Source organism: Caldisericia bacterium (assembly GCA_030018355.1).
Taxonomy (GTDB): domain Bacteria; phylum Caldisericota; class Caldisericia; order B22-G15; family B22-G15; genus JAAYUH01.
Genome location: JASEFN010000004.1, coordinates 57,672 through 173,014 on the forward strand (window position 1 = coordinate 57,672; position 115,343 = coordinate 173,014).

A 115,343-nucleotide genomic window follows, 5' to 3' on the forward strand; every position below is an offset into this window, starting at 1 on the left:
TAAAATTTTAAAATATTCATATAAATTTTTAGATTTTTCCCCATTTTTAATTATGTATAAATTTATAATTTTAAATCTATCTTTAAAAATTTCAAAAACTTTATTATCAATTATTGAAAAGAAAATATCTTTTTTAAAATTTAATGTAATCCCTAATTCATAAATTATTTTTTGTGGTTCTTCATATTGAATCCTTTTTAATAAATTAACTATTTCATTTACTATTTCATTTTTATCTTTATCACTCTTTATTTTTATTGGGATTTTCTTATAAAATTTTTCTCTTTTTCTATATAATTTTAAAAAAGATTGAAAATCATTTACTAATGGTCTTTTGTCACTATCCTTAACTCTTTTATAAAAAATTTTAATATCACCATAAAGTAAAATTGGAATTGACCTTTTAATTATTAAATCAATTGATTCTTCATTTGTTATTGTTCCTCCCCCAAGAGATAAAACAAAATCTTCTTCAAGATTCAAAAGTTCAAAAAGAACCTCTTTTTCTATTTTTCTAAAATAGGACTCTCCGCTTTCTTTAAAAATCTCTTTTATATCTCTTTTTTCTCTTTTTTCAATTTCATTATCAAGGTCATAAAAAGGAATATTCAATTTCTCAGAAAGAAGATTGCCAATTAATGTTTTACCTGAGCCCATAAAACCAGATATTGTTATTTTTGCCAAAATCTCCTCCTTGAATTAAGATAGTTATTGAAACTATTCTTTAAATCAAAAATTGTATCTCCACCAAATTTTTTCTTTATTTCATTTGCTAAAACGATTGAAATTCTACTTGCTGCAACTAATGTTACTGCTGGAATGGCTAAAATATCTGATCTTACATATTTTGATTCAATTTCAACAAAATTTTCAAAATCAACTGTCTTTAATCCTTTCATAAGCGTTGGAATTGGTTTTGAATAAATTTTAATAACAATATCCTCACCATTTGAAACTCCACCCTCAATTCCTCCACATCTATTTGTCTTTCTTTTTATTTTATTATCTGAAATAAAAAATTCATCATGAAATTCACTTCCAAAAAGAATAGAACTCAAAACACCATCTCCTATCTCAACTGCTTTTACAGATGGAACAGAAATTACCGCTTGAGACAATAACCCATCTAAATTTTCTAAGTAATTATTATAATCTCCAATTCCTGGTGGGATATTTTTTACAACAATCACACTACTTCCTCCAAGTGTATCTCCTCTTGATTTTGCTTTATCAATCTCTTTTTTCATTTTTTCTTCAATTTCTTTAATTGGAATAAAAAGATCTGATGAAAGTATCTCTTCAAAAAGATTTTCAATTTTATCAATAATATTTTCTTCTATCTTTATCTTACCAATTGAAATGACAGAAAAATAAACTTTTATACCTAATTCATTCAACAAAGTTTCGCATATTGCACCTGCAATTGTATCAAGAACTGTCAATCTTCCACTTCTTCTTTCAGAAGAAAGATAAAAGTTTTCAAAATCAAATTTTACGCTTCCTGAATAATCAACATGTCCTGGTCTCGGAGATGTTGAATATCTTTTTGTTTTATTAATTAAAAAATCAATGTTTAATACTCTAAAACCAATTGGAGCCCCTGTTGTAACAAAATTTTCATCAATTCCGCTAAATATTTCAAATTTATCTTCTTCAAATTTCATTCTTTCGCTTCTTCCATATCCTTTTTTTCTTAAATATAGTTTTTTATTTATAAAATCAATGTTTATTTTTAAGTGAGAAGGAATTCCTTCAAGAATTCCAACTATATATTCACCATGAGATTCTCCCGCTGTTGTTAATCTAATCAAATTTCACCTCCAAACCAAATTTTAATATTATGTAAACACTGAAAATAAAGCATTGTAAAACCATTTTTTGTTTTTGCCCCATTTTTTTTAGCCAATTTTAACAATTGAGTTTCAGATGGATTATATATAAGATCATACACAATCATATTCTTATGAATTAATCTCTCTTCAATTAGAGATTTATCATTCTCTTTTAAACCAACAGTTGTTGCATTTACGATTAATTTTATTTTCTCTTTAACATTTTTTAGTTCATTTAATTCTATTGGAATTATAAAATCTTTAAATATCTCTTTTAACTTTTTTATTTTCTCGAATGTCCTATTCCAAACAAAACTTTTCTTTACTTTTAACTCTTTAAGAGCAAGAATTACTGCCTTTGATGCGCCACCTGCTCCTAAAACAAGAGAAAAAGTATCAATTAATTCATTTTTATATGGATATAAACTTTTTAAAAAACCGTAATAATCGGTATTAAATCCAAATAATTTGTAATCTTGAATTTTCACACAATTTACAGATCCTATTTTTTCTGAAATTTCATCGAGTTTTAAATTGAATTTTAAAATCTCTTCTTTCAATGGTTGTGTTAAGTTAAAACCCAAAATGCTTTTTTCTTTCATTAATTCTTCTATTCTCTCTTTAAGATCTTCTTTTTGAGTTTCATAAAGAGTATATGTCGCATCTTTTTTTAAAATTTTAAATAATCTTGAATAAATTTTTGGAGAATATGAGTGAGACAAAGGATAACCTAAAAGATAAAGTTTATACATACGAAACCTCTTTTAATAGATTAAAAAAGTCTGGAAATGATATTTTAATAGACTCAATTTCTTCTAAAATAACGCCCTCTTTTGACAAAAGTCCAAAAACACTAAAAGATAAAACAATTCTATGATCATTTGCAGTTTTTATAACTCCCTTTTTAATAAACTTACTCTTTTCAACTCTAAACCCATCAGGAAGTTCTTCTGCTTTTACTCCAAGATTTTTTAAATTATCAACTAAAACTTTTATTCTATCACTCTCTTTAACTCTTAACTCCTCTGCTCCATGTACTTCAACACCCTCATCTAAAAATGCACCAATTGCACCAATTAAAGGTAGTTCATCAATTAAAAGTGGTGCTTCCTCTCTTTTAATCTCAATTTTTTTTATTAAACTTGTTTTTACAAGTAAATCTCCAAACTTTTCTCCATTTAAAATTTTTTCATTTAAGATTTTAATATCTCCTCCATTTTCAATTAATTTATTAAGAAGGTAAACTCTAGTTGGATTTAAAGAAATATCTTTTATTAAAATTTCACTATCAGGTAAAAGAAGTGATAAAAGAATAAAATAAGATGCAGATGAAAAATCTCCTGGAACAAAAATTTCTCTTCCTATTAAATTTTCTATAGGATAAACAATAATTTTATCTTCACATACTTCTATCTTTCCCCCAAACTCTTTAAGCATAATTTCAGTATGATCTCTTGTTTTTATTTTTTCAATTATTATTGATTTTTCTCTGGCATTTAAAGTTGCAAGTATAATAGCACTTTTTACTTGAGCAGATGGTTTTTTTAATTCATACTCTATTCCAGAAAGCCTCTTTCCAAAAATTGCAAGAGGGGGATAATTTCCACTTTCTCTTCCTAAAATTAACCCACCCATTTTTGAAATTGGCTCTATAACTCTTCTCATTGGTCTATTTCTTAAAGATTCATCACCAGTTATGATAAAAAGTTTATTTTCAATTGATGAAAAAAGTCCTGCAAGAAGTCTAATTGTTGTTCCAGAGTTTCCAGCAAAAAGTATATCTTCAGGTTCTTTTATTCCATTAAATCCAATTCCTTTAATCCTAACCCCCTTCTCCTCAATAAAAATTTCAGCTCCTACTTTTCTCATTATTTCTAATGTTCTTTGTGTATCTTCTCCTTTATTTGGATTTTTGATAAAACTCTCTCCTTTTGATATTGAAGAAAAAATATATGCTCTATGTGTTATTGATTTATCACCACTTATTTTAATTTCACCTTTTACTCTTTTTATTGGCTTTATCTCTACCATATTTTATCTCTCACCTCTTTTACATTCTTAATCTTTTCAAAAAAATCTTCTTTATCTAATTTATCAGAAATAGTAATAAATTCTTCAATTATCTCTCTTAAAAAAAGTTTCAAATTATCACAATTTGTTTTAACAAAACCAAAAGACATATATGGATCTCCACTTGCAATTCTTGTTGTATCTTTCAGTCCTGGTCCGGCATATTTAAAAATCTCAAATCCACCCTTTTTAAATATATAATCAAATAAAATTATTGATAAAACATAAGGTAAGTGACTTACAAGACCAAAAATATAATCATGTTTTTTAGAGTCTAAGAAAAGTGGGATACTTTCAATATCAAATATAAATTTCTTTACTAAATCCATTTTCTCTTCGTTCAAATTATTTTCTTCAGTAAGAATAAAAATTCTATTTTTAAAAAGATCTTTATCAACATTATCTATTCCTCCTTTCTCTTTTCCTGCAATAGGATGACCTCCAATGTAAAATGAATTTAACTTTTTCATCTCATCTAAAATAGATCTTTTAGTGCTTCCAGTATCAATAACTATTGAATTTTTATTAAACTTTTCTCTATTATCTTTTATAAAATTTGGTATGTCTTGAACAGGAATCGAAATTAGAATGATATCTTTTTTAAAACCATCATCTAATTCAACTATTTCATCAACTACACCATATTTAATTGCTTTTGTATTAGTCTCTTCATTAATATCAAAACCAAATCTTTTCCACTTTCCGTTAAGTTTTAATCCAATTGAACCACCAATTAAACCCAAACCTATAATAAAAATGCTATTCAACATATCTTCCAATTGAATTACTTACAAGTTTACTTTTTTCAACTAATTCTTTAAATTGTTCTGGATATAGAGATTGATAACCATCTGAAAGTGCTTTTTCAGGTTCAATATGTACCTCAACTAAAATTCCATCTGCACCTGCTGCAATTGATGCAAGAGATACTGGAATTACAAGATTTCTATCACCAGTTGCATGGGATGGATCAACCACAATTGGAAGATGTGTTATTGATTTTAAAACTGGAATTGCAGATATATCAAGTGTATTTCTTGTATAAGTTTCAAATGTTCTTATTCCTCTTTCGCATAAAATTACATTATGATTCCCATTTGAAAGTATATATTCTGCTGCAAGTAGAAACTCTTCAATTGTTGCAGACATTCCTCTTTTTAAAAGAATTGGCTTATTCAGTTTTCCAACCTCCTCAAGAAGCGAAAAGTTTTGCATATTCCGTGCTCCAATCTGAATTATGTCAACTGTATCATTTAAAAGTTCAATTTGGCTCTCTGACATAACTTCTGTTATAATGGGAAGATTAAAGGTTTCTTTTACCTCTCTTAAATATTTAATCCCTTCTTTTCCTAAGCCTCTAAAACTATATGGAGATGTTCTTGGTTTAAAAACACCCCCTCTTAAAATTTTTGCTCCATAATTTTTGACTATTTCAGCAATTTTAAAAACCATTTCTCTTCCTTCAACAGCACATGGACCAGCCATAAAAACAATTCCTTTATCACCAATTTTTACTGAATTAACATTAATTATTGTATTTTCTTTTTTAAATTCTCTACTTGCAAGCTTAAAAGGTTTTAAAATTCTAATTGCATCTTCAACTTGAGGAAAATTAAGCCAATAGTTTCTATCTTTTGCTCTTGCATCACCAATTAAACCAATTATAACCTTTTCTTCACCTTTAGAGATATGTGGAATTAATCCAACTTCTTTAATTTTTTCAATTAGTGCCTCAATTTCTTCATCTTTTACACCCTTCTTTAAAATTAAAATCATGTTGCACCTCCAAATAGATCCTCCCTTAAAGATTTTGCTTTTCCAAGATAAACTGGAATTAACTTTTTTTCTCCATCAACAAAAATCATCACTCTGATACATTTCTCAAGTGCTCCATCTATTTTTTTATGTTCAAGATCAAGAAATGGTGTTTCTTTTAAATTAAATTTCTCTCTTACAATTTTAGATGGAAAAATTTTTGTAAGATCATCTGTCATCGTAAAAATGACACCTAAAATCTCCTCTTTTCTTAAGTTATTAACCTTAATTATCTCTTCAAAAAGATTAATTACTCCATTCTTAATTGAATCTTCACTATTTTCATCCACTGTTATTGCACCTCTTAAAATCCTCACAAACCACCTCCTAAAAATAAAAAAGCCCACTTTCGTGGGCTCTGGTGAAATTCAGAAGAAGGAGAAAACCTTCTCCTGAACTTCACCAGTCAATATAATAATAGTAATAATATCTAAAATTTCTCATAAATTTTAAATATTTTAACTCAACTTATAGAATTCTATTAATTTTTTCTAATTGATATAACCTTTCTTACCTCTTGACAAAATTTAAAAGTATATTATACTTTGTAATACAAAGTAATATGAAAAACAAAGTTTTTGAGTTTGATGAAATTCTACATGAAAAAACTAGACTTATGATTTTAGGTTTGCTTTTAAAAGAAAAAGAACTTTCTTTTACAGATTTAAAAGAGGCTTTAAATTTAACTGATGGAAATTTAACATCACATCTTAGAACACTTGAGATAAATGGAGTTATAGAGGTAAGAAAATTATTCATTGGTAGAAAACCAAAAACTTATTATAGATTTACAAAAGAGGGAAAGGAAAGATTTATTAAATATTTAGAAACAATTGAAAATTTTTTAAAAAACTTGATTAATGAAAAGGAGGTTTAAATGATTAATAAAGAAGAAATCAAAAAATTATTAGAGACAATTGATGCTTTTAAGTTAATATCAATAAAGGGAGAAGAGGAAAGGAAAGAGTTTTCAAGGATTACATCTATTTGGGGTTTTATTATGTTTTTAATTTTTACATTTGTAGGTTTAAAGTTAAAATTTTTAGGTGGAATATCTTGGCTATATATTTATCTTTTAGGTGCTTTTCTTCATACAATGAAAGTATCAAATATTTTAATTTCTTTTTTTATATGGGGATCAATAGGTACAATTCTTGTTTTGATTTATTATCTGACTAAAAATTTTACTCTTTTTCTCTTTTTATATGTTATTCTTACTATTTTGGGTTTTTCATTAAATTATATCTATAAAGAAAAGTTTAAAAAAGAAAATCTCGAAATTCCTTTAAAATTATCAATATCAGCAAAAGTAGGAATATCTTGGGGATTAATTACAGCAGGTATGGGATTTTTATTTTTCTCTTTAATAAATTATCTTGCAAAAAATAATTTAAATTTTGATTATGCTTTTATTTTTATTTTACTTTTTGGGTATATAACAAGTGTTGGAATATTTATTAGTGGAATAATTATAAATGGTTTATTTTTAATTGGATTAATAGGAATATTTGGAATTCCAATTTTTTCTTTAATAAATATAAACTTTGGAATAATTATGGCAATTTTTGTAACTTTATTAACTTCTATTTATGGATGCTTAATTTATTTTAAAAAGGAGTAAAGTTAAAAATGGTTGTAATTGAGGTTAAAGATTTAAAGAAGTATTATGGAGAAATTAAAGCAGTTGATGGAGTTAGTTTTTACGTTTCTAAAGGAGAGGTTTTTGGAATGGTTGGTCCAAATGGTGCTGGAAAAACTACAACAATCGAGTGTATTGAAGGTCTAAGAAAACCAACATCAGGTGAAATTAGAGTTTTAGGTTTAAATCCTTATGAAAAGAGAGAAATACTTTATAAGAGGATAAGCGTTCAACTTCAAGAAACAAGATATCAAGATAAAATAAAAGTTTATGAGATTTTAAAACTATTTTCTTCGTTTTATGAAAAACCATTAAATTATGAATATCTTTTGGAAAGATTTGAACTAAAAACATTGAAAAATAGTTTTGTTTCAGATTTATCAGGTGGTCAAAAACAAAAACTATCGATAATTCTTGCACTACTTCCAAATCCAGAAATTATTTTTTTAGATGAATTAACAACTGGATTAGATCCAAAGGCAAGAAGAGATATGTGGAAATTTATTTTAGATTTGAAAAAAGAAGGGAAAACAATATTTTTAACAACTCATTATATGGAAGAGGCTGAAAATTTATGTGATAGAGTTGCAATAATAGACCATGGAAAAATAATTGCTCTTGATGCTCCTGAAAACATAATAAAAATGAGTAATCTTAATGAAATAATTACTTTTGAGGGAGAATTTATGCCTCAAGAAAAATTCTATCAAATTAAAGGATTAACAAATTTTATCTCTCAAAATGGCATAATAACTCTTTTTGGGAAAGGAGAAGATTTCTTAAAAAATGTTGTTGATTTTTTATATACAAATAAGATTTATTTTAAAAATTTAAAAACAAAAAAACCTAATCTTGAGGATGTTTATCTTTCTTTAACAGGAAGGGTTTATGAGGAGGCTAAACAATGAAAACACTTAAGGAGTTAATAAAAATTGATTTTAAACTTCTTTTAAGAGAGTTTGTTGTGGTTTTCTTCTCAATAATTTTTCCAGTAGCAATAATTTTAATGATGGGCGGAATTTATGGTAATAAACCTACTCCTTATTTTGGAGGTTTTGGTTCAATTGATGTAATGGTTCCATCTTATCTTGGAATAGTATTAGCAGTTAATGGACTTATGAGTTTACCATTAACTCTCGTTGAATATAGAGATAAAAAAATTTTAAAGAGATACATGGCAACACCTCTAAAACCAATTTATGTAATCATTTCTCAAATAGTTGTAAATTTTATTTTAACCTTGATAGGATTTATTCTTTTGTATTTAGTTGGAAAATCTGTTTTTGATTTGAAGTTTTATGGAAATATATTTTTATTTTCTATCTCTTTTATTTTTTCAACTTTATCACTTTTCTCAATTGGTTTTATAATTGCAAGTTTAGTTTCAAATCCAAGAACTGCAAATACTATTGCATATATAATTTACTTTCCAATGCTTTTCTTATCTGGATCAACTATTCCGCTTGAAAATTTTCCAAAATTTATGCTTTTCATATCTAAATTTCTTCCATTAACTTATATAGTTGATCTATTTAAAAGAACATGGCTCAATAGTGATATATCATGGATAAAAATAAATCTAAGTCTAAAATTAGATTTTTTAGTTATTATATTAATAATGATTGTTTCTCTTATTGTTTCACTTCTTACCTTTAAATGGTATTATGATTAATTATTACATAAGTGACATTATCACTTATAATGTTAAAGAAATTGAATATTGAAAATAAAAATTATGAAATTAATAAATGGGTTTGATGATTTTAAAAAATTAGTTGAAGAAAATGAGCAGATGATTCCAAAAATTTGGATAGATAAATATTATTCAAAATATAAAGATATTTTTGATGCAATGCTCAAATATCTATACCATTTAAATATTAATGATCTTATGAAAATAGTAGAAAACATTGATTTTAAACATTTATATTATAAAGCACAATTATCAATAGAAAATAATTTAACAGAAAAGGTCATCTTATTAATAAAAAAATGTAATAAGATTTTAAAAATCAATGAAAAATTTAATGTTTATTTCCTCGTTGGACTTGGACATGTTGATGGAACATCATTATTAATAAAAGATTATAAACCTTTTATCTATTTTGGTTTAGAGAGATTACATCACACTAATTTAAATTATCTTGTACCCCATGAATTTAATCACCTTGCAAGATTATCTAAATTTAAATTTTTAAAAGAGAAATTAAAGTTTAAGGATTATCTCATTTATGAAGGTTTAGCAACTTATTTTTCTATTTATTTTAATAAGTTAGAAATAAATAGAAAAATTGAAGCAGAAGCATTGTTTCTTCCTGAAGAGACTATTGATTACTTATATAAAAATAAAGAAGATATTTTGAAAGAAATTAAAGAAGTTTTAGAATTTGAAATGAATAATAAATTGATGATTGAATTTTTTACATATGATAAAGAAAAGAATTTCAAAAAAGGTTATTTTGCTGGATTAAAGATCATAGAAAAGTTAATAAATAATGGTGAAGATATAAAAATTCTTACTTTTAAAGAAACTGATGAAATTTTAAAAAAATATTATAATTAATATAATATATAAAAAATAGGAGGTTAAAATGTTCGGTTTAATTTTAATAGCATTAGGTCTGCTTTTTTTACTTAAAAATTTAGGGATTATTTCAGGGGATGTTTGGGGAATATTCTGGCCAATCTTACTTATAATACTTGGTCTTTGGATTTTAGTTGATTCTTTTAAAAAAAAGAAAATCTTTAAAAATTTTTTTAACTGTGGAAGAGATATTTGGGAAGAATATACATTTGAAAAAAAGGAAAAGAAAGAGAAATAAAATTTTAGTAGATTGTAAAAAATCTATTATTTTATTAATTAAATATTGAATTTTAAATTAAATTTTTTTATTATTTGTATAATATGAAAGCAATTGACAAATTTGAAAATTATACTAAAGAGGAACTACTTAAAGAAATAAATAAACTTACCAAAAAAATCATTTCATTAGAGAAAGAAAAGGAAGATTTAATTATAGATAAACAAAGAGTTAAAAGATTAAATAGAATATACACAATATTAAGTAAAATAAATGAACTTATAATAAGAACGAAAAATAAAAAAGATTTATTAAAAAATGCATGTAAGATTGCTGTTGAAGATGGCTTATTTAAAATGGTTTGGGTTGGATTTATTGATAAAAAAACAAAATTAGTTAAACCTTATACATATTGGGGGTATAATAAAGGATATTTAGAATCAATCATAATTTCTGCAAAAGATATACCAGAAGGACAAGGCCCAACTGGCACATGTATTAGAGAAGGTAAACCTTGTATTTTTAATAATTTACTATCTAACCCTAAAATGAAAATTTGGATTAATAAAGCTTTGAAAAGAGGATATAGATCTACTGGTGCTTTTCCAATAAAAATAAACGGACAAACAATAGGTGCATTTACATTCCACGCAAGTGAACCAGATTTTTTCAACGAAGAAGAAATTAAGCTTCTTGAAACTTTGTCAGAAGATATCTCATTTGCATTAACACATATTGAATCTGAGAAACAAAAAGAACAGTATGAGAAAAAATTAAAAAAATCAAGGGAACAGTTAAGAAGATTGTCAATACATTTACAGAATATAAGTGAAATTGAAAGAGCCAATATTGCACATGAACTTCATGATGAATTTGGTCAAATTCTAATTGCAATAAAGATGAATTTATTTTTATTAAAAAATGGTGCACAAAATTTAGATACAGAATATATAAAAAAAATTGAAACAACTATTGAATTAATAGAGAAAATTATTAACAGAGTAAGAACTATATCAATGGAATTAAGACCTGTAGTTTTAGATAAATTAGGATTAGGAGCAGCTATAGAGTGGCAAATATCAGAATTTAAAAAATTATCAAATATTGAATATGAATTTATAAATAAATTGCCCACTAACTTAAAACTCAATCCCCAAATATCAATTACTATTTTTAGAATATTTCAAGAAGCTTTAACAAATGCTTATAAACATTCTAAAGCAAACAAGATAAAGGTTATATTAGAAATAAAAAAAGGCAAAATTTGGTTATTAGTAAAAGATAATGGTGTTGGAATTAAAAAAAATCAAATTAATGATTGTAAAACATTTGGTTTAATAGGAATGAAGGAAAGGGTTTATTCTTTAAATGGTAAAATTAATATCAGAAGTAGTAGTAATAAGGGAACTGAAATAAAGGTTTTAATACCACTAAATGATAAAAATGATAGAAATTTTAGTAGCCGATGATCATCCTATAATAAGAGAAGAGGTAAAACAAATTTTAAAAAATGAACCAGATATTGTTGTTAAAAGCGAAGCATCAAATGGTGTTGAAGTATTAAAATTAATTAAAAAGAATAAATATGATTTAATATTACTAGATATATCATTGCCAAAAAAGGATGGCTTAGAGGTTTTAAAAGAAATTAAAGCAAAATTACCAAAAATTCCAATATTAATATTAAGCATACATTCAGATGAATATTTTATAATTGATGCAATTAAAAATGGTGCTTCTGGATATATCACAAAAGATACAATGCCTGAAGAGTTAATTAAAGCAATAAGAATAGTTTATAGTGGTCAAATATATATAAATCAAAATGTAACTCAAGCATTAGTGGATAATATTAAATATAACAGAGAAGAGCAACCTCATAATATTTTATCTTTAAGAGAATTACAAGTTATGATTAAAATTGGAGAAGGAAAATCAATAAAAGAAATTGCCAATGAACTTTCGATAAGCAGTAAAACTGTAAGTACTTATAAAAGGAGAATTTTGGAAAAATTGGGGTTAAAAAATAACTCAGAAATAATTAAATATGTTATGAGACATAAACTTTTATAATTAATTTTCAATTAAAATATCGATTTCATTATTAATGCTAGTATTAAGGAATTTATCATCTGATTTATCTTTAATTTCTTCCTGTATATATACTTTCGAGATTATATATTTCATTAATATATAATATAATATCAAAGATACAGGCAAAGAAATTAACCAAGAATATTTTAAGTATTTTAAACCAAAAATTATCGCTACTAAATATGCTATTATTGCAGCAGGGTTATATCCTTTGAAATATAAATATTCTCCAGTTGTAAAGAGGTGTTTAATTGATAATTTTCTTTTTCTAATTAAATAGTAGTCTGAAATTATTATTCCAGCAACTGGCGAAAGTAATGCACCAACGGTAGGAAGATATGTTAAAAAGAAATTGATTAATATCCATGGAAATGTTAACAATCCAAATAAACCAGCAATAATTATACCTTTAGAAAAATTAATTTTTGGAGAAAATATTGTACTTAATATATTTCCAGGTGCAAATAAATTTGCTGCTATATTAGTACTTAATTGTGCAAGAATTATTATTATAAGTCCAATTATAATAAAAAAAGCTGTAGGTAGCATTGAATAAATCGCTTCTACTGGATTACCATACCCTGTTACAATATGACTAATAATACCAACAATTGCAAAAATTAACATTCCTAATGGTGCACCAATTGTTTGTCCAATTACACTATGAAAATTTCTTCTTAAAAAATTTTTTGTACCTTTATAATTTTTCATGAACCTAGAAAAATCAGGAATATTAATAGAAACAGTGCTCCAATAACTTAAATTAATAGTAACTGCACTCCAAAATGATATCTTCTGTTTTATAGGATATGAAAGAATATAAATAAATGAAGATCTGGATATAAAAATAAATATTATGTATAAGCACAAAATTAATAATAAGGGAGCAGCAAAATTTTCTACAAATTTTATCCACTTTATACCTTTTGCAGTAATAATTATTTGAATAACACCAAACACAAAAAACCATAAAGGCACATTTGTAAATTTAAAAAAATGTTTAATAATTAAATCAATTGCAGTGGCTGCGAAATATGTTTGAATGCCAAACCAACATATACCTGCTATACTTCTTAATATCATTGGAATATAACTTCCAAAATAACCAAAAGGTACTCTTATATAAGTTGGAAAATTTATTCCATGTTCTATCCCAATATCACCAATTAAAATTAAAATTATCGATGCACCAAAATTTCCTAATAAAATTGCAAGAATAGATTCATAAAAAGACAATTTGCCAACTAATGAAGCACCTAAAAGAAAAACACCCATCTGTGCAGCCATCCCTAACCATAACCAAATAATATCACTCCAAGACATTATTCTTTGTTCACTTTTAGTTGGTAATATTTCTCTATTAATTAATATATTTTTTTTAATTATTATTGTTTTATTGCAAGCTTCTTTAAAATTATTTGTCTTCATCTTTTCACCTCTTCAAATATACAGGAGAACAATTAAAACTTAATATAAATTAGCTCCTGTTTAACTAATTTATTTAACTTATTTTATTAACTTTTTAATTGAATTGATAAATTCATTTGAATTACTTACCCAACCAAATATTCCGCCTTGTGCCTTAATCATTTTGATTCCTACTTCTTGAAATTCTGGAAAGTAAGAAGCAACACAATCTTCTAAAACTAAACATTCGTATCCTCTATCATTCGCTTCTCGAACAGTTGTATGTACACAAACTTCAGTTGTGACACCTGTAACAATTAGATATTTAATGCCCCAATTTTGTAAAATTAAATGTAAATCTGTTGAATAAAAGGCTCCTTTTCCGGGTTTATCAATAATTGGCTCACCATCAATTGGTTTTAATTCATCAATAATATCGTGTCCTTTATAACCTCTAATCAACACTCTACCCATAGGTCCCATATCGCCAATTCCAATTCTTAAATTTCCTCTTTTTCTTTTACTAATAGGACAATCTGATAAATCTGGTCTATGCCCTTCTCTTGTATGTATAACTTTTATTACATTTGTCTTACGTACAGCCTCTAATACTTTTCTAGTAGGTTCAATAGCTTTTCTTAATAAGCTAACATCATTTCCTAAAAACTCTCCAAAACCACCTGGATTTATAAAATCATTTTGCATATCAATAATTAAAAGTGCTGTTTCTGAAGGAACAAATTCATAATCATATGGTTCTGCTTTAACTATAATTTTTTCGTTCATAAAGAACCTCCTAAGTTATTATTAAAATAATCTTATTTATGAAAAATTAAATGTAAATCAGATTTATTATTAAGTTTTTGTAAGATTTTTCTTATTTTTAATTAAATATATGAATATCTTTGGATATAAGCTGTCATTGCTTTTTTAAAAACCTCGAACGGTGCCTGAGCAAAACCAGCTCCAATTATTCCAATGTTCGGTTCTTTATGAGCAATAGCAGTATCAATAAATGGTACTATTCCTTTCTCTAAAACTAATTTGATATCTATACCTGTAGGTGTTCCTCTGAAATTCAAAAAAGGTATTTGGTAAACATTGTTTTCTTTTAAAGTTATTTCATACATCATTTGTGTTTTATAGATAGCATCATTTACTGTTCCTTTAACAAATTGAATAAATGTTGGAGAACAGGCTAAAGCAAAAGCACCGAGACCATATGTCTCCGTTATTGAACTATCACCAATATCAGGATTTGCTACTTCTTTGGTAAATTTTCCAAAATACAATGCATTTGTAGGTATTTCAGCTTTTGCAGTAAACCACTCATCGCCAAGACCAGATATTTGAATTCCAAATTCTACACCATTTCTTGCCATTGCTACTACCATAGTGCTTCCATAAATATTTCTTGCGGCATCTAAACTAACTTTTGCAGCAGCCATAGAAAGATTTAAAAAAGTAAAATCATTCACATCAATCGATTTTAAAATTTGTTCAGCAAGACAAGAATCCTTTGTTGTCTTTACAATTGCTGGTGCAAGTATTCTAAACAATAAAGAAGTTGATGCTTTATGTCTACTATGTCCTTCATCACCCATATGAAGTGCTTGAGCAATAATTGCTTTTAAATCAATTGATCCTAAATATCTAATTGCTTTATCAATTGCTGGATAAAAGTTTTGCTCCATCCATTTCAATCTTTCAATAACTTCTGGTGTATAGGCACCCATTCTTAAACTTTTTACTACTCCTTCATCATTTAAAGGTGAAAAAGCTTTATTACCGTATGTTTCATTTTCAACAATATAAACTGACATATTGGGTGATATTACACCTGCCATAGGACCCACCGCTTGATGATTATGGCAAGGAGAAAATTCAATCTCACCATTTTTAATCATCTCTTCGGCTTCTCTCTCATTTTTTGCTAAACCTTCAAAAAATATAGCACCAAAAATTGCACCTTTCATGGGTCCACACATTCTTTCCCATGTTATAGGAGGTCCAGCATGTAAAATCATATTTTTTTTCATACCAGGGATAACATCAATTGCTTTTGCCATTCCTACTAATTTTGGTTTTGAAAATAAAACCCTATTAACAGCTTCTTCATTTGCTTTATAAACATCAATTTTAGTTTTAATTGTCTCAAATTTTTCTAATAATTCTAAAATTTCAATATCTCCACCCTCAGGTGGAGACCAATCAACATTTACAGATTTAAAACCAGCCCTATCAAGACTTTCTTTAAAATTATTTAATCCAATATTTATAACCTGTATCTCACTTTTAAATAGTTCTTTAATATCCATAATTTTAACCTCCTATAAATTTTAAAATATAACCAGCAAATTTAGATGCTGTGGCATTTCTTTCAAAAACTTCAATACCTAAATTTTTAAATGATTCTATTAAATCCTTTTTATTTTGTGGATCTTTATCAGTTCCTGTTATAGTAATTATAATAAGAACATTGCTCGTCTTTTTTATCTCTAATAAAACTGGTAATAATTCTGACTTTGGATCTGGATTTGTGCCAAATCCTATCACTATATCAAGATATATTATAGCTACGCTTTTATCTCTCGCTTCAGATAAAATTCTTTGATTCCTCAATTCATAATTTAGTTGTGGATGTAGTCTACCAACTGTAAAAAACTCATCTCCAAAATCAATAACTGTGTGTTCTTTACTAAACCATGGGTTTTCCAATTTAATGTTAGATTTTAATGGAACATTTGAATATAGAGTTTTGACAAAATTTTTTAATATGACTTGATTTTCATATGCAAGGGTTCCTCCTTGAAATAAACCTCTAAAAAATTTTTGTTCATCAGTAAAAGTTTTCGATACTATTTTTGCTTTTTCCATTAACATATTTTCAGTTTCTTTAATTTTTTCTAAAAAAAAGCTCCATGGTATACCTTTTGAATAACTTATTGCAAGTAAAGCAGCTTCTTCAAGATTTTGTGCTGGAATTGCACCATAATTTTTTATAATTTCCTTTTCAACTCCCAAAAAGGCCCCTATAATTGGCTTTTTAGACTTTTTAATAACTTCGCCTATTTTTTCGAGAACCTCAAGATCTGGTGGTTTTGAAATTAAAACTATAACTTTTGTATCATTATCTTCTATTAAAGCCTCAAGTCCAGTTATAAAAGACATTCCTTCAAAATGTTTTTTAACATCATCTCCTCCAGTACCAATTGCTTGTGATATTCCTCCTCCCATGTTTGTTATAATACAACAAACTTCTTGCAAGCCTGTACCTCCAGAAGAAACAATACCAATATCTCCTCTATTTATAACATTTGCAAACCCAAGTGGAGCCCCATTAATTATAGCTGTGCCACAACCTGGGCCCATAACAAGAAGACCTTTTTCTCTTCCATATTTTTTTATTTCATACGCTTTTTCAAATGGAACATTATCTGAAAATATCATTACATGAAGTCCTTTTCTCAATGCATTCATTGCTTCATAAGCAGCAAATTGACCCGGAACAGATATTAATGCTATATTAGAATTTGGTAAAATTTTCAAAGCACTATCTAAACTTTTTGGCTCATATTTATGTTCTTCTTTTCTTTCGATAGTTCTTGTAGAAAGTAAATCTTGTGCTTTAGAAATTACTTCATCACATAATTTTTCATTTGATGTTTTAACTGCTATTAATAATTCGTTATCTCTTGCTTCATCAAATTCATTAATATACATATCTAAGGACTTCAAAATTAATTTATTTTGTTGTGTACCCATTACAATTAATATTTCTTCTACACCTTCTAAATTTCTTAATTCTTTTGCAACAGACATTAATGTTATTGAATCATAATATCTTCCTTTTAAAATAGCACCTTTTAAAAACATAAAAACCTCCTTTTAAATTTATTTCTCTTCTTTAAAGAAAGGCTTGCCTAATTCTTTTGGCACACCAATTCTTTTAACTCTCAGGACTACTGTTGTAATAATTATTATTATCAATGTAGTAAGATAGGGTATCATAGCCAAAAAGGAAGGAGCTATTTTAGTGCCCATAACTTGAAGTTGAAATTGTAAAGCATCAAGACTCCCAAATAAATACGCACCAATTATTGATATTAAGGGATTCCACATAGAAAATATAACCAAAGCTACTGCAATCCAACCTCTTCCAGCAGTAATTCCATCCATCCAAAAAGGAGCATAACCTACTGTTAAATATGAACCACCAGCCCCTGCTAGTAAACCTCCAAAAATTGTCCATAAATATCTAGTTTTATATACATCAACTCCCATTGCATTTGCAGCAATTGCATTCTCACCTACTGCTCTTAAATTTATTCCAATTTTTGTTTTGTATAGAAGAAACCACATTACAGGAACTAGAATATAAGAAAAATAAACAATAATATCTTGATTAAAAAATATTTGACCTATTATTGGGATTTTAGAAAGATAAGGTATAGGAAATGATTTTAGAGGATTGTCTAATTTTAAATTAGCAAAATTGCTACCGTAAAAATTTGTAAAACCTGAACCAAAAATTGAAATTGCTAAACCACTAACTACTTGATTACCGTAAAGTGTTATACAAATATACGAGTGAAGTAATGATATAATTCCGCCAGTTAAAATTCCTATTAAAAAACCAATATATGGATTATTTGAATAAAAGGCAACAATAAAAGCTACAAATGCGCTAATTAACATAATACCCTCTAAACCTAGATTTAACACTCCTGATCTTTCTGTAAAAATCTCACCAATTGTCGGAAAAAGAATAACTGTGCCAGATCTTACTGCAACAGAAAGCAATGTTATTATTATTAATTGATAATTTGATGTATTCATTTTTTACTCCTTTTTTCAAATACAACTTTATAATTAATTAAAAATCTACTGCCAATTAAAACAAAAAAAATAGAACTCTGAATCAATGATGAAATACCAATGGGAACTTTCATGGTTAATTGAATAAGATAAGCACCAGAAATCATCGCTCCAAAAAAATATGAAACAAATATAGATACAATTGGATTTAAATTTGCAAGCCATGCTATGATAATGGCAGTATATCCATAATATGGGTTTATTTCTATTTGTAAAAGATGAAGAACACCTGAAACTTGAACCATGCCAGCAAGACCAGATAATGCACCGCTTATCATTATACAAATAATTGTGTCGTTTATTACGTTTATTCCAGCATATTTAGCTGCTATTGGATTTCCGCCTATGACTGAAATTCTATATCCAAATTTTGTTTTTTTAAGAATAAACCATATTAGTAAAGCAGCTATAATACCAAATAAAAGACCTAAATTAACCCTTGAATTTGGAATAATTCGTGGAAGTTGAGCATTTACTTCAAATCTTCTGGAGAGAGGAAAACCTATATGAGATGGATCTTTCCAAGTGCCATACATTAAATATCTGAGAATGTTTAAGGCAATATAATTTAATAAAAGAGTTGATAAAACTTCATTTACATCCCAATATGTTTTTAAAAAGGCAGGAATTGCTGCCCAAAATGCTCCACCCAAAAGTCCTAGCAATACCATAATTGTTAATGTAATTAATCTGGATAAATTTTGAGGTCCAAAAAGAGCAAAATAAGAACTAAAAATCGCTCCAAGAATGTATTGACCAAATGCTCCTATATTCCAAAAAGAGATTTTATAAGCCATAATTAAACCAACTGATAATAAAATCAAAGGTGTGGTAAATACAAGAGTTTCAGTAAAAGCATACCAGCTGCCAAAAGCTCCTAATATTATAGCTTTATATACTATAAGAGGGTTTATTTTAACAATAATCATAGCAATAGCACCTATAATAAGTCCAACTAAAATCGAAATTATTGGAATAATGATTAATAATTTCTGAGGAATTTTTTCTCTTTTAATAACTTTTATCATATTTTTCACCTCTTAAATTTTTCAAATTTGAACCACTCATCATTAAGCCTATTTCATTAATATCAACTTCTTCAGGTTTAACAATGCCAACAATTTGACCTTCAAAAATGACACCAATTCTATCAGAAATCATAAGAAGTTCTTCTAAGTCTTCAGATATTAAGAGAACTGCTCCACCTTTATCTCTTACTTCAAGTAACTTTTTTCTAACAAATTCTGTAGCAGCAACATCTAAACCTCTAGTTGGATAAACTGCGATAAGTAGAATTGGATTTTCAGAAAGTTCTCTTGCTAAAAGTAATTTTTGCAAATTTCCACCAGAAAGATATTTCACAGGAGCATATATATTAGGGATCATAATATTATATTCATTAATTAATTTGTAAGTATATTCTTTTGCTCTAGTATAATTAATTAAAAAACCATTTGAGATTGGTTTTCTTCTAAAGTTTTTCAAAATTGAATTTTCAATTGATGACAAAATAGGTACAAGTCCTACTTTTAATCTATCAGCGGGAATATACCCTATTTTATTTTGTATAATTTTTATTGGTGCAAAATTTGTTATTTCATTATTAAAAATATAAATTTTACCATTAGTGGCCTTTCTTAATCCTGCCAACACTTCAGATAATTCTTCTTGGCCATTTCCAGTTATTCCGGCAATTCCAAAAATTTCTCCTTCATGAACTGTCAAATTCAATTTTTTTAAAGTTTTAATTCCTCTATCATTAAAACATTCAAGATTTTCTATTCTTAGAACTTCTTTTCCTATTTTAGGTGGATTTTTTTCAATTTGGAAAATTATTTCTCTTCCAACCATCATCTCAGCTAAATCCTTTTGAGTTGCCTCTTCTTTATTTAATGTACCAACAACTTTTCCTTTTCTTATAACGGTTATTCTATCTGATATCTCCATTACTTCTTCTAATTTATGTGATATAAAAATAATTGATTTACCTTCGAATTTTAATTTTTTTAAAATTTCAAATAGAGTTTTAGTTTCTTGGGGTGTAAGAACTGCGGTTGGTTCATCTAAAATTAAGATTCTTATTCCTCTATATAATATTTTTATTATTTCAACTTTTTGTTGTTCGGATATTGTTAATTGCCAAATTTTCGTATAAGGGTTAATTTTAAAATTATATCTCTCTGAAATTTCAGTAATTCTTTTTGCAATATTTTTTTTATCAATAATAAACTTTTGTTCTTTTAATCCCAATATTATGTTTTCTAACACTGTTAAGTTATCAACAAGAGTGAAATGTTGATGAATCATTCCTATTCCTAATCTTATTGCATCCAAAGGTGATTTAATTCTTACATATTTTCCATCTATATATATTTCTCCTTCATCTGGTGAATATATTCCATCTAATATATTTATAAATGTTGTTTTTCCAGCACCATTCTCTCCTAAAAGAGTGTGAATTTCGCCCTCATATAATTCAAAATTAATATGGTCATTTGCCAAAACTCCAGGGAATTTTTTTGTTATGTTAGTTGCCTTCAAAATAATTTTATTCATTTATCATCCTTAAAATTTTAAAAGCCTCAGTACTAAAATACTGAGGCTTTTAAAATAATAAAATAACTTATTTAACTTCCACCTTGAGGAATAGTACCAACTACACCTTGAACAAACCATTGGATACTCTTCTTTTCAGCATCAGGTAATTCTTCACCTTCTTTCACTCTTAAGTTTCCTTGTTGATCATAAATTGGTCCCATAAAAGGGTCATATTTTCCTTCGATAATTTCTTTCTTTTTTTGTTCAACCAATGTTTTTACATCTTCAGGAACCATTTTACCTAATGGAGCCAAATCAACTACTCCTTCCTTTAAACCACCCCAATATGGTGTATTTGTCCATGTTCCATCTTTAACTTTCTTTATACAATCCACATAAAAAACACCCCATTTGAAAACACGGGAGGTTAATACATAATCTGGCGCAAAACTTGATTTATCGTAATAATAACCAATTGAATAAACACCTTTCTTTGCTGCTTCAATTGTTGCAGTTGGTTCACCCATCAATGAAAATATTATATCTGCACCATTTGCAATAAGCGTATTTGTTGCTATTGCTACATTTACTGGATCATACCATGCATTTATCCATACTACATGAACTTCTGCTTTGGGATTAACCTGTCTAGCACCTATTGTAAATGCATTAATTTCTCTTACCATTTGTGGAATAGGAAATGAAACGACGCAACCTATTTTATTTGTTTTTGTCATTTTCCCCGCTATTAACCCTGATAAATAATCTGCTTGATACATTCTTCCAAAATAATTACTCATATTTGTTGATGTTTTATATCCAGAACAATTCATAAATATTGTATTTGGAAAATCCTTTGCAACATTTAATGTTAAATCCATATAACCATATTCACATGTAAATATGACTTTATAGCCTTGACTTGCATAATCTCTAATAACTTTTTCAGCTGCATCTTGAGGAACTTGTTCAGAAATTGCTGTTTCAACATAAGGTAAATTGTGTTGTAAATATACCATACCCTCATAATGTGCCTGATTCCAACTAGCATCATTTCTTGTTCCACTGATAACGAATGCAACTTTAATTTTTTCTTCTTTTGTTTCTTTAGGTTTACATCCAAATGTTAAAGAAAATGATAAAATAATTAAAATTAATAATGATACTAATTTTAAATATTTACTCATAACTCACCTCCTTTTATAAAAATTTAAAAAAGTTAACACAATTTTACAAGTCGAAATATTGCTTAATATTTTGTAAGAATAATCTTACAAAATATTATTTAATTTCTATCGCATCTTCTGGACATCGGAGATAACACTCAAAGCAAGCAATACATCTCTTCAAATCAATTATGTGATTTGATAAGTCAATACAAGATGTTGGGCAAATTTCAGTACAAATTTCACAATCTGTGCATAAAATACTATTTATTTTAAAAGATGTTTTGCTAAATAACGTTTTTTTCCTTTTTGTTGGAAATTTAACTTTTCTAATTAATGTATCAAATTTATCACCCTTAATTTCAATATTTATTAATTTGTTTTCACCTAAATTTCTCAATGAAATTGAGTTAAAAATTGGGTTTTCTTTTGGTCTTAAACCAACTAAAACTGATGCCACCGAATCAATTGATAAAATATCATTTGACGATAATAAAACATTCAAATCTTTTATGTTTCCTTTTATTTCATCTCCTTCAAAAATGCTAAATCCTTCCAGAAAAATAAGTTTTATTTTCTCATTTATAATTGAAATAATTTCTGAAAGAGCCTCACCAAGAATTGTTAAATTTGCACCATAAAAAAGAGATTCAACTTTTGTATAGGATGGTGTTAAAGATAGAATTCCAACCGTTGCTCCTTCAAAAATATAAAAAGGATGAAGTTTTATTTTTGATATTGTAATTAAAGAGTTTGCCCAAAAATAAGACTGAGGAAGATAAAGTTTGCTTAAAACTCTTCTATGAGTATGTTCTGTACCTTTTCTTTCTGGTCCAATAACAATTTTTTTATGTTGAACTTTAACAAAACCCTCTCTCATAAATGAAACTATCTCAATTGGGAAAGATTTTAAAATAGAATAGATATTTTCTGGAAGATATTCAACAACTGAAACTCCGACTCTAAGTTGAACTCCAAAAGAAAGTAGTTTCTTGATTATTTCTTTTAATAAATTTTCATCTGGATAAGTTGATAAATCTTTTTTTCGATTATAATATCCATCAAAATAAAGTAAAACCCTTTCTCCATTAAGAAAATTTATATCTTTAAAAAAAGCAAATGTTTCTGATAAAAAATTAGAAATTCCTTGCTTATCTACTCTTTTTAAATACACCTTTGTTTTTTCCATGTTTTAATTATATAATGTAACAAATATATTTAAAATGAATCATATATACAATAAAAAGGAGGAGATATGGAAAAGATAGGTTTAATTGTTGATACTGCAGGGGATATACCAAGAGAAATGGTTAAAGAATACAATATTGTTGAAGTTCCATTTTATCTTTATTTTGAAGGTGAAGAAAATATAGTTTATAAAGAAAATGAAACTCTAACACCAGAAGATTTCTATAAGATTATGAGAGAAAAGAAGAAACATCCAAGAACATCTCAACCAAATATGGAAGATTATCTTAAACCAATGGAAAATCTTGTTGAAGAAGGTTATAAAAATATTCTTGTTATGACTTTATCTTCAAAATTTAGTGGTAGTATGCAATCTGCTTTACTTGCAAAAGATGAAATGAAGAAAAGATATCCAGAGGTAAAAGTTGAAATATTTGATACTAAATCTGCAACCTTAGGTGAGGGAATACAACAAATTGTTGCAGCAAAAATGATTAGAAAGGGTACTTTAACATTTGATGAAATATTACAAAAACTTACAGTGATAAGGGATAAAACATTTGTCTTTTTTACGGTTGAAGATCTATATTTCTTTTATCTTGGAGGGAGATTGGGAAAAGGGAGTGCTTTTCTTGGAAACATAATGAACCTTAAACCAATAATGCAAGTAAAAGATGGCGAGGTTGAACCAATTGAAAAAGTGAGAGGAAGAAAAAAATCACTTATAAGAATTGCTGAACTTGCAAAAGAGAATATAAAAAGTTTAGATAATCTATATATTGCATCACCACATGCAGATTGTCCAGATGATCAACTATTCTTAATTGAATATTTTAGAGAGATAACTGGGTACAAAGGAGAAATTATTACAAGAATTATGGGAACAACAATTGGTGCCCATCCAGGACCTGGTACAACAGGATTGTGTTTTTTTGAAGAAAATTTAGAAGGAGTTATTTAAAAATTTTAATATAATTAATATGTGAAAAAATTGCTTTCTTCTATATATCAAGGTTATGTTTTTTCTCTTTTAAGAAAGGGAAAAGAAGATATTTTATTAAATAAATTAAAAAAGGGAAATAGAAATTTTTTTACTCCAAAAGTTTATGAAATATTTGGAAATCTACTTATAAAAAATAATGAATTTTATTTTGCTGAAACAATTTTAAAAGAAGGGATTCAAAAATTTAAAAATGGTAAAGGAATTTACAGAACACTTTCTCAACTCTATTTAAGAAGGGGTGAAACCCAAAAAGCAATTGATGTTATTAAAGAGGCAAAAGAGAACAATAAAGAAGTGTATTGGTATAACCTTGTCCTTGGAGATCTCTACTATTATGAAAAAAAAGATTTAAATTTGGCTCTAAAAGAGTACGAAGAATTGCTTAATAGAAACGATGTTCCGTTAAATGAAGATATAAAATCTCCTGCAAGATATCTTTTTAAAAGATTGTCAAGGATTTACTTTGAAAAGAAAGATTATGATAAAGCACTTATATATTATAAAAAATTCTATGATTTAAAACCATCAAACTTTTATGAAAAAGACTTTTTATATTTTGGTGAAGTTCTTTATAATCTTGGTAAGAGAGATGATGCAATAAAAATTTGGAAGGAAGGAATTCAAAGAAGAAGAGGAAATATAATAAAAAGTGGTGTTAAAAAATATGGAATTGATTTAGGAGAAGTTGAAAAAATTGAATTTAAAGAGGGGGCAATAAGAATTCCAGTTAAAACATCATTAATTACTGAAAGAACAGATTTTTTTAAAGAGATAGAAGAGAAGACAAAAGATATCTTAAAAAATGGAGATATAATAACAATTGCTTCTAGTGTTGCTGCAATAGCAGATGGTAGAGTTTTCTCTGTTGAAACAATTAAACCTTCAATTTTTGCAATTCTTTTATCAAAATTTGTTTCAAGAAACAAAAACAATCCATTTGCAACAACTGCTCCATTATCTAACCCATATGCAATGCAAATTGCTATTGAAGAAGCAGGATTAATAAAAATTTTATTTGCTGCATTTTTAGGATTTTTAGGAAAAATTTTTGGAAAAAGAGGAATATTTTATATTATTGCTGGAAAAATAGTAACTCAAATAGATGATATGCCAGCCTCAATGCCTCCATATGATTATTATGTAATTTCAGGAGTACATAATTCAAAAGAGTTTTTAGAGAAAATAAAAAAAATTACTGGATGTGAGGCTTGTATAGTTGATGCAAATGACCTTGGAATAGCATGGGTTGTTGACTCAACTGAAAATGTTGATAAAAAATTTGTTGAAAAAGTTTTATCTGATAATCCTCAAGGAAATGAAGATTTTCAAACTCCAATTGTTATAATTAGAAAGAATACTCTGTAATTCGCTCTTTTACAACTTCAAAAATTTCTTTTGATAAAGTGTCTTTTTCTTTTTCGCCATCAAAAATTACATATCTATTTTTATAAATTTTTGAGAGAATAAGATATCCATTTCTTACTCTATCAAGATAATCAATACCTTTCTTTTCAATTCTATCAGGATCTTTTACTCTCTTAAGAGAAGTTGTTGGGGCTATATCTAATAAAATTGTTAAATCTGGTTCTAAAATTGATATTTCTCTATGAATTCTCTCAATAAAATTAATTGAAAGTCCACCACCATATCCCTGATAAGCAATTGAAGAGTCTTTAAATCTCTCTGAAATTACAACTTTTCCTTTACTTAGCTCTTTTATTATCTCTTTTACATGCGCACTTCTATCAGATGCAAAAAGAAGAAACTCAGTTAATGTATCTATTTCTCCATTAAATTTTAAAAGAATCTCTCTTATCATTTTACCAATTTCTGTTCCACCTGGTTCTTTTGTCCAAAATGTATCTACTCCTAAAGAATTTAAATTTTCAGCAAGAAGACGCGCTTGTGTTGATTTACCACACCCATCAATTCCTTCAAATGTAATAAAAAAACCACCTATTTTGGAAAGATAATTACGCATCTAAATGGCTCCTCTCCTTGACTTTCAGATTTTAATCCAAATTCTCTAATTATTTTATGTTGAATTTTTCTTATGTGGCTTGGAGCAGGATAAAGAGGATATGGTTTTCCAGTTGATAAAACCTCTTTTATTCCCTCTTCGATCTCTTTAAGATAATCTCTCTTCTTATCAATAAATGCATTCCTTAATTCAAGACAAACTTTTCTTATATTTGATTTTGTATTTGATTTAACTTTAAAAACTTCAATTCTTCTTTTCTTCGCTTCATTTAAAATTCTTCCGCTTTTTTTCTCTTGAGTTTTTGTAATAATTAAAACTTCTGCATCTTCAATTGAATCAACAAATTCCCAATCAAGTCCAACTGATCTTAAACCTTGTTCTAAAAAATCTCTTGAAACTCCATAAGTAAATATTTTTAGTGGAGTATAAGTTGGAAGTTTTTCTGCCTCACTTTCTTTTTTAATCTCAACCTTTCCATTTTGAGTTCTTCTTCTAATTTCTGGATTTAATGGATATCCTCTTAAATATTTATCGACAACTTCTGCAACATCGTAATACACTGCGAGAGTATCTCTATCTCTTATCTCAATTAAAATATCAAAAGATGGAGGAGAAGATCTTTCAAGAACAGTTTTTTGTGTTCCTCTTCTCTGTGCCTCTTCATCACCTAAAATAACAGTTGTTATTCCTCCAAGAAGATCAGAAAGTACAGGATTTATTAAAAGATTATCAAGAGTATTTCCATGAGCAGTCGCAATAAGTTGAACTCCTCTTTCAGCAATTGTTCTACATGCTTCAGCCTCATCTTTTCTTCCAATTTCATCTATTATAATAACTTCTGGATTATGATTTTCAACTGCTTCAATCATGACATCTGCTTGACTTCTTCCATATGGAACTTGCATCCTTCTTGCAGATCCAATTGCAGGATGAGGTATATCACCATCACCGCCAATCTCATTTGAAGTATCAACAACAACTACTCTTTTTCCTAATTCTTCAGATAAAACTCTTGCTGCTTCCCTAAGAAGTGTTGTTTTTCCAACACCTGGTCTTCCAAGAAGAAGAATACTCTTTCCTGTTTCAAAAAGATCTCTTACAATATCTATTGTTCCATAAACTGCTCTTCCAACCCTGAGAGTCAATCCAACTATATTTCCCATTCTATTTTTTATACAAGAGATTCTGTGAAGTGTTCTTTCTATTCCTGCTCTATTATCTCTATCAAAATCTCCAATTCTATTTTTAACATATTCAATATCTTCTCTTGTTATAATTTCATTTGAAAGATAAACTTTTCCATCAACAAATCTTGCTTCAGGTTTTCTCCCAAGATCAAGAACAACTTCAATTAATTCATCCCATCTGTCAAGTTTTTTTAATTCATTTTTTACAAATGGAGGAAAAAACTGAAAAGAAAGTCTCCATTTCATATTCTTTAAGTTTGATTAATTCTGTCTCTTTTAACATATCTTTTTGCCTCCCAAAAATAATGTTCAATTTCAGAAATATATTTATCTATGTCTAAAAACATATTATAAATATCAATATTTGTTGTATCAAACCTATAAACTGGTGAGAGATTATAATTTTTAATCCATTCTTCATATGCTTTTTCTAACTTTTTTAAATAACTTCTCTTAATATTTTTTTCATAATCTCTTCCTCTTAACTCAATCCTTTTCATAAGTACATCAACTGGAGCATACATATAAATTAATAAGTTTGGGTTTGGAAAATTTCTCTTAACAAGATTATAAATCTTATTATACAAATTATACTCCTCTTTTGAAAGAAGGAGTTTTGCAAAAATTTCTGCATCTTCATAAATTGTTCTATCAATTATAATAGAATCTTCTATTTTTTCAATCTCTTCAAAAATTTTTAATCTTTGTATAAGAAAAAACAGTTGTGAATGCAATGCCCATCTTTTGGGATCTGTATAAAAATTTTTTAAAAATGGATTTTTGTCTTGTGGTTCAGAAAGAATTACAAAACCCCATTTTTTAGATAAAATTTTAGCAAGTGTTGATTTTCCAACCCCAATATTTCCACAAATAGCAACAATAAATTTTCCCATGAATTAATTTTACCATTATGGTTCTCCTATAAATTAATATTTTTCAAAAGATATAATATCCTCTAATTTTTTTCTTCTTTTAGGAGGCACTCCTTCTTCAAGTGGATATCCAAGTGTCATAAGTGCAGCAACTCTAACTCTCTCTGGAATTTCAAGAAGTTGTTTTACAAGTTTTTCATCAAAATCACCAATCCAACATGTACCAAGACCAAGATGAGTTGCTTGAAGAGCAATATGTTCCATTGCTATTCCAATATCTAAAATTGAACTATCATACCAACCACCCATTTTAAAACTTGGCTCAGTAACACAACCTACAATCAGAACTGGTGCGTCTTTTATAAACTTTGCCCAAGTTGTAGGCTCTCCAATTTTTTTTCTTATCTCTGGATCTCTTACAACTATAAATTTCCAAGGTTGTTTATTATTCGCAGAAGGAGCAAGACGTGCTGCTTCAAGACACTCAAGTACAAGTTCTTGAGGCACATCTTTATTTTTATATTTTCTTACACTATATCTTTCTAAAATTTCTTTTAAAATCATAAGACTTACTCATTTAATAAAAATTCTATGGAATTTTTTAAATCATTTTCAAGAGTTAATGTTAACCCTGTAATTGATAAAGCAATTTTTCCTTCTTTATCTATTAAGAAAAATCTTGGAATTCCACTAACACCATATTTTTGAGCAACAGAGAAACCCTTTATGGTTATTGGATAATTAATGTTATTTTTTTTAATATAATCTAAAACTTTATCAAAGTCACTTTCATCATCTAAATTCATACCAATAACTATAAATCCTCTATCTTTATATTTATTATAAAGAGAAACAACAATTGGAGTTGCTCTTTTACATGGACCACACCACTCTGCCCAAAAATCAAGCAAAACCACCTTACCTTTTAATTCTTTTAAAGTTATATATCCACCATCTATTGTGGATAGACCAAAATCAAATGCTTCAACTCTTTTTTCTTTCTCAATAAATCCACCTGGAAGTGTTGAATTTGAACTTTCAATTTTTGTTTTGCATGATGAAAGTATAATAAATAAACTTAAAACAATAAATATTAAAATTAAATTTTTTTTCATTTTTTCTTTTTCACCTCTTTTCTTTTTGAAAGTATAACTTTTGCCCATTTTTTAGATCTAAAGAAAACATACCAGAATGGAATTATAATTGCAGCAATATAAATCGCTCCAGTAAGAATATTTAAAACTCTTGTTATATTTTGAGAAAAATTAATTTTGTTTAAAATGGGCAAAAGTACTCTAAAATCAAATGTGTTTTCAAGAATTATTCCAACTACAATTAAGACAACTCCTAAAATTGAATATGGAATAACCTCATTTAATTTTGATACAAAATAGTCTTGAGGTTTTTTATCTTTATAAACTTTTAATTCATTTTGTATAAGAGAAAAGAAGTGATTTCCTATTGAGAAAAGATAAACAACAATAAGAATTAAAAGTGGTCCTCTAAATGAAAATAGTTTAACTTCATTATAAATTGGTCTTACTATAAAATATAAAAGGATTAAGTGAGGCAAAAGATTAAAAATTGAAAATGTGATAATTTTAAGTGTAATAGGTTTGACTTTTGGAAATTTATCTTTAAGTATCCTGTAGACAAAAACTGTAAATGATAATAAAATTCCTAAACCAAGTGCAAGGGATAAGAAAAAACCAAAAGAAGAAAGAAGAGTATGTGGAAGAGAAGATAGGAAAAGCGCAAAACCCTTATATTCTCCTTTTGGAATATTCAAAAGAGAAATTGAACCACTTCTTAAAAAAATAAAAGATAGAAAGTTTATATATTCAATTAATAAAAATACTAGAAAAATTAATGGAAATCCTAACCAAGAAAGAAAAATATTACCAAAATAAAATATAACTCCAATTAAAATTGACAAAATTAAATATAAAATTGGAGAAGAGATTTGGGTTAAAAAATTTTGGTAGAGATTTTTTAGATTTAAGTTTAGAAAGAGATCAAAATTGGGATTTAGAGTGGGTGTAATAAATGAAATTATGAGTAAAAAAATAATTAAATTAACGACAAATAAAAAGTTATGAGAATCTTTTGAAACTTTAAGAATAAACTCCTCTATCCTTTTTTTCATTACTTACTCCTCCTCTTGAATCTCAAGCATTATAGTTAAAATTATACCACTTTTATTGTATAATGGAAAAAATGAGAACTTTTCTTGCTTTACCTATTGAAAAAGAAACAAAAAAAGAGGTATTTTCTTACATAGAAAAATTTAAAAAAGAGATAAAGGGAAAAGTTAAGTGGGTTGAAGAAGAAAATTTACATTTCACAATTTTTTTCTTTGGAGAAATTGATAATGATAAGGTAAAAATGGTAATAGATGTCATTGAAAAAAATAGAAATCGTTTTAAAAAATTTATGGTTGAATTTAAAAAAATATCATTTTTCCCAAATGAAAGAAATCCAAGAGTAATTTTTTTAGATATATCTCAAGGTGAAAAAGAGATGAAAGAGATTTATGATACTCTTTATCCTGATTTAAATAAAATTTTAAAATTAAAAAAGGAAGAATTTGTACCTCATCTAACAATAGGAAGAGTAAAAGACACTCTTTTTGAAGAAGATATAAAAAAACTTATCAATGAAAAAGTTGAAATTAAACCTTTTTATTTAAATAAAATAACTTTTTTTGAATCAATACTTAGAAGTGAAGGCCCAATTTATAAATCAATAAAAGATTTTATTTTTTAATCTGGAGGAATACAATGAAAGTCTTAAAAGAAGAGAATTTTAATGGAAAAACAATTCAAGTTGTTATGGGTGATATAACAGAAGAAACAACAGATGCAATCGTAAATGCTGCAAATAGAAATCTCTCACATGGAGGGGGAGTAGCAGGTGCAATAGTAAAAAAGGGAGGTTATATTATTCAAGAGGAGAGTAATAAAATAATTGAAAAAAGAGGGCCACTTAAAACAGGAGAGGCAGTTATAACAACTTCTGGAAATTTGCCATGTAAATATGTAATTCATACAGTTGGTCCAGTTTGGGGTGAAGGAGATGAGGAGGAGAAATTAAAAAGAGCAATTGAATCTGCTCTCCAAGTAGCAACAGAAAATTTAATTACTTCAATATCTATTCCAGCAGTTAGTTGTGGAATATTTGGATTCCCAAAAAAGAAAGGTACAGAGATTATTTATAAGACTGTTAAAGAGTTCTTAAAAAATAGAGAAACTACTATAAAACTTGTAAGACTAATTGGAATTGGCGATGAAATTCCAAATCTGTTTAAAGAAGCAATGGAAGAGAGTTAAAATTTTAATGTTTTTTCACTATTAAATCTTTCTCACAACATCCATTATATTCAATTTGTATGGTTGAATGATTTATATTAAATTTCTCTTTTAGAATATTTTCGGCTTTATTTCTAATTTCATCAACTTTGCTTAAAGGATAATCTTTTTTAAGAGTTAAGTGACCTTCAAAAAGATAATTTTTCTCATTAAGTTGCCATATATGAACATGATGAAGGTTTGATACTCCTTCAATCTTCTCAATTTCAAATTTTAATTTTTCAATATCAATATCTTTTGGTTTTGCTTCTAATAGAATCTTTATAGAGTTTACAAAAATTTCAAACCCTTCTTTCAAAATATAAAGAATTATTAAAAGAGTAAGAATTGGATCTATCCAATAAATTTTAAACGCCATCATAATAATTCCACCAATTACAACAATAACAGAAGAAAATGTGTCTAAAAGAAGATGAAGATATGAAGATTTTATATTTAAATTTTCTCTTGAAAATTTCTTTAGTAAGATAACTGAAACTCCGTTTAGAAAAAGACCTATTATCGCAATAATAAGCATTAAATTTAAATTTACATTTTTAGGATTAAAAATTCTTAATATTGCTTCTCTTATTAATAGAAATGAAACAATAAAAAGAAAGATTGAATTTAAAAGTGATGCTAAAATTTCTGCCCTTTTTCCACCAAATGTAAATTCATAAGAATTTTCTCTTTTTGAAAATCTTATTGCAATAAGTGAAATTATTATAGAAAGTGTGTCAGATAAATTATGAAAGGAATCAGATAAAAGTGCTAAACTTTTGGAAAAGATTCCACCCAAAACTTCAGAAATAAAAATAAAAAGATTTAGAAAAATAACAATTATTAAATTTCTCTCTTTTAAATCAATAGTTTTCATGAAATTTTTGCTCCTGTATCAACATCTTTATCAACTGTTAAAAGAGAAAGTTTTCCATCTTTTGAAGCAGCGAGAAGCATTCCTTCACTTAAAATTCCTTTAAGTTTCTTTGGTTCAAGATTTTTTAATACAATTATTTTCTTTCCTATTAACTCTTCATCTCTATAATGTTCTCCAATTCCTGCAACAATAGTTCTTATTTCATTTTCAATTTTTATCTTTATCTCAATTAGTTTTTTGGAATCTTTAACTCTTTTTGCTTCAATAATTTCTGCTACTCTTAAATCTAACTTTTGGAAATCCTCAATAGTTATATAATTTTCTTTAACTTCAACTTTTTCTTTCTCCTCTTCTACCCTTGGAAAAATAGGAGATACTTCTCTTAAATTAAATTCGCCTTTCCATGGGAAAATCTTTTCTTTAAGTAAGGTTCCATCTTCATCTTTACCAAGAGCATAGAAAAACTTTTTAGAAGATGAAATTAAAATTGGAGAGATTAAATTGATAATTGTATAAATTCCATGGAAAACAGTTGATAAAACCTTATCACATTCATCTTTATTCTCTTTATAAAGATTCCAAGGTGCTTTAGTATCAATATATTTATTTAATACATTCGCAAGACTATTTATTCTAATTGGTACATCAGAAAGTTTTAAATTCTCATATAAACTTATAACCTCATCAAACTCTTTGCTAAAAAGTTCATGTATTTCATTATCATAATTTCCAGATAGTTTTCCATTAAAATATTTAAATCCCATATTAAGAGTTCTATAGAGTAGATTTCCAAGATCATTTGCAAGTTCGCTATTATATCTTGTAATGTATGAATCGTATGAAAAGTTTCCATCTTCACCAAATGTCATATCACGCAAAATGTAATATCTAAAAACATCAACTGCAGTATCTTTATCAACTTTACTTTTTTCTATAAACCATCTTATTACTTCATCTGGTTTAATAAAATTACCTTTTGATTTACTCATCTTTTCACCATGTGAAAGCCAGAAACCGTGAGCATAAATTTTTTTGGGAAGTGATAGTCCTACTCCTAAAAGCATTGCAGGCCAAATTATTGTATGAAATCTTGTTATATCTTTTCCAATTAAATGTAAATCTGCTGGCCAATATTTATTGAATTTTTCTTCGTTTTCTAAAAAAGAAGTAACTGTTACATAATTAATTAATGCATCAAACCAAACGTATATTGTTAAATTTTCTTCTTGAGGTACAGGAATTCCCCAACCAATTCCTCTTCTTGTTATTGAAATATCTTTAAGACCACTCTTTATGAGAGAAAGCATCTCGTTATATCTTGATTCTGGCTCAACAAATTTTGGATTTTCAAGATAGTGCTTTAGAAGAGTGTCTTGAAATTTTGATAAAGAAAAGAAATAATCTTCTTCTTTTATATATTCAAGAGGCCTACCACAAACAGGACATAGATTTCCCTCTTTTATCTCATCTTGTGAGAAAAATGTTTCATCAAAAATACAATACCACCCCTCATAAATCCCCTTATAAATGTATCCATTTTCTTTCAATTTATTAAAGAAATATTGAACTACTCTTTCATGTCTTTTTTCAGTTGTCCTTATAAATGTGTCATAAGATATATTAAATTCATTAAAAACTCTTCTAAAACTTTCAGAAAGGGAATCAACAAAGAGTTTTGTATCTACTCCTTTTTCTTGCGCAACCTTTTTTACTTTGCTTGCATTCTCATCTGTTCCAGTTGAGAAGAGGACATCATATCCTAATTTTCTCTTTTCCCTTGCAATTATATCTGCAATTGTTGTTGTATAAACATGTCCAATATGAGGCTCATCATTTACATAATATATTGGAGTTGTAATGTAAAACTTCTTCATTAATTCTCCTCCTTAATCAAATCTTTATGAGTAAATTTTATAAAGATATGAAATAAATTTCAAGTACAATCAATCTTTAAAAAGTTTCTTTTTAATAACATTTTTTATACCTTTATATTTTTCTGACATGAAATCTAAAATTTCTTCTTTTGAAAAATTTAGTTTTTTTAAAATTTCAAAATCTCTCTCCCACTCCTCTTTTTTCTTTCCCTCAATTAAGATAATATATTCACCCTTTATTTCACTTTTACTTATCTCCTCAAAAATCTCTTTAACTTTTCCTCTATAAACTTTTTCATTAATTTTTGTTAACTCTTTTACAACTGAAGCAAATCTTTCTGGAAATTTCTCATTTAAAATTTCAAGAGTTTTCAAAATTCTGTGTGGTGATTCATAAAAAATTAATGTTGCATCAATAAAAAAATAATTTTTTATTATATCCTCAATTTCACCTTTCTTCCTTGGAAAAAATCCTAAAAATATAAAAGGAGAAGTTCTCATTCCAGAAATTACAAGAGCAGTTATAATAGAGGATGGACCAGGAATTACCTCAACTTTAAAACCCTCTTTTATGGCTTCTTTAACGATAACCTCACCTGGATCTGAAATACACGGAGTTCCTGCATCTGAAACAAGCGCTAATTTTTTCCCTTTTTTTAGTAAATCAATAATTTCATTTTTTCTTTTGATTTCATTTCCTTCAAAATAAGAAATGAGTTTTTTATTTTTTATTCTATACCTATTAAGAAGTTTTAAGGTAACTCTGGTATCTTCACATAAAATTATTTCAACTTCTCTTAAAATCTTTAGAGCCCTTATTGAAATATCAGAGAGATTACCAATTGGCGTTGAAACAATATAAAGTATTCCCTTCAAATTAATATTCTTTTAATTTATTAATTACTTTATTAAGAGAATATTTTATTGTTCCAAGATTCCCTGCTTTTGTTGTTATTATAATTAAAATTTTGTCATTAAATTTATTAATAATTAATCTACCCCTTTTCATCTCCACTATAATTTCTTCTATTTCTCCCATATACATAGAATTTGAAATGTCTGTTAATAATCCGACGAGAGATATACCAAGACCTCCAATAATCTCTCCTTCAAAATCAGTTGAAAGTTCTGAAATTGTTTCATTATTTTGAGCATTAATATAAACATAACCTAATACCCCGCTTGTTTTTAAAATTTCTTTTAAAACCTCTTTTATCATTTTCTCTCCTTTGATAAATTGAGTGCTTTTGTAAACATTTCAATTGCTTCTTTATACATTCCTTTCTTTAAATACTCATCGCCAAGTTTTTTATAGTATTCTTTATCTTTAGTAATCTCATCTTCAACTTTAGACTCAGAAATTTGCTGAATAGTAGAAACTTCTTCAGTTTTTAATTCCTCTTCGACTACCTCTTCTTTAACAATTTCTTCTTTCTCCTCTAAAATCTCAGGTTTTATCTCCTCTATCTCTAATTTAGGAACCTCAACTTTTCTCTCTAAAATAACTTCTTTTTCTTTTACAAAAGTCTCAAATATTTTTTTATATAAATTATCTTTAAGTGATATTAATTCATTAAAATCTTTATTATCAAAGTGGTAATTTTCATATCCAGAACCAAATGATTTAATAAAATCATTAAGTGGATCAACCTCATAGCACCTCTCCCAATACTCATCTTTTTTCCTTCTATTTCCTGCCATTTCATGAAATTTTCCTAAAATAAAAAGTGCTTTAGGATAATATGGGTGATAAATTAGAATTCTTTCCAATTCTTCTATTGCTTCCATTAATCTGTCTTCATTTTTTAATGTATATGCATAAAGAACCTCATATGGTTTTTTATTGCCACTCTCTTCTTTTATTTTCTTCATTTCACTACTTGAAATGAAACCATTATAAACTTTTGTTTCTGCCTCTTTAAACTTTGAAATGTCAGGTAACTCCTCTTTTGAAATTATTGAATATAATTTTCTTATATAAATATTTTTTGGATTATAATCAAAACCTTCATAAAGATATTTTGATGCAATATCATATACTTTAAGTAGATAATAAATTAATCCAAGTAAAAACAGTGCAAAATCATTTTCAGGATCAATTTTTAATGCTTGTTTTAATTCAATTTCACAAGATTTAAAATCATTTTTCATAAGATATGATATTGATAAGTCTATTTGAGATCTTATATAATATGGAGATAAAAGCAAACTTTTCAAACTTATAAGAGTTGCTTCATCATAATTTCCATTTAATATTAAATATTCAGAAAGAACTGCGTGTGAAGATAACAGTTGTGGATTTCTTTCAACTTTCTTCTTATAAAATTCAATTAATGGTATTAACTCTTCCATAATCCCCTTTTGGTGCGCCCGAGAGGATTTGAACCCCTATCCGTAGCTCCGGATGCTACCGCTCTATCCACTTAAGCTACGGGCGCTTTAAATTATTGTATAATAATTAAAAGAATTGTTCAAGGAGGAAGTAATGGAGATAAAAAGAGAACACTTGAAAAAAGTTTCTGATACAAAGTATATGATTGAGGTTGGAACAATTCCTGGAATGAATGTTCCTGGAATTATTTATGCTTCAGAAAAGATGATTCCAAAAATTCTTATGGATAAATCACCAATTCAAGTTGCAAATGTCGCAACACTTCCAGGAATACTTAAAGCATCAATGGCAATGCCAGATATTCACTGGGGTTATGGTTTTCCAATTGGAGGAGTTGCAGGGTTTGACATTGAAAAAGGAGTGATATCTCCTGGTGGAGTTGGTTATGATATAAATTGCGGAGTTAGACTTTTAAGAACCAACTTTAAAAAAGATGAAATAGAGAGTAAATTAGATGAAATTTTAAATAAATTGTTTGTTAATATTCCATCTGGAGTTGGTTCAAGTGGAAAACTTCGTCTTGGACCAAGAGATCTTGATGATGTGATGGTTAAAGGTGTTAAATGGGCTATTGAAAAAGGATTTGGTAGACCTGAAGATCTGGAAACAATTGAAGAGCATGGAAGTATGCAAGGAGCAGATCCAAATGCTGTTTCAGGAAGAGCAAAAGAAAGAGGTGGACCTCAACTTGGAACACTTGGTGCAGGAAATCATTTTCTTGAAATTCAAGTTGTTGAAGAGATTTATAATGAAGAGATAGCAAAAGTTTTGGGTTTATTCAAGGGACAAATCACAGTTTTAATTCATACTGGAAGTAGAGGTCTTGGACATCAAGTTGCATCTGATTACATTGAAGTAATGTTAAACGCAGCAAGAAAATATGGGATTAAACTAGTTGATAAACAACTTGCTGCTGCTCCATTCTCCTCTCCTGAGGCAAAAAGATATTTTTCAGCAATGGTTGCTGCCGCAAATTATGCATGGGTAAATAGACAATTGATTACGCACTGGACAAGAGAAACATTTAAAGAAGTTTTTAAAAAATCTGATAGAGATATGGGTTTAGAAATAATTTACGATGTTGCTCATAACATTGCAAAAGTTGAAGAACATGTTGTTAATGGAAAAAAGATTAAAGTTGTTGTACATAGAAAAGGTGCAACTAGAGCATTTCCACCAAATCATCCTGAACTTCCACAACAGTATAAATCAATTGGTCAACCAGTTTTAGTTCCAGGAGATATGGGAAGATACTCCTTTGTTCTTGTTGGAACAAATAAAGCAATGCAAGAGACATTTGGTTCAACATGCCATGGGGCAGGAAGAGTTATGAGTAGAAGTGAGGCATTAAGAGAAGAAGATGCAAATGAAATAATTGACACGCTTGGAAAAAGAGGAATTAAGGTTAAAGCAAAAAGTAAAGAAACTCTTGTTGAAGAATCACCTGAAGCATATAAAGATGTTCAAGATGTTGTTGATGTACTCCATAAGGAGGGAATATCAATAAAGGTAGCAAAGTTAAAACCAATTGCTGTTATGAAAGGATGAAAAAATTTATTTTGGGAGGAGTAATTTTATTTTTACTCCTCCCATTTTTTTCTTGTAATTTAAATTCAAAAATAGATTTTAATTTTATTTTTCCTCAAAATGGTGATTATGTAACAAAAGGTGAATTAATAATTGTTGAATTTTCAGATTTAAAAAATATAAATGAGTTAAAACTTTTGCTTCTTGGTGATAATTTTAAAAAAGATTTGCTTTACGAAATAAAAGAAAATAGATTATATTCATCTTTTCCACGAGATATTTCAGATGGTGAATATATATTGAATGTTGTTTTTTATATAAAAGATAAATATTTTAAAAAAGAGATAAAAGTAATATTAAACTCAGAAATTCCAATTTGGGAAAATATAATTTATCCAATCTATGTAAGATCTGGAAGAGAAATAACAATTGAATCAATTTCCTCAACTCCATTAAAAGAGGTTAAAGCAATTTTTGATGATGGTACAATTTTAAATTTGAATTATTTAAATGAAAAAGATTTATGGCAAGGAAAATATATAATATCAAATTTTATAAATGAGGGGAGTCACATTATTAAATTTGAAGGAATTGACTTAAAAGGTGATATTATTGAAGATACAAAAGTTCTATATGTAATAAATTCTGATCCTGTTATATATTCACCAATTGATGGCCTTGAAACAACCACAAATGAAATAACTATATTTGGATTTTATGAACAAGATAAAAATATAATTATCTATTTAAATGACAAACCTTATAAAGAAATAAAAGTTGAGCCTTCTGGAAATTTTTACTCAACTCTATTTTTATTACCAGGAAATTATAAAATTTTCGCAAAAGACCCTCAATCTCAATTTTTAGGCATATCGTCTCTCCAAAATATAAACTTGAAAATTTTTAATGAGGGAGTTATTGTCTTATGTTATCACAATGTAAGTGATAAAGGTGGAAATTTATACACTATATCACCTGAAGAGTTTGAAAATCAAATAAAATATATGATAGAAAAAGGATATACCTCAATTACAATTGATGATCTTTATGATTACTATTTTAATGGAAAAAGTATTCCTAAAAAAAGTGTACTTATAACTTTTGATGATGGTCTTAAAGGTGTTTATGAATTTGCATATCCAATTCTTAAAAAATATGGTTTTAAAGCAACATTCTTTGTAATTGTAAGTAGAGTTGGAAGAGTAAGTAGCTATGTAGATTGGGATAATCTTAAAGAAATGGTTAATAGTGGTGTTTTTTCAATTGGTTCACATACATTTGATTCACATAGAACACATATTTCAAATGGAAAATTTGTATCAATTATTTCACAAAAAAGAGATGATGAAGATTTTGAAAATTTTAAAAATAGAGTTGTTGAAGATTTAAAAAAATCAAAAGAAGAAATAGAAAAAAATATTCAAAAAAAGACCATTTCATTCGCATATCCCTATGGAGAGTATTCTAAAGATACAGTTGAGTTTTTAAAAGAAAGTGGTTTTATTTTTGGATTTACAACTTATAAAGGTATAAATATAAAAAGCATCTCAAAATATGAATTAAAGAGATATTCTATTTATAGAAGCACTGATATTAAACAAATTATTAATTAATGTGATAAAATTTATTCGGTAATTTTTATAATAGGAGGGATTCATGAAAGAGTTTCAAAATGAACCTTTAGTTGATTTTAAAAATGAAGAAAACAAAAAATTGATGGAAGAGGCGATTAAGAAAACAGAGAGAGAGTTTGGGAAAGAGTATGAGATGATTATTGGGGGAAAAAGAGTTAAATCAGTTGAGAAATTTAAATCAATTAATCCATCAAAAAAAGATGAAGTTGTTGGTCTCTTTCAAAAGGGTAAAGAGGAACATGCAGAAGAAGCATTAAAAGTTGCATGGGAAACATTTAAAACTTGGAAAAATGTCAGTGCTGAGAAAAGAGCAGATTATCTTTTGAAAATTGCTGATACTTTAAGAAAAAGAAGATTTGAATTTGATTCATATTTAATTCTTGAAGTTGGAAAAAATTGGTTTGAGGCAGATGCTGATGTTGCTGAAGCAATTGACTTTTGTGAATATTATGCAAGAGAGATGATTAAATTTGATAAGGGACAAAAAGTTTCCCAATGGGACAATGAAAAAGACGAAATGTTTTATATACCACTTGGTGCTGGTGTAGTAATTCCACCATGGAATTTTCCACTTGCGATTCTTGTCGGAATGACAACATCAGCAATTGTAACTGGAAATACAGTTGTTTTAAAACCATCAAGCGATGCTCCTCTTATCGCGACAAAATTTATGGAAGTATTAGAAGAAGTTGGTCTTCCTTCAGGAGTTGTTAATCTTGTAACTGGCCCAGGTTCAACTGTTGGTGAGTATCTAGTTAAACATCCAAAAACAAGATTTATATCTTTTACTGGTTCAAAAGAGGTTGGTCTTCATATTGTTGAAGAGGCTGGAAAACATAGAGAAGGTCAAATTTGGATTAAAAGGGTAGTTGCTGAGATGGGAGGAAAAAACGGAATCATTGTTGAAGATGATGCAAATATTGATAGTGCTGTTCAAGGATGTCTTCATTCAGCATTTGGATTTCAAGGTCAAAAATGTTCTGCTCTTTCAAGACTATTTTTAAATGAAAAAATTTATGATGAATTTTTAGATAAATTTGTAAATAAAGTTAAAGAAATAAAAATTGGACCAACAAAATATTTTGAAAATTATTTGGGCCCTGTAATAAACGAAGCATCATTTAATAAAATTATGTCCTATATTGAAATAGGAAAAAGGGAAGGTAAACTACTTTTAGGTGGAGAACCATATGAAAATAAAGAAGGATACTTCATAAAGCCAACACTATTTATAGATGTTGACACAAAAGGAAGATTAATGAAAGAGGAAATTTTTGGTCCTGTTGTTGGAATTGTAAAATATAAAACTCTTGATGAAGCAATAGAGATGTTTAATGATACTGAATATGGATTAACTGGTTCAATATACACTAAAGATAATGAAAAAATTGAAAGAGCAAAAAAAGAAATGCATTGTGGGAATTTATATATAAATAGAAAATGTACTGGAGCACTTGTGGGAGTTCATCCATTTGGAGGCTTTAATATGTCTGGAACAGATTCAAAAGCAGGAGGTCCAGATTATTTACTTCTATTTTTACAAGCAAAATCTGTTGGTCATTATTTAGGCGAATAAAAAATTTTATAATTTGAGGAGTTTTTATGGAAAAAGTTAATTTTGATGAGGTTCAAAAATTAGAAGTTGTTAAAGATTTAGTTGATCAATTAATTGACTTAATGTTAAATTATAGGCAAAGTGGGCACCCCGGTGGTTCAAGGTCAAAAGTTCACATGTTTGTTTCAACTCTTCTTTCAAAACATTTAAGGTATGACATAAGAGATCCTGCAAAACCATTTAATGACAGAATAATTCTTGCTGCGGGTCACACAATTCCTCTTGTTTATGCAACACTTGCAGTTTTTAATGAAGCAATGAGATTAAGATATGAGGAGACTAAAGATCCAAGATATCTTCCAAAAGATAAAAATTCAACACTATATCCAAAAGACCTTTTAACTTTTAGAAGAAGAGGTGGCCTTCCAGGACATGCTGAAATGGGTGGAAAAACTCTTATTTTAAAATTTAATACAGGTCCTTCTGGTCATGGAATTACAGCATCAGTTGGTGAGGCTATTGCACTTAAAAAAATGGGTGCTGAAGGAGTAAAAGTTGTAGTATTTGAAGGTGATGCGGGTTTAACACCAGGCGCTGCACATGAAACAATGAATTCAGCATGGGCTCTTGGACTTGATAATCTATTTTTTCTAATAGATTGGAACAATTTTGGAATTGATGATCATCCACTTTCAGAAACTGTCCCAAATACTCCAAAAGAGTGGTTTGGATGTCATGGATGGAGAGTAGTTGGTACTCTAAATGGAAATGATTTTCCGTCTGTCCTTGAAATCATTGATGAATTATTTGGAAATGTTCAAAAAAATATCCCAAATGTTGCATATTTTAGAACAAAAAAAGGAAGAGATTATTTAAAATATGATAACAAATCACATGGTGCTCCTCACCCAATGAATTCAGAAATATTTTGGCAAACAAAGATTCCTTTTCAAGAAAAATATGGTGTAAAATTCGAAGGATTTATGGAACCACCACCTCCAACATACGAAGAAAGAATGAAACAGTTTGAAAGAAATATTGATGTAGTTATTTCAGTTTTGAGAGAAAATAAAGAAGTCTTTAGATTTGTTGCTGATAGATTAATTGAACTTGCAGAAAAAGTTCCAGATCATATTGATAACTTAAGAATTAATAGAGAAAACAATCCCATTCATGATGAAGCACTTTATGATTTCAAAAATTATCCACCTGAAATTTGGGCAAAACCAGGTGAGAAACAACCAAATAGAGCAGCATTAAGAAAATGGGGTGCATGGATTAATGCGTATACTTATAAAAAATATGGAAGACCACTTTTTATTGCAATGTCAGCAGATTTAACAGAATCAACAAATATTGATGGATTTGGACTTCCTTTTGGTGATTTCAAAGGTCTTGGATGGTATGATAAAGAAAAAAACATTGATGGTGTTCTTCTTCCACAAGAAATTACAGAATTTGTTAATTCTGGAATTTGTGCTGGAATTGCAACAGTTAATATAGCAAAAGATCCTTATAAAGAATTTTTAGGATATTACTCAGCATGTTCAACATATGGTTCATTTGCATATCTCAAATATGGTATGATGAGACTCTTTTCCCAACTTGCCCAAGATTCACCAATAAAAGTTGGTAAGATAATATGGGTTGCAGGTCACTCAGGTCCTGAAACAGCAGATGATTCAAGAACACACTTTGGAATTTTTGCAACAGGAGTTACTAAACTTTTTCCAAAAGGACAAGTTATAAGTTTATACCCATGGGAGTATAATGAAGTACCAGTTTTATTAGGAAGAGCATTAAAAGAAGATGTCCCTATTATTGTTTTACATCTTACAAGACCCCCAATTGAAATTCCAGATAGAGAAAAACTTGAAATTCCAAGTCATTTTGAGGCTGCACATGGTGCTTATATTTTAAGAGATTATGAAAATGGAAAGGAGAAAATGGGAACTGTTATAGTACAAGGTACTAGTCCAGTTAGTGAAATCATTAAGATTCTTCCAAAACTTAAAGAAGAGGGAATTAATGTAAAAATTGTTGTTGCAACTTCATATGAATTATTTATGTTAGAAAGTGAAGAATATAGAAATAGAATTCTTCCAAAAGAAGATTGGGCAAACTCAATGGTGATAACAAATGAATGTTTAAAAAATATGAGTGATTGGATCTTCTCAAAAGTAAATGAGGAATATTCAATGTCCTCTGACTGGGATAATAAGTGGAGAACTGGTGGAACGGTTGAAGATGTTCTTGAAGAGGCTCATCTTACAAAAGAGTACATTTTTGAAGGAATTAAAAAGTTCGCCTTAGATAAAAATAATAGATTAAAAAAGATTAAAGAATATTTTAATATTTAATTTATTAAAACTACTTTAAATAACTAAAGAGGGAGTAAAAATCTCCCTCTTTTTATTTTTATATTTTATTTTATAATTTTTTTAGATATTTTATGAAAAATAAGGAGATCTTCTATGAATAACAAAGATTATTTTGATAAAGTAAGTGAAAAATGGGATGAAATGAGAAAAGAATTTTACTCAGAAAATGTTAGAGAAAAAGTCATTAATCAAATAGATCTTAGAAAAGATATAATTGCCGCTGATATCGGTGCTGGCACTGGTTTTATTACCGAAGGTTTAATTAAACTTGGTATTAAAGTTATTGCAGTTGATAAATCACCAAAAATGATTGAGCAAATGAAAAAGAAATTTAAAGATTGTGAACTAATAGAATACAAAATCGTTACATCTGATACATTACCTATTGAAAATAATTTTATAGATTATGTTTTTGCAAATATGTATCTTCATCATATAGAAAATCCACAAAAAGCAATTAATGAAATGGTTAGAATATTAAAATTAGGTGGTAAATTAATTCTTACAGATCTTGATAAACATAATTTTGAATTTTTGAAAACAGAACAAAATGATTTTTGGTTAGGTTTTGATAGAGAAACAATTAAAAAATGGTTTATTGAATCTGGTTTGATAGATGTTAAAGTAGATTGTATCGGAGAAAATTGTTGTTCGAAATCAACTAATAGTAACAATATAGCTAAAATAAGCATTTTTATAGCCACAGGAATTAAGAAATAAATTACATTTTTTCTTCAAATTGACTTTTAAGTAAACTTAGATTTTTAATATTTTCGATAACTTTGGATAAATTTTCATGAGTCTCTATTATTTCTCTAACATTCCAAAAAGTTAATAATTTTCTAAAATTCTCAGGTAAGGTATTAATTTCATTTTTAATAATTTCAATCTGACTTCGGTTTGTTGCCACGATTAATTTTTGAACAGTAGGATTATTTAAAGCTTTTTGTAAATTTAAAATCAAACTATCTATTGAACCTTTTCTATGAACTTCAAAAACATACGTTACTACACCTAAATTAGCAATCTTTGCTCTCCAAATAACATCAACTCTTGCACCTTTTGAAATAATTTCCTCTGTAAATGTTTCAAATCCTAACCATTCTCCAATTTCTGAAATTTTATCTCTTATTTCATCATGATTAAAATCTTCATCAAAAATTTCTTCTTCTTTATAAATAGATATTTGATATAAGAAATAATCAACTCCAAGCAAATCTAATTCAGGGAATTTTAATTCTTTTAATTCATTAAGAATTTCTTTGTATGTTTTTATTATCTCTATGTACTCTTTACCTGTTATAAAATATTTATTTATAGGCAAGTGCTCAACCTTCAATTTCTTTAACGCATTTCTTGCCTTATCGTTCCAGATTACATAATTTTGTGGATCAAATATACATAATATTTCTGTAATTGATGCAGTGCCTAAATATTTAATTTCTTTTCTAAATTTGTCAAATCTTATTTCAATATTTTTATCACCATATAATAACTCATATAATTCATTTTTCAATTTTGATAAACCATTGGCTTCAATGATTGTTTTAATCTTATAATCTTTATTCCCCAAAATTTCTGTTGTCCATAAATTAGAAATTATTTGACCAATTTCAAATTCATCAAGATTTTTAATTACATCTTTTTTTAAATATTGTGCTATTTTATCTCTATCCTTTTTTCTTGCTTCTAATTCCTTTGAAAGATCCTTTTTATAATTTTTTATTTTATTATAAAAATCTCTAATTAAATTTCTTGTTTCAGAACTTATCATTAAAATAATTTATAAAATAATTTAATTATGTAAATTTTTTTTCACTTCTATTTTTATTTTATTAATTACCTTAAATACTTTTTCAGGGGTGAATGGAAGAGAGTTAAGTTTTATTCCAGTTGCATCTAAAAATGCGTTTCTTATTGCTGGTGCAGGTCCATTAATGTTTATTTCTGCAACAGATTTTAATCCAAATGGTCCTGTTGGTTCATATGTTTCAATAAATTTAACTATAATCTCTGGAATATCAAGAGCAGTTAAAACTTTATAATCGAGAAAATTTGGATTAAGAGGAACTCCTCTATTAGAATAAATTAACTCTTCTGTTAAAGCATAACCCAACCCCTGAACAATTGAACCAATTACTTGACCCTTTGCAAGATTTGGATGAACTACAGTTCCAATATCATTAATTGCGACATATTTAATTGGAATTATTTTCCCTGTTTCAAGATCAACATCAATTAAAACAAAATGTGCTGCAAAAGGAGGTGGTGATTTTGGAGAAACAAAGGATGCTGTTACTTCAATTTGTTCCTGTTCAAAACTATAAAAACTTTTCTCACCAATTTCTCTTAGTGATATTCTTTTTTGAGTTAATTGTGAAATTACAAAATCATCTTCAATTTTCAGATCTTCTGGATACTCTTCTAAAATTTTTGCTGCATATTCAAGAATTTTTTCTTTAATTAACTTTCCTGCTTTTTGAACTGCACCACCAGAGACATAAGTTGTGCTTGAAGCATATGCACCAGTGTCAAAAGGAGTGAAATCTGTGTCAGATGAATAAACTTTAACCTTATCATAAGAAACTCCTATCTCCTCTGCTAAAATTTGAGCAAGAACAGTATCAGATCCAGTTCCAATATCTGTTGCACCAACAAAAAGATGAAATGTTCCATCATCATTGAGTTTTACTCTTGCACTTGCCATATCAATAAGAGGAATACCAGATCCTTGCATCATAATTGCCATTCCAACTCCTCTAACAAAACTTCCATTTCTAACCCTTTTTCCTCTCCACCTTTCCCATTCGATTATCTTCTTTCCTAAATCAATACATTCACTGAGTGCAGAACTTTCAATATATTGAACTACACCCTCTCTTCCTTCACCAAGTTTTTCAAAAACAGGAGATGTTTCTCCTTCTTTTATATGATTTATCTTTCTAAGTTCAATTGGATCAATCCCTATTAATTCTGCAAGATCATCCATTGCACTTTCAAGAGCAAAATATCCATTTGTTGCACCATAACCCCTAAAGGCTCCAGATACAGGTAAATTTGTATAAACCGCATCTCCTATAAATGAAACACTTTCTGCTTTGTTATATAATGGTAAAGTTTTACTTCCAGAATTAAATAAAACAGTTGGTCCATGTGTTCCATATCCACCATTATTCAATAACACCTTCATTTGAATTGCATTTAATTTTCCTGATTTATCTGCACCTAAACTTATCCAAATTTTTGAAGGATGTCTCAATCTTGAAGCAATAAACTCCTCTTTCCTTGTATACTCTATTCTTACTGGTCTTTTTGTCCTTATTGTCATCAAAGCACAAACATCCTCTAAGACCATCTCTTGTTTTACACCAAACCCCCCACCCACTCTTGGTTTTATAACTCTAATCTTATTCATTGGAAATTCAAGAATTCTTGAAAGTATTCTTCTTATATGAAATGGAACTTGTGTACTTGTTCTAACAACAAGATTTCCATATTCATCAAAATATGTAATTGCAATATGTGTCTCAATAGGAGTATGTTGAACAGGCTGAGTTATAAAAAACTCTTTCTCAATTTTGTAATAAGATTTGCTAAAATCTTTTTCAAAATCTCCAATATTTAATTCAACATGAGAAATTATGTTTCTTTTTTTATCATAAATTCCAGTTGTCTCTTCCTCATCATGAATTATAACTTCTCCTTTCATTGCTTCTTCTGGATCAAGAACATAAGGAAGTTCTTTATAAGTTACTTTTATTTTTGAAATTGCCTCTTCTGCAATTTCAATAGATTCTGCACATACAGCACAAACTCTATCTCCAACATATCTAACTTTTTTATCAAACATAAAGTGATCATATGGAGATGGTTCTGGATATCCTTGACCAGCAGTTGTGTGTGGTATTCTTGGAGTATTTTTATAAGATAAGATAAGTTTTACTCCAGGAATCTTAAGTGCTTCACTCTCATCAATCTCAACAATTTCTGCATGAGGATATGGACTTAATAAAAATTTACCATAAAGCATATTTGGTAAAAAAATATCATCAGTAAAAAGTGGATTTCCTACAGCAAGTGGTAATCCATCATATTTTTCAACATTTTTTCCAATTACTTTTTTCTCTATAAAAATTTCTTCTTTTACTGTTTTGCTCATTTTTTCTCTCCTTTCATAATTTCAATTAATTTCTTAGTTGCATCTATTTGTTGTACATAACCTGTACATCTACAGATATGACTGGAGAGAGCTATCTTTATATCTTCTTCTGTTGGATTTGAAACTTTATCTAATAAATTCTTTACAGAAATTATAATTCCAGGTATACAATAACCACATTGAATTGCACCCTCCTCAACAAAAATTTTCTGAATTATATTTGGATTATCATAATCTCCTATTCCCTTAACAGTTATAACATTTTTTCCATTTATTTTACCTGCAAGATAAGTACAAGAAGGCACTGGTTCTCCATCAATAAGAACTGTACAAGCACCACATTCTCCTGTTTTACAATTATTTCCTTTAACCTCAGTATGATGGTTTCTTCTTAAAAGTTCAAAAAGAGTCTCTCCAGGATAAGCATCAAAAGCAACGTCTTCACCATTAAGAATAAATTTCACTAACATATTTCCTCCTTTATTTTTTCCAAATTTCTTTTTGTTAACACTTTTGAAAGATGCATTCTATACTCTTTTGATGCTCTTAAATCATCAAAAAGTGGAACATCTATAAACTCTTTTACATAATTAATATTTTCATCATCAAGTTTCTTATTTATTAAATATTCTTCTATTTTCTTAAGGTGAACAGGAAAATTTGGTCTACCACCTAATAAAATATTGGCTTCTTGAATAACTCCATCACTAATTTTTAATAAAACACCTTCATTTAAAAGAGGTATATCTGCACTAGTTCTTGTAAATCTTATATAAGAAAAGAAATAATTTGAATTAAAATTTGGAAATTCAATTTCAACAATAATAAATTTTTTATTTTCTTTTTTAAAATCAATAAACTCTTCAAGAGAAATTGTTTTATACGCTCCATAATAAATCTTAATTTTTGATTTCAATGTTATAAAAATAGTTAAAATATCAGACCATCCATATCCTCTTGCAATTGTTCCACCAACTGTCATTATGTTTCTTAAAATTGGAGTTGCTACTTTTGAAATTGAATTTATAAATGAACCTCTTAAAAAATTTTTAAGTTCTCCACATCTTTCAATTGATCCAATTGTTGTGGTTGCACCAATTTTTATTGATGAATCCTCTATTTTAATATAATTAAGAGGTATTTTTTCTAAGAAAATGAGACATTCAATATCACTCCTATCTCTCCAAACAATGTCAAGTCCTCCTCCAACAATTTCTCCTTTCAAGTCATATTTTTTAATTAATTCATAAGCCTCTTCTATACTTTCTGGATAAAACCATTCCCTTACATTTTTAAGCATTATATCCTCCTCTCTTTAAATATTTATTTAATAAATCCTTTTTTGGAATATAAATTCCAATTTTTGTTGTTGAAAGGGATGCAACTAAATTCGAAAAGAAGAGAGACTTTTTAAAATCAAAACCATTTAAGTAAGAAAAAATAAAAGCTGCATTAAAAACATCACCTGCGCCTGTTGTATCTATGCTTCTTACTTTAAAAGAAGGTTCAAAAATTTCACCATTTTTAAAAATTATCTTTGCACCTCTCTCTCCCATTTTTACAATAAATATCTTTCCTTCACTAATTGCTTTGTTAAAATTCTCTTTTTTTATTATACTCAATTCATACTCATTTGTGAAAATAAAATGCGAGATATCAAAAATTTTAAAGGCATAATCTTTAAAATATTTTATATCCTTTCCAATTCTATAGTTTATATCAAAAAATATTTTTATTTTTTCTTTTGTTGAATTAAGAAAATTAAATGTCCTTTCATTTAAATTTTTTTCTGTTAATAATCCACCTGAAATATAAATAACCGAAAATTTATCTAAATTAATTAAATCAATTTTATTAAAATCTGTATCAACATAACTTGCATTTTTTAAATTTGCAAATGATATTCTTTCGCCATTTTTATTTAAAACAATAACTATACTCGCTGTATTTTTATTTGAAAATGTTATTAAATCAGTCTTAACACTATTCTCTATTAAATAATCAAAAATAATCTTTCCAAATAAATCTCTGCTTAAAGAAGATAAATAATAAGTTTTTATTCCAAGTTTACTTAATGCAACAGAAAAATTAACACCTGTTCCAGCAGGAACTATTTTTAACTCTTTAACATGGGAGTTTTCATCATATTCAAATTTAAAACTTACCTTTTTAATTTTTATTCTTATATCTATACAATTATCTCCCAAAACAAGAACATTCTTTTCTTTTTCCATTTTCTCCTCTATAAAAATTATATGATATAATTTAAACATGAAAAAATTGATATTGATAATAATATCAATAGTTATAACTCTTCCTCTTATTTCATGCGCAATTGGAAAAGAAGAACTCGTTTCTGTTCCATCTCTTGTTGGTCTTAAATTAAGAGACGCAGAAAAAATTGCTGAAGAAAAAGGATTACTTGTAAAAGTTGTTAAATCTGATTTTGCCAAAGATTATCCAATAGATTATATTATTTCCCAAGATCCTGGACCATATGTATTAGTTAAAAAGGGTAGAATTATAAATGTTGTCATAAGTAGTGGACCTCCAAAAGTTCTTGTTCCAGATTTTATTGGAATGAACTTCAAAGATGCTCAGGAATTGATTTATCAAAATAAGTTACAACTTGGAAACATTGAAGAAATTTCTGTTCCAAATGTTGAGGTTGGAATCATTCTTGATCAATCACCTTCACCAAAAACATATGTTGAAGAAGGAACAAGAATTGATTTAAAAATTTCAAAAGGAACTTTATACCAAATACCTTCTTTAATTGGTTTATCAATTGAAGAAGCAAAGAGTGTAATTGTAACAAGTGGATTTAGTGTTGGAAAAATAATAAAAAAGAGTAATCCTGCATATCCATCAAATGTAATTTGGGATCAAGATCCCGCACCATTAACTTATGGTAGTAAAGATACAATTATTGATCTATATGTTAATCCATGAAAATTGCTCCTTCTATTCTTGCAGCAAATTTTAAAAACCTTGAAGAAGAGATAAAATTAATTGAAGAATTTGGAGATATTGTACATCTTGATATAATGGATGGACATTTTGTTCCAAACATATCTTTTGGTTTTCCAATTGTAAAAACAGTAAGAGAATTAACAAAATTACCTCTTGATGCTCATCTTATGATTGAAAAACCAGAAAATTATATTGATAAATTCATAGAATTTGGAGTAAATATGATTTCTGTTCATATAGAAAATAATTATCATATAAATAGAATAATAAATAATATTAAAAATAAAGGAGTTCTTGCAGGGGTTGCAATAAATCCAGGGACTTCAATCTTTTCTCTTGATTCAATTTTAAAAGATATTGATTTTTTATTAATTATGACTGTTAATCCTGGATTTTCTGGACAAAAATTTATTGAAAGTTCTATTGAAAAAATTAAAAAAATTGTTAACATAAAAAATGAAATGGGCTTAAGTTTCCAAATAGAAGTTGATGGTGGATTAAATTATGAGATTGCTTTAAAATTAAAAGAGATAGGCGTTGATATTGTAGTTTTTGGAGATTATTTTTTTAAAAATAAAAAGGAAAATTTATATATTTTAAGGAATTTGATATGAAAAACGAAAAATTAATTATTGATCTGCCAAAAGAGTTGGCAGATGCAATCGAAAAGAAAGCAAAAAGAGAGAAAAAGAAAAAAGAAGATCTTATAAAAGAATTAATAGCATTTTACCTTGCACTTGAAGATAGGAAAACAAGAATAAAAAAAGAAATGATAAAAGGATACAAAGAATCTTCTGAAACAAGTTTATTTTTTTCAAGAGAGTTTTTTGAGATAGAGCAAGAGTTATTTAGAGATATACTTAAACATATTAAATAATGAAAAGAGAGCAAATAAGAAGAGGAGAGATCTATCTTGTTGATCTCTCATCTTCTACTGGCTCAGAACAAAGTGGTTTGAGACCAGTTTTAATAATTCAAAATGATATTGGAAATAAATATTCTCCAACGGTTATTGTAGCAGCAATTACATCTAAAGAAATTGAAGAAGCATATCCAATTGTGATAAAAGTTAATGAAAAAGAAGGTGGACTAGATAAACCAAGTTATATTCTTTTAAATCAAATAAGAACAATTGATAAAAAAAGATTAAGAAAAAGATTGGGAAAACTAAAAAAAGAGACAATGGAGAAGGTTGATATTGCACTAAAAATTTCGTTAGGGTTGATAAAAATTTAATTTCATGATATTTATTAATATATAATTTTTATGATTTATGTTTTTGGAAGTATTAATTTTGATTTGACTATTTTTGTAGATAGATTTCCTGAAATTGGAGAAACAATAAAAGGTGATTCAATTTTTCTAACTTTAGGGGGAAAGGGTGCAAACCAAGCAATTTCAGTTAAAAAATTAAATGGAGATGTTTTATTTATTGGAAAATTGGGCGATGACTATTTTGGAAAATATTTACTAAACACATTAAACTTTTTTGGATTAAAATATGAAATAAAAATTGAAAAAGGAGTAAATTCTGGAATCGCAATTATAAATGTTGATAAAAATGGAAAAAATAAAATTGTAATTTATGAAGGAGCAAATGGAAAGGTGGGAGATGATGAGTTAATTTTACTTAAAGATAAAATAAAAAAAGATGATATTTTACTTCTTCAAGGTGAAATTCCTATAAAAACAATACATATGAGTGCAAAAATTGCAAAAGAAAATGGAACAATAGTAATTTTTGATCCTGCTCCTGCAAAGAAAGATTTTCTAGAAATAATTCCATATGTTGATTATTTAACTCCAAATGAGAGTGAGCTTGAGATTTTAACTGAAAACATTAACAATTTTGAAGATAAAATTGAATTTTTATTGAGCAAAGGGGTAAATTCAATAATTGCAAAACTTGGAGAAAGGGGTTGTTATTACAAAGATAAAAGTGGATTAGAATATAAAGTTCCTGCATATAAAGTCAATGCAATTGATACAACTGCAGCAGGAGATATTTTTAATGGTGCATTTGCAGTAGCAATTCAAAAAAATTGTGATATTTTTTACTCCTTAAAATTTGCAAATGCAGCAGCAGCAATTTCTGTTACAAGAAAAGGGGCAAGTGTATCTTGTCCTGAATATAATGAAGTAATTAAGTTTATGGAGGAGTATGATGAGAAAAGTAATAATTGATACTGATGCTGGAATTGATGATGCTATAGCAATTATGATTGCTTTATCTTTTGAAGAAAATTTAGTGATAAAAGGAATCACAACTGTTTCTGGGAATACATATGTTGATCAAGTAACAAAAAATGTTTTAAGAATTCTTGACTATTTTGGAAGAGACAATATTAAAGTTTATAAAGGAGCAAGCAAACCACTTTTGCACAAATTTGAAAGAGGTGCAAAAGTTCATGGAAATGATGGTCTTGGTGATATTGATCTTGAGTATTCTTTAAGAAAAGAGGAAGAAATTTCAGCACCTTATGCTATTTATAAAATTGCAAAAGAAGAAGGTAAAATTGATTTAATTACTCTAGGTCCACTAACAAATCTTTCTATTGCATTAAATCTTTATCCAGATTTAAAAAATTATATAAATTGCATTTACTCAATGGGTGGTGCAATTGAAAGAGGAAATATAACTCGCTTTGCTGAATTCAATTTCTATTTTGATCCAGAAGCAGTTCAAAGTGTAATTGAATCAAAAGTTAAGATGACAATTGTTCCATGGGATCCTATAATTAAAAATGTCTTTTTCGAAGAAGAACTCAAAAGAGTTATTGATGAAAAAAGTTATGCTGGTAAATTATTTTTTCAATTAATAAATTATCCAATTTCTTATTTTGAAAGACATATAGGCATAAGAGGTGTATCTCTTCCAGATCCAATTTCAATCTCTTGTTACATTGATGAGAGTGTTATTAAACAAAAAAGAAAAACAAACCTCCAAATGGAACTTAATAATACTGCTTTAAGAGGGGCATCAATTCTTTTAGAAGGAGAAGATTTAGAAGTTGTTTTGGATTTTGACAGAGAAAAATTCTTAAAGATTTTGGGGAAGATTAATTCTTTAAAAAGGAGGTGAGAGACTTTAAAAAATTTATGTTTTTTAAAAACAATTTTTAGGAGGTAGTTATGAAAAAATTAATAGCGATTATTTTAGTTAGTGCTTTAATTTTCAGTGTCATTACACTATCTGGTTGTAAGAAAAAAGAGGAAAAACCACCAGAGAAAAAATTAAAAGTTGTTCTTTACATTAACGGAACTCTTGGAGATAAATCATTCTTTGATTCTGCAAATAGAGGAATTGAGATGGCAATTAAAGAACTTGGAATTGAAGGTAAAACAATTGAGGGTGGATATGATCCAGCAAGATGGGAACCAGATATTGAACAACTTTGTCAGGGTGATTGGGATATAATAATTGCTGGAACTTGGCAACTTCAAGAGATTCTTGAAAAATTGGCACCAAAATATCCAAATAAAAGATTTTTCACTTATGATACATCAGTTGATTATTCAAAAGGAAATCTTGGTAATGTTTATTCAATACTTTATAAACAAAATGAAGCATCATTTTTAGTTGGTGCTCTTGCTGCTCTTATTACAACATCAAATATGCCACTTGCAAATCCTCAAAAAATAATTGGATTTTTAGGTGGAATGGATATTCCAGTTATAAATGATTTTAAAGTTGGATACATTCAAGGCGCAAAATATATTGATCCTGAAATCCAAGTTCTTGTTTCATATGCTGGTTCATTTTCAGATCCAGCAAAAGGAAAGGAGTTAGTGCTTGCACAATACAATCAAGGTGCAGATATTGCATTTAATGTTGCAGGTGAAACTGGTTTAGGTCTTCTTGATGCTGCAAAAGAGATGAAAAAATACGCTATTGGCGTTGATTCAGATCAATATCTTATGATTAAAGATAGTGATCCAGAGAAAGCATCATATATTGTAACTTCAATGATGAAAAATGTTGATTTATCAATTTATAGAGGAATAAAATTACACCTTGAAGGAAAATGTCCATATGGTCAAGCAGAAGCACTTGGTCTTAAAGAAGGTGGAGTTGGTGTTGCTGATAATGAAAATTATAGAAAACTTGTTCCAGAAGAGTTTAGAAATAAAATAAAAGAACTTGAACAGAAAATAATTAAAGGTGAAATCGTTGTAGATACAGCATTTGGAAAGTAAAAAATTAAATTTAAGGGGAGGCAAATATGCCTCCCCTTCTTAAATTTGGAGGTTAAATGGCAACAATTCTTTCAGTTAGAAATATAGTAAAGGTTTATCCAAATGGAGTTGTTGCAAATAAAGGAGTTTCACTTGATATAGAAGAAGGAACAATTCATGCAATAGTTGGTGAAAATGGCGCTGGAAAAACAACTTTAATGAAAATAATTTTTGGAATTGAGGAGCCACAAGAAGGTAAAATTTTATACAAAGGTAAAGAGATCAAAATAAAAAATCCATATGATGCAATTAAAATTGGTATTGGAATGGTTCATCAACATTTTATGTTAGCACCTGACCTTACTGTTTATGAAAATTTACTTTTAGGAATAGAACCAAGAAAAGGATTGTTTCTTGATTCCAAAAAGGCAATCGAAACAACCAAAAAAGCATCAGAAGAATTTGGTCTGCCTGTTCCTTTTGATAAAAAAATAAAAGATCTTCCAATTGGTTTAAGACAAAGAGTTGAAATTTTAAAGGCTCTAATAAGAAATGCAGAACTTCTGATTTTAGATGAACCAACATCAGTTTTAACTCCCCAAGAGACAGAAGTTTTATTTGCAACTTTAAGAAACTTAAAAAAATCAGGAAAAACAATTATTTTCATATCTCATAAATTAAAAGAAGTTTTAGAAATTGCAGATAAAATTACAGTTATGAGAGATGGTAAAATAGTTGCTACAAAAGATGCAAAAGATATGACTGAACATGAAATTGCTTATCTTATGGTTGGGAGAGAAATCTCTTTTGAAAGAATTCCTCCATGCGAAAAAGAAGGTGAGGTAATTTTTGAAGTAAAAGATATAACTTATATAAATGAAGAAAATATAAAAGTTTTAAATGGTATTTCATTTCAGTTAAAAACTCATGAAATTTTAGGTCTTGCTGGAATTGAAGGAAATGGTCAAACAGAACTTGTTGAGATTTTAACAGGGTTAAGAAGACCAACTTCTGGTAAAATTTTTCATAAAGGTAAAGATATAACAAATTTAATTCCAAGGAAAATTAGAGAAAGCGGAATCTCTCATATTCCTGAAGATAGAATGAGAGATGGAGTTGCAGATAAAGCAACAATTGAAGAAAATGTTATTGTTGATAGATATTATAAAAATCTCTTTTCTGGAAGAGTTTTATTAAAAGAAAAGGAGATTGAAAATTATACAAATGAACTTATAAAAAAATTCAATATAGTAACTATTTCATCAAAAAATCCTGTTAATTCTTTATCTGGTGGAAACATACAAAAAGTTGTTGTTGCAAGAGAACTTTCTTCAAATCCAACAGTTATAATTGCAGATCAACCAACCAGAGGAATTGATGTTGGTTCAGAAGAGTTAGTGCATAATCTTCTTAAAGAGGCAAGGGATAATGGTGCTGCAATTTTTCTTGTATCTGCAGATTTAGATGAAATACTTAAACTTTCAACAAGAATTTTAGTAATTTACAATGGTGAAATTGTAAAAGAATTCAAAAATTATGAAGGATTAACTGGTAAAGATCTTGGTCCATATATGCTTGGTATAAAAAGGGAGTAAAGCATGGAGAGATTTATTCTTAAGTATTTTAATCTTATAAGAACAATAATTGCATTTTTGATTGGAGCATTTATCTGTGTTTTAATAATATTTATTTATAGCAAAGACCCATCAAACGGTTTAAGATATTTCTTTTTAGGTCCTTTTAGTTCAATTGGTAGATTAGGAAATGTTATTGAGATGGCATCACCCATAATCTTATGCGGACTTGCAATTGCAATTCCATTTCAAGCAGAACAATTTAATATAGGTGCAGAAGGTGCTCTCTTTATTTCTGCAGCAGTTGCAACTGGTTTTGGTGTCTCAACAAATTTTCCCAAATTTATACATATTCCTTTAATGCTTTTAGTTGCAGGAGGAGTTGGTGCTTTTTGGGGTTTTATTCCTGGAATTCTTAAAGCAAAATGGAAAGCAAGTGAACTTGTTATAACTCTTATGATGAATTATGTTGCTCTTTATCTCAGTTTATATATAATAAATTTTCATTTTAGAGATAAAAAGGCTGGATTTCTTGTTTCATATCAACTTCCAAAAACTGCATGGTTTGATCAATTTATAAAAAATACAAGAATTCATTATGGAGTTTTATTAACAATAGTTTTTATAATTCTTGTTTATATACTTTTATATAAAACAAAACTTGGTTATGAAATTAGAATGACTGGTTTTAACATAAATTTTGCAAAATATGGAGGAATTAATACATTTAAGATAATTTTAATAACTCAAATTATTGGTGGTTTTATTGCTGGAATTGCTGGAATAAGTGAAGTTATGGGAATTCATAGAAGATTTAACTGGCAAGGAACACCAGGATATGGTTGGGATGGAGTTGTCGTTGCAATTATTGGAAGAAATCATCCTATATTAATTGCATTTGCGTCAATTTTTATTGCATATTTAAGGGTGAGTGGTCAAGTTTTAAATTTACTTACTGATATTCCAGCAGAAATAGTTACTGTTCTTGAATCTATAATTATTCTTCTTATAACAGCAGAAGCATTTTTAACTCAATGGAAGTATAGAATAACAGTAAGAGAGGCAGAAAAGAGGGAGGTAAAAATTGAGTCCGCTTCTTAAAAGTATATTAAGTCCATCATTTGGTTTTGCAATTTTAAGAGTTATGACTCCAATTCTATTTGCAGCAATTGGTGTTGCAATAACTGCCCTTTCTGGTGCAATTAATATTTCAATGGAAGGAACAATGCTTATTGCCGCATTCTTTGGAGTAATTGTAAGTGCTTTTACTCAAAATCTTCTCCTTTCATTTATAGCAGGTGTTCTTGCTGGAATTGGCCTTGCATGTATTCTTGCATATTTTCACCTTAAACTAAAAGCAGACATTATTCTTGCTGCAATTGCTTTAAATATGTTTTCTTCTGGTATTACTATATTTCTTCTTTATATTTTTGCAAAAGATAAAGGAACTTCAAGTTCACTTAAAAGTTTAGTTTTTCCATCTATCCAAATTCCCATAATAAAAGATATTCCAATATTAGGACAAATTTTTAGTGGTCATAATATTCTTACATATCTTGCTTTGATCTCAGTTATAATCTTTTACATTATAACTTTTAAAACTCCTCTTGGATTAAGAATTAGAGCAGTTGGACAAAATCCTGATGCTGCAAGTTCAGTTGGTGTTAATGTAAATAAAATTAGGTTTTATGCACTTGTTTTATCTGGAATCTTTGGAGCACTTGGAGGTCTCTATCTTTCAATGGGATATGTTAGTTGGTTTGCGAGAGATATGACTGCTGGAAGAGGTTTTATTGCAATAGCAGCATCAAATTTAGGAGCCCATTTACCTTTTGGTGTTTTTCTTGCTTCTCTTCTTTTTGGTATTTTAAACACAATTGCAATTTATCTTGCATCTCTTCAAATTCCATCTGAATTTATTCAAATGATTCCTTATATTGCAACAGTAATTACATTAACGATATATTCAATTCAGGCAGCAAGAAAAAGAAAGGAGAGATAATGAAAAAAATAATTCTTGATTGCGATCCAGGACATGATGACATGATAGCAATTATGCTTGCTTCATCAAGAAAAGAAATTGAAATTATTGGTATAACAACAGTTGCAGGAAATCAAACTGGAGATAAAACTTTTCAAAATGCTTTAAAAACATTAACATTAATTAACAGAAAAGATATAAAAGTTGCAAAAGGTTTTGATAAACCAATTTTAAGAGAACTTATAACTGCACCAAAAATTCATGGCATTTCAGGTCTTGATGGAGCAAATTTACCAGAACCTGAAATAGAACCTCTTAAAATTCATGCAGTTGATTTTATAATTGATACTCTTTTAAATTCAAATGAAAAAATTTATATTGTTCCAACCGGACCTTTAACAAATATTGCGATTTCCTTAATAAAAGAGCCAAAAATAAAAGAAAAAATTGAAAAAATAGTTTTAATGGGAGGTGCAATTTTTGATTCAAACATAACTCCTGCAGCAGAATTTAATATTTATGTTGATCCAGAAGCTGCAAAAATTGTTTTTAATTCAGGTATTCCGATAGTTATGGTTGGTCTTGATGTAACAAACAAAGCACTATTAACTTTTGATGATATAGAGAAAATAGAGAAAATGAATGGAAAAATTTCAAGTGTTGTTGGTCCGCTTTTAAGATTTTTCGCAAATGCAAATAAAGAGTTTTTTGGATTTAATGGTGCTCCAATTCATGATGCATTAACAATTTCTTATCTTATAGATGAGACAACTCTTACACTAAAAGAGTATTTTGTCGATATTGAAATTCAAGGAGAATTAACAAGAGGAAGAACTATAGTTGATGTATATGGAGTTTTAAAGAGAAAACCAAATGCATTTGTTGCAATAGATTTAGATTTAATTAAGTTTAAAAATATGATTTTTGAGATGATTGAGTTTTTAGATAAAAGTTAAAATTTGGAGGAATAAATGTTAATTAAAAATACAACAATAATAGATTTTAAAGATTTAAAAATAGAAAAAAATAAAGATATTTTAATTGATGGAAATAAAATTAAAAAAATTGGTGAAAATTTAGAAGGAGATGAAATTATTGATGGAAGTAACTTTTATACTCTGCCTGGTCTTGTAAATTGTCATTCACATGTTGCAATGACTTTAATAAGAGGATCTGCAGAGGATGTAAATTCAACAGATTGGTTTAATAAATACATTTGGATTTATGAAAAAAATTTAAGACCCCATTTTGTGTATTTTGGAACTCTTCTTGGTGCTGCAGAAATGCTTTTATCAGGAGTAACAACTGTTTTTGATCATTACTTTTATATGGATGAAGCGTATAAAGCATATGAAGAGGCTGGAATTAGAGCAGACCTTGCATGGGCTCTTTTTGGTGTTGGAGAAAATGAAGAAGAAAATTTTAAAAAGGCAATGGATTTCATTGAAAAATATAATGGGTTATCAGATAGATTAACAATTTCTCTTGGGCCACATTCTCCATATGTTTGCCCAGAAGATTTTTTAAAAAAGTTTTCAATGCTTTCTAAAGTTTATGAATTAAAAATTCATATTCATGCATCAGAAATGGAGTGGCAAGTTGAAAAAAGTATAAAAGAAAAGGGAAAAACGCCAATAAAACATCTTTATGATATTGGTCTTATTAAGGAAAATACTCTCATTGCACATGCATATAGGGCAAGAGATGAAGATTTAAAAATTATAAAAGACACGAATGCATTTATAGCACATGCACCTAAAACATTTATGAAATTTGGAGATCTTTCAGACATTTTATTTAGAATTCTAAAAGAGAAAGTAAGATGTGGTTTTGCAACCGATGGGGTTGTTTCTAATAACACTCTTTCTATTTTTGAAGCAGGAAGGTTAGCAGCACTAAATGCTAAAATTTCAAAATCTAATCCAGAAATCGCAAGAATAGAAGAATTAATGCCACTTTTCTCTTCAGGTGGCTCTCTTTTAACTCATTTAAAAATTGGAGAAATAAAAGAAGATTATGTTGCAGATTTAATTCTTATTAACAAAAATTCTCCCTCATTAAATCCAGAAATAAACATTTTTGCAAATCTTCTCTATTCAATATCTGAGAGAGACATTGATACTGTAATAGTTGATGGTAAAGTTGTTGTTAAAAATGGAAAATTATTAACAATTGATATTCCATACTTAATCAAAGAAATAAATAAAATAAAAGATATTATGCTTATTAGAAGTGATAAACCTATGCAAAAATTTGGAGAGTGAATTTTATGAGTGAAGCACATATTAAATGTGAAAAAGAAGATATATCAGAAAAAATTATTCTAGTCGGAAATCCAGATAGAGCAAAAAGAATAAATTTTGAATTTTTTAGTAATGGAAAACTTGTTAATGAATATAGATCACTTTTAGTTTATACTGGATTTTATAAAGATGATAGAATAACAGTTGCAACAACTGGAATGGGTTCTCCATCTGCTGCAATTGTTCTTGAAGAATTAATTAAACTTGGAGGAAAAATTTTTATTAGAGTTGGAAGTGCTGGTGGATTAAATCCAAAGATTCAAACTGGAGATATTGTTATTGCAACAAGTTCAATTAGAGATGATGGAACTTCAATTAAATATTTACCTCTTGGATTTCCAGCAGTTCCAGATTTTGATTTAACATCAATTTTAATTAAAAAGGCGAAAGAGAATTTTGATAGAATTTTTTATGGAATAGTACTCTCATCAGATGGTTTTTATGAAGGTTATGATAAAGAGATAATAAAAAAATATGTTGAATCAAATGTTCAAGCAGTTGAAATGGAAAGTGGAGTTGTCTTTATTGTTTCACAAAGGAGAAGAGTTAAGGCTGGCGCAATTTTTGTTATTGATGGAAATATTACTCTTGGTAAGATGAAAGAGAAGGGCAAAGAAAAAGAATTTAGTATGGGTGAATATATTGCGTCAAAAATTGCACTCGAAACACTTTCAGAATATAAAGTTATTTGGAAATAAATGAAATGTTTGACATAAGGAGTTATAAAAATGAAGATTTTAGAGAAAAAACGAAAAATAACAGGGTCTATATTTAACAAGAATTATGTTTAGAAAGTATCAATGTTTAAGAGTTATAGATGCCTCTATTATTATCAAAAATAGTCTAATATTTTTTAAAACATAAAATTTTTCTTTAATATTCATTATTCATCATATTGATTTATTTACTCTTTTGGATATTAAAAGCAAGAATTAAAGAATTAGTTTTAATTTATAAAAAATATAGGGAAAGGGTTTAGAGCAAATAATATAAGAAAATTGTAAAATAAAACAAAAGGATTCCTTTTTAGTATGAAAAATGTCTGATTCAGCGTGATGAAAGAAGATAGTAAAAAAGATAAAAATGAGGATACAAATTTATATTCTGATAATTTTATTAAAAAGTGCTTTGAATTCTATTGATTATGACTGATAGGGCTTGACATACAAATTCGATTGGATTATTATTAAGTCCAAAGTTTTAGGTATAGTAAGTTATTTCTCAAAAAGGAGGTAATAAATGTTATTACAAAATCAAGATATAAATTTGATCACAATTTGTTCAAATATGAATTTAATCACTATTTATAAACCAAAATGTCTTCAATCTTTTGCTTTTTTACAAAATAAATATAAGTTTGTCAAAAAATTACTACAATTTAAAGGAGGAATCAATGAACCAATCTCAAAATAAACATAAAAATCACCACAATATGCATATGACTCATAAATACATACACTCCAAAACAGATACCCCAAAAAATCATTCAATAAGACATACAGATCACACAGGACACGAGCAGATGTTCCGTAAACGTTTCTGGATATGTTTAGTTCTTAGTGTACCAGTTGTAATTTTCAGTCCTATACCCCAACGCTTATTAGGCTTTAAAATACCAACCTTCCCATGGAGTGAGTGGATTCCTTTCTTATTTTCACTTGTCATTTTCAGTTATGGTGGTATACCTTTCCTTCAAATGTCCATACCTGAATTACGACATCGCAGACCAGGTATGATGACACTGATTTCTTTAGCAATCTCCATTGCTTTTGTTTATAGTATTCTGGCACAAATTACCAATCTTGGAGAGGGATTCTTTTGGGAACTAGTTACATTAATTGATGTAATGCTTCTTGGTCACTGGCTTGAAATGCGTTCTGTACGTCAAGCCTCTGGTGCTTTAAACGAACTTGCTAAATTAATGCCAGATACTGCTGAACGTATTTTACCAGATGGAAGTGTTGAAATTGTTTCTACTTCTGCTTTACACATCGGAGATCTTGTATTGGTACGCCCAGGCACAAGCATACCTGCTGATGGCGAAGTAGTTGATGGTGAGTCAAATGTTAATGAAGCGATGATCACTGGGGAATCTCGTCCTGTTAGTAAATTACCTGGATCAAAAGTTATTGCTGGAACAATTAATGGAGATGGTAGTTTGCGTATTCGCGTTACCGCTATTGGTGATCAAACTGCACTAGCAGGTATTATGCGTCTTGTAAAACAAGCGCAAATGTCTAAGTCTCCAACTCAAGTGCTCGCTGATCGTGCAGCAGGTTGGCTATTTTACATTGCCTTGATTGTAGCTGCTATTACTGCCATTGGATGGACCATAACTGTTGGTTTCAATGTTGAAGTTCTTATGCGTGTTGTTACAGTATTGGTTATTGCTTGTCCACACGCACTTGGTTTGGCTGTTCCATTGGTTGTTGCTATAACAACAGCACTTGGAGCTAAAAATGGAATTTTAGTTCGTGATCGATTGGCATTAGAAACCGCTCGTGATATAGATATAGTAGTTTTTGACAAAACTGGAACTCTAACCGAAGGTAAATTTGGTGTGGTAGGCATTGCAGTAAATAAGGGCTGGAATGAAAATGATGCATTAGCCCTTGCTGCAGCTATTGAAGGTGACTCGGAACATCTTATTGCCCAAGCAATACGGAAGGCAGCACAAGATCGTGGACTTACATTACCTTCTGTTAGTGAGTTCACTGCCTTGAAAGGGCGTGGTGTACGAGCCTTTTTCAATAATAAATCTGTTTATGTGGGTGGTCCACGCATGTTAGAAATGTTAGATTTACATCCGCCAGACTATTTTAAAACTTTTATCCAAACTGCAGGGGAGAAAGCGCAATCAGTAGTTTATTTAATTGTTGATAAACAAGTAGTTGCTGCATTCGCTGTAGCAGATGTTATACGCCCTGAAAGCAAAGAAGCTGTTCGTCGATTACATGAAATGGGTATTGAGGTTGCAATGTTAACAGGTGATAGTCAAGAAGTAGCACAGGCTGTTGCTGCTGAATTGGGTATTGATTATGTCTTTGCTCAAGTTCTCCCAGAACATAAAGTTCAGATAGTGGCTGATTTACAAACTAAAGGAAAACGTGTTGCTGTAGTTGGCGATGGAGTAAATGATGCACCAGCCCTAACCAAAGCGGATGTTGGAATTGCAATTGGCAGTGGTACAGATGTTGCAATCGAATCTGCTGGAGTAATTCTGGTTAAAAGTAATCCATTAGATGTGGTTAAGGTAATTGCTCTAAGTCGAGCTAGTTACCATAAGATGATCCAAAATCTATGGTGGGCTGCTGGCTACAACATTATTGCTCTACCACTTGCAGCAGGTGTTCTCGCTCGTTGGGGTATTTTGTTTTCTCCAGCCATTGGAGCACTCTTTATGTCACTTAGCACAATTATTGTTGCCATAAATGCTCAATTGTTACGTAGTGAGCGTCTATCAATACTAACACCCACTAAGTGATTACTACTATCGTTCAAATGAACAATGAAAATAGCCTTAATGTACATAAGATGAGAATAGTAGTCGATATTTTTTACCATCATGATCAAACTAAAACTGAAATATACAAATCTATATTAATCTAAAGTTTTTAATGAGAGAATATATGAAATTCTCAAGGATATTTAAAATTGCACTTTAAACAACTTTCAGAATATAAAGTTATTGGGGAATAAATGAAATGTTTCACATAAGTAGTTATAAAAAATGAAGGTTTTAGAGGAAAAACGAAAAATAACATGGTATGAGATTGAACCTAGTTGAGCAGAAGAAGAAATGTTTTTACCATTTTAAAAAATGATTTTAAGAAATATAATTTAGATATATGAATTTTAAAAGAACAAAACTAACAGACAAGAGAAAAGATTACTGCATACTACCTACAATTGATGAATCAATAAAAAGTATGTATAGAAAAGGACAGTGTGAGGGAATTTTGTGGAATAGTAAAGAAAGAAAACAAAATTATAAAATAATTCTTGATAAAAAAATCCCGAGTTGGTTTCAAAATGAACCTGTAATTTATTATTTATCTAATTGATTAATAAAAAGGAGGTTTTAAATGAAAAAAGTTTTAGAAAGATTTCTAACTTTTGTAAAATTTGACACACAATCAAAAGAGGGAAGCGAGACTTATCCATCAACTGAAACACAAAAAATTTTTGCTGAATATCTTAAAAATGAGTTAATATCAATTGGAATGAAAGATGTTGAAGTTGATGAATACTCATATGTTTTTGCAACACTTCCTTCAAATGTTGACAAAGATATTCCACCTCTTGGATTTATGGCCCATATGGATACAGCACCAAATATGAGCGGTAAAAATGTAAATCCAAAAGTTATAGAAAATTATGATGGAAAAGAAATTATTCTTAATGAAAAAGAAAATATTGTCCTTTCTCCAAAATATTATCCTGAAATTTTAAAATATATTGGTGATGATATTGTTGTAACTGATGGAACAACTCTTCTGGGCGCAGATGATAAGGGTGGAATTGCCGAAATTATAACTGCAATAGAATACATGATAAATCATCCTGAAATAAAACATGGAAAAATAAGAATTTGCTTTACTCCTGATGAAGAAATTGGAAAGGGTGTTGAATATCTTATTCCAGAAAAATTTGGAGTAAAATTCGCCTACACAGTTGATGGTGGTGAAGTTGGTGAACTTCAATTTGAAAATTTTAATGCAGCAAAAGCACTTATTGAAATCAATGGTATAGATATTCATCCAAAAGAAGCAAAAGGAAAAATGAAAAACTCAATTCTTATTGCAAATGAATTAATTAATATATTACCGCCACAAGAAAGACCAGAACATACAGAAGGCTATGAAGGCTTCTTTCACCTTATTTCGTTTGAAGGAAAAGTAGAAAAAACAAATCTTTATTTTATAATTAGAGATTTCTTTAAAGATGGTTTTCAAAAAAGAAAAGAATTTATGAAAAAGATAGTAGATTTATTAAATTTCAAATATGGTGAAGGAACTGTCAATTTAACTATTGAAGATACATATTACAATATGAGGGAAATTGTCGAAAAACATATGGAACTTATTGAAATTGCAAAAAAATCTATGGAAGAAGTTGGAGTAACTCCAAAAATAATACCAATTAGAGGTGGAACAGATGGAGCAAGACTTTCTTATAAAGGCATACCAACCCCAAATATTGGTGTCGGAGGTTTTAATTATCACGGAAGATATGAATATATACCTGTTTCATCTTTAGAAAAAGTTACAGAAATTATTGTTAAAATTTGTGAAAATTATACTAAATTTTATAATAAATAATTCATTTAAAAATAAAGCTAAATAAAACACAAAGGAATGTAAGATAAAAATTTTTTTGAATAGAATATATATAAAAACCAGGAATAAAAGAAAATATAGCAATTGATGTAGCTCCTACTGAATGTGAGATAAAATGACCAATACCCCATGTTAAAAATAAACCAATACTACCCCATGGAATAATTTTTAAATTAAACCATAACTCTCCTGCCTTTTGAAAAAAGCAACAATAAGGATTATAAGCGAAGATTCAAAAAAGTAATAAATATTTTGAAAAATAGATAAAATACATGCATTTCTTCCATGAATTTTTTGAAAGCATAAAAACTCTTTTATGATCTGAAAAGATTTATAAGAAAAATTTTTTGATTCAATAAAAGAAAATATATTAGAAAGAATTTCTCTCTTTTTAAGCCATATAAAAACTAATAATGCTCCTATTAACCAAATTATAATTGTTATTGACCAGTGGAAAACAAGATAATACCATCTTTCTTTCCATAAATTCAACTCTTTAAAACTTTTTCCTAAAATTAAGGAATCTAGATATTAAAAAAACTCAGAACTAAGAATCAAAAAACCAAAAGACCCATTAAAAAAATTTTAATCCATTTATTTTATTTAAGATTATCTCTTATTAAAGTAAAAAATTTATAGAATAAGAATTTTGAGTTATTTTTATAATTCTGGTGGAGCAGACGGGATTTGAACCCGTGACCTCCTGAGTGCAAATCAGGCGTTCTCCCGCTGAACTACTGCCCCACCACACAATCTTTTTTTATTATATCATAAAATAAAAAATTTAAATTTATTTTTAAAATAAATTAACCTTTAGGATATATAATTGTTATTTTTTTTGTATTTCCATCCCAGAGAACTTCACATCCAAGATTTTCAGCAACAAATCTAATAGGTAGCATTGTTCTTCCATTTATAATGATTGGTTTAACATTATGGTTATTTTCATCTATCCATTTTGTTACTCCATTAACTTTTGCTTGCGGATTATCAATCCAGAGCTCAATTGTGCTTCCTTTAAATAAAATTGTAACTTTTCGGGTTGCGCCATCCCAAAGAATTTCACCACTTAACTCTTCAACTATTGCTCTTATTGGAAGGAGAGTTCTTCCCCACTCTTTTATAATAACTGGTACTGTTCCTCTTCCAGGATCTATCTCTTTATATATTCCATTGACACTCATATTTGGATTTCCAATCCAAAGAAGAATTGTTATTTTCTCTTGCGATGGTGGAGGAGCACTGCTATCTTCAAATGCATAAAGGTCACTCCCTGAACCTATATAAATAGTTTTATTTTTATCAATAGCCACAAAGGAGTTAAAAATTTTTTTCTTTAAATCAAGTTCCCATTTTAAAGTTCCATCTGATTTAATTGCATAAAGATGTCCACTTTCATCGCCTATATAAATAATTCCATTTCCATCAATTGATGGGGATGAGTTAACATAATAATTTGTTTTATATATCCATTTTATTTTTCCATCTGGATTAATAGCAACAACTCCTTTACCTATAACTCCTACATAAATTGTTCCATCAAAACCGATTGCAGCAGTTGAATTAATAGTGGATTCACTTCCAAAATCTATTTCCCATTTTTTAGTTCCATCAGGATTTAAAGCATAAAATTTATGATCAGTAGAACCAAAATAAATTGTTCCATCTTCACCAATTGTTGGTGAAGCATTAATATAGTTTCCTGTTGGAAAGATCCATTTTTTTGTACCATTAGGATTAATTGCATAAAGTTTTCTATCATGTGATCCAATATAAATTGTTCCATTAGATGATATTGCAGGAGATGATTTTGAAATAGATCCACCAGTCTCAAATTCCCATTTTTTATTTCCGTTTTTATCAATTGCATATAGATATTTTCCTCCACCAACATATATAGTGCCATCAAAAGAAATTACTGGTGATGACTCAGTAGATCCATCAACTTTAAGAGACCATTTTAAAGTACCATTAGGATTAATTGCATAAATTGTATTACCTCTTCCAAAATAGATTATTCCGTTTGAATCTATTGCTGGAGAAGATAGAATATAAGAATCTCCTGAATCTTTAAAATGCCATTTCTCAGTTCCATTTGGATTTATTGCATATAATTTACTATCATCTGATGTAACATAAATAGTTCCATCACTTCCTATAACCGGAGATGAATTAATCTCTCTTCCAGTTGAAAATCTAAATTTCTCTTTTGGATTATCAGGTCCAAGTAGATCTGTTCTTCCAGTGTGATAAATGTCATGCATAAACATTGGCCAAGGAGATGTTTGATTGGTTTTAGTTTGAGATATTTTTATAAAACTTAAAAATAAAAAAGTTAAAATTAATGAGAAAGTTATTAATTTTCTCATAATTTTCACCTCCTCATTTTATTTCTTTAAATTTTATTAATTATATCAAATTTCATATTTAAAAATGAAATTTTATTATGATAAAATTTAAATTATGAATAAAGTTGTTATAAAAATTGGAACAAATTGTCTTACACATAATGAAACAAAAGTCCCAGAACCTGAAGTGTTAGGAAGTTTAGCAAAAGGAGTTTATTATTTGATAAATAAAGGATTTAAACCTGTTATAGTAACTTCTGGTGCTATTGGATTAGGTTTAAAAACACTAGGTCTTACACAAAGACCAAAATCAATTTCTTTAAAACAAGCCTCTGCAGCAATTGGTCAAAGTATTTTAATGAATATATATTCAGAATTTTTTTCTCTTTTTGGAATTAAAATAGCACAAATACTGTTAACGCGAGAAGATATAATAGATAGAACAAGGTATATTAATACAAGAAACACTTTTGATGTTTTACTTGAAAAAGGTGTTGTTCCAATTGTTAATGAGAATGATGTTGTTGCTGTAGATGAAATAAAATTTGGAGATAACGATACATTATCAGCAATTGTTTCAACCATTATTGATGCTGATTTATTAATTATTTTAACAACAACAGATGGAGTTTATGACAAAGACCCACTCATTCATAAAGATGCAAAAAGAATCAAAATTGTCGAATCTTTTGATGATAAAATTTATTCTTTTATTGAAAAAACAAAAACATCTCTTGGAACAGGAGGAATGGAGACAAAAATAAATGCGGCAAAAATTGCAACAAGTGTTGGAGTAAAGACTATAATTGGAAGTGGCATATCTCCATATAAAACAATAAAAGGGGTTATAGAAGGAGAAGATATTGGAACTAAATTTATTCCAAAAGAAAAACATCTCGATTCAAGAAAAAGGTGGATTCTTTATGCTCTTAATCCTAAAGGAGAGATAGTTGTTGATAAAGGTGCAGAAGATGCATTAAAAAACTATAATAAAAGTCTCCTTTTACCTGGAATTGTTGAATTAAGAGGAGAATTTTTTGAAAAAGATCCAGTTTCAATCTTAAACATAGAAAATAAAAAAATTGGTCAGGGATTAACAAATTTTTCATCAATTACGATAAAAAATATGCTTTTACATAAAGATGAGTTTAAAAATATAAAAGAGATAATTCATAGAGATAATTTAGCAATTATAAAATTTTAAGGAGGTTTTTATGGAAGTTAATGAACTTAAACTGAAAAAGAAAAATGTGTGGGAAGAGTACAAAGAAGAAGAGATTGAGAAAGTTTCAAAAGAGTATATTAAATTTATTTCAGAATCAAAAACCGAAAGAGAGTCAGTTGAATTTATTGAAAAAATTTTAATTGAAAATGGGTATAAAAATATTGATGAAGAAAGTAAAGGTGATAAACTTTATAAAAAAATAAAAAATAAATCTATTTTAATATTAAAAAAAGGAGAAAAGGATCTTAAGGAAGGTTTTAATCTTGTTACTGCACATATTGATTCTCCAAGAATAGATTTAAAACAAAATCCACTTTATGAAGATACCAATTTGGCATTTTTTGAAACTCACTATTATGGAGGAATTAAAAAATATCAATGGGTTTCAATTCCACTAGTTCTTAAAGGTGTAATAATTAAAAAAGATGGGGGTTGTTTAAAAATTGACTCAGAAAGAGATGGAATAATCTTTTCAATAACTGATTTACTTCCACATCTTGCAAGAAAACAGTATGAAAAGAAAATCGGAGAAGCAATTGAAGGAGAAAATTTAAATGTTCTTATAGGCTCAAAACCTCTTAAAGATGAAAAAGAGGAAAAAATCAAAGCAAATATTTTAAAATATTTAAATGAAAAATATGGAATAACTGAAGAAGATTTTATTTCAAGTGAACTTACTCTTGTACCATATGGTGAAGCAAAGGAGATTGGTTTTGACAAAAGTATGATTTTAGGTTATGGACATGATGATAGATCTTGTGCTTTTTCAGCCTTTTATGCAATTTTAAACTCCGAAAAACCAAAAAGATGGTCAATAGTTTATCTTATTGATAAAGAAGAAATTGGGTCTGAAGGAAATACCTCTGCTCAATCTATAGTTTTTGATGAAATTCTTTTAAAATTTGTCAATGATTATAAAGAACTAATTAGTATATATTCTAAATCAAGCGTATTATCAGGAGATGTAAATGCTGCATTTGATCCAAATTATAAAGAGGTTTATGAACCAAAAAATTCTGCGTATATCAATAATGGTGTAGTTATGACAAAATTTACAGGAAGGGGTGGAAAATATGAATCAAATGACGCAAGTGCTGAATATGTTGGAAAAATAAGAAAACTACTGAATGAGAATGGAGTTATTTGGCAAGTTGCAGAGTTGGGAAAAGTTGACGAAGGTGGTGGAGGTACAGTTGCTATGTTTTTTGCAAGAAAAGGTATGGATGTAATTGATATGGGACCAGCAGTTCTTTCTATGCATGCACCATTTGAAATTATTTCAAAAGGTGACCTATTTGCTACATATCATTCATATAAAGTTTTTATAGAGAGATTCGAATAATGGAAATTGGAATAATTGGTTTACCAAATTCTGGAAAATCAACACTTTTTAAGGCTTTAACAGGAAATGATGTAGTAATTAATCTTTTCCCATTTTCAACAGTTAATCCAAATATTGGAGTTGTACATGTACCAGATGAAAGATTGGAAATTTTATCAAAATTTATTAAACCCACTAAAACAATTCCAACATCTATAAAATTCATTGATCTTGCTGGCCTTGTTAAAAATGCACATAAAGGAGAGGGACTTGGAAACAAGTTCCTCTCCGAAACAAGAAGAGCAGATGGACTTTTGGAGGTTGTAAGGTGCTTTGAGGAGAAAAATGTTCCTCATGTTGAAGGAAATATAGACCCAGTTAGAGATATAGAAATAATTCACATTGAAATTGCTCTCTCTGATTTTGAAATTGTTGAAAAAAACTTTGAAAAAATTGATCATGCATACCGCTCTGGAAATAAAGAGTTAAAATTGGAGTTTGAGGCCCTTTCTTTTGCAAAAGAGAATTTAAAAAAGGGAGTTTGGCTAAATGAGATAAATTACCCTTCTGAATTTAATGAAATTTATAAAAAATATAATCTTTTAACAATAAAACCACTTATTATAATAGCAAATGTAGGAGATGAAGACATTTTTAATGGAGAAAGTGAAAATTTTAAAAAATTAAAAGAATATTCTCAAAATAAAAAATATAAACTATTAAAAGTTTCACTTAAAATTGAACTTGAACTATCTGAAATGGAAGAGGAGGAGAGAAAGGAGTTTTTAAAAGAGTTAAATTTAAAAGAGAGAGTTCTTGATACAATAATTAAAGAATCGTATAAAATTTTGGATTTAATAACATTCTTTACATATGCAAATAATATTGTTCAAGCATGGTCTATAAAAAGAGGTACAAATGTAAAAGAAGCAGCAGGGAAAATTCATTCTGATTTTGAAAAAGGTTTTGTTAAAGCAGAGGTATTTAACATTGAAGATTTAAAAAAAGTAAATTCTTTAAATGAACTAAGGGAAAAGGGATTAATTAAAATTGAGGGGAAAGAATATATCGTAAAAGATGGAGATGTAATTTATTATAAAATAAATATTTAAAATTTACTTTTTACAATTTTTACAATTTCCATAAATTTCGATTATGTAATATAAAGGATCTAAATTTTTTTCTTTTATATTTAGAATTTCTAATATTTTATTCACATCTGGTGCGTTAAATTCTATTATTTTTCCACAATTTGTACATATAAAATGAATATGAGGTTTTGTAAAAATTTCATAATTCATATGTCTTTTGTGAAATGAAGTTTTTCTTACAAGGCCTTTACTTTCAAGAAGAGAAAGTGTTCTATAAACACTTGTCAAACTGACACCTTTTGTTTTTAGTGATTCATAAATATTCAATGCAGAAAGATGCTTTCCTTTATTTTTAATTAAAAATTTTAAAATCTCCTTTCTCTCTTTTGTGGTTCTTAAACCAAAGTTTGAAAAAAATTTTTCTATCAACTAATTTGCTCCTTTTTTATTAGATTATAAAAAAGATAAATTATATTGTAAACCAACTTTTGTCTTATCTCCTCTCTTGTTCCACTTAAAATAAATTTTTTTGAAATTAATTTATCTTTTAAAAAAATTGAAACATAAATTAATCCTTTATCTTTTTTCTCTTGTGAAACAGGTCCAAGGTTGCCAGTAACTCCAATTGAGTAATCAACATTTAAAATCTCTTTTACATTTTTAGCCATATTAATTGATGTTTCTTCGCTTATTGCGCCATATTGCTCAAGTATTTGTTTATCAACCTTTAAAACTTTCCCTTTGATTTCATTTGTATAAACTACAACTGATCCTTTAAAAATTTTTGATGAGTTAGGTAAAAAAGTAAATAGATAAGAAAGGTATCCTCCTGTACAAGATTCAGAAATTCCAAGAGTTTTATTATCCTTTATTAATTTATCTCTTATATAAATTAAATAACTTATAAGATAACTATTTTTCAAAGTAAAGTTTTGATAACTTGGCAGCAAGTTTTGCATTATTTAATAAAAGAGATTTATTTGCTTTTATTGTTTTTCCATTAGAAATTTTATGTAATTCTGAAAGAATAAAAGGGGTTACGCTTTTTCCTTCGATTTTTTTATTTTCTGCACTCTTTAAAATAGAATCAAGCATCTCTTCAAACTCTTTTTTATCTATTTCATCCTCTTCAGGAATTGGATTTACAATTAAAAGAGATGAATTGTAAAACTTATCCCAAAATTTAATATAATATACCAAATCGTCTATTTTATAAAAATAGTTTTCAAGTTGAATATCTGTTTCTTTATAATAAAATCCTGGAAGTTTATCTGTGTTAAAACCAACTACAGGCACTCCAAGTGTCTCAAGAAGTTCCCAACTTCTTTTTATATCAAGAATTGATTTAAATCCAGAAGTTACAACAACTGCTTTAAATTTTGATAATGCGAAAAGATCAGTTGAAATGTCGAAATATTTTTCAAATCCTATATGAACTCCACCTAGTCCTCCTGATGCAAGAAATTTTAAACCAAATCTATCCATAATATAAAGCATTCCTGAAATTGTAAGGGCTCCACTTTTCTTAGTTGAAAGAAGGTATGGAACATCTCTCATGTTTGCTTTATAAATCTCTTTATTATTAGCAAAAAATTCTATATCTTCATCTTTGAGTCCAATTAGAATCTTACCTTCTTTTATTCCAATTGTTAATGGTATAACTTCTTCTTTTCTTATTATTTCTTCTAATTTTATTGCAATCTTCAGATTGTCTGGATATGGAAAACCAAAAGAAATTAGTGTTGTTTCAAGACATGTATGTGGATAGAAACTTCCTTTGTACTCATCAGAAAAAATAACATGATCTTTATAATTTTTCGCCTTTTTCATAAGGTATTCCATCTGCTGCTGGAGGTGTTACTCTTCCAACAAATCCAGCAAGAATTAAAATTGTTAATATATATGGAAGTGCTAAGAAAAATCCTCTTGGAATTATTTTTAAAATTTGTGGTGCTTCAGTTTGAATATAAATTTGAATGACATTTGCAAGTGTAAAGAAAAGTGCTGCAAAAAATGTTCCAAGTGGTTTCCATTTTCCAAATATCATTGCAGCAAGTGCTATAAATCCTAATCCTGCTGGCATATGGTTATCAAATAGATCAAGTTGACCAATAGACATTGAAGCACCAGCAAGGGCTGCAAAAAATCCTGACATAATAACTGCAAAATATCTTATTCCGTAAACATTAACCCCAAGTGTATCTGCTGCTTTAGGGTGTTCACCAACTGCTCTATGTCTTAATCCCCAATGAGTATGATAAAGATAAAAATGTACAACAAATGGAAGAATAACAGCAAGCCAAACAAATATGTTCATTGTTTTAAATAGATCTCCTAAAATGGGAATTTTTGTTAAAGCAGGGAAAAGAGGTTTTCCCATAAATGATGCGACAGACGGAGAGTGTCCTGTTGTATTAAAATATCTTTCAAGGAAAAATGTCATTCCTCCAAGAGAGAAAACATTTATAGCAACTGCAGAAACAATTTGATTCCCTCTTAATGAAATAGAGATATAACCATGTAAAAGACCAGCCAAAACTCCAACAATTATTGCAAAAAGAATTCCGATCCAAGGATTTCCAGCAAGAGGATTTCTTGTACCTGTTATTGGATCAATTACACGAGATGAAATATATGAGCCAAAAACTGCAAAAAATCCACCAAATCTCATTATACCTTCGAGTGCTATATTAACAACACCTGCATTTTCGCACATAACTCCACCAAGGCCAGCAAGAATAATTGGAGTTCCAAAAACAAGCATTGATGATATAAAAGATATTATTGTCTTAAGAAACTCCACTTATTACCTCCTTACCTCTAAAAACTTTTTTTTCGCCAATCTTAAAAAGGAGATACTTAATTCCAATTTGACCTGCAACAAAAATAGTTGCAACACCTTGAATAATATCTGCAAAACTTTTGTGAATTCCAATAAGTTGCATTCCTGTTGCTCCTCCTCTCACAAGTCCAAAGAAAAGAGAAGCAATAAAAGTTCCAACTGGAGTTGTGTTACCAACAAGAGCCATTGTTATTCCATCAAATCCATAACCAGGTCTAAATACACCAGGATATCTTCCCTCTGTTCCAAGTATCATACATGCACCACTTATTCCTGATAAAGCACCAGCAATAAACATAGAGATAATCATAGTTCTACTTATATTTATTCCTGCATATCGAGCAGCCTCAATATTTAGTCCAGTTGCTTGAATTTCATAACCAAGAACAGTTTTGTTTATTAAAATATAAATCAAAATAACTGCAATTATTGCAATAAAAATTGTTGCATTAAGTCTTGTGCCAGAAAAAAGTGGCTTTAATCTTGAGTTATCTGTTATATAGGGTGTACCTGCGAGAACTGCTCTTGGATTGTATCTTAAAATATTAAATGGTCCAACAACAATCCAGTTTTCAACAAGGTGAATCGCAATCCAGTTTAACATTATAGTTGTAATAACTTCATGAACTCCTCTTTTTACTTTTAAAAATGCAGCAAATGCACCATAAAGCCCTGAAACAAATGAAACAATTAAAAGTATTAAAGGAATACCAATGAATGGTGGAAGATTTAATTTAAATCCAAAATATGCAGCAGTTATTGCGCCAATTATAAATTGTCCCTCTGCTCCAATATTAAAAAGTCCTGCTTTAAAAGCAACAGTGATTGACAATCCAGTTAATGTTAAAATTGCTCCCTTAAGAATACCTTCTCCAGCAACTCTTAATGAAATAAATTCTTGAAAATCTTTTCCAAGTGCACCTTTAAATAAAATTTCATAAGCACGAAGTGGACTTTTTCCTGTAAGTTTAATCATAATTCCTGCAATTATAAATGCAATAATAACTGAAATAACTGGAACAAGAAAAGATGAAAGATCTTCTTTTTTTGCATTCCACCAATTTATAAACCTATCAATACTTGAGAGTTTTAAATTGTTCATCCCTTCACCTCTTTTTTCTCATATCTTTTTAAACCTAACATTAGTAAACCCAACTCTTCTTCTGTGGCAACCTTTGCATTCATTTCACCAACAATTTCACCATTATATAAAACTGCGATTCTATCTGATAAACTCATAATTTCTTCAAGTTCAAGGGAAATAAGAAGAATTGCTTTTCCTGACTCCCTCTGTTCAACTAACTTTTTATGAACAAACTCTGTTGCACCAACATCAAGACCTCTTGTTGGTTGAGACGCTATTAAAATATCTGGATCATAAGAAACCTCTCTTGCTACTACAACTTTTTGTTGATTCCCACCAGAAAGGGCATCGACTTTAAGATAGGGATTTCTTGGTCTTATATCATACTCTTCAACTTTATTATTTCCATAAACCTTTATATACCCACTATTTAAAAATCTTCCTTTTGCAAATAATTTTTCTCTTTGTCTTCCTAAAAATAGGTTATAAGAGACAGTAAATGGTAAAACAAGACCTCTTGCTCTTCTGTCTTCAGGAATGTGTGCCATTCCCATATTTCTTAAAACTTTTGCATCAGTTGAAAATATTTCTTTACCCTTAACAATTATTTTTCCACTTTCAATTGGTCTTAATCCGGTCAAAGCTTCAACTAATTCTTTTTGACCATTTCCTTCAACTCCTGCAATTCCTAAAATTTCATTTCTTCTTAATTTAAAAGATATTCCTTTAATTGCAGGTATTCCTCTATCACTCAAAACTACAAGATCTTGAACTTCAAGAATAACTTCGCCTGGTTCAATTTCTTTTTTTGGAACCTCTAAAACTACATCTCTTCCAACCATTAATCTTGCTAATTCTTTCTCATTTGTTTCCTCTTTAATTTTAATTCCCATTACCTTTCCATTTTTCAAAACACATATTCTATCTGCAATTTCTAAAACTTCTTTTAATTTATGTGAAATAAATATAATTGTCTTTCCTGCTTTTTTAAGTTCTTTTATTGTCGCAAAAAGTTCTTTGGTCTCTTGTGGTGTTAAAACTGCAGTTGGTTCATCAAGAATTAATATTTCTGCACCTCTAAATAAAACTTTTAAAATTTCAACTCTTTGTTGAATTCCAACAGGTAAATTTTGAATTTTTTCTAATGGATCAACTCTAAGTCCATATTTTTCAGAAAGTTTCTTTACTTCTTCAATGGCCCTTTTTCTATCAAAAATAAATCCGCTCTTTTTATATTCATTACCAAGAACAATATTTTCATAAACAGTAAAAACTGGTACAAGCATAAAATGTTGATGTACCATTCCAATGCCAAGTTCTATTGCTTTTCTTGGTGAATGATGAGTTACTTTTTTACCATTAATATATATTTCACCTTTATCTGGAGTATATAATCCATAAATAATATTCATTAATGTTGTTTTTCCAGCGCCATTTTCTCCAACTATTGCAAAGATTTCCCCCTTTTTTATTTGTAAGTTTATTTCATCATTTGCAACAACTCCAGGAAAAACTTTTGTAATGTTTTTTAGTTCAATTGCGTATTCCAAAATTCTCCTCCAATAATATTAAAAAAGGGGTGAGGCAAAAAGTAACCTCACCCCTAAAACTTCATATCAATATATTATGGAACTTGAGGAGGAACAAATTTTTCTAATGCTTCTCTTGAATCTGGTACTGTAAATGCACCATCTGCAATCATCTTCTTAAGTTTTTCAACTTTATCTAAAACTTCTTTTGGAATCATATTCTTTGTATATTTCATTGGTGAAAGTCCAACTCCACCTTCTTTTACACCAAGTTGAATAATTCCTGATTTAAATGTATTCTCAACAACAGATTTAATTGAAAGCCATACAGCATAGTCTACATGCTTTATCATAGATGTTAAAACATTTCCTGGTGCCATATAGTCTTGATCAGAATCAACACCTACTGCAAAGTATCCAGGACCTCTTGTTTGTGCTTCTTTAATTACACCAATTCCGCATGCACCAGAAGCGTGATAAACAATATCACAACCAGCATCAAATTGTTGTTTTGCGATCTTTTGTCCATCATCTGCACTTGTAAAGTTTCCAGTATAACCAATTAAAACTTCACAATTTGGATTAACTGTCTTAACACCAGCTCTATATCCTGCTTCAAACTTATGAATAATGAATAGGTCCATTCCACCAACAAATCCTACTTTATTTTTCTTTGTCATTTGTCCAACAAGAGCACCTACAAGGAATGAACCTTCATGCTCTTTAAATGTATAGCAAACAACATTTGGTGGTGCAGGATCAATTACACCATCAATGAGCATGAAATATGTATTTGGATATTGTGGTGCAACTTCTTTAATAGCATCTGTTAACATAAATCCAACACCAATAACAAGTTTACAACCCTCATCAGCAAGTTTCTTTAAGTTTGGAACATAATCTTCATTTGCTTTTGATTCAAGAACAAGTGGTTCTATATCAAATTTTTTAATTCCTCTATCTAAAAGATCTGGTGCTTCATCTTCAATACTCTTTTTATATTCTTCATCTGTTAGAGGTTGATAACCAACTCCAGCAACCATCTTAAGACCTGCACCCCACGCTTCTAATCCTCTTAATGCTGAATCGTTAAAAGATTTGTCTCCTCTACCACCAACGTCTGTTACAAGGCCAATTTTAATTTTTTCTACCTTTTGTTCTGGTTTTTTACACCCTGCAAAAATTGCTGTTACTAAAATTAATGCTAATAAAATTGTTAAAACTTTTTTCATTTATGCCCTCCTTTTTTAGCGAAAAATTTTAATAATTTTTATAGATTGAATCACCTCCTTTCCATTTTAAAAATTATACCACAAATTCAGATTGACATATTATATTTGCAATTTTCATTACATGATCTCCAATTCTTTCAAGGTTTGATATTGTATCAAGATAAACAACTCCTGCTTCATTTAAACAAATCCCTTCTTTTAATCTTTCAATATGGTTGTCTCTCATTTTATCTTCTAACCTATCTATCTCAATCTCATTTTGTTTTACTTCATTATAAAATTCAAAATTATTATTAAAAAGATTTTCTTTAACTATTAAAAAGTTTCTATAAACTAACTCAAACAGCACTTCTAATTCTTTCATAGCATATGGAGAATATGGTATTCTTTCTTCGAGTCTATTCAATTCTATTTGAGAAGTATTATCAATAATATCCCCAATTCTTTCAAGTTGAGAAGACACAATTAATAATTTTGGTAATTCTCTTGCCTCCTTTTCTGGAAGAGAGAGGGAAGAAATTTTTGATACATATCTTGAAATTTCTCTATTAACAAAATTTATTGTTTCTTCTCTCGATGATATATCTTGAATTGCACTTTTGTTTTTATTAAAAATGAGTTCTTTAAGACATATGAAATTATTATTAACAATATTTGCTAATCTCTTTATTTCATTAACCAAAGAATCATATGCAACAATAGGAGATTTTAAAATTGAGGGGTTTAAATATTTAACACCTGTCTCAATTAATCTTTCTTCTCCTGGTAAAAGTTTTGTTATTAAACTTACATATTTTGATGTGAAAGGTAAAAATATCAAAGTGTTAATTACATTAAAAAGAGTGTGCGAATTTGCAATTTGTTTTACAGGATCTGATGATAATGATGATATAAAGGAGATGTAAGGTCTCATAATTGGTAAAAATATCAAAGTGCCAATTAAATTAAATAGAAAATGAGAAAGTGCTGCTCTTTTTGCGGAGAGTTTTGTTCCAATACTTGCTAAAATTGCTGTAACAGTTGTTCCAATGTTTGCTCCTAAAACAATTGGAAATGCTGAATTTATATTAACTAAACCCTCCATTCCAAGTGCTTGAACTATTCCAACTGTTACACTACTACTCTGTTGAATTGCCGTAAATATTGTACCTGCTAAAACTCCTAAGATTGGTATATTTCCAAATTCCTTAAATATATCAATCACTTTTTGTGAATTTCTTAATGGACTAACAGCGGATGCCATTATTTCTATTGCAATAAATATTAATCCAAACCCCAAAATGAATTCACCAAAATATTTAACTCTTTTTCTAAATGGAAGAAAGTATAAAAGGAAACCAACTGTTAAAAAGAGAAAACCATATTTTGTTATTTTTAATGCAATTATCTGTGCTGTTATTGTTGTTCCTATATTTGCACCAAAAATTATTCCTACTGCCTGATAGAGCGTTAAAATACCACTATTAACTAAACTAACAACAATAACTGTAGTTGCAGAACTTGATTGAATAATTGATGTTACAACAAAACCCAAAATAACACCTATGACTGGATTTGAAGTTGCTTTTTCTAAAATTTTTTTTAAATTTTGTGCTAATGCTTTCTGAATTCCATTAGATGTGATTTGAATCCCATAAATAAAAAGGGCAACTCCACCAATTAATGGCAAAATAATTTTTGTTAACACTTTAATTTTCCTTTAAAGATAGTTTTATACCCTCTTCCACTCTTTCAATTAAATGGAATTTTAAACTGTTTTTAATTCCTTTGGGAATCTTCTTAAGATCATTTTCATTATCTTTTGGAATGATCACTTCTTTAATTCCTGCTCTGTGGGCAGCAAGTACTTTAATTTTAAGTCCTCCAATTGGTAAAACCTTGCCAGTTAATGTGATTTCACCTGTCATTGCAACTTCTTTTTTCACAGGAACTTCTTTTAATGTTGAGATCATCGCTGTAAGCATTGCAATTCCTGCTGATGGACCATCTTTTGGAACAGCACCCTCTGGAACATGCACATGAAAATCATATTTTTTGTGAAAATCTTTATCTTCTATTCCAAGAATATCAGCGTGGGATCTTATATAAGAAAATGCTGCTTGAGCGGATTCTTTCATAACATCTCCAAGTTGACCAGTAAGAATGAGTTTACCATCACCTTTCATCTTAACAACCTCAATTTTTGTAATGTCTCCACCAAATGGTGTCCAAGAAAGACCAGTAGCAACCCCAATCTCGTCTCTCTCTTCTTTTATTCCAAATCTATAAAGAGGATATTCTAAATATTTAAATAAATTTTTTGCTGTTACATTTACCTTCTTAAATGCCTCCCCTTTTTCAAGTTTTTCTTTTGCAACTTTTCTTAATACTTTTGAAATTTGTCTCTCAAGTTCTCTTAAGCCAGATTCTCTTGTATATTCTCTAATTATTTTTAAATATGCTTCATCTGTAATTTTTACATCATTTTCAGTTAATCCATTAAAGTTGAGTTGTTTTGGGAAAAGGTACTTTTTTGCAATATGAAGTTTTTCATCCTCAGTATAACCTGGAAGATAAATTATCTCCATTCTATCAAGTAGTGGTGGTGGAATTGTATGTGTTACATTTCCTGTTGTTATAAAAAGAACATCTGAAAGATCAAATGGGATTTCTATATAATGATCTGAAAAATGTGAATTTTGATCAGGATCAAGAGCCTCAAGAAGTGCTGCTGAAGGATCGCCTCTAAAATCAACACCTACTTTGTCAATTTCATCTAATAGAAATACTGGATTTTTTGTGCCTGCTTCTTTTATTCCTTGAATTATCCTTCCAGGAAGAGCACCCACATAGGTTCTTCTATGTCCTCTAATTTCTGCTTCGTCTCTTATACCACCTAAAGAAACATGGACAAATTTTCTTCCAAGGGCTCTTGCAATAGATCTTCCAAGAGATGTTTTTCCTACTCCTGGTGGACCAATAAAACATAGAATTGGAGATTTTGGTTTTTTAGTTAATCTTCTTACTGCAAGATACTCAAGAATTCTCTCTTTAACATCTTCAAGACCATAATGATCTTCGTCTAATATTTTTTGTGCTTTTTTAATATCAATTTCATCTTTTGTTGTTTTATCCCAAGGAAGATCGAGGATCCAGTCAAGGTAAGTTCTTATAACAGCTGCCTCCATTGCCATTGGAGGCATCTTTGCTAATCTTTTTAATTCCTCATTGAATTTCTCAAGAACATATTCTGGAAGTTTTCTTCCCTTAAGTTTCTCTCTATATTCTTCTATTTCTTCTGAATATTCTTCAGATTCACCTAATTCTCTTTTTATTGCTTTAAGTTGTTCTCTTAAAAAATACTCTCTTTGAGTTTTATCAACTTGAGATTTTACTTTCTCTTCAATTTCGTTTGTAATTTTAAGAAGTTCAACCTCTTTTGAAAGAATTTTAATTAGAATTTCAAATCTATCTTCTATGTTTAATGTTTCTAAAATTTTTTGTTTATCTTGTATTGGAACAATTATATTTGAAGCAATAATATCTAAAAATCTTATTGGATCACCAATATCTTGAACTGCTGTTAAAGAATCAATTGGAATTTTTTTTGATAATCTTACATAATCTGCATAAAGATCAAACGTTACCCTTGTTAGTGCTTCTATTTTTGACGTTATTTCAATTTTTTCATCAATCTCAATTACTTCTGCCTCAAAATAAGGTTCGAGTTTTGTATAATTTTCTATTTTAACTCTTTTAATTGCCTCAACTATTACTCTCTCAGTACCATCAGGGAGTTTTACATTTTGTAGAATTTGAGCAAGAACTCCAATTTGATATAAACCTTCTGGTGTTGGATCTTCCTCTTCCTCTACTTTTTGTGTTACAAGAACAAGCAGTTTATCTTTTTTCATTGCCTCTTCAAAAGAGGCAAGTGATTTTCTCCTTCCAACAAAAATTGGAAGGACAGTATGAGGAAAAACTACAACATTTCTTAATGGTAAAACTGGATAAACTCTCTTCTCTTCCATACTCATTTTCTATTCTCTAAAACTTCATCAATTATTCCATACTCTTTTGCTTCATATGATGTCATATAATAATCTCTATCAGTGTCTTTTTCAATTTTTTCAAGAGGTTGTCCTGTGTGTTTTGATAAAATTTCATTTATTTTATTTTTTACTCTTATAATTTCTCTAGCAACAATTTCAATGTCTTTTGCTTGACCTTGAACTCCCCCCCATGGTTGATGAATCAAAATTCTTGTATTTGGAAGTGCAAATCTTTTATTTTTAGCACCTGCTGCAAGAAGCACAGCAGCCATACTTGCTGCCTGTCCGACACATATTGTTGAAACAGGTGCTTTTATAAATTGCATTGTGTCATAAATTGCAAGACCTGCAGTAACTTCTCCTCCTGGACTATTAATGTATAAATTTATGTCTCTTTCAGGATCTTCAGCCTCAAGAAAGAGAAGTTCTGCAATAATTGCATTTGCTACTTGGTCATTTATCTCAGTGCCAAGAAAAATTATTCTATCCTTAAGTAATCTTGAAAATATATCATAACTTCTTTCACCAAAAGGTGTTTTTTCAATTACCCATGGTATAACTTGATTAAACTCTTTCATCTTTTCTCCTTTCTTCCAATATATTTATAACATAATTATCATCAACTTGCTCAAAGTCCTCATAAAATTGTCCAACCGCATAAAAAATAGTTGGAAGATATAAAGAAATAAATAAATCTACTTCTTTCTCGATTCTCTCTTTAGCATCAATACTTGAAACTGGAACAGCAACAACAACCTTATCTGGATTCTTATTCTTAATTGTTCTAACTGCAATTAACATTGTCTCACCAGTTGCAATTCCATCATCCACAATTATTGCTGTGTGGCCTTTCAATTCTTTTATAGGTTCACCATTTCTAAATAATCTAACTCTTTCTTCAAGAATTTTCTTTTTTCTTTCTATTGTTTTTTTAAGAATCTCTTCTGGCTCCTTTTCTCTTAGCAAAATTGTTCCATCTTCACTTATTGCACCAATTGCATATTCTTCGTTAATGTAGGATGGAATTTTTGAAACACAAATTGTATCAAGTGGGCAATTTAAAATTTTACTTATTTCATATCCAATTACAACTCCTCCTCTTGGAATTCCAAAAATAATTGGTTTTTTTAAATTTAACTCTTTTAAATGGTTTCCTAAAAGTTTTCCTGCCTCTTCTCTATTTCTGAATATCACCTTTTTTCTCTTTTAAATTTAAACTTTCTTTATTTGTCACCATTGCACACTTTCCTTCTAAAATCCCACCCTCTTCAATAGCAATTTTTGGTGTATTAACATCACCAATTAGTTTTCCAGTTGAATAAATTTCAACTTTTCTATCAGAAGTTACATTACCATTAATTGTTCCCATTATCTGAACTTCACCTGCTTTTACGCTTGATTCAACTACTCCTTTTTCTCCAATAGTAACTATGCCTTTTGCTTCAATTTCACCTTTTACTTTACCATCTACCCTTAAACTACCTTCACAAATTATTTTTCCTTCAACAGTTGTTCCTTCTCCTATGTATGATTGAGCAGAATCTTTCACTATCTCCTCTTTTGAAACTTTTCCAAATGGCATCATTACCTCCTTTTATTTTTGGAGCGGGAAACGGGATTCGAACCCGCGACCCTCGGCTTGGGAAGCCGATGCTCTACCCCTGAGCTATTCCCGCCTAAGAATATTATATCAATCTTTTTGATTATCAACATAAAAAATTTCATTCTTTCTTATAAAACTAAGCAACATCTCTTTTAGTGGTATTTTAATTAATTGAGATTTATACATAAATATCGCTTCTTTTTTTATTTCTAATTCTTTTTCAGTTAAAGTGAATGAATACCATTTTGAATGAAAATTTAAAGTTCTTAAAGGAGGTAAAATATATAAATTTGGATCATATTTTAGTGGTTGCGGAAAATAATCATGATGAACAAGATATTGATATACTTTTATATTTTCGAAATTTGATAAAACCTCTCTTAATATTTCACCACTAATCTTATGATCTTTATGATTATCATATATTATAGGTATAAAAACAATATCTGGGTTATAATTTTTAATTATTTCATAAAAATCTTCATAAAGTTCGTTTTTATATTTAAATAATTTTCCGTCAGGATAATTTAAAAAAATTAAATTTTCTTCTTTTATTCCAAAATGTGATGTAGCATTTTTAAATTCATTGTATCTTACTATCTTTTTATGTCTTCTATTGCCATCAGTAATCAAAACAATGTAAACATTTGATTTATTTTCAATTGCTCTTTGTATAAAACCTCCACATGAAATAGTTTCATCATCTGGATGAGGTGAAAAAATTATTATTTTTTCTTTTTCTTTTGGATTCTCAATTTGAGGTAATAAATTTATTGCACCCTGAGGTAAAACTTGAGTTGCTCTTATGAATAATATGCCATAAATTAAAATTATTGGTAAAGAGAATAAAATAATTTTATTGAATAACTTTTTATTCTTCATGTTGATTAAATAATATTATAACAATTTTTTTAAAAATTAATTAATTCCTTTAGTTTTTCTATCTCATAATTGCTTAATCTATTTTCAACCCATTTTGACTTTAATTCTTTTATTTCAAAATCAATAAAATTCATAACTACTTTCCTTATTCCCCCGTCTATAAATTTTGTGTCACCAAAATATCTTGGAATCAAATGAAAATGAAGATGCATAATTGATTGACCACTTGCTTCACCAAGATTTAATCCAAAATTAAATCCATCTGGTTTTAAAAGTTTTTCAAGAGCATATTTAACATGCTTAAAAGAAATAAAGATATCTAAAATCTCATCATGGTTAAGTTCTTCAACTTTTAAAATGTGTCTTTTTGGAATAATTAATGTATGTCCCTTTGTCACAGGAAAAATATCAAGAAGAGCATAAGAAAATTTGCTATCAAATATAACTCTCTCTTTTTCAGGTTCACAAAAAGGACAAAAGTTTACCATCTTAATTAATATTTAAATAATCCTCTGCATTAATAATTTCATACCATTGAGGTTTAAAATTTTTGTTAGAAAACATTAATTAACCTCTTAATTAAATCTCCTTTATATTATACTTTCTTTCTCCCAAACCAATCTCTTCTCCATATTCGAGTTGTCTTAATCCAGAAATTTTATGAATGTGGAAAAATTTATCTTCATTTTCTAAAGATTTATAGCCAAGAGATTCAACTTTAAGTGCTTGAGCGCTTTTAACAGCATCGAATGATGCTTGATCAACTGAAACAATATCTTTTGAACCAAAAAGTCCTATATCTTTTATAATATTTTCATCATGCCAAGGAAGACAATCACAGTCTGGAGATACATCCATAACAAAATTTAAAAATGCTATTCTATCTTCAAAAAACTTTTTAACTCCATAAGCAAATTCAACCATCTTTTCCTCAAGAAGTTCACTTGAACTACCCCAAGATGTTTTAATTGCTCCAGTAGGACAAACAGTAACGCATTCTCCACACCCAATACATTTTGAATAATCAAAACTTGCTTTTTTATTTATAATAACAATAGCATTTTCAGGACAATGATCTCTACATTTACCACAACCAATACATTTTTCAATAACAAATGGTGGTTTAAAATCTGCATGTTGCATCTGTTTTCCTGCTCTTGATGCACAACCCATGGCAACATTTTTAATGCTTCCACCAAATCCTGCTGACATATGTCCTTTAAAATGAGTTAAAACAATAAGATAATCAGAATCAATAATTGCACCACCAATTTTCACTTTTTTAAAATGTTTTAAGTTAACCTCAATTTCATAAAAATATTGACCTCTTATACCATCTGCAATAACAATTGGACATCCCATTGAGGCATATGAAAAACCATTATAAATTGCGGTATTAATATGATCTATAGCGTTTGATCTTGATCCTCTATAAAGAGTGTTAGTATCTGTTAAAAAGGGTTTACCTCCTAAATCTTTAACAAGATCTACTACCTGTCTTACAAATATAGGTCTAAGATAACCATGATTTCCTAATTCTCCAAAATGAACTTTAATTGCGACAAGATCTCCATTTTTAATCTCTTTCGTAAGTTTTGATGCTAAAATTTTAATCTTTTTTAAAAAAGACCTCTCTTCACTTTCTGCTCTAAGAGATGCAAATAAAACTTCAGCCATCTTTTTCCCTCTTTAAAATTTATTAATTTTCTTCAAAAATTAAAGGAATTATTATTGGTTTTCTTCTTGTTTTTTCATAAAAGAATGAGGAGAGGGCTCCTTGAATATCTCTTTCTAAAATCTCTTTTGAATAAGAGTGATTTGAATTATAAATTGCTTCAATTCTCTCTTTTGCGTCTTTAGTAATTTTATTAAATTCAACTCCATTAAAGAATCCTCTTGAAAATAGGCTTATATCTTTTATCTTTCCTTTTTGAATGAGTAAACCAATTACAACTATTCCCTCTTTTGCTAAAACTTTTCTATCTTTTAAAACTTCACTTTCTTCAGATTCAAGACCAAGACCATCAATTAATAAATCATAAGTTTCTTCTTTTTTTCCTCTTCTTACTTTATTTTTTGTAACAATAAGAGTATCCCCATTTTCAACAATAAAAATTTTATCTTCGCTCAATCCAATATCTTTTGCAATTTTTTTATGAGCATAAAGATGTCTTGCCTCACCATGAATTGGAACAAAATATTCTGGTTTTATGAGTTGTAGCATAATTTTTAATTCTTCACTTGAAGCATGTCCAGAAACATGAACTCCGTCTTCTTCTCTATAAATTACTTCAGCATTTAAATTAAAAAGTGAGTTTATAATTTTATTAACATACTCCTCATTACCAGGAATTGGATGAGCAGAAATAATTACTGTGTCTTTTGGAAGAATTTTTATTTTATCATGTGTTGAATTTGCAAGACGAGTTAAACCAGAAAGTGGCTCTCCTTGACTTCCAGTTGTTAAAATTACAAGTTTTTCTTCAGGAATGAGAGGTAGTTCATCGATTGAAACTGTAAGATCGTTTGGAATATTTAAATAGCCAAGTTTTTTTGCAATTGTTATAATATTTACAAAACTCTTTCCATCAACATAAACTTTTTTATTTAATTTAAATGATATATCAAAAATTTGTTGTATTCTATGAATATTTGTAGAAAATGTTGTAATTATAATTCTTCCTTTTATTTTTCTAAAAAGATCAAGAAGTCTTTCTCCAACAATTCTCTCAGAACCTGTGAAACCTTCTTTTGTTGCGTTTGTAGAATCTGAAAGAATGAGTAGCACTCCCTCATGTCCAATTTGACCCAATTTTTGAAGATCAATTGCTTTTCCATCTATTGGTGTTGTATCAATCTTAAAATCACCTGTGTGGAAAATTCTTCCAGAATATGGATTTTCAATTAAAAATCCAAGTCCATCTGGAATCGAGTGATTTACATAAACACCTTCGAGTGTAAAATTTCCAATTTTAAATTTTTCATTTGGCTTTATTTCAACTTCTTCATATGGCTTAAACTTCCCTGGAATAACAGTTGAAGCAAGACCAAGAGATAGTTTCGTGCCATAAATAGGAACTCTAACTTTTTCAAAAACATATTTTAATGAACCAATGTGATCGAGATGTCCATGAGAAATTACAATTCCTTTTAACTTATTTTTTATTTTCTCAATGTATGATAAATTTGGAATAACATATTCAACACCATACATTTCAATTTCAGGAAATTTAAAACCAGCATCTAAAATAAAAGCAGTCTCATTATCTTCAAAAACTATCATATTTTTACCAATCTCATTTAAACCCCCTAAAAATGTGATTTTAACAAATTCATTGGATAATTCTTCTAAATTCATCTTCTGTAATATCTCCACAAACTCCAAAACTAAATTTTTCAAATTCAAGTTTATAAAATTCTTCCATTAAATTATCTTTATTAACTTTTTGAATTTTATCTATTGTATCCTCTATTCTCTCAACATAGCCTTTTCTAAAGAAATTAACTCCATTTCTTTCACTTTTTGCTAAGGAATTTTCAAGTTTAAGTAAAAGATTTCCAATTAAGAACTCTTTACTCCTTTCTATCTCTTCATCTTTAAATGATTCCTTTCTAATTGTTTCAAATTCATTTTTTATTTCATATAAAACTTTCTGAAGGTTATTTTTACTTGTTGCAAAATAGATAACACCAGCACCAGTTTGTTTGTATGAAAGATTAAAAGAGTATATTGAATAAACAAGACCCATATCCTCTCTTATTCTTTGAAATAATCTTGATGACATACCTCCACCAAGAGTGTTAATTAAGACAATTTGTGTAGGATACTCTTTTGCCAAAACAGATGTTGATTTAAATCCCATATGAACATAAACTTGTTTTATATCTTTATGTCTTACTTTAATATCACTTATAAATTTAGGTTCTTCGAGAAAATTTATCTTTTTCTCATAATCAAATCTTCTTAATTTCTCTTCTATTTTCTTTTTGACATAATCAAAATCTAAATTTCCATAAAAAGAGATTATTATGTTTTTGGGATGATAAAAATCTTTAAAAAATGATAGCAAGGAGTCTCTTGTTGAATTTTTTATATTTTCAACTTTCCCTATCACATCATAAGAAAAAGTAGAATTACCCCACATTGCTTTTTTAAGTTCAATTAAAGAAAGTTCTTCTGGCGAATCTTCAATTGAGTTATATTCTTCAATTACAACATTTTTTTCTTTCTCAATCTCATTGGGTGGAAATATTGGATTTTGAATTATATCTAAAAGTACATCACTTGCCTTTTCAAAACTTTTATCTCTTCCTCTTATGTAATATCCGGTATATTCACTCGAAGTAAATGCATTCATATCACAACCTATTCCTTCAACTTCAATTGAAATCTGTTTTGAATCTCTTCTTTGTGTACCTTTAAAAACAAGGTGTTCTATAAAGTGAGAATAACCATTAGTATTCTCACTTTCATAAATAGAACCAGCAGGTACCAAAATAAAAAGAGAGAAAGATGGGAAATTTTCTCCTTTTTGATAAATTAATGTTGAGCCATTAAATAGTGGCTCAACCTTTACTAAACTTTCATCCATCTATTTATTTTTTATCTTTTCTCCTTTCTCTATCTTCATCGTCGAAAATAATTCCTTTTTGAGTTAAATTTACTCTTCCTAAATCATCAATATTTGCAACTTTTACAATAATTTCATCACCAACTTTTGGCCAAAGTTTTGTGTTTTTTGCAATACTACTTCTCATTTGTGAAACATGAAGAAGTCCATCTTTGTTTGGAGTCAACTCAACAATCAAACCAAACTCTCTAACTTGTAATACTTTTCCAAGATAAATTCTTCCTACTTCGATATCTTGAGTTAATTCTTTAATCATTTCTCTTGCTTTTTCACCAGAATTATAATCTGGAGCAGTAATATATATCCTTCCTGTTGGTTCTATATCAATTTTTACATTTGTTTCATCTATTATCTTTTTAATAAATTTTCCTTGAGGACCAATAACATCTTTAATTTTAATTGGCTCAATCTCCATAACTATGACTCTTGGAGCAAGTGGAGAAATTTCTGGTCTTGGTTTATCAATAACTTTTAACATTTCACTTAAAATGTAAAGTCTTCCTTCTTTCGCTTGTCTTAATGCCTTATCAATAATTTCAAGATCTATTCCTTTAATTTTTATATCCATTTGAAGAGCAGTAACTCCAACCTCTGTTCCTGCAACTTTAAAATCCATATCTCCAAGATGATCTTCCATTCCTTGAATATCAGATAAAATTGTATATTTATCTCCCTCTTTTATAAGTCCCATTGCAATTCCTGAAACAGGCCTTTTAATTGGAACTCCAGCATCCATAAGAGCAAGAGTTGAACCACAAACTGAAGCCATTGATGTTGAACCATTAGATTCTAAAACTTCAGATACGACTCTAATTGAATATGGAAATTCAACCTCATCTGGAATTACTGCTAGGAGTGCTCTTTCTGCAAGTGCTCCATGTCCAATCTCTCTTCTTGATGGACCTCTAAGAGGTTTTACTTCGCCAGTTGAAAATGGTGGAAAATTATAATAATGCATATATCTTTTTGTAAATTCCTCTTCAAGTCCTTCAATTAATTGTCCCTCTTTAAGACCACCTAAAGTCACAACAGAAAGAACTTGTGTTTGTCCTCTGGTAAATAAACCAGATCCATGAGTTTGTGGAAGAAGGCCTACTTTTATATAAAGAGGCCTTATTTCATCTGGTCTTCTTCCATCAACTCTTATATTTTTCTCTATAATTCTCTTCCTTACGTATTCTTTTAAAATTTTTGTAAATGTATAATCGAGTTTTTTTATTAATTCATTCTCTTCTTTTGAAAATTCCTCTTTTGTTTCAAAATCAGTAATAAAGAATTTAAAAAGTTCCTCTTTTAATTTTTCTAACTCTTCTTCTCTTTTTGTCTTTTCAGGAAAGTTTTCAAGAATATCTTCAAATTTTGGTTCTAAGAAATCTTTTGATTTTTGAATTATCTCTTCTTCAATAAGAAGTGGTTCAACAATTATCTTTTCTTTTCCATGTTCTTTAGCAAATTCTTTTATTGCTCTTGCAATATTTTTAATCTCATCATGTGCAATTTCAAGTGCTTTAAGAATATCTTCTTCTTTTACCTCTTTAAGACCTGCTTCAACCATAACAATGTAATCTTCTGTACCAGCAATAACAATATCCATTTCGCCTTGATCAATTTCCTCAAAAGTTGGATTAATTATGAATCTATCTCCAATTTTACCAACTCTTACTGCACCAACTGGACCTAAAAATGGTGCAGAAGAAAGAGATAGGGCTAAAGATGCTCCATTTAAAGCAAGTATATCTGCGGGATTCTCCTTATCTTGTGATAAAACCATAGCAATTATTTGAACATCATTAAAGAAAAATTCTGGAAATAGAGGTCTTAATGATCTATCAACAAGTCTTGCTTTGAGTATCTCTTCATCAGTTGGTTTTCCTTCTCTTTTGTAAAAACCACCAGGAATCTTTCCAACTGCATAAAGTTTTTCTTCATAATCAACAACAAGTGGTAAAAAATCTTGACCTTCTTTTGGCTCTTTGCTAACTGCACAAGTAACTAAAACAACAGTACCACCACATTTAACAAGAGTTGAGGCATCTGCTTGTTTTGCAACTTCACCAATTTCAAAAATATACTTTTTATTAGAAATTTCAATTTCTAAAGACCGTTTATTTATATCTAAAATCATTTTTCTCCTTTAGAGTTAAATTTATTTTCTTAAATTCAAACTCTCTATAAGTTGTAAATATTTATCGTAATCTTTCTCCTTTAAATAATTAAGGAGTTTCCTTCTTCTTCCAACCATCTTAAGGAGTCCTCTTCTTGAGGAGTGATCTTTTTTATGCTCCTTAAGATGTTCAGATAATCTTCTAATCTTTTCAGTTAATATAGCAATCTGCACTTCAGGAGATCCAGTATCTCTTTCATGTATTCTAAACTTTTCTATGATCTCCTGCTTCTCCTTTTTATCTAACATCTTTACCTCCTAACCTACCCTTTAACCCAGATTAACTTTATCCAGGTTAAGGATCATTGGCTTTCAACTTCACTTTTAAAAATTATATCACATTAGAGATATTTTTCAAATTTTTACTATAATTTCATTTTTTCCAACCTATAATATCATTTGCTGCAATAATTCCAGAAATCACAACCCCCTCAATTCCACCACCTGGAAAAGTTGAGGCTCCTGCAAGATATAAACCTTTTATTGGAGTTTTAAAGAATGGTCTTTTTGTTTCAATTGATTGATCAAAAGAGTAAAGTGCACCCTCTGGCATAGAGGTATATCTTTCAAAGGTTTTTGGCGTTGCTCCCTCTTTAATTAAAATTTTATTCTTAACCTCTGGTATAACCTTCATCAACTTTTCTATTGATTCATTAATTAATTTTTCTTTCAATTTTTTATAATCCTCACTCTCTCTTTCTGGAAAATCATAATAATTTGCAGCACTTATTATCGTTATACTTGATTTATTTTGAAGAGCATAACTTGGATCGGCATTTGAATTTATAACAATATCAATATTTTGATCTAAATCTTTAATTAAATTTGGATAGTCTTTAAGATCAACATCAACTCCTAAAAATGTCATAAAACAAGATGGTGACATTTTTAAACTTTTTATATACTCAATATAATCTCTATCAATTTGATTTAAATCAATAAGTTTTAAAAATGTTGTTTTTCCATTTATATTTGAAATAACTATATCTGATTTAAAAAATTTATCTTTTGCAATGACTCCTTTTATTTTTCCATTCTCAACAACTATTTTTTGAACTTCATAATTTGTTAATACCTTTCCACCATACTCTTCAATTTTTGTTTTGAGGGAATTTGAGAAGTTTTGTGCACCACATTTAGGAAAATAGCCACCAAAAAGAAAATATGAAACACAATTTGTTAAAGCACTACTTGCATAAATTTTATCAGGTGATGCACCAATATAACCTACAAGAGAAGAAATGAGTTTTTTTAAAAACAAATCTTTAAAATGCTCATTAAGTTTTTCTTCAAAAGTTTTATTCATCCAGTCATAAAAATTTGGGTGTTCTTTTGGATAATTTACAAGATATCTTACACCAAGAACTTTATAAATTAACTCACCTGGTAGAGGAGAACCAAAAAATTTTGTTTCTTTATAACATTCAAGATAAGCATTTTTTGCTTCATTAAAAAATTTTACAATGTTATCTTTCTCATGAGGAAATTTTTGACATAGAAGATTTATAAAACTATTTAAATCTTTTTGTTCTATTTTTTCACCATTTAAAATAAAGAGGGTTTTATTTTTTACAAAAAGAGAGTTTTTATCTAAATTTAATTCATTTAATAAGAAATTTACTGGTCCACCTTCCCACAATCCACTTACATCTTCAACTCCAGTATTAAAAACAAACCCTTTTCTTCCAAAGGAAGAGGAATATCCTCCAACTTTATAATGCTTTTCAAGAACTAAAACTTTGAAACCCTCTTTTGCAAGTAGTGCGGCAGAAGAAAGACCTCCAATTCCAGATCCAGCAACTATTACATCATATTCATCTGGTGCTTTCTCTTTTGATTTGTCAATTTTAATGTGAAAATCATATTTTTTTAAAAAAGTTTCATAATTTTTTTTAAGAAAATATTCTGGTGCTTTTGAAGGAAAAATAATAGAAAAAATTATACCCAATAAAATTAATGAATTTGTAAAAATTATATTCAAAGGAAAGGATGATATTAGAGATAAAATTGTGTTTAAGCCATAAATTAAGGCCCAAAATAGAGTTATTATATTGTTTACAAGAATGAAAGTTTTATCTTTCCACAACACCTCTGGATAATCTCTTTTTGAAACTTGAAATGTATATGGATTTTTAATTAAAATAGAAAAAATAGCCATTATAAAAAGAGTAAAATAGCCTAAAGAACCACTTTTTTCATAAAAAAGGGAAGTTTTTAAAATAGATGTAAAAATTAAAGCAATTAAAAAATAAAAAAGAGTGAATAGATCCATTAAGTTATAATCTTTTCTCTTAAATTGAGGAATAAGAAGGAAAATTGTAATTAAAAGTGGAATTAGGATAGAAAGGATGTTTTTTGAAAAAGAGGTGCTCCAATAAATTATCCAGGGAATAAAAGAAAACAAAATATAAAACATCCCACTTACTTTTACTTTTTTCATTTAGCTACCTCCATAAATTTTATTTTATTATCATGACAAATTAATTGAATTGTCCAACGAGATGATATAAGAGCAGATGGTAATCCACCACCAAGTAATGTCCAATGACCTGATATATAAAAGTTTTTTAACTTCATAAATTTTCTTGGAATTATAACATTAAAATTTTTAGGAGTCAATAGCCATCCCTCAAATGATCCTTTATAATTTTCAGTATAACGCTCAAATGTAATTGGTGTTGCAATATCCCAAATTTCAATATCATTTGTAATTTTTGGAAATTTATAATCTAAATTATATAAAATCTCTTCAAATATTCTATTTTTCTCTTTTTTATACTCATCTTTTATATCATAAAGTTTTCTCCAATAATCATAATTACTATTAAAAGCAATAGTGATTAAAGTTTTTCCTTGTGGAGATAAAGTTGGATCGAAATTATGAATTCTAACTCTCATGCGATTTTCATATTTATTATCAATTTTTATAGATTTTTTTAATGATATATCAAAACCCTCAATTGAATATGGTAAGTCTTTAAAAGTTCTATTAACTCCTAAAGAAATGTATAATAGTGGTGGAAAAATAGGCATATCGAACAATTTTTTAATTTTTTCATCAACATATTTACCTTCAAGCAATTTAAAAATTGTTTTATATAGATCTGAAGCAGAGATAACTATATCTGAATAGTGTTTTGTTCCATTTTCAAGTTCAACACCAATTGCTTTATCATCTTTAATTAAAATCTTTTTTACGGGTGAATTATAGTTTATTTTTCCACCAAGTTCTAAATATCTTTTTTCGATACCTTTGGCAAAAGAAAAAGATCCACCAATTGGATACCCTGCTTCTTTTTTATGTAACCATGTTAAAGTTAAAGATAAGAAAAAGAGAGAAAACTCTGGAAACCATAATCTTAAAAAAAGGTTTTTAAGATGCTGGTTTTTAAATCGGGATGCAAAATCTGAAATTGAAATTTTTGATAAACTTCTCATTAAATTCAAGAAAGGTGCTATTTTTGAAATTAATTTTAAACCATCATTTAATGTGTACAATTCAGGTGGTTTCTCAAGCGGTTGTTGGAAATCAATTAATTTTTTTGAAAAATTTATAAAACTATCTATTTGATCTTTATCTTCAGGTGCAAAATTAATCATATTTTCTCTTAAAATGTCAAGATTTGTTGAAAAAGACAAATTTTTTCCATCTTCTGTTTCATAATTTAAATATTCATCAAAATACACAAACTCTTTTTCCTGAACTGCACCTATCTCTTCCCAAAATTTATAAAAAGCAGAACTTGGAGATGAACCAACAAGCCAATGAATACATCCATCAATTGTGTAACCATTTCGCTGCCAAGATGTACATAATCCTCCTGGTTTATCATGTTTTTCAAAAATTTGAGTTTGAAAACCGCTCATCTGTGCATAACAACCTGCTGATAAACCAGCAACTCCTGCTCCTATAATTATTATTTTTTTCTTATGTGATATCATATTTTGTCTCTCCTTTCTTTTTTATAAAAATTTTATAATAATCTTGTGTTAAAATTAATAAAAGGGAGGTGTTGAAAATGAATGGAATAATTCTTAGTTTCTTTTTAAGCATAATTCTATTAATAAGGCTTCTTCCACTTAATGCAACAACTAATTTAATAGTTAACATAATTTCTGGAGTACTTTTTATTTTACTTGGTTTGTCTGAAGTTAGTGAAAAAGGTTGGAAAGCTTATATCATATCTTTTGTTGGTCTTCTCTTTATAATTACTTCATTTTTCCCAAAGTTGAGAATAGGAACAAACTATATTACCATTACAATTATTTTCTGTCTAATAATTATTGCAATATCACTTTATACAGAAACAAAATTATTTAAATTTAAAAGGAAAAAAGAATAAATTTTAGAAAAATAGTTTATTTATTATTTTTTCTATTTGTGAATAAACTTTATTTAGAGGTAAATTTTTCTCTTCTGCAATTCTTTTTATATCTTCATATTCAGGTGTGATCTTTTTGTTATCTCCAAAATAAGAGATTTTAACTCTAATTTTTCCAAACTCTGTATCAATTTCTTTTATCTCTCTTTTTAAAAAAATTTTTTCAACTTTATTTATCCTTACTCCAATTGAAGATGTCTCTCTAAAAATAAAATCTATCAAATCACTTTTATCTTTTTCCTCACACAAAATAGAAATTTTATATGCTGGTCTATTTTTTTTCATATATATAGGAGTAAAGAAGAGATCAAGTGCACCTAAGGAGAATGCTTTTTCCATAATAAAGCCAAAAATTTGTGGATTCATATCATCTATATTTGTTTCAATTAAGATATTATAATCTTTTAAATAATCCTCTTTCAACTCACCAACAAAAATTCTTAAAATATTTGGTATATCAAAATCTTTTTCTCCCAGACCATAACCTATTTTTTCAATTCTCATTAATGGGACATCTCCAAAAGTTTCAGCAAGAGTTGTAATAATTGCAGCACCTGTTGGAGTTGTTATTTCACCAATAACTCCGTTTGAATAAATTGGTACTCCTTTTAAAAGTTCTAAAGTCGCTGGTGTTGGAACTGGAAAAACTCCATGAGAGATTTTTACAAAACCGCTACCTACTGGAACTGGTGATGAATAAATCTTTTCAATATTTAATATCTCTATACCAACAACAGAACCAACAACATCAATTATTGTATCTATTCCACCAATTTCATGAAGATGTACACTACTTTTATCCTCATTATGTATTTTTGCTTCAGCATCAATTAATCTCTCTAAAATTTTAATGCTTTTCTCTTTAACACTCTCTTTTAATGAACTTTTTTCAACAATTTTTATAAGATCAACTCCTTTTCGTTCCTCTTCTTTTTCATAAATTTTTATGTCAAATTTTGTACCAAAAATTCCTTTTTTCTCTTTCTTATTTGCTTCTAAATCAAAACCTTTTAAATTTAATTTATTAATCTCCTCTTTTAAATCTGATAAAGAAAGACCTGCATCAAGAAGTGAACCAATTATCATATCTCCACTTACACCATTTACTAAATCAAAATAAGCAATATTCATTCGCTCTCTCCAATTTTATTTATTAAACTTGCTACAAAACCTGCTCCAAAACCATTATCAATATTTACAACTGCAACTCCAGGGGAACATGAATTAAGCATTGTTAAAAGAGCACTGACTCCACCAAAATTTGCTCCATAGCCAACACTTGTTGGAACAGCAATAACTGGAACATTTACCAATCCACCAACAACACTTGGAAGAACTCCATCCATTCCTGCTACAACAATAAGAACTTTTGCTTCTCTTATTTTTTGTAGATTATCAAAAAGCCTATGAATTCCTGCAACTCCAACATCATAAATTTTTTCAACACTATTTCCCATAATTTTTGCAGTTTCATATGCCTCTTCTGCAACAGGAATATCAGAGGTACCAGCAGTAAGAATTATAATTTTTCCTACTTCTTTTGGTTTTTCTTCACAAATTGAAATTGTTTTAGCAAAAGGATTAAATTCAGCATTTTCTATTTTATCTTTTACAAGTTTAAATAAATTTTCGTTTGCTCTTGTTGCAAGAATTTTTTTTGATTTCTCATAAAGTTTTAAAATTATCTTTAAAGCATCTTCATCTTTTTTTCTTTCACAAAAAACAACTTCAGGAAAACCTTTTCTTATCTCTCTTAAGTGATCAACTTTTGCAAAACCAAGATCTTCATAAGGAAGTTCTTGAATAATTTTTAATATCTCTTCAAGATTAATTTTATTTTCTTTAAAATCCAATAAAATCTTCTTTAAATAATCTAAATCCATTTTAAACTTTTAACCAAATTTTTATTTTTCTCTTTATTGTATCCATTTAAATCAACAAAAACCTTCTCAAAGCCAATTTCTTTTAATTTTTGATTTATTTTATCACTGTTTTTAAAAACAATCTCTAACTCCTCTTTTAATACTTCAATTTTTGCAAAATTCCCTAAAATTCTTACCCTTATAAGAGATAAACCTAAATCTTTCAAAAATGTTTCTCCTTCTTCAATTTTTTTTAGTTTTTCATAAGTTATTTTATCTTTATATGGAATTCTTGTTGCAAGACAAGATTGAGGAGGCTTATTCCAAATAGGAATATTAAATCTTTTAGCAAGTGATCTTATTTCATCTTTGGTAAATTTTAACTCAAGAAGAGGAGAAATTATTTTAAGTTCTTTTAGTGCTTTTAAGCCAGGTCTATAGTCACTCAAATCATCAAAATTTGTTCCATCTAATATATTTTCAAAACCTAATGAATGAGAAAAATTTAAAATTTCTGAAAAAATCCTCTTTTTACAAAAATAACATCTCTTTTCACTATTTTTAACTATTTCTTCATCATCCAAAATTTTAATTTTAATAATAAAATTTTTTATTTTTCTCTCTTGAGTAAATTTTTTTATGAACTCAATCTCTTCTCTTTTTTGAAACTCACTATCAATTGTTATTGCAATTACATTATCATTTAACACTTCATGTGAGAGAGTTAAAAGGAACGTTGAATCAACACCACCAGATGAAGCAATTGCAACTTTTTTAAGGCTTTTTAAATAGTTTTTAAGATTTTCTAATTTCTCCTCTAACTCCATTAAAATTTATCTATCCTCTTCTTCTCCTAAATCCTCTTCCCAAATATCTTCTTCGTCTTCTTCCTCTTCTTCAAATTCTTCTTCAAAATCTTCTTCAATTTCACTTATTATATCTTGAAGACTATCTTCTCTTTCTCTTATTTTTTCAATCAAGATTTCTCTTAATTCATCTTCATCATATAACTCTTCTAAAATTTCAAAAATGTCGTAATTGTCAAGTGTTTGGAGTTCTTCGTAAATGTCATCAATTAACTCTTTTAAATCTTCATAATCTTTATAACTTTTTAAATCTCTAATAAGATCTTCTATTCTCATATTAACTCTCCTTTTTTAAAAGAAATTACATTTTATATTTTACAAGTTTTTAAAGATTTTTAAATATATTAATCTCTTATTTTTGGTTCATAAAATAGTTCTATAAAACTATCCCAATATGATGGAAGTGTATCCCATGGATTTGGTTCAGAGTCATCTGTACAATAGATAAAACCAATATTATCTGATTTATTAATAACTATTTTTGTTTTCTCAAAGTTTTTAACATCATAAACCAAAACTGCAAAGCGACTTCTTGGATAATTTTTCACATATTCAGGAAATTTATGTTTTAAAAAATTTGAATAGTTATCTTCAAAAATAACAATTGTATCACCTATTTTCTCTTTTAAAAACTCTTCATCAATAGAAATTCCAGGATTTAAAATAACCCACTTAAACCCTCTCTTTTTAGCATAGTTATAAATTTCTTTATAATATTGAATTGATTCAGAGGAGTTATTTACCTCATCGTAAAATATTCCAAATAAATTGTAATTTTTATAAAATTTTAAATATTTTTCAACATCCTCTTTTACTTTGTCTAAATCTCTTTTTCCATAATTTGTTGGTATATAACAAAAAATTTTAATTCCTTTAATATTTATAAGAGATAAACCAATCTCATAATCTGGATTGATAGAATCTCCTGGCCCATCATCTGGATTTATAATTACCCAAATTTCAGTGTTTTGGTGTGTATCTTTTAGTCTTTTCCATTGATAAGATTCATCCCAATGGTTTGGATAGATATAAAAGGGAAAAAGAACTCTTTTATTAACAAACAAAATACTTCTTATATCACTAATAAATATCAAATTTAAAATTATAATCAAAAAATTATTTTTAAAAATAAATTTTTTAAAAACTCTTTAATCATTAATAAAATTATAAAAAAACTTTTAAAAATTTCAGCACAAACAAGTTTATGTCCTGGAATTCTTTGAAAAAAATTCTTAAAAATTGATTTTAAATAATTTTTAATTAGTTTTAATCTTTTAGGCAAGATATAACAAAGAATATTTAGGATACAAATTAATTATACAAACTTTGATTCTAATCTTTTCTTTTTTTACAAATTTCTTACTTTCTGTTATGGAGTTAAAAATCAAAATTTTTACAATAACTTAAAATAGTTGTTGTTTGAAAATTCCTAATTACTTTCTTAAGAATAAATAATATGTGCAATGAGGAAAAAATATTTTATTTTTTGTGCTATTTTAGAGTATGTTAAAAAGGTATGAGCAACGAATATCTGAGCTACTTTTGAATTACAAATTATAAAAGGAATTACAATTTTTCTTTTTTTTGAAATATTTATTATACAAATTGCTTCAACTACTTTATCCAAAATAATTGTTTTTTATAAAAAATAATATCTTATTCGTGTAAACTTAGAATCATTCTCCAATTATGAGACTTATTTTAATGAATAGTAAAATCTTTTAAAATTTTTATTTTTTCATTAACTTTAATATAGAAAACTCTTTATTAAAAAATAATTTATTTTTAAAAAATTTTGATACTTGTTTAGAAAAGATTAGTTCATCATGTATAATAAAATATTTTATTCATTTAATAATTCTATACCTGCTTGTTCAAAAGCCTCAAGAACTTTATCTTCATATTCAGATTTTGTTATTTTTCCTTCTTTTGCCTCAATTTTTAACTCAACATTTACATTTTCAAATTTCTGATTTATAAAGTGTAAAACATTTGCAACATCAACTAATTTATTTTTAGGAATTTTTAATTTCAATTTAATTTCATTCATTAAATTTTGATCTTTTATTACAACTTCTGGTGGTTGTGGTTCTATCATTATGTTATTATCTACTTCAACATCAATTAAAGTTTGTGATTCAACAAATTTTTCTTCTTCTTTTCTACACAATTTTTTGTTTATTAAAAACATATCTTCGATTGATTCATTTGTTATATCTTCATTGAAAAATTTACATTTAATCTCTTCACCCTCTTTATAACCAATTCCAAACAAACCATTCTTCACACCATCTTTTATGCCCTTTAAAATAACTTCATCATTTTTAATTCTCATTTCACCTGGGGTTTTATAAAATAGTTCAATAAATGATTTTATTTCTATATACTCTGAATTTTTTAAATATTTTTCTTCAATTATTTTTGCTGATAATTTTTCAAGAATTTCTTCATCAACTTTTAATTTTTCATATATAACAGAATCGAGGTATGCTAATGCACCATATGTTGGAATACCAAGATTTATTTCTTTAAACCCATATTTATTTGGAATAGAAATTAATCTATAATAACTCATTAAATTAAACGAAGAACTGGATTCATTATTTTTTATTTTTACTAAAATATTATTTTTTTGATTTTCTGTTAAATTATAAGTACTTTCATTTTTTAATTTTTCGTAAGCAATTTTATCTTTAATAAAATTTTCGATATTAATTTTCTCTGATTCCATAGGATATGAGAATATTAGTGTATTTTTATAAATTCTTGGCCTCTCACCATAATTTTCATATATTTTTTGAATATCATCCTTATTTTTTAATATCACAAGTTTTAATCTCTTATCATCAGGAATATCATTTGAAAAGTTTGGCCAAATCTTAATAACAAATTCTGATTTTGAAGAAATTGTTTTTTGAATTAATTTTTTTAATTCTTCCTCTATTTCATTATTTGTAATATTCTCTTTAATAGTAAGAATAACTCTGTTTAAATTTGGTTGATTTGTGAAAAATAAGCCACTATCTGAAAGATAAAATAGTTTCTCTTTGAGTTTTTCTATTGCTTCAACAATTATTGCGCTTGATTCTTTTGGTATCACAGTTGATAATTTAATTTCATTCATTGAGGCCCCTCTTTCTTTTCCGCCAGAAAATGAATATAAAAAAATTGTTGTTGCTATTTTTGTTCCAAGACTATATGAAAGATAAGATATGCCTAAATCTTTATCAACAATTTTTGCACCTGAATTAAAAGATGTGATATCAGCAGAAATTACACTATCATATTCTTGACCAATGTGTTTTATTAATTCTCTTCTTATTTCAGTATTATTTAAATCAAAATCTGAAATTCTAATGAAGGGTATTTCTTTTTTTAGAAGAGAATGAACAACTAATGCAAGTATTCTTAAAACCCCTCTTGTTCTTTGAAATGTTGGAAAACTCCCCCATCGTTTGTATAAAACATCAATAACTTCGGGTTGAAAAGGATAACTTTTTATAAATTTTTCTCTATATAAACTTTTTTCAATACCTTGTGGTATCAAATTTTCTCTCTCTAAATAATCAATATAATCATCAATAACCTTTTTTGCTTCATGCTCATCAATATAACTAAATAATCTTCTTTTTATCACATCTGCAACTTCTTCATCTTTAACTGGAGTATAAATTTTCTCTATTCTTCCGACAATCTTCTGAAGTTGCTGAAAAACTTTTTCTCCAGTTTCATCATAATGTTCAATTATGCTTGATGGAAGGGATAAAATTAAAACTGCATTACCAATTGAAGAAATTGATTGGGTTAATTCTTGAATAAAAGCAAGAGTTTGGGCAGCTAAATTTGAATCACCAACCTTAACTCCAGATGCTTTTGTCAGATATTCAAGAACCTCATCCATAAGAATTAAAATTGGTAGTTTATTTTTAAGCAAATTTTCTATATTTTCTCTTCCTGGTGAAACCTTTTGTTTTAGTTTTTCAACTTTTCCTGTTAATTGTTTTTCCATTTCTTCCCATAATGTTGTATCCTTCGGATTTAAAACTGTTCCATCGATTACAACTATATTTACATTTTTTTCTTTCGCCTTATGATAGAGTGCTATTAATGAATGAGTTTTACCACCACCAAATGGAGTTTGAAGTTGAATTACAGAATCACCTACTCCTGAAAATAATCTTTTTTCAACAACATCTATCAGATTTTTAAGTCCATCAGTTAAATAAGTTTTTCTAAAGAAAATATCACTATTTTTATATTCATCTGGTGCTTCACTTGTATGAACTTTCCAAAGGTCTGCTGCAAAAACATCCATTGTAAGTCTTCCTTCAAGGATGTCATTGTGAGGCCTTGCAATTTTTAAAAAAGATATATTATTCATTTATAAGGCAACCTCCCTTCTTCTTTTATTTCACTTATTAATTTATCTTTTCCTGATAAAAATCCATCTAAAAGTTTCTTCTCACCACTCTCAGGAGGAAGAGTTTCTGAAATTGCTTGAGCAAATCTATAAAAAGAGTCTCGAATTCCATAACCTGAATCTTGTAGAACCGTTTTAATTTCATTCTTTTTTCCTACTTTCCATAAAAGTAAAACATTGTGAAGAATATCAACCATCTCTTTTGAATCTTTAAGTTCTTTAATTTCTCTTTCATTTGGACCTAAAACTTTTATAAATTCTTTTTCTTTTTTTATGAAACTTTTATTCCAAACTTTTTCTAAATCGATTCCTACAGATTGAGCGAGTTTTTTTGCTTCATCAAACTCAACTTTTACCTCTCCATAAGTCCATCTATATAAAAGATAAAATTTTGAAAGTGGAGAAAGTTCTTGAGATATTCCATTGTGTAAAATTTGTTTAACAACATAATCTGTTACAATTTCTCTTACAAATTCCAGAAGTTTATCTGCTCTAACAACATTTCCTTCAAAATCAAGAACTTTTTCATATTTACCGAAAATTTCAATTGATGAACCAATTGCTGAAATAAAATAATCTGCACCTGAAATTCCTTCGTTCCATAATTTTTCAAGTTTTTCAAAAATATATTTTTTTATCTCTTCTTTTACATCATTAAACCATCCAACTTCAATCTTTTGAATTTTTCGAGCAATAATATAGATAGATGAAGCAAGAGATGCTGTCTCTTTTGCATTTAATCTTGATTTCATCTCTGTGTCAATTGGCCACGACGCAGTAATTACTAAACCAGAATCTAAAAGTGAATTTATAAGAGTTTCCCAACCAAATGTTGATTTATGTGTATAAACTATAACTGCAATACCATTTGGTTTTAAAATGCGATATATTTCTTGTAGTGCTTTTTTTAAATTTTCTTCATAAAACTCTTTTGCTTTTTGTTCTCCACCATGTCTTACTGGATTAGCAACAATTTCTTTTGATTTTGGAGTAAGTGGAGTTGAAAAAAGTTCGGGGTATAAATCACCAATAGATCTTTTTAACCAAACATAAAAGAAATCTGAAAGTTCAGCATAATTGATATTATCATAATAAGGTGGATCTGTAAAAACAGCATCAAAATAGTTATCTGGATATGGAAGAGAAATGGCTGATAATTGTGAGATGACTGTAGGGTAAGAAATTTTTGAGATATTTTTTATAGATTCTAATATTGGCTCTAAACTCCATTGACCTCTTGAGTCACTAAATGGATCAGCTTCACCATAATCCCAAATCATTGGAAGTGCTTGCCTATCAAATGCTCTTTCAAAAGATATAACATCAGATCTCCATCTTGTTAATGTATTCAGATACGTTACTAATCGATCTATTCCTATACCTAAATAACTCGCCACTGCTTTTGCGTATTCTTTTTCATAACCTTCAGAAATCATCTTTTGATATGCTTGTTTTACTTTTTCTGTAAGAGTTATTAGTGCGAGTTTCTGGCGAGAATTAAAAAGATCACCCCATTTTGTAAAGCCATAACCCCGACCAGCAACAGTATTAGGGTCTTTGGTGTTCATTTCCTCATCTGGCACAGGATCAATTCTCCATTCATTCATAAGTTTTTGTCTTTTCTCTTGAAGATATTTTTCTGCCTCTTTGAAAATCTCAAAATCTCTTTCATTTGCAAGGCGATATGTTTTTCCATCTTTGTTTGGTTGATGCAAAATAACTGCTATCATTCTTTGCCCTGATTTTCCTTCTTGAAAAAGTTTTCTTACTTGTTTATCATCAATAACAGTTCCACAAACTGGACATGTTACAATTGCTCTTGAAACAGTTCCTTTTTCAGGATTAAAATTTTCAGGAAATGGTTTATTATCTTGCCCAACAATTTCAAACTCAACTTTATTGTTTCTAACAAATGGTCTTAATGATATTTTTTTATTATTCTTTTTAGCAAGCCAAAATTGTCGCATTAAAGGAATCTCTGCATTACAAGACGGATTTTGACATGGTATTGTTCTTGCCCAAATATATCCAACAGGAATTTTACCATCTGGATCATTTGGATAAAATTTTCCAATCTCTTTTTTTGCTTCATTTACAACAAAATTCCCCCATTTTTTAACATCTTCAAGAAGTATATTATTTACATATATTTTTTTTATTTCTCCTTTTTCTATAGGTTCCCCTTTAATCAAAATCTCACCTGGAACTCCATATTTTTGTGGATATTCGAGAGTACATTTTAATATAAGTATTGCAACGGGATTATATTCATTTGCATAAGTTTCAAGACCAAGTCTTAAACATTCAAGAGGAATTGAACCTCCTCCTGCAAATGGATCGATTACTTTTAAATTTGAGTTTCCATTTGCTTTTAAAATATCTTCTCTTGCTTTTTTTATTATTTGTTCATTTAATGAATTTTCCCATTTTGAAAGATTAATTATAAATTTTTTCTTTTCTTCCAACTCTTCTCTATTTTTTGGTGCTGGTATAAGTGCAGCATAAGATGTTGCTCTTGATGAAGCAAGTGGTCTTCTTGCCCACCAAATGTGAAGAGTTGAAATATGACCATGCCTTATGTTTTTTTCTCTTGAAGCCTCTTCTCCAACCTCTTTCACTGGAAAAGTTTCCTCAATAAAACTTTTCTTGATCATCCAACTTCTCCTTTATTTTTGATTTCATTTTCATTAATAATAAATTTTATATCAACAATCTTTTGAAGTTTCTCTATATTTTCATAGGGGTTTTTAATAATTCTTAAATCTGGCTTATTTACTACATTAAATACAACATAAAGATAATAATCATCTTCGAATCTTTTTGCTTTTAGAAATTCATTAAATGTTAAAATAATATCTCCATAATCTTTTCTTGCTTTAACTTCAATATATCTTATCTCTTTTTCACCTTTTGATTTTATATCATATCCAAGATTTTCTTTTGAAACATCAATTGGTTCTCTTCCATGTTCTTTTTCGTATTTAATAACATATTCCATTCCCATTCTTTCAATTTCTTTATCGCTTTCCATCATATCTTTTGATCTAGGTTTTACATAAATTACTCCAACAAGTTTTGGTTTAGAAATAGTTAAGTTTTTTTCATTCTCAAGTTCTTCTTCAAGTTTTTTCTTTGCTTCTTCATAATCTTTTTTTCTTTGTCCCATATTTTCAAACCTTTTATTATTTAATTTATTATTCTCAATATATTTTATCATTTCTATTTCAAGTTCATTAATTAAATACTCAAGTGATTTTATACCATATTTCCTTTTGATATCTATTTGTCTTAATCTCTCCTTTAAAAGTTCATCTTTATATTTTTGAATTATTTCGATTGATTTATTTATAACAACATCTTTGTTAAAATTTAAATTTTCTATATTAGATAGCGAATCACTAACTGGCTCCAAATCCCATAAAATAGATGGATTAACTTCAATTAAATTTTCACCATCATAATAAATTGAAAATATTTTTTTACCAACAACTTCGCCCAATCCATCTTTCACTTCTCCCTCATAAAAATAGATGAAGCCACAATATTTATTTTGAGGGTCTTCAAAAATTCCACCATTAAGTAATTCTTTATAATAATTTTTTAAAGACCATTCAATCATTGCCTCTAATAGTGGGTGACCAAAAGATATAAATTCTGCATCTGGATTTTTAAATGCCGTTTCTTTATCAAAAGTAATTTTTCTATAATTTCGTTGAATTGTGCCAAATTTAGATTTGAAATTAAAATCATTATTAAATTTTCGTAACTCATCTGGCACAGAATCTATTTCATAAAATTCACCCTTTTTTACTAATTTTCCATTTAAAATATTAAAAACTTTTTTAAAATACTCTTCTACATATTCTGGTATTAATCTATTTTCTTTCGCTTTTTCAGAAATTTCTTTTATTCTTGTAAAATCAATTATTTTTGTTGCAAGTGTTTCGCCAATTAATGTATCTTTTATTCTTCGAATATAATCTTCGTCAACTTTTATCTCAATTTCTTTTAGAATTTCATCAAGAGATTTTGTGTTTGATACTGCTTCAATCAAAAGTTGATAAAGATTTTTATCTTTGAAAACATCACCAATTATATCAAAGACTTTATCACTTCCTAAAGCTCTTCTTATTTCATCTAACTTTTCAAAAATCTTATTGAAAACTGTGCCTTCTCTTGTATCTACTGCTATAAGGTTAAAGATATGAACATCTTTTTGTTGTCCATATCTATGAATTCTTCCCATCCTCTGTTCAATTCTATTAGGGTTCCATGGTATATCATAATTAATCATTAGATGACAAAATTGAAGATTAATTCCTTCTCCTGCAGCTTCTGTTGCAACCATAACTTCTGTTCTATTCTTAAATTCTCTTTCTGCATCAATTCTCTCTTGTAAACTCATTCCACCATGTATACTATTCACTTCATAACCCCAAGATTTAATCTTTTTTACGAGATAATCAAGAGTATCTTTTGATTCAGTAAATATCAAAATTTTTCTATTTCCACCAATTTCATCAATTTTTTTAAAACCTTCTTCAATCGCTTTCTTTAATTCTTTTAATTTTACTTCTTCTTCATTGTTTATAATATCTTCTGCTTGCCTAATTAACTTATCAAGATTCTCAATCTCTTTTTTTAATTCTTGATAATTTTCAGCAACACTTATTGTCTCCCAATCTCTTTCTATCTTCCATCTCTCATTTTCTTCATAATCTTCTAACTCTTCAATTTTATTGAATGAAAAATTGCTATCGCTTAAAATTAATTCTTCTTTTTTATTATATATTTCTTCTAATTTTCTTTTTCTTCTCTTAAGTGATTCATAAAGCGCATAAGTACTTGATGCCATTCTTCTTTGGAGAATTAAAAGCGCAAAAGCAATATTTCTTTTTTTATCACTTTTTAATGCTTTATTATATTCCACAATAACATACTTTGATAATTCATTATAAAGCTCCTTTTCTTTATCTGATAAATAAAATTTTATAGTTTTTACAAATCTTCTTGTAAATAGAGGTTTTCCTTCAAAATCTCTTAAGTCTTCTTTCATTCTTCTTATAAATAAAGGGTTTTCTTTGTTTTTTATAGATTCTTCAATTAGTTCTTTTGATGCAAAAAAACCTGGATTAAGAAGATCAAGAAAAAGTCGGAAATTTTCTGGATCACCTTTGTGTGGTGTTGCCGTAAGAAACAAAAGATGTTTTGTGTTTTTTGAAATAACTTTTCCCAACTTATATCTATCAGTTTCTTTTGATTTATCACCATAAAGATATGCTGCCATTTTATGTGCTTCATCAACAATTACCAAATCCCACTCTACACTCTCTAATGAGAGTAAAATTTCATCTTGTTTTGCAAAATCCATAGAGGTTATAATTTGATTATATTTTTGCCATGGATTTTCTCCATAAGAATAATTAAAGGAATTTCTATCAATAATCTCAAAATTTTCTTTAAATTTATCTGTTAATTCTCTAATCCATTGTTCTTTTAAATGACCTGGAACAATAATTAAAATTTTTTTAACAATTCCTCTTAATTTTAACTCTTTTATAACAAGACCAGCCATAATCGTTTTTCCAGCTCCTGGATCATCTGCTAATAAAAATCTTATCTTTGGTAATTTAAGGATATAACCATACACAGCCTCAATTTGAAAAGGAAGAGGATCAATTTTTGTTATGTTCATTGCAAGTAATGGATCAAAAATTGAAGCATATCTAAATCTTAAAGATTCTAAACTCAAAAATATATGGTTACTATTTGAATTGAAGTTGAAAACAGAAAGTTCTCTTAATTTGTTTAGATCTTCATTTGAAAATATTTGTCTTACTATTTGATTTGATAGTTTTTTTTCTACAACTAATTCAATATATGTATTTAAATTATTAATTGAAATAATTTCGACAGGTTCATTCCAAAGACCCTCAACAATCATTCCTTCTTTAAGTTCAATCAACTTTACCCTCCTTTTAATTGCTAATTATTAAAGAAAATTTTTTCATAATTGATTTTACCATTATTTTTATTTTTATGTCTCGAAATTTTAATTATTATTAATCTAAAATGTAAAGAAAGGTTTTGAAGAATAAACAATTTACATCTTTTATAATTACCTAATTTAGGAATTGTTATTTTAAATTCATCAATTCCCAAGAAGGATAATCTTCTACTATCACTACTCAAAACACAATTGAGTTCTAAGTATCTATATTATTTTATAACTTATTCAAATAAATCTTAACATGTAATGCAAACTTATTTTCATTTAAAATTTTTTTATAAATAATTTTGTGGTTTCAGGATCTTTAAATATAAATTGTAACTTAAATTTTAAAAATTTTTAGAATTCTAAAATTAATTCATACTTTTAATAAATTATTTTCTCTAAAAACAACTGAAAGTTTCAATCCCTAATATGAGAACCAAAAACTTATTTTTCCAAAACTTCTTCCTTTATCAAAATATCACTAAAAGTCAAATCACAATAAGTCTTCTAATAATTTTTTTATTTGGATAAAGTGAAATAAATAATATTTTACAGAGAAATAATTGAAAAGAATTTTTTATCTTTGATCAAAATAAAACAGGATATTTAAAAAGAATTTGTTGAAAATTAAATTTTATTCTATTTTAATTCTTTTAAAAATAAAGAACTCTATTTTTAACTATATAAATTTATATTTCATTAGCCTTAAACATTAATTTTTAATCTATATTTGTTAATACATATAATTTATTAGCCTACTAATTCAATATCTCTTTTAATTTTTGCTATAAATTTTATAAATTCATTTTGTCTTTTCTTTTATAGAAAAATTTTTTTCAAATGAGTCTTTTACACATATTTTCAATTAAGTAAACCTTGCTTCTAAAAAATGAATTTAAATTGTTTAGTTATAGAATTCCCAGATTTTTTGGTCCAGATCCATTTAAAATCAATTATTTTTTCAATGCATTTTTGTTCTAAATTTTTGGAAAAAATTTAACCAATTCTTTAAATTTTTCTCTTTTCTTTTAATTTTTAATCTCTCTTAAAGAGATATAAGAGTGATTTCCAAAAATTTGACTTCTTTTGATCTTTTAAAGAAAAATAAATTTCACAATAAAGTGCCCCATTAGTTAAATAATCTCAAAAAAATTTTACAATCCGCTCATTTTAAAAGAAGTAATTTGACACTCAATTCTTTCAAATTTTACATTTTTCGAAATATCACTCCAAAAGTTTCAATACCTTATTGGCGAGCTAAAAACATGTTATATCTTGTTGTAATGTTTACAAATCTGGGGTGCGTTTCAATCCCTCATAGGTGAGCTAAAAACAATTCAAAATTTAGAAGAAAAGGTTGTCTTATTATAGTTTCAATCCCTCATAGGCGAGCTAAAAACACCTGATAGCGAAAATAAAAAGGATGATGAAATAGAGTTTCAATCCCTCATAGGCGAGCTAAAAACCCTAATTCTCTAGAGATGTTTAAAGAAATACAAAACTAGTTTCAATCCCTCATAGGCGAGCTAAAAACCAAAAATTTTTGAAAATTTAAATCAAGAGGATTTAAAGGTTTCAATCCCTCATAGGCGAGCTAAAAACAAATTATTTTGTTTGGTTCCAAGAATTGTTATCCATGGTTTCAATCCCTCATAGGCGAGCTAAAAACGTAGTAATATCCTTGTATTTTAGTTTTGCGTACTCTGGTTTCAATCCCTCATAGGCGAGCTAAAAACTAATTTTCATAATTATAAGTAGAGTTATTGTTTTGCCAGTTTCAATCCCTCATAGGCGAGCTAAAAACCCCGAGACTTTTGTAAATGCTCTTAGAATAGACAAGTTTCAATCCCTCATAGGCGAGCTAAAAACCTTTTAGTTTTGAACAATTTAGACAACATATTTATTACAGTTTCAATCCCTCATAGGCGAGCTAAAAACCTTATAATGAGCCTCATCTTGACCCTAATGTTGAGATAGGTTTCAATCCCTCATAGGCGAGCTAAAAACGAAAAGAAAGAGAGTACTATGAGCTTCAGAGAGCATAGTTTCAATCCCTCATAGGCGAGCTAAAAACCTATCATTACAGCACCACAGAAATCCGCTATATCCTTGTTTCAATCCCTCATAGGCGAGCTAAAAACTTGTTGTTGTTGATTTACCAAAAAATAAGGAGAAGGTTTGTTTCAATCCCTCATAGGCGAGCTAAAAACAATATTTGGTACGGAAATGACTCTTTAGGGCTTTTCTGTTTCAATCCCTCATAGGCGAGCTAAAAACTTTGTCCAATTTTCCCAATAGTTAAAGTAGCACTTAGGTTTCAATCCCTCATAGGCGAGCTAAAAACTATTATTATTTGAAAGGAGGTGAACTATGGAAGCAATGTTTCAATCCCTCATAGGCGAGCTAAAAACTTTACCTATTGCAATCCAATTCACAGTTGTTGTTCCGTTTCAATCCCGCATAGGCGAGCTAAAAACTAAGATTTCATATCTATTTGATTATTTTCTAAAACAGTTTCAATCCCTCATAGGCGAGCTAAAAACGAAGTTTAAATATAGGACTCAAAGATTTAGAAATTTCAGTTTCAATCCCTCATAGGCGAGCTAAAAACTCGCTTAATGATCTAAAAACAAAATAATATTCTGCGGTTTCAATCCCTCATAGGCGAGCTAAAAACAGATATAGAAAATATTAAAGATTTAAAAGAGATTTCTGTTTCAATCCCTCATAGGCGAGCTAAAAACGGATTACACTTTTGGAAAAATTACAAAGATAAAAGGAGGTTTCAATCCCTCATAGGCGAGCTAAAAACATTTTGATCCCTCTTGACTTTTTAGAAAAATATATTAGTTTCAATCCCTCATAGGCGAGCTAAAAACTTTTTCTATTAGGATTAAGCAGGTGAATCATAAATAGTTTCAATCCCTCATAGGCGAGCTAAAAACTTGACGAGTTGGTTGACAGGGAATTCTTCTTTATTGTTTCAATCCCTCATAGGCGAGCTAAAAACATCTTTAACACTTACATCCCATATATAATTCATTACATGAGTTTCAATCCCTCATAGGCGAGCTAAAAACTTGAAATCTAAAGTAGCTCTTATAGGATTATATCCGGTTTCAATCCCTCATAGGCGAGCTAAAAACTGTCGTAAGACTTCATATCTATAGCATTATTTTCTAGTTTCAATCCCTCATAGGCGAGCTAAAAACTAAAAGATTATCATATTATTATCCATCCGTAAGTGACCGTTTCAATCCCTCATAGGCGAGCTAAAAACTAAACACCTCCTTTCTGATATCAGGAAGCATCTTGTAGTTTCAATCCCTCATAGGCGAGCTAAAAACCCTTTCTGACCAAATTTTCCATACAAAGTATTGAGAGTTTCAATCCCTCATAGGCGAGCTAAAAACACGTTCGTTTTTTGTTCTTTTTCCCACGACAGCAAGGTTTCAATCCCTCATAGGCGAGCTAAAAACTTTGTAATTTCTTCTCTTATAGAATTTATTGATTCAAGGTTTCAATCCCTCATAGGCGAGCTAAAAACTATATATGTTCTTTTATGCTCCTTTTCTATTTCTTCTAGTTTCAATCCCTCATAGGCGAGCTAAAAACTTGCAAGGTGGACAATTTATTTATTGGACTGAAAAACTGTTTCAATCCCTCATAGGCGAGCTAAAAACTAGAAAGTCTTAATTATCCTCAAAAAGAAAACACAAGTTTCAATCCCTCATAGGCGAGCTAAAAACCACTTATCACCTCTTCATTTGCGTTTATATTAAGAGGTTTCAATCCCTCATAGGCGAGCTAAAAACAACTGAACAAAAATAAACATAAAGAATTTGAAGATTTGGGTTTCAATCCCTCATAGGCGAGCTAAAAACTAAAAATTTACCTATTTCTTCAACAGATGTTCTATAAAAGTGTTTCAATCCCTCATAGGCGAGCTAAAAACCATTGTCAAGTCCATCTATCCAATCTGCTAATCTATAGTTTCAATCCCTCATAGGCGAGCTAAAAACAAGGTATAGCACAAAGCTCAATATTTCCTGAATCCCAAGTTTCAATCCCTCATAGGCGAGCTAAAAACATAAACTCAATTAAAAGTGAAATCACACAGATATGGAAGTTTCAATCCCTCATAGGCGAGCTAAAAACTGACTTCAATTCTCATAGGTATTGCTTCAGTATTGAGTTTCAATCCCTCATAGGCGAGCTAAAAACTTTACCCTCTATTTCTTTTTAAACTTACTCATTCCTCGTTTCAATCCCTCATAGGCGAGCTAAAAACTGATTTAAGTTTAGATGATCGAGTGAATATTTCAAAGTTTCAATCCCTCATAGGCGAGCTAAAAACAACATCACCTTTGTATTCTCCTTTTCCAACATAAACAGTTTCAATCCCTCATAGGCGAGCTAAAAACTATTTTACGAAGATGACAATTCAGATTTAGTTGAAGGTTTCAATCCCTCATAGGCGAGCTAAAAACAATATAAAAAATGTTTGCTGTTGTTTTCTTATAATACGGTTTCAATCCCTCATAGGCGAGCTAAAAACCAAAAGAACATAAATAATAATCTTTTGTGCAGCTGCAGTTTCAATCCCTCATAGGCGAGCTAAAAACCCCATCTCAGAGTTAAGAAAGGCATTTCTGAATTATCGTTTCAATCCCTCATAGGCGAGCTAAAAACCTGCTTTCTTTTTACTTCTTTTCTCTACTTTATCAAGTTTCAATCCCTCATAGGCGAGCTAAAAACTACACACTAAAGAACCAGTTTTCCCAACTAAGTTAAAGTTTCAATCCCTCATAGGCGAGCTAAAAACTGAATAAAAATAAGTATAAAGAATTTGAAGATTTAGGTTTCAATCCCTCATAGGCGAGCTAAAAACGCGACACTTTTAACTCATTCCCTTCACGTTCAAATGGGTTTCAATCCCTCATAGGCGAGCTAAAAACAATAGAACAGGAGACGACATTGGTGTAGTATATGAGAGTTTCAATCCCTCATAGGCGAGCTAAAAACTTGTTAAGTTTTAGAAAAACATTACCATTGTTTTCGGTTTCAATCCCTCATAGGCGAGCTAAAAACCAGACGTAGAAGTTACTTTTACCCCTGAAACTATACCGTTTCAATCCCTCATAGGCGAGCTAAAAACTACCATAGAAAGGGATACCTAAAAAACTACGTACTGAAGTTTCAATCCCTCATAGGCGAGCTAAAAACTATTTAATTATTTTTTCTTTTCTACAAGAATATTTTTGTTTCAATC

At 28.3% G+C, this 115,343-nt stretch carries 100 protein-coding genes, 3 tRNA genes and 1 CRISPR repeat array (2 of these 104 cut by a window edge); of the genes, 37 read left to right on the plus strand and 66 right to left on the minus strand.

What is annotated here, in order from left to right; genetic code table 11:
- The 7 genes in view from QMD25_05115 to aroH are tightly spaced (each overlapping or abutting the next) and all read right to left on the minus strand, a layout consistent with a single transcriptional unit that may run on beyond the window.
- Positions 1-684 carry the beginning of a bifunctional shikimate kinase/3-dehydroquinate synthase gene (locus QMD25_05115; protein ID MDI6861375.1) on the minus strand. The gene continues 849 nt to the left of window position 1, outside the view, so the window shows 684 of its 1,533 coding nt (coding positions 1-684); the start codon lies at positions 682-684; the stop codon falls past the left edge of the window.
- The gene (gene aroC, locus QMD25_05120) at positions 672-1,811 is read right to left on the minus strand and encodes a chorismate synthase (protein MDI6861376.1); all 1,140 of its coding nucleotides are present in this window, start codon (positions 1,809-1,811) and stop codon (positions 672-674) included. Before aroC ends, QMD25_05115 begins: the two co-directional genes overlap by 13 nt.
- Positions 1,808-2,584, minus strand: a complete 777-nt coding sequence (locus QMD25_05125; protein ID MDI6861377.1) for a shikimate dehydrogenase — start codon at positions 2,582-2,584, stop codon at positions 1,808-1,810. The genes aroC and QMD25_05125 overlap by 4 nt, the downstream gene beginning before the upstream one ends.
- Entirely contained in the window at positions 2,577-3,863 is a 1,287-nt protein-coding gene (gene aroA / locus QMD25_05130; GenBank protein MDI6861378.1) for a 3-phosphoshikimate 1-carboxyvinyltransferase, read from the minus strand. The genes QMD25_05125 and aroA overlap by 8 nt, the downstream gene beginning before the upstream one ends.
- A complete protein-coding gene (locus tag QMD25_05135; GenBank protein MDI6861379.1) occupies positions 3,857-4,669 on the minus strand; it encodes a prephenate dehydrogenase in 813 nt (270 codons plus the stop codon). The genes aroA and QMD25_05135 overlap by 7 nt, the downstream gene beginning before the upstream one ends.
- Positions 4,662-5,678 carry a 3-deoxy-7-phosphoheptulonate synthase gene (gene aroF / locus QMD25_05140; GenBank protein MDI6861380.1) on the minus strand — a complete coding sequence of 339 codons (1,017 nt, stop codon included), beginning with the start codon at positions 5,676-5,678 and terminating at the stop codon, positions 4,662-4,664. The genes QMD25_05135 and aroF overlap by 8 nt, the downstream gene beginning before the upstream one ends.
- A complete protein-coding gene (gene aroH, locus QMD25_05145; GenBank protein MDI6861381.1) occupies positions 5,675-6,034 on the minus strand; it encodes a chorismate mutase in 360 nt (119 codons plus the stop codon). The genes aroF and aroH overlap by 4 nt, the downstream gene beginning before the upstream one ends.
- Before the next feature lie 245 nt (positions 6,035-6,279).
- Here aroH and QMD25_05150 point away from each other — a divergent pair, with 245 nt between their 5' ends.
- The 8 genes from QMD25_05150 (at position 6,280) to QMD25_05185 (ending at position 12,230) form a co-directional block, all read left to right on the plus strand.
- Positions 6,280-6,594 carry a transcriptional regulator gene (locus QMD25_05150; GenBank protein ID MDI6861382.1) on the plus strand — a complete coding sequence of 105 codons (315 nt, stop codon included), beginning with the start codon at positions 6,280-6,282 and terminating at the stop codon, positions 6,592-6,594.
- Positions 6,595-7,338: a hypothetical protein gene (locus tag QMD25_05155; protein ID MDI6861383.1), complete on the plus strand. Its 744-nt coding sequence runs from the start codon at positions 6,595-6,597 to the stop codon at positions 7,336-7,338.
- An 8-nt stretch (positions 7,339-7,346) separates the two neighbouring features.
- Positions 7,347-8,264 carry an ABC transporter ATP-binding protein gene (locus QMD25_05160; protein MDI6861384.1) on the plus strand — a complete coding sequence of 306 codons (918 nt, stop codon included), beginning with the start codon at positions 7,347-7,349 and terminating at the stop codon, positions 8,262-8,264.
- The gene (locus tag QMD25_05165) at positions 8,261-9,028 is read left to right on the plus strand and encodes an ABC transporter permease (protein MDI6861385.1); all 768 of its coding nucleotides are present in this window, start codon (positions 8,261-8,263) and stop codon (positions 9,026-9,028) included. The genes QMD25_05160 and QMD25_05165 overlap by 4 nt, the downstream gene beginning before the upstream one ends.
- A 48-nt stretch (positions 9,029-9,076) precedes the next feature.
- Positions 9,077-9,919, plus strand: a complete 843-nt coding sequence (locus tag QMD25_05170) for a DUF2268 domain-containing putative Zn-dependent protease (GenBank protein ID MDI6861386.1) — start codon at positions 9,077-9,079, stop codon at positions 9,917-9,919.
- A gap of 28 nt (positions 9,920-9,947) precedes the next feature.
- Entirely contained in the window at positions 9,948-10,178 is a 231-nt protein-coding gene (locus tag QMD25_05175) for a DUF5668 domain-containing protein (GenBank protein MDI6861387.1), read from the plus strand.
- An 83-nt stretch (positions 10,179-10,261) separates the two neighbouring features.
- Entirely contained in the window at positions 10,262-11,626 is a 1,365-nt protein-coding gene (locus QMD25_05180; protein ID MDI6861388.1) for a GAF domain-containing sensor histidine kinase, read from the plus strand.
- Complete coding sequence (locus tag QMD25_05185) at positions 11,592-12,230, plus strand: response regulator transcription factor (GenBank protein ID MDI6861389.1); 639 nt, start codon at positions 11,592-11,594, stop codon at positions 12,228-12,230. Before QMD25_05180 ends, QMD25_05185 begins: the two co-directional genes overlap by 35 nt.
- Here the strand turns inward: QMD25_05185 and QMD25_05190 are convergent, their stop codons facing one another.
- The 9 genes from QMD25_05190 to QMD25_05230 form a co-directional block, all read right to left on the minus strand.
- Entirely contained in the window at positions 12,231-13,679 is a 1,449-nt protein-coding gene (locus QMD25_05190) for an NCS1 family transporter (protein ID MDI6861390.1), read from the minus strand.
- Positions 13,680-13,757: 78 nt separating this feature from the next.
- Complete coding sequence (locus QMD25_05195) at positions 13,758-14,444, minus strand: cysteine hydrolase (protein ID MDI6861391.1); 687 nt, start codon at positions 14,442-14,444, stop codon at positions 13,758-13,760.
- Between the two features lie 101 nt (positions 14,445-14,545).
- A complete protein-coding gene (locus QMD25_05200; GenBank protein MDI6861392.1) occupies positions 14,546-15,976 on the minus strand; it encodes a DUF1116 domain-containing protein in 1,431 nt (476 codons plus the stop codon).
- Positions 15,977-15,980: 4 nt separating this feature from the next.
- Positions 15,981-17,534 carry an acyl-CoA synthetase FdrA gene (gene fdrA / locus QMD25_05205; GenBank protein ID MDI6861393.1) on the minus strand — a complete coding sequence of 518 codons (1,554 nt, stop codon included), beginning with the start codon at positions 17,532-17,534 and terminating at the stop codon, positions 15,981-15,983.
- A gap of 18 nt (positions 17,535-17,552) precedes the next feature.
- Positions 17,553-18,497 carry an ABC transporter permease gene (locus QMD25_05210; GenBank protein ID MDI6861394.1) on the minus strand — a complete coding sequence of 315 codons (945 nt, stop codon included), beginning with the start codon at positions 18,495-18,497 and terminating at the stop codon, positions 17,553-17,555.
- On the minus strand, positions 18,494-19,564 hold the full coding sequence (locus QMD25_05215) for an ABC transporter permease (protein MDI6861395.1): 1,071 nt from the start codon (positions 19,562-19,564) through the stop codon (positions 18,494-18,496). The genes QMD25_05210 and QMD25_05215 overlap by 4 nt, the downstream gene beginning before the upstream one ends.
- Complete coding sequence (locus tag QMD25_05220; protein MDI6861396.1) at positions 19,548-21,092, minus strand: ABC transporter ATP-binding protein; 1,545 nt, start codon at positions 21,090-21,092, stop codon at positions 19,548-19,550. Before QMD25_05220 ends, QMD25_05215 begins: the two co-directional genes overlap by 17 nt.
- A 71-nt stretch (positions 21,093-21,163) precedes the next feature.
- Positions 21,164-22,261 carry a BMP family ABC transporter substrate-binding protein gene (locus tag QMD25_05225; protein ID MDI6861397.1) on the minus strand — a complete coding sequence of 366 codons (1,098 nt, stop codon included), beginning with the start codon at positions 22,259-22,261 and terminating at the stop codon, positions 21,164-21,166.
- Positions 22,262-22,355: 94 nt separating this feature from the next.
- Complete coding sequence (locus tag QMD25_05230) at positions 22,356-23,414, minus strand: DUF362 domain-containing protein (protein MDI6861398.1); 1,059 nt, start codon at positions 23,412-23,414, stop codon at positions 22,356-22,358.
- A gap of 81 nt (positions 23,415-23,495) precedes the next feature.
- On the opposite strand from QMD25_05230, the gene QMD25_05235 reads away from it, so the two are divergent.
- Positions 23,496-24,389: a DegV family protein gene (locus QMD25_05235; protein MDI6861399.1), complete on the plus strand. Its 894-nt coding sequence runs from the start codon at positions 23,496-23,498 to the stop codon at positions 24,387-24,389.
- Positions 24,390-24,410: 21 nt separating this feature from the next.
- Positions 24,411-25,796 (plus strand): coenzyme F420-0:L-glutamate ligase, encoded by a 1,386-nt coding sequence (locus tag QMD25_05240; GenBank protein ID MDI6861400.1) that lies wholly within the window; start codon positions 24,411-24,413, stop codon positions 25,794-25,796.
- Here the strand turns inward: QMD25_05240 and tmk are convergent.
- Genes tmk through QMD25_05270 form a run of 6 tightly spaced genes read right to left on the minus strand, consistent with a single transcriptional unit; the run spans position 25,777 to position 30,617 of the window.
- Positions 25,777-26,412 carry a dTMP kinase gene (gene tmk, locus QMD25_05245; GenBank protein MDI6861401.1) on the minus strand — a complete coding sequence of 212 codons (636 nt, stop codon included), beginning with the start codon at positions 26,410-26,412 and terminating at the stop codon, positions 25,777-25,779. The genes QMD25_05240 and tmk overlap by 20 nt on opposite strands.
- Entirely contained in the window at positions 26,388-27,845 is a 1,458-nt protein-coding gene (locus QMD25_05250; protein ID MDI6861402.1) for a R3H domain-containing nucleic acid-binding protein, read from the minus strand. Before QMD25_05250 ends, tmk begins: the two co-directional genes overlap by 25 nt.
- Before the next feature lie 5 nt (positions 27,846-27,850).
- Positions 27,851-28,492, minus strand: a complete 642-nt coding sequence (locus tag QMD25_05255; protein ID MDI6861403.1) for a deoxynucleoside kinase — start codon at positions 28,490-28,492, stop codon at positions 27,851-27,853.
- Positions 28,493-28,525: 33 nt separating this feature from the next.
- A complete protein-coding gene (locus tag QMD25_05260) occupies positions 28,526-29,035 on the minus strand; it encodes a nitroreductase family protein (protein ID MDI6861404.1) in 510 nt (169 codons plus the stop codon).
- Positions 29,036-29,040: 5 nt separating this feature from the next.
- Complete coding sequence (locus tag QMD25_05265; protein ID MDI6861405.1) at positions 29,041-29,586, minus strand: TlpA disulfide reductase family protein; 546 nt, start codon at positions 29,584-29,586, stop codon at positions 29,041-29,043.
- Positions 29,583-30,617, minus strand: a complete 1,035-nt coding sequence (locus QMD25_05270; GenBank protein ID MDI6861406.1) for a hypothetical protein — start codon at positions 30,615-30,617, stop codon at positions 29,583-29,585. The genes QMD25_05265 and QMD25_05270 overlap by 4 nt, the downstream gene beginning before the upstream one ends.
- A 62-nt stretch (positions 30,618-30,679) precedes the next feature.
- On the opposite strand from QMD25_05270, the gene thpR reads away from it, so the two are divergent.
- Entirely contained in the window at positions 30,680-31,237 is a 558-nt protein-coding gene (gene thpR, locus QMD25_05275; GenBank protein MDI6861407.1) for an RNA 2',3'-cyclic phosphodiesterase, read from the plus strand.
- A 14-nt stretch (positions 31,238-31,251) separates the two neighbouring features.
- Positions 31,252-31,800, plus strand: coding sequence for a macro domain-containing protein (locus QMD25_05280; GenBank protein MDI6861408.1), 549 nt, complete (start codon positions 31,252-31,254; stop codon positions 31,798-31,800).
- Positions 31,801-31,804: 4 nt separating this feature from the next.
- Here QMD25_05280 and QMD25_05285 read toward each other — a convergent pair whose 3' ends face one another.
- The 6 genes from QMD25_05285 to QMD25_05310 form a co-directional block, all read right to left on the minus strand.
- A complete protein-coding gene (locus tag QMD25_05285; GenBank protein MDI6861409.1) occupies positions 31,805-32,695 on the minus strand; it encodes a cation diffusion facilitator family transporter in 891 nt (296 codons plus the stop codon).
- Complete coding sequence (metG, locus tag QMD25_05290) at positions 32,692-34,569, minus strand: methionine--tRNA ligase (GenBank protein MDI6861410.1); 1,878 nt, start codon at positions 34,567-34,569, stop codon at positions 32,692-32,694. Before metG ends, QMD25_05285 begins: the two co-directional genes overlap by 4 nt.
- A 69-nt stretch (positions 34,570-34,638) precedes the next feature.
- Positions 34,639-35,445: a 16S rRNA (cytidine(1402)-2'-O)-methyltransferase gene (rsmI, locus tag QMD25_05295; protein ID MDI6861411.1), complete on the minus strand. Its 807-nt coding sequence runs from the start codon at positions 35,443-35,445 to the stop codon at positions 34,639-34,641.
- A 1-nt stretch (position 35,446) separates the two neighbouring features.
- Positions 35,447-35,788: a hypothetical protein gene (locus QMD25_05300; protein ID MDI6861412.1), complete on the minus strand. Its 342-nt coding sequence runs from the start codon at positions 35,786-35,788 to the stop codon at positions 35,447-35,449.
- Entirely contained in the window at positions 35,785-36,921 is a 1,137-nt protein-coding gene (locus QMD25_05305; protein ID MDI6861413.1) for a tetratricopeptide repeat protein, read from the minus strand. The genes QMD25_05300 and QMD25_05305 overlap by 4 nt, the downstream gene beginning before the upstream one ends.
- 10 nt (positions 36,922-36,931) lie before the next feature.
- Positions 36,932-37,007: transfer RNA gene (locus tag QMD25_05310), tRNA-Arg, on the minus strand.
- Positions 37,008-37,102: 95 nt separating this feature from the next.
- Here QMD25_05310 and QMD25_05315 point away from each other — a divergent pair.
- From QMD25_05315 to QMD25_05335, 5 genes are all read left to right on the plus strand, one after another.
- The gene (locus QMD25_05315) at positions 37,103-38,509 is read left to right on the plus strand and encodes an RtcB family protein (GenBank protein MDI6861414.1); all 1,407 of its coding nucleotides are present in this window, start codon (positions 37,103-37,105) and stop codon (positions 38,507-38,509) included.
- Positions 38,506-40,101, plus strand: a complete 1,596-nt coding sequence (locus QMD25_05320; protein MDI6861415.1) for a polysaccharide deacetylase family protein — start codon at positions 38,506-38,508, stop codon at positions 40,099-40,101. Before QMD25_05315 ends, QMD25_05320 begins: the two co-directional genes overlap by 4 nt.
- A 43-nt stretch (positions 40,102-40,144) precedes the next feature.
- The gene (pruA, locus tag QMD25_05325) at positions 40,145-41,698 is read left to right on the plus strand and encodes an L-glutamate gamma-semialdehyde dehydrogenase (protein ID MDI6861416.1); all 1,554 of its coding nucleotides are present in this window, start codon (positions 40,145-40,147) and stop codon (positions 41,696-41,698) included.
- A gap of 26 nt (positions 41,699-41,724) precedes the next feature.
- The gene (locus tag QMD25_05330; protein ID MDI6861417.1) at positions 41,725-44,037 is read left to right on the plus strand and encodes a 1-deoxy-D-xylulose-5-phosphate synthase N-terminal domain-containing protein; all 2,313 of its coding nucleotides are present in this window, start codon (positions 41,725-41,727) and stop codon (positions 44,035-44,037) included.
- Positions 44,038-44,151: 114 nt separating this feature from the next.
- Positions 44,152-44,778, plus strand: a complete 627-nt coding sequence (locus QMD25_05335) for a class I SAM-dependent methyltransferase (protein MDI6861418.1) — start codon at positions 44,152-44,154, stop codon at positions 44,776-44,778.
- 1 nt (position 44,779) lies between these two features.
- Here the strand turns inward: QMD25_05335 and QMD25_05340 are convergent, their stop codons facing one another.
- The 5 genes from QMD25_05340 to QMD25_05360 are packed head-to-tail and all read right to left on the minus strand — an operon-like array spanning position 44,780 to position 50,451.
- Positions 44,780-45,832 carry a hypothetical protein gene (locus tag QMD25_05340; GenBank protein MDI6861419.1) on the minus strand — a complete coding sequence of 351 codons (1,053 nt, stop codon included), beginning with the start codon at positions 45,830-45,832 and terminating at the stop codon, positions 44,780-44,782.
- Between the two features lie 21 nt (positions 45,833-45,853).
- Positions 45,854-48,217, minus strand: coding sequence for a molybdopterin-dependent oxidoreductase (locus QMD25_05345; protein MDI6861420.1), 2,364 nt, complete (start codon positions 48,215-48,217; stop codon positions 45,854-45,856).
- On the minus strand, positions 48,214-48,687 hold the full coding sequence (locus QMD25_05350; protein MDI6861421.1) for a (2Fe-2S)-binding protein: 474 nt from the start codon (positions 48,685-48,687) through the stop codon (positions 48,214-48,216). The genes QMD25_05345 and QMD25_05350 overlap by 4 nt, the downstream gene beginning before the upstream one ends.
- Entirely contained in the window at positions 48,681-49,517 is an 837-nt protein-coding gene (locus tag QMD25_05355) for an FAD binding domain-containing protein (GenBank protein MDI6861422.1), read from the minus strand. The genes QMD25_05350 and QMD25_05355 overlap by 7 nt, the downstream gene beginning before the upstream one ends.
- Positions 49,510-50,451 (minus strand): carbohydrate kinase family protein, encoded by a 942-nt coding sequence (locus QMD25_05360; protein ID MDI6861423.1) that lies wholly within the window; start codon positions 50,449-50,451, stop codon positions 49,510-49,512. The genes QMD25_05355 and QMD25_05360 overlap by 8 nt, the downstream gene beginning before the upstream one ends.
- A gap of 37 nt (positions 50,452-50,488) precedes the next feature.
- Between QMD25_05360 and QMD25_05365 the strand changes: the two genes are divergently transcribed.
- The 16 genes from QMD25_05365 (at position 50,489) to pepT (ending at position 66,545) form a co-directional block, all read left to right on the plus strand.
- Positions 50,489-51,169 carry a PASTA domain-containing protein gene (locus QMD25_05365; GenBank protein ID MDI6861424.1) on the plus strand — a complete coding sequence of 227 codons (681 nt, stop codon included), beginning with the start codon at positions 50,489-50,491 and terminating at the stop codon, positions 51,167-51,169.
- The gene (gene rpe, locus QMD25_05370) at positions 51,166-51,804 is read left to right on the plus strand and encodes a ribulose-phosphate 3-epimerase (GenBank protein MDI6861425.1); all 639 of its coding nucleotides are present in this window, start codon (positions 51,166-51,168) and stop codon (positions 51,802-51,804) included. Before QMD25_05365 ends, rpe begins: the two co-directional genes overlap by 4 nt.
- Positions 51,801-52,067: a ribbon-helix-helix protein, CopG family gene (locus QMD25_05375; protein MDI6861426.1), complete on the plus strand. Its 267-nt coding sequence runs from the start codon at positions 51,801-51,803 to the stop codon at positions 52,065-52,067. Before rpe ends, QMD25_05375 begins: the two co-directional genes overlap by 4 nt.
- On the plus strand, positions 52,067-52,426 hold the full coding sequence (locus QMD25_05380; protein MDI6861427.1) for a type II toxin-antitoxin system PemK/MazF family toxin: 360 nt from the start codon (positions 52,067-52,069) through the stop codon (positions 52,424-52,426). The genes QMD25_05375 and QMD25_05380 overlap by 1 nt, the downstream gene beginning before the upstream one ends.
- Before the next feature lie 30 nt (positions 52,427-52,456).
- Complete coding sequence (gene rbsK / locus QMD25_05385; GenBank protein ID MDI6861428.1) at positions 52,457-53,374, plus strand: ribokinase; 918 nt, start codon at positions 52,457-52,459, stop codon at positions 53,372-53,374.
- Positions 53,355-54,272 (plus strand): nucleoside hydrolase, encoded by a 918-nt coding sequence (locus tag QMD25_05390; GenBank protein ID MDI6861429.1) that lies wholly within the window; start codon positions 53,355-53,357, stop codon positions 54,270-54,272. Before rbsK ends, QMD25_05390 begins: the two co-directional genes overlap by 20 nt.
- Positions 54,273-54,322: 50 nt before the next feature.
- On the plus strand, positions 54,323-55,387 hold the full coding sequence (locus tag QMD25_05395) for a BMP family ABC transporter substrate-binding protein (GenBank protein ID MDI6861430.1): 1,065 nt from the start codon (positions 54,323-54,325) through the stop codon (positions 55,385-55,387).
- 56 nt (positions 55,388-55,443) lie between these two features.
- Complete coding sequence (locus QMD25_05400; protein ID MDI6861431.1) at positions 55,444-56,961, plus strand: ABC transporter ATP-binding protein; 1,518 nt, start codon at positions 55,444-55,446, stop codon at positions 56,959-56,961.
- Between the two features lie 3 nt (positions 56,962-56,964).
- Positions 56,965-58,041 carry an ABC transporter permease gene (locus tag QMD25_05405; GenBank protein ID MDI6861432.1) on the plus strand — a complete coding sequence of 359 codons (1,077 nt, stop codon included), beginning with the start codon at positions 56,965-56,967 and terminating at the stop codon, positions 58,039-58,041.
- Positions 58,025-58,942 carry an ABC transporter permease gene (locus QMD25_05410; protein MDI6861433.1) on the plus strand — a complete coding sequence of 306 codons (918 nt, stop codon included), beginning with the start codon at positions 58,025-58,027 and terminating at the stop codon, positions 58,940-58,942. The genes QMD25_05405 and QMD25_05410 overlap by 17 nt, the downstream gene beginning before the upstream one ends.
- On the plus strand, positions 58,942-59,877 hold the full coding sequence (locus QMD25_05415) for a nucleoside hydrolase (protein MDI6861434.1): 936 nt from the start codon (positions 58,942-58,944) through the stop codon (positions 59,875-59,877). The genes QMD25_05410 and QMD25_05415 overlap by 1 nt, the downstream gene beginning before the upstream one ends.
- 15 nt (positions 59,878-59,892) lie before the next feature.
- Positions 59,893-61,185 (plus strand): amidohydrolase, encoded by a 1,293-nt coding sequence (locus tag QMD25_05420; GenBank protein MDI6861435.1) that lies wholly within the window; start codon positions 59,893-59,895, stop codon positions 61,183-61,185.
- Positions 61,186-61,190: 5 nt separating this feature from the next.
- Positions 61,191-61,922, plus strand: a complete 732-nt coding sequence (locus QMD25_05425) for a nucleoside phosphorylase (GenBank protein ID MDI6861436.1) — start codon at positions 61,191-61,193, stop codon at positions 61,920-61,922.
- An 824-nt stretch (positions 61,923-62,746) separates the two neighbouring features.
- Positions 62,747-64,708: a heavy metal translocating P-type ATPase gene (locus QMD25_05430; protein MDI6861437.1), complete on the plus strand. Its 1,962-nt coding sequence runs from the start codon at positions 62,747-62,749 to the stop codon at positions 64,706-64,708.
- Between the two features lie 364 nt (positions 64,709-65,072).
- Positions 65,073-65,288, plus strand: a complete 216-nt coding sequence (locus tag QMD25_05435) for a hypothetical protein (protein ID MDI6861438.1) — start codon at positions 65,073-65,075, stop codon at positions 65,286-65,288.
- Positions 65,289-65,309: 21 nt separating this feature from the next.
- A complete protein-coding gene (gene pepT / locus QMD25_05440; protein ID MDI6861439.1) occupies positions 65,310-66,545 on the plus strand; it encodes a peptidase T in 1,236 nt (411 codons plus the stop codon).
- Between the two features lie 186 nt (positions 66,546-66,731).
- Here the strand turns inward: pepT and QMD25_05445 are convergent, their stop codons facing one another.
- The 3 genes from QMD25_05445 to QMD25_05455 form a co-directional block, all read right to left on the minus strand.
- Entirely contained in the window at positions 66,732-67,055 is a 324-nt protein-coding gene (locus QMD25_05445; protein MDI6861440.1) for a hypothetical protein, read from the minus strand.
- A 177-nt stretch (positions 67,056-67,232) separates the two neighbouring features.
- Positions 67,233-67,307, minus strand: a tRNA-Ala gene (locus QMD25_05450).
- Between the two features lie 62 nt (positions 67,308-67,369).
- Positions 67,370-68,932, minus strand: coding sequence for a PQQ-binding-like beta-propeller repeat protein (locus tag QMD25_05455; protein MDI6861441.1), 1,563 nt, complete (start codon positions 68,930-68,932; stop codon positions 67,370-67,372).
- A 94-nt stretch (positions 68,933-69,026) separates the two neighbouring features.
- Between QMD25_05455 and proB the strand changes: the two genes are divergently transcribed.
- The 3 genes from proB to ychF are packed head-to-tail and all read left to right on the plus strand — an operon-like array spanning position 69,027 to position 72,569.
- A complete protein-coding gene (proB, locus tag QMD25_05460; GenBank protein ID MDI6861442.1) occupies positions 69,027-70,115 on the plus strand; it encodes a glutamate 5-kinase in 1,089 nt (362 codons plus the stop codon).
- Between the two features lie 10 nt (positions 70,116-70,125).
- A complete protein-coding gene (locus QMD25_05465; GenBank protein ID MDI6861443.1) occupies positions 70,126-71,478 on the plus strand; it encodes an aminopeptidase in 1,353 nt (450 codons plus the stop codon).
- Positions 71,478-72,569, plus strand: a complete 1,092-nt coding sequence (ychF, locus tag QMD25_05470; protein ID MDI6861444.1) for a redox-regulated ATPase YchF — start codon at positions 71,478-71,480, stop codon at positions 72,567-72,569. The genes QMD25_05465 and ychF overlap by 1 nt, the downstream gene beginning before the upstream one ends.
- A gap of 3 nt (positions 72,570-72,572) precedes the next feature.
- Here ychF and QMD25_05475 read toward each other — a convergent pair whose 3' ends face one another.
- The 22 genes from QMD25_05475 to QMD25_05580 form a co-directional block, all read right to left on the minus strand.
- A complete protein-coding gene (locus QMD25_05475) occupies positions 72,573-72,977 on the minus strand; it encodes a transcriptional repressor (protein ID MDI6861445.1) in 405 nt (134 codons plus the stop codon).
- Positions 72,974-73,471 (minus strand): CinA family protein, encoded by a 498-nt coding sequence (locus tag QMD25_05480; GenBank protein ID MDI6861446.1) that lies wholly within the window; start codon positions 73,469-73,471, stop codon positions 72,974-72,976. Before QMD25_05480 ends, QMD25_05475 begins: the two co-directional genes overlap by 4 nt.
- Positions 73,461-74,378: a pseudouridine-5'-phosphate glycosidase gene (locus QMD25_05485; protein MDI6861447.1), complete on the minus strand. Its 918-nt coding sequence runs from the start codon at positions 74,376-74,378 to the stop codon at positions 73,461-73,463. The genes QMD25_05480 and QMD25_05485 overlap by 11 nt, the downstream gene beginning before the upstream one ends.
- The gene (locus QMD25_05490) at positions 74,356-75,351 is read right to left on the minus strand and encodes an ABC transporter permease (GenBank protein MDI6861448.1); all 996 of its coding nucleotides are present in this window, start codon (positions 75,349-75,351) and stop codon (positions 74,356-74,358) included. The genes QMD25_05485 and QMD25_05490 overlap by 23 nt, the downstream gene beginning before the upstream one ends.
- On the minus strand, positions 75,338-76,492 hold the full coding sequence (locus QMD25_05495) for an ABC transporter permease (GenBank protein ID MDI6861449.1): 1,155 nt from the start codon (positions 76,490-76,492) through the stop codon (positions 75,338-75,340). The genes QMD25_05490 and QMD25_05495 overlap by 14 nt, the downstream gene beginning before the upstream one ends.
- A complete protein-coding gene (locus QMD25_05500) occupies positions 76,489-78,024 on the minus strand; it encodes an ABC transporter ATP-binding protein (protein MDI6861450.1) in 1,536 nt (511 codons plus the stop codon). Before QMD25_05500 ends, QMD25_05495 begins: the two co-directional genes overlap by 4 nt.
- Positions 78,025-78,098: 74 nt before the next feature.
- On the minus strand, positions 78,099-79,235 hold the full coding sequence (locus tag QMD25_05505; GenBank protein MDI6861451.1) for a BMP family ABC transporter substrate-binding protein: 1,137 nt from the start codon (positions 79,233-79,235) through the stop codon (positions 78,099-78,101).
- A 73-nt stretch (positions 79,236-79,308) separates the two neighbouring features.
- Positions 79,309-80,922 (minus strand): Na/Pi cotransporter family protein, encoded by a 1,614-nt coding sequence (locus QMD25_05510; GenBank protein ID MDI6861452.1) that lies wholly within the window; start codon positions 80,920-80,922, stop codon positions 79,309-79,311.
- Between the two features lies 1 nt (position 80,923).
- Complete coding sequence (lon, locus tag QMD25_05515) at positions 80,924-83,245, minus strand: endopeptidase La (GenBank protein MDI6861453.1); 2,322 nt, start codon at positions 83,243-83,245, stop codon at positions 80,924-80,926.
- 2 nt (positions 83,246-83,247) lie between these two features.
- On the minus strand, positions 83,248-83,844 hold the full coding sequence (gene clpP, locus QMD25_05520) for an ATP-dependent Clp endopeptidase proteolytic subunit ClpP (GenBank protein ID MDI6861454.1): 597 nt from the start codon (positions 83,842-83,844) through the stop codon (positions 83,248-83,250).
- Positions 83,831-84,460 carry a phosphoribosyltransferase family protein gene (locus QMD25_05525; protein MDI6861455.1) on the minus strand — a complete coding sequence of 210 codons (630 nt, stop codon included), beginning with the start codon at positions 84,458-84,460 and terminating at the stop codon, positions 83,831-83,833. The genes clpP and QMD25_05525 overlap by 14 nt, the downstream gene beginning before the upstream one ends.
- On the minus strand, positions 84,444-84,851 hold the full coding sequence (locus tag QMD25_05530) for a polymer-forming cytoskeletal protein (protein MDI6861456.1): 408 nt from the start codon (positions 84,849-84,851) through the stop codon (positions 84,444-84,446). The genes QMD25_05525 and QMD25_05530 overlap by 17 nt, the downstream gene beginning before the upstream one ends.
- A 16-nt stretch (positions 84,852-84,867) precedes the next feature.
- Positions 84,868-84,942 (minus strand) — tRNA-Gly (locus tag QMD25_05535).
- Between the two features lie 14 nt (positions 84,943-84,956).
- Entirely contained in the window at positions 84,957-85,751 is a 795-nt protein-coding gene (locus tag QMD25_05540) for a PIG-L family deacetylase (GenBank protein MDI6861457.1), read from the minus strand.
- A 29-nt stretch (positions 85,752-85,780) separates the two neighbouring features.
- Entirely contained in the window at positions 85,781-86,239 is a 459-nt protein-coding gene (locus QMD25_05545) for an HIT domain-containing protein (protein MDI6861458.1), read from the minus strand.
- Positions 86,240-86,330: 91 nt separating this feature from the next.
- On the minus strand, positions 86,331-87,428 hold the full coding sequence (locus QMD25_05550; protein ID MDI6861459.1) for a DUF362 domain-containing protein: 1,098 nt from the start codon (positions 87,426-87,428) through the stop codon (positions 86,331-86,333).
- 22 nt (positions 87,429-87,450) lie between these two features.
- Positions 87,451-89,109 carry a ribonuclease J gene (locus QMD25_05555; GenBank protein MDI6861460.1) on the minus strand — a complete coding sequence of 553 codons (1,659 nt, stop codon included), beginning with the start codon at positions 89,107-89,109 and terminating at the stop codon, positions 87,451-87,453.
- A complete protein-coding gene (locus QMD25_05560; protein MDI6861461.1) occupies positions 89,084-90,343 on the minus strand; it encodes a pitrilysin family protein in 1,260 nt (419 codons plus the stop codon). The genes QMD25_05555 and QMD25_05560 overlap by 26 nt, the downstream gene beginning before the upstream one ends.
- A 4-nt stretch (positions 90,344-90,347) precedes the next feature.
- Positions 90,348-92,507, minus strand: a complete 2,160-nt coding sequence (locus tag QMD25_05565; GenBank protein ID MDI6861462.1) for a polyribonucleotide nucleotidyltransferase — start codon at positions 92,505-92,507, stop codon at positions 90,348-90,350.
- A 21-nt stretch (positions 92,508-92,528) separates the two neighbouring features.
- Entirely contained in the window at positions 92,529-92,795 is a 267-nt protein-coding gene (rpsO, locus tag QMD25_05570) for a 30S ribosomal protein S15 (protein ID MDI6861463.1), read from the minus strand.
- 124 nt (positions 92,796-92,919) lie between these two features.
- Positions 92,920-94,986 (minus strand): NAD(P)/FAD-dependent oxidoreductase, encoded by a 2,067-nt coding sequence (locus tag QMD25_05575; protein MDI6861464.1) that lies wholly within the window; start codon positions 94,984-94,986, stop codon positions 92,920-92,922.
- The gene (locus QMD25_05580; protein MDI6861465.1) at positions 94,983-96,488 is read right to left on the minus strand and encodes an NAD(P)/FAD-dependent oxidoreductase; all 1,506 of its coding nucleotides are present in this window, start codon (positions 96,486-96,488) and stop codon (positions 94,983-94,985) included. Before QMD25_05580 ends, QMD25_05575 begins: the two co-directional genes overlap by 4 nt.
- Before the next feature lie 77 nt (positions 96,489-96,565).
- On the opposite strand from QMD25_05580, the gene QMD25_05585 reads away from it, so the two are divergent.
- Positions 96,566-96,889 carry a hypothetical protein gene (locus tag QMD25_05585; protein MDI6861466.1) on the plus strand — a complete coding sequence of 108 codons (324 nt, stop codon included), beginning with the start codon at positions 96,566-96,568 and terminating at the stop codon, positions 96,887-96,889.
- Between the two features lie 3 nt (positions 96,890-96,892).
- Here QMD25_05585 and larC read toward each other — a convergent pair whose 3' ends face one another.
- The 8 genes from larC to QMD25_05625 all read right to left on the minus strand — a co-directional run bounded on the left by larC (position 96,893) and on the right by QMD25_05625 (position 110,041).
- Entirely contained in the window at positions 96,893-98,059 is a 1,167-nt protein-coding gene (gene larC, locus QMD25_05590; GenBank protein ID MDI6861467.1) for a nickel pincer cofactor biosynthesis protein LarC, read from the minus strand.
- On the minus strand, positions 98,056-98,811 hold the full coding sequence (gene larB, locus QMD25_05595; GenBank protein MDI6861468.1) for a nickel pincer cofactor biosynthesis protein LarB: 756 nt from the start codon (positions 98,809-98,811) through the stop codon (positions 98,056-98,058). Before larB ends, larC begins: the two co-directional genes overlap by 4 nt.
- Positions 98,802-99,617 (minus strand): ATP-dependent sacrificial sulfur transferase LarE, encoded by an 816-nt coding sequence (gene larE / locus QMD25_05600; protein ID MDI6861469.1) that lies wholly within the window; start codon positions 99,615-99,617, stop codon positions 98,802-98,804. The genes larB and larE overlap by 10 nt, the downstream gene beginning before the upstream one ends.
- A 6-nt stretch (positions 99,618-99,623) precedes the next feature.
- Positions 99,624-99,932 carry a hypothetical protein gene (locus QMD25_05605; protein MDI6861470.1) on the minus strand — a complete coding sequence of 103 codons (309 nt, stop codon included), beginning with the start codon at positions 99,930-99,932 and terminating at the stop codon, positions 99,624-99,626.
- 68 nt (positions 99,933-100,000) lie between these two features.
- Positions 100,001-100,720 carry a spherulation-specific family 4 protein gene (locus QMD25_05610; GenBank protein ID MDI6861471.1) on the minus strand — a complete coding sequence of 240 codons (720 nt, stop codon included), beginning with the start codon at positions 100,718-100,720 and terminating at the stop codon, positions 100,001-100,003.
- Between the two features lie 779 nt (positions 100,721-101,499).
- The gene (locus tag QMD25_05615; GenBank protein MDI6861472.1) at positions 101,500-104,037 is read right to left on the minus strand and encodes an AAA family ATPase; all 2,538 of its coding nucleotides are present in this window, start codon (positions 104,035-104,037) and stop codon (positions 101,500-101,502) included.
- Positions 104,034-106,730 carry a DUF1156 domain-containing protein gene (locus tag QMD25_05620; GenBank protein ID MDI6861473.1) on the minus strand — a complete coding sequence of 899 codons (2,697 nt, stop codon included), beginning with the start codon at positions 106,728-106,730 and terminating at the stop codon, positions 104,034-104,036. The genes QMD25_05615 and QMD25_05620 overlap by 4 nt, the downstream gene beginning before the upstream one ends.
- The gene (locus QMD25_05625) at positions 106,727-110,041 is read right to left on the minus strand and encodes a helicase-related protein (protein MDI6861474.1); all 3,315 of its coding nucleotides are present in this window, start codon (positions 110,039-110,041) and stop codon (positions 106,727-106,729) included. The genes QMD25_05620 and QMD25_05625 overlap by 4 nt, the downstream gene beginning before the upstream one ends.
- Before the next feature lie 1,265 nt (positions 110,042-111,306).
- A CRISPR array of direct repeats spans positions 111,307-115,343; the repeat unit is 30 nt; unit sequence GTTTCAATCCCTCATAGGCGAGCTAAAAAC; it runs 3,032 nt beyond the window's last position.

Coding starts and splice junctions, on each gene's coding strand:
- QMD25_05125 (MDI6861377.1), bottom strand. CDS start 2,584: ATGTATAAACTTTATCTTTTAGGTTATCCTTTGTCTCACTCATATTCT.
- aroA (MDI6861378.1), bottom strand. CDS start 3,863: ATGGTAGAGATAAAGCCAATAAAAAGAGTAAAAGGTGAAATTAAAATA.
- aroF (MDI6861380.1), bottom strand. CDS start 5,678: ATGATTTTAATTTTAAAGAAGGGTGTAAAAGATGAAGAAATTGAGGCA.
- QMD25_05150 (MDI6861382.1), top strand. CDS start 6,280: ATGAAAAACAAAGTTTTTGAGTTTGATGAAATTCTACATGAAAAAACT.
- QMD25_05155 (MDI6861383.1), top strand. CDS start 6,595: ATGATTAATAAAGAAGAAATCAAAAAATTATTAGAGACAATTGATGCT.
- QMD25_05160 (MDI6861384.1), top strand. CDS start 7,347: ATGGTTGTAATTGAGGTTAAAGATTTAAAGAAGTATTATGGAGAAATT.
- QMD25_05165 (MDI6861385.1), top strand. CDS start 8,261: ATGAAAACACTTAAGGAGTTAATAAAAATTGATTTTAAACTTCTTTTA.
- QMD25_05175 (MDI6861387.1), top strand. CDS start 9,948: ATGTTCGGTTTAATTTTAATAGCATTAGGTCTGCTTTTTTTACTTAAA.
- QMD25_05180 (MDI6861388.1), top strand. CDS start 10,262: ATGAAAGCAATTGACAAATTTGAAAATTATACTAAAGAGGAACTACTT.
- QMD25_05185 (MDI6861389.1), top strand. CDS start 11,592: ATGATAAAAATGATAGAAATTTTAGTAGCCGATGATCATCCTATAATA.
- QMD25_05190 (MDI6861390.1), bottom strand. CDS start 13,679: ATGAAGACAAATAATTTTAAAGAAGCTTGCAATAAAACAATAATAATT.
- QMD25_05195 (MDI6861391.1), bottom strand. CDS start 14,444: ATGAACGAAAAAATTATAGTTAAAGCAGAACCATATGATTATGAATTT.
- QMD25_05200 (MDI6861392.1), bottom strand. CDS start 15,976: ATGGATATTAAAGAACTATTTAAAAGTGAGATACAGGTTATAAATATT.
- fdrA (MDI6861393.1), bottom strand. CDS start 17,534: ATGTTTTTAAAAGGTGCTATTTTAAAAGGAAGATATTATGATTCAATA.
- QMD25_05210 (MDI6861394.1), bottom strand. CDS start 18,497: ATGAATACATCAAATTATCAATTAATAATAATAACATTGCTTTCTGTT.
- QMD25_05215 (MDI6861395.1), bottom strand. CDS start 19,564: ATGATAAAAGTTATTAAAAGAGAAAAAATTCCTCAGAAATTATTAATC.
- QMD25_05220 (MDI6861396.1), bottom strand. CDS start 21,092: ATGAATAAAATTATTTTGAAGGCAACTAACATAACAAAAAAATTCCCT.
- QMD25_05225 (MDI6861397.1), bottom strand. CDS start 22,261: ATGAGTAAATATTTAAAATTAGTATCATTATTAATTTTAATTATTTTA.
- QMD25_05235 (MDI6861399.1), top strand. CDS start 23,496: ATGGAAAAGATAGGTTTAATTGTTGATACTGCAGGGGATATACCAAGA.
- tmk (MDI6861401.1), bottom strand. CDS start 26,412: ATGCGTAATTATCTTTCCAAAATAGGTGGTTTTTTTATTACATTTGAA.
- QMD25_05250 (MDI6861402.1), bottom strand. CDS start 27,845: ATGAAATGGAGACTTTCTTTTCAGTTTTTTCCTCCATTTGTAAAAAAT.
- QMD25_05255 (MDI6861403.1), bottom strand. CDS start 28,492: ATGGGAAAATTTATTGTTGCTATTTGTGGAAATATTGGGGTTGGAAAA.
- QMD25_05260 (MDI6861404.1), bottom strand. CDS start 29,035: ATGATTTTAAAAGAAATTTTAGAAAGATATAGTGTAAGAAAATATAAA.
- QMD25_05265 (MDI6861405.1), bottom strand. CDS start 29,586: ATGAAAAAAAATTTAATTTTAATATTTATTGTTTTAAGTTTATTTATT.
- QMD25_05270 (MDI6861406.1), bottom strand. CDS start 30,617: ATGAAAAAAAGGATAGAGGAGTTTATTCTTAAAGTTTCAAAAGATTCT.
- thpR (MDI6861407.1), top strand. CDS start 30,680: ATGGAAAAAATGAGAACTTTTCTTGCTTTACCTATTGAAAAAGAAACA.
- QMD25_05280 (MDI6861408.1), top strand. CDS start 31,252: ATGAAAGTCTTAAAAGAAGAGAATTTTAATGGAAAAACAATTCAAGTT.
- QMD25_05285 (MDI6861409.1), bottom strand. CDS start 32,695: ATGAAAACTATTGATTTAAAAGAGAGAAATTTAATAATTGTTATTTTT.
- metG (MDI6861410.1), bottom strand. CDS start 34,569: ATGAAGAAGTTTTACATTACAACTCCAATATATTATGTAAATGATGAG.
- QMD25_05300 (MDI6861412.1), bottom strand. CDS start 35,788: ATGATAAAAGAGGTTTTAAAAGAAATTTTAAAAACAAGCGGGGTATTA.
- QMD25_05305 (MDI6861413.1), bottom strand. CDS start 36,921: ATGGAAGAGTTAATACCATTAATTGAATTTTATAAGAAGAAAGTTGAA.
- QMD25_05315 (MDI6861414.1), top strand. CDS start 37,103: ATGATTGAGGTTGGAACAATTCCTGGAATGAATGTTCCTGGAATTATT.
- QMD25_05320 (MDI6861415.1), top strand. CDS start 38,506: ATGAAAAAATTTATTTTGGGAGGAGTAATTTTATTTTTACTCCTCCCA.
- pruA (MDI6861416.1), top strand. CDS start 40,145: ATGAAAGAGTTTCAAAATGAACCTTTAGTTGATTTTAAAAATGAAGAA.
- QMD25_05330 (MDI6861417.1), top strand. CDS start 41,725: ATGGAAAAAGTTAATTTTGATGAGGTTCAAAAATTAGAAGTTGTTAAA.
- QMD25_05335 (MDI6861418.1), top strand. CDS start 44,152: ATGAATAACAAAGATTATTTTGATAAAGTAAGTGAAAAATGGGATGAA.
- QMD25_05340 (MDI6861419.1), bottom strand. CDS start 45,832: ATGATAAGTTCTGAAACAAGAAATTTAATTAGAGATTTTTATAATAAA.
- QMD25_05345 (MDI6861420.1), bottom strand. CDS start 48,217: ATGAGCAAAACAGTAAAAGAAGAAATTTTTATAGAGAAAAAAGTAATT.
- QMD25_05350 (MDI6861421.1), bottom strand. CDS start 48,687: ATGTTAGTGAAATTTATTCTTAATGGTGAAGACGTTGCTTTTGATGCT.
- QMD25_05355 (MDI6861422.1), bottom strand. CDS start 49,517: ATGCTTAAAAATGTAAGGGAATGGTTTTATCCAGAAAGTATAGAAGAG.
- QMD25_05360 (MDI6861423.1), bottom strand. CDS start 50,451: ATGGAAAAAGAAAAGAATGTTCTTGTTTTGGGAGATAATTGTATAGAT.
- QMD25_05365 (MDI6861424.1), top strand. CDS start 50,489: ATGAAAAAATTGATATTGATAATAATATCAATAGTTATAACTCTTCCT.
- rpe (MDI6861425.1), top strand. CDS start 51,166: ATGAAAATTGCTCCTTCTATTCTTGCAGCAAATTTTAAAAACCTTGAA.
- QMD25_05375 (MDI6861426.1), top strand. CDS start 51,801: ATGAAAAACGAAAAATTAATTATTGATCTGCCAAAAGAGTTGGCAGAT.
- QMD25_05380 (MDI6861427.1), top strand. CDS start 52,067: ATGAAAAGAGAGCAAATAAGAAGAGGAGAGATCTATCTTGTTGATCTC.
- rbsK (MDI6861428.1), top strand. CDS start 52,457: ATGATTTATGTTTTTGGAAGTATTAATTTTGATTTGACTATTTTTGTA.
- QMD25_05390 (MDI6861429.1), top strand. CDS start 53,355: ATGAGAAAAGTAATAATTGATACTGATGCTGGAATTGATGATGCTATA.
- QMD25_05395 (MDI6861430.1), top strand. CDS start 54,323: ATGAAAAAATTAATAGCGATTATTTTAGTTAGTGCTTTAATTTTCAGT.
- QMD25_05400 (MDI6861431.1), top strand. CDS start 55,444: ATGGCAACAATTCTTTCAGTTAGAAATATAGTAAAGGTTTATCCAAAT.
- QMD25_05405 (MDI6861432.1), top strand. CDS start 56,965: ATGGAGAGATTTATTCTTAAGTATTTTAATCTTATAAGAACAATAATT.
- QMD25_05415 (MDI6861434.1), top strand. CDS start 58,942: ATGAAAAAAATAATTCTTGATTGCGATCCAGGACATGATGACATGATA.
- QMD25_05420 (MDI6861435.1), top strand. CDS start 59,893: ATGTTAATTAAAAATACAACAATAATAGATTTTAAAGATTTAAAAATA.
- QMD25_05425 (MDI6861436.1), top strand. CDS start 61,191: ATGAGTGAAGCACATATTAAATGTGAAAAAGAAGATATATCAGAAAAA.
- QMD25_05430 (MDI6861437.1), top strand. CDS start 62,747: ATGTTCCGTAAACGTTTCTGGATATGTTTAGTTCTTAGTGTACCAGTT.
- QMD25_05435 (MDI6861438.1), top strand. CDS start 65,073: ATGAATTTTAAAAGAACAAAACTAACAGACAAGAGAAAAGATTACTGC.
- pepT (MDI6861439.1), top strand. CDS start 65,310: ATGAAAAAAGTTTTAGAAAGATTTCTAACTTTTGTAAAATTTGACACA.
- QMD25_05455 (MDI6861441.1), bottom strand. CDS start 68,932: ATGAGAAAATTAATAACTTTCTCATTAATTTTAACTTTTTTATTTTTA.
- proB (MDI6861442.1), top strand. CDS start 69,027: ATGAATAAAGTTGTTATAAAAATTGGAACAAATTGTCTTACACATAAT.
- QMD25_05465 (MDI6861443.1), top strand. CDS start 70,126: ATGGAAGTTAATGAACTTAAACTGAAAAAGAAAAATGTGTGGGAAGAG.
- ychF (MDI6861444.1), top strand. CDS start 71,478: ATGGAAATTGGAATAATTGGTTTACCAAATTCTGGAAAATCAACACTT.
- QMD25_05485 (MDI6861447.1), bottom strand. CDS start 74,378: ATGAAAAAGGCGAAAAATTATAAAGATCATGTTATTTTTTCTGATGAG.
- QMD25_05495 (MDI6861449.1), bottom strand. CDS start 76,492: ATGAACAATTTAAAACTCTCAAGTATTGATAGGTTTATAAATTGGTGG.
- QMD25_05505 (MDI6861451.1), bottom strand. CDS start 79,235: ATGAAAAAAGTTTTAACAATTTTATTAGCATTAATTTTAGTAACAGCA.
- lon (MDI6861453.1), bottom strand. CDS start 83,245: ATGGAAGAGAAGAGAGTTTATCCAGTTTTACCATTAAGAAATGTTGTA.
- clpP (MDI6861454.1), bottom strand. CDS start 83,844: ATGAAAGAGTTTAATCAAGTTATACCATGGGTAATTGAAAAAACACCT.
- QMD25_05530 (MDI6861456.1), bottom strand. CDS start 84,851: ATGATGCCATTTGGAAAAGTTTCAAAAGAGGAGATAGTGAAAGATTCT.
- QMD25_05540 (MDI6861457.1), bottom strand. CDS start 85,751: ATGAAGAATAAAAAGTTATTCAATAAAATTATTTTATTCTCTTTACCA.
- QMD25_05545 (MDI6861458.1), bottom strand. CDS start 86,239: ATGGTAAACTTTTGTCCTTTTTGTGAACCTGAAAAAGAGAGAGTTATA.
- QMD25_05550 (MDI6861459.1), bottom strand. CDS start 87,428: ATGGCTGAAGTTTTATTTGCATCTCTTAGAGCAGAAAGTGAAGAGAGG.
- QMD25_05555 (MDI6861460.1), bottom strand. CDS start 89,109: ATGAATTTAGAAGAATTATCCAATGAATTTGTTAAAATCACATTTTTA.
- QMD25_05560 (MDI6861461.1), bottom strand. CDS start 90,343: ATGGATGAAAGTTTAGTAAAGGTTGAGCCACTATTTAATGGCTCAACA.
- QMD25_05565 (MDI6861462.1), bottom strand. CDS start 92,507: ATGATTTTAGATATAAATAAACGGTCTTTAGAAATTGAAATTTCTAAT.
- rpsO (MDI6861463.1), bottom strand. CDS start 92,795: ATGTTAGATAAAAAGGAGAAGCAGGAGATCATAGAAAAGTTTAGAATA.
- QMD25_05575 (MDI6861464.1), bottom strand. CDS start 94,986: ATGAAAAAAGTAAAAGTAAGTGGGATGTTTTATATTTTGTTTTCTTTT.
- QMD25_05580 (MDI6861465.1), bottom strand. CDS start 96,488: ATGATATCACATAAGAAAAAAATAATAATTATAGGAGCAGGAGTTGCT.
- QMD25_05585 (MDI6861466.1), top strand. CDS start 96,566: ATGAATGGAATAATTCTTAGTTTCTTTTTAAGCATAATTCTATTAATA.
- larC (MDI6861467.1), bottom strand. CDS start 98,059: ATGAATATTGCTTATTTTGATTTAGTAAATGGTGTAAGTGGAGATATG.
- larB (MDI6861468.1), bottom strand. CDS start 98,811: ATGGATTTAGATTATTTAAAGAAGATTTTATTGGATTTTAAAGAAAAT.
- larE (MDI6861469.1), bottom strand. CDS start 99,617: ATGGAGTTAGAGGAGAAATTAGAAAATCTTAAAAACTATTTAAAAAGC.
- QMD25_05605 (MDI6861470.1), bottom strand. CDS start 99,932: ATGAGAATAGAAGATCTTATTAGAGATTTAAAAAGTTATAAAGATTAT.
- QMD25_05615 (MDI6861472.1), bottom strand. CDS start 104,037: ATGAATAATATATCTTTTTTAAAAATTGCAAGGCCTCACAATGACATC.
- QMD25_05620 (MDI6861473.1), bottom strand. CDS start 106,730: ATGATCAAGAAAAGTTTTATTGAGGAAACTTTTCCAGTGAAAGAGGTT.